Below are 115,343 nucleotides of genomic sequence, written 5' to 3'. Positions count from 1 at the left end.
TTGCTAATCTTTCAGTTAATTTTTCTTTATCAAATTCTGAAGTAGTTTCTTCTATTTGAGCTTTTATTTGAGAAACTCTTTCTTTAATAGCTTCACTACTTCCTTTTCCATTAACTATAGTAGTATTTTCTTTAGTAACTTTTACACTTTCACATTTTCCAAGCATATCTAAAGTTACTTCTTTTATGTCTATACCAAGCTCTTCTGATATAACTGTACCACCTGTTAATATAGCTATATCTTGAAGCATTTCTTTTCTTCTATCTCCGAATCCTGGTGCCTTTACAGCTACACATGTGAAAGTTCCTTTTAACTTATTAACTATTAATGTAGTCATTGCATCGCCTTCAACATCTTCTGCTATAATAAGTAATTTTCTACCTTGTTGAACTATTTGCTCTAATATTGGAAGTAATTCTTGTATATTTGAAATTTTCTTATCTGCTATTAATATAAGTGGATTGTCTAATACAGCTTCCATTTTTTCTGTATCTGTCACCATATAAGCTGATACATATCCTCTATCAAATTGCATACCTTCAACTACATCTAGTTCAGTTCCCATTGATTTTGATTCTTCAACAGTGATAACACCTTCGTTACCTACTTTTTCCATAGCATCAGATATTAATTTACCAACTTCTTCATCTGATGCAGAAATTGCTGCTACTCTTGCAATGTCTTCTTTTCCATTAACAGGTTTAGAGATTTTCTTAATTTCATCAACAGCCTTATCAACAGCCATCTTAATACCATTTCTAATTAATATTGGGTTAGCTCCTGCTGTAACATTCTTTAATCCTTCTCTAATTATTGCTTGTGCTAATAAAGTTGCTGTAGTAGTACCATCCCCTGCTACATCATTAGTTTTTGTTGCAACTTCTTTAACTAATTGAGCTCCCATATTTTCATATGGATCTTCTAATTCTATTTCTCTTGCAATTGAAACACCATCATTAGTTATTAAAGGTGCTCCAAACTTCTTATCTAATACAACATTTCTTCCTTTTGGTCCTAATGTAACTTTAACAGTATCAGCTAATGTATCAACACCAACTTGCATTGCTCTTCTAGCATCTTCGCTAAATTTAATCATCTTTGCCATAATTTATTCCTCCCTTATTCAACTATTGCTAAAATATCATCTTGTTTTAAAATAGTGTACTCTTCGCCATCAACCTTAACATCAGTTCCTGCGTATTTTGAATAAAGTACCTTATCACCCACTTTTACTTCCATTGCTATTCTATTTCCATCTACAATAGCTCCTGGTCCAACAGCAACAACTTCAGCTTCTTGTGGTCTTTCCTTTGCAGTACCTGTTAAAACTATTCCACTTTTAGTAGTTTCCTCTGCTTCTAATTTTTTAATTACTACTCTATCTGCTAGTGGTTTGATATTCATAAAAAAATCCCTCCTATTATATAACTAAAATTATTACCCTTTTATATTAGCACTCATCATCAATTAGTGCTAACAAGTTTATAATAATATTTTAATATGCATTTTTCAAACTGTAATCTTTATATTTTTCCTCTAAAATTAATAAATATTACCATTTTACATGAATTATTTTCTATTTTCTTAAATTTATATCTATTTTCTTTATTTTATAGACCCTTTTATTATATGTGTATTATCAATACTTATGACTGCTTTTTTCACGCTAAAATCATGCTATAAAATAATTACCATAATATATAATTATGTTTATACTAAATAACTTTATATAAGTAATTTGAACTATTATTACTATTTCCAATTATTATATATGTTATTACCAAATCTATCTATATAATCTACTATCTTTTTCTTTGGCACAAACGCCTAAAAATATCCAAAAAATCGGCGCTACCATTACTACGCTAATATTAAAAAATGATTGTACTAAATATCCTATCAACGTTAATAGGAGTACCTTAGATAAATCACTTCTAATACTTTTAATTAACTTATACATTATTACTCCAATTAGTAACAAGTAAGATAGTATAAAAAGTGAGAATGTTTTGCCACAATAACTTACATTCTCACTGTGCTTTATCACATTACACTATCTTCTTTCTAAATCAATACTTTCATATTCTTTTATTTTTTCATTATCCATAACCGATTTTCTAGATGCTTGGGCATTTATCTTGTTAAATGTTGTTTTTGATTTAAATGGGGTAGATATAGTTCCTGCTCCATTTATACATCCACCTTCACACATCATTCCCTCAATAAAGTTACCTTGTAATCTTCCAACCTTAGCCATAGTCATAGCTTTCTTTATTTCAATTCCACCAGAAACTTTTACTGGAGTAAAGCTAACTTCTAAACCTTGACTTCTAATATAGTTTTCAATAGCTGCTGTTAACCCTCCATGAGCTCCAAATCCTCTTCCATAAATTGATGCTTCATCAACTACTTCCTCTTCACATTCTTCTACATCTATTTCGAAAGCACTAAATAAAGCTAAAAGTTCTTCAAATGTTAGTACATAATCTACAGCACCCTTTACAGACTTTCTAACCGCTTCATTTTTCTTTGCAGTACAAGGTCCTATAAATACAACCTTAGAATCTGGGTCAATACTCTTAATGTATCTAGCTGTTGCTATCATTGGTGATACTGTGCCAGAAACTTTTTCTATTTCTGATGGCATAGTTTTTTCTATATAATTTAAGAATCCTGGACAACAAGAGTTAGTCATGTACTTATCTCCATTTTCCATTCTTTCTACAAATTCATTACTTTCATGTACAGTTACTGCATCCGCTCCACATGCTGCCTCTAACATATCTTCAAAGCCTAATTTTTTGATAGCATTTTTAATTTTTCCATAACTAACTTTAGGCCCAAACTGTCCTGCAATTGCTGGAGCAACAATAGCATGCATTTTTCTTCCTCTTGCAAGTCTCTTTGCTACTGGAACTATTAAACTCTTATCAGATATAGCTCCAAAAGGACAAGCTGTCATACAACTACCACAGTTAACACAAATTTCTTCTTTTATAATAGCTCTTCTATCATTTTCATTTATATCTAATGCTCCTGTAGGACAAACTCTCTTACAAGGTCTCATTACTTCTGCTATAGCATCATAAGGGCAAGCTTTTTTGCACATTCCACACTCTTTACAAAGTTCTTGATTAATATATGCTCTACCAGCTACATAAGTAATTGCTCCAAAGTTACATGCTTCGTCACATTTATGTGCTAAGCAACCTCTGCATGAATCTGTTACACTGAATTTATTAATTGGACATCTATCACAAGCTGCCTCAATAACATATATTATTTGATCTTCTTCTCTAATATCCACAAACTCATCATCAATATTATCTCCATTTGCTAGATACCCTGCGGCAAGCTTTGCTCTTTCTAAAACAATAGCTCTTTCCTTATAAACGCAGCATCTATACATAGCCTTGTCCCCTTTAATTATTTCATAAGGAATCTTTTCTATTGATTCAGTAGATAAATTTTCATTTTTAGCTAATTTTGCAACTTCTGTTAAAACTTCATGTTTAAGTTTCTTTAACTGAGTCTCAAATTGAAACATACCAAAATCCTCCTATATAAATACTTTTAACCAATACCCCCAATATTATTATATCAGTTAATTTATTCCATTATATTTAATTTTGAATATTCTGAAAACTACACCTCCTTATATAATTATAGAGAATATGCAGCAAATTGTAAAATTAACAATAAAAGATGTAGAAATATAGAAAAAAACTCCTTTTACGGAGTTTTCAGAGTTAATTAATTTATATATTAAACTTTATTAGGCTTTTCCATTACTTCCACAGACTAAAATCTTGTGTTCAACTACTTTCTTCATCACTTCTTTTCCAGGAGCCATGTATTTTCTAGGATCATTAGCATCTGGGTTTTCTATAAAGTATTTCTTTACTGCATCTGAAAATGGAATCTTTAAATCTGTTGCTACATTTACTTTACATATGCCAAGTGAAATTGCTTTTTTAACTAATTTATCTGGTATATCTGATGCTCCATGTAATACAAGAGGTACATCTACCATGTCTCTTATTTCTTTTAATCTATCAAAGTCTAGTTTTGCTACTCCCTTATATAGCCCATGAGCTGTTCCTATTGCCACTGCCAATGAATCTATTCCTGTTCTTTCTACATATTCTCTAGCTTGTTTTGGATTAGTATATTTTGTGTCCTTTTCATCTACTATTAAGTCATCTTCTTGTCCACCTAATCTACCTAGCTCTGCTTCTACTGTTACATCATATTTATGAGCATAAGCAACTACTTCTTTTACTATAGATATATTTTCTTCAAAGGGTAAATGTGAGGCATCTATCATAGCTGAGCTAAATCCTAAATCAATAAAATGTTTTATATCATCTATTTCTTCAAAATGATCTAAATGAATTGCAATAGGAATATTATATTTATTAACTGCTACTTCTGCCATGGATACTATAAATTCTCCACCTGCATATGCAATAGTTGATGGAGTTCCTGCTAATATTACTGGAGATTCTAATTTCCCCGCTGTTTCTACGACTACTTGTAAAGTTTCTAGATTATGAATATTGAAAGCTGGTACTGCGTACCCCTCTCTTTGAGCTTTTTTTAGCATTTCTCTTGTTGATAATATCTTCATATTACTTCCACTCCTATTAAATATATTATATTTTTCTAAATAACTCTTCATTTGTAATATGTTTAATATAATTTCTGTAATCTATATATTTATATGTTTTATAAATATATATTAAGATATTAAAGCCCATTATTAATTTAAATATTTTCAAACTGATAATGTCGTCATTACCAGTTGAGTTAAAAAAATTTTATTTTTTTTAGCTATTATTAAGTTTTACCCTATACTTAAATTTATCTCCCCTCGCAACACTTAATGTATATTCAAGCACAGTCGTACTTTCATATGTCAGTCTCTCGATTTGTAAACTCGGAGAACCTTCTTTAATATCTAAGTAAATACTCTCTAACTTATTAGTTAAAATAGGCATAAAATATTCTTCTGCTGATGTTATTTTAACATTAAAATTCTTCACTAATATATCATACATTGGCTTTTCTTCTAATTGCTCTTTTGTTATTCCTTTAAATCTTGTAACAGGAAGATAAGTAGTTTCATACATCATAGATAATCCATCTGCTTTTCTTATCCTAGATATCTTATATAGTAAGTCTTCATTATTTATTTTAAAAATTGAACTTAACTTTTCATCTGCCTGTACTATTTCGAATCCTGTAACTTCTGAACTAGGCGTCTTTCCTAACTTCTTCATTTCTTCAGTAAATGAATAAAAAGAAATTAAATCTTGATTCATCCTCTTAGGAGAAACGAAAGTTCCTTTCCCATGAATCTTATATATATATCCTTCTTTTTCAAGCTCGTCCATAGTCTGCCTAACAGTAGTCCTACTAACATCATAAATCTCACAAATCTCTCTTTCTGAAAGTATTTGTTCATTTTCTTTTAGATTATTTTCTATAATATCTATAAGAATATTCATAAGTTGCAAATATAGGGGCGTCCTAGAGCTTTTATCTACTATTCCACTCATTAATTTCACCTCATTAATCTTCTTTTTTCATTATATCATAAAACAAAAATATAAAAATAAAAATTTTCTAACAATTATATATGAAAAAATAAAACTTAAATACTTAAGTTTTTAAAATATAAAATAATAAAATATTGTACTAACAAAAGATATTATTAATGTTGATATTATCTCATTTTCATTAAAAATATAAGCATTCATGATGCTATAAAGTAGTCCACATATAATAAAAGTTAATATACTGTTCCATAGCTTAGAGTTTGATTCCTTACTATTACTTATATCATCTCTTTCTTTATCTGTTAATTTTCTTCCACCATATTTTGTTGAAAAAATCATAGTTCTAATAAATAATATTATCTTTTTACTTATCTGTGCAGAAATTATTATTATAAGAACAGCACATATAGAAATAGCTATAGTATCTAGAAAGTATATATTTACTTTGTGAATTTTAAAAATAAATTTTAAACATAGAAATAGTGTTAATTCCATCATCCCTATCATTGGAATAATATTAAATATATTTTTAAATTGATCTAATCCTTCTTGATCAACTTCCTCTTTCTTTCTTTTCCGTAGAATAATAATTAATAATAGAAATACTAATATTATTAAATTAATAATATTAAAACTTATACCCCTCATCCAAATCACCCTTTGGTATTATATCATCTTTGTAAATTTTTTTAAATAAATAAACTGTTACATTCATTCAACAAAATATAACAGTTTATGACAAAATTATTCTATACTTATTTTAATATCTCCTTTACATTATCAGGAACTATATTACCTGCTAACGTATAAGCAAGCAATACTGAACCATTCCACGGATCTAATGCCGGCTCTTGTAAATAGCATTTTAAGCCTGACTCATTAATCATCTCTTTTAGAGGTTCTAAGACATATTTTCCTGCCTTAAATACTCCACCAGTATATGAAACTACAAACTCTTCAGTAAAGTTTAATTCCTTAGAAATAGTTTTTATATGGGAAAATATAGCTTCTGCTGCTTCTTTAAAGATTGCTTTACATGCAGGGCATCCAGCCTCAGCTGCTAAGAAACATATAATTGAGAATTTAGCAATTTCAGTTCTATTAAATTTTAACCTATTAAATACTATATCAACTATTTCATATATATAAGTAATCCCATATTTCTTCTCTAAAATATCAACTAATATTGTCTTTTCTTTTCTTCCATCTTTTTGTTTCGTATATTCATTTATTGTCCTTAACGCAATCCAATAAGCGCTTCCGTCATCACCTATTCCTGGTCCAAAACCGCCACATCTAGCTAGTTTTCCATCTGAATTTCTTCCATAAGCTATGCTTCCTGTTCCTGCAACCATATTCACCCCAGGTTTGCAAGCTGTACCACCGGCCCATCCATTAACAGCATCATTATCTATTGAATAAGGAATTTTCATTACTTCTTTGAAAGCTTTATCAATCTTGTCCATATCATCTACACTTTCGCCATAACCAGCGATTCCTGCAAATGCATATGCAATATCATCTATAGCTATATTTGCTGCATCACATATCTTCGAAATATTTTCTATAATTTCAGTCTTAATTCCTTCTATTCCAACTTGATGAATGTGAATAGTTGGCCCATCTACTTCTGCTACTTTTATTAGATTATCATCAACTAATAAGTATTTTGTCTTAGTTCCGCCTCCATCAATTCCTAAATAATACATTTTCTTTCCCCCTGTATTTATAAGTATTAGGGATATTCCTCTAGTATATTTATTACTACCTAAAAGCTATAATTATTTATTATTAGGAATCCCATACCATAATTATATAATTTATTACAATTACTTTCCAATAATATTATAATTTTTATAGCTATGGCATACTTATATTTATAGAACTTACATCAGATTCTATTCCTGATATATTTGTATCTATTGAATCTGCTATATCTCTTATATCATTAACATTGTTCTTTATTTCTTCTATATTATCATTTACACACTCTAACTTTTCTTCTAAATTTTCCAACCTACCTTCTATACTTTCAAGTTTATAATATATTTTATCCAAAATCTCTACTATCCTTTCCATACTCTCTCCCCCTTACTTCTTACTTCTTAATTCTATAAATCTGTATAGAATCCTTTAATAAAATACCCTATATTCTTATTTACATATTTATTTAAATTGATATACCAGTTATTAATAAGAAAAATAGCAGTAAGCTTTCTTTTATTCAAAACTTACCACTATCTCATTTACTCATTAATTTTCACTTTTTATTCCTTAATTCTTTCATTCTTTCATCCTGCCCTAGCAGCACTATACTTCTATTTTATTTTCTCTCGCATAGTAGAAAAGATATTGCTGAGCCATTCCAGATAAAGCTCCAAACTTATCTCTTGCAAAAACTCTCATTTTATTTAATGATATATCTGGTGCTACATAAAAATGAATCATAGCTCTTTTAACCCATACATCTACAGGGAACGATGAATGCTTAGCCATTGAAAATAACATTATGCAATCTGCAACTTTTGCTCCAACTCCCATAAATTTTTGTAAAGCTATATGACATTCATCATCACTTAATTCTTTTATATAATCTAAATCAAAATCAAGAATTTCTGGTCTTTCTTCATATTTACCTGGATTCTTTTCCATATCCTCTTTAACTTCTATTGCTTCATTAACTCTTTTTATTGTATCAACTATGTACTTACTTCTAAAAGATGCACCTGTTCCTTGAATTTCCTCTAAAGTAGCATCCTTTATAGCATTAGGAGTTGGAAATGTATAATAAACTTCGCCCTTATATTCTATTCTTTCTCCCCATTTCTCACATATCTTCTTAACAGTTTTCTTTATTGACGGAATACTATTTCTTGCAGATATTATGAAACTTATAAGCATTTCAAAAGGATCTTGATTTAATATTCTAATACCATATCCAAATTCAACACTTTTTCTTAATATCTCATCCTTTGCTAATACTTCCTTAATATCATCATAATTTCTTTCTAAATCAAAATAATTAAGCCATATATTATTAAAATCTTCTTCATTTGAATTATATATTATAACTTCATCATTATTTTGAACTACTTCAATTACTCTTCCATAAGCCACTACTATATAATTCTCATCTGTTATCTTATCCCATCTAAAACATTGCCCACACTCTAATATTTGCTTTATGTTAAAGTTCCTTACACCTTCAATTATTACTTTATCTTCTTCAAACTTTACGTTTTTAAAATCCATATTTTCACCTCATATTATATAATACATTAGGTTTCCCCTAAATTTTGACAAACTATTCCTTAATCATATAAAACTAATTATATCATATAGTTAATAAAATTTATAAATAATAATTTATATTATCAAGAATAAATTATTACTTATAAAGGATAATAAAAAAAACTGTTGCCTTTTATTGCAACAGCTTCTCTTAATAATATATATCTTTATTTTAGTAAGTGTAAAAACCTCTTCCAGTTTTTCTTCCAAGATATCCAGCTCTTACGTATTTTCTTAATAGATTACTTGCTCTATACTTAGTATCTCCTGTTTCATTATATAAAACGTCCATAATAGCTAAGCAAACATCTAATCCTATAAGATCTCCTAAAGCTAATGGTCCCATTGGATGATTTGCACCATACTTCATTGAAGTATCTATATCTTCTACTGAAGCAATTCCTTCTTGTAAAATGAATGATGCTTCATTAATCATAGGAATAAGTATTCTATTAACTACAAATCCAGGAGCTTCAGCAACTTCTACTGGTTCCTTTCCAATTGCAACTGAAACTTCCTTTATAGCATCAAAAGTTTCTTGTGATGTTGCCATACCTCTTATAATCTCAACTAACTTCATTACTGGAGCTGGATTAAAGAAGTGCATTCCAATAACTTTATCAGGTCTCTTTGTTGCTGATGCAACTTCTGTTATTGATAAAGATGATGTATTAGAAGCTAAAATTGTAGATTCCTTACATATTTCATCTAACTCTGCAAATATAGTCTTCTTAATCGCCATATTTTCTACAGCTGCTTCAATTACTAAATCACAATCTTCAGCAAGTGTTAAATCTGTAGTTCCTGAAATTCTTCCAAGGATAGCTTCCTTATCTTCTTCAGTCATCTTTCCTTTAGCAACTAATTTAGATAATCCCTTGTTGATTCCATTAATTCCTCTTTCAACAAATTCATCCTTTATATCTCTAACTATTACTTCATATCCTTTTTGAGCGAAAGCTTGAACTATTCCAGCGCCCATAGTACCTGCGCCAATTACAAAAATCTTTTCCATTTTAAAAAACCTCCTAAATTTAATGCATAATTGATAATTGATATTACATAATTTTAGATTTTAAAACATCTAAAATTAAGAATGTAAAATGTAGAATGTAGAATTAATGATGTAATTTGTTCCAAATTACTAAAATTATATTAAATTTAAAAAACTCCTTAAGGAGTTTTCTCCTTAATTTTACATTTTTCATTATTCATTTTACATTTAGATTATCAATTACGCATTATGCATTATGCATTATTCATTATTTTTTATTCTTCTTTCATTGCTTTTACTTGAGCTGTCATTTCTGGTACAACTTTAAATAAGTCACCAACTATTCCATAGTCTGCCATTTGCATTATTGGAGCTGTAGCATCTTTATTAATAGCTATAATCATATCTGATTCTTGCATACCAGCTACGTGTTGAATAGCTCCTGAAATACCACATGCTATATAAATAGTAGGTCTTACTGTCTTACCAGTTTGTCCAACTTGATAATCTCTTTCTATCCATCCATTTTCAACAGATGCTCTTGATCCAGCTACTGTTCCACCTAAAGCTTCTGCTAATTCTTCTAAAATAGCAAAATTTTCTTTAGATCCAACACCTCTACCACCTGCAACTATAAAGTGTGCTTCGCTGATATCTACAATTTCTTTTGCTTCTTTTACTATCTCAACTATTTTTGTTCTTATATCTGAATCTTCTATGTTCACTTCTACATCTTCAACAGTAAAATTTCTTTCTTCATCTGGAAGCTTTGAGAACACTCCAGGTCTTACTGTTGCCATTTGTGGTCTATGATCTGGACAAACAATTGTCGCCATTAAGTTTCCTCCAAATGCAGGTCTTGTAGCAAGTAAGTCTTCTTTTTCTACATCAACATCTAGAACTGTACAATCTGCTGTTAACCCTGTAGATAGTCTTGCTGCAACTCTTGGTCCTAAATCTCTTCCGATGAAAGTTGCACCAATTAATATAATTCCTGGCTTTCTTTCATTTGCTATATCACAAATAACCTTTGTATATCCATCAGTAGTATAGTGCTTTAATAAAGTATTTTCTGCTACTAATACTTCATCAGCTCCATGTCTTCCTAATCTATCTGCTAAAGCTTTTACATTATCACCTAATAATAATGCTGTTAATTTTACCCCTAATTTATCTGCAATCTTTCTACCTTCACCAAGTAATTCAAGAGATACTTTTTGAAGTTCTCCTTCTCTTTGCTCAGCAAATACCCAAACGCCCTTGTAATCTGCTATATTCATCTTTTTTACCTCCCATATATCTTAGATGTAGTGTTTTTCTTTTAATTTTCCTAATACATATTTTGCAGCTTCTTGAGGAGTTTCATTTACTAACTCTCCAGCTCCCTTAGTTTCCTTAGTCATAGTTTTCTTAACCTTAGTCGGAGAACCTTTAAGTCCTAACTCTTCCTTGCTCACTTCAATATTGTCTGCTGACCATAATTGAATTTCCTTATTAGCCTTATCAAATATATATCTTACATTCATATATCTTGGTTCATTTAATTCTTTAATAGCTGTTAAAAGAACTGGAGCTTGAACTTTAATTAATTCATATCCATCTTCTAAAGCTCTATTTATTAATAACCCATCTTCTTCTACTTTTACATCTTGTACATATGTTACTTGAGGTATATTTAAATGTTCAGCAATTTCTGGTCCAACCTGAGCTGTATCTCCATCGATAGCTTGTCTGCCTGCAAATACTATATCAAATTCTAATTTTCTTAATGCACCAGCTAATGTTTTAGATGTTGCTAAAGTATCTGCACCTGCAAAAGCTCTATCTGTTATAAGAATAGCTTCATCCGCTCCCATACATAATGCTTCTCTTAGCGCATTTTGTGCTTGGGGAGGTCCCATACTAATTACTGTTACTTTTCCTCCAACATTATCCTTTAAAGTTAATGCGGCTTCTAATGCATTTTTGTCTTCTGGATTTATTATTGATGGTACTCCATCTCTTATAAGTGTTCCTGTTTTCGGATCAATTTTAACAGCTGTTGTATCTGGAACTTGTTTTAAACAAACTACTATATTCATTTATAAATCCTCCCCTTATCTTAAAACGCTTCCTGAAATAACCATCTTTTGAACTTCAGAAGTTCCTTCATAGATTTCAGTAATCTTAGCATCTCTCATCATTCTTTCTACTGGATATTCCTTAGTGTATCCATATCCACCAAAGATTTGAACAGCCTTAGTAGTAACATCCATAGCTACTTCTGCTGAATAAAGCTTAGCTCTTGCAGCTTCTACTGAATATGGCATCTTATTATCTTTTAACCATGCTGCTTTATAAACTAAATTTCTAGCAGCTTCAATTTTTGTATCCATTTCAGCAATCATCCACTGTAAACCTTGGAAAGCAGCTAATGGTCTATTAAATTGTTTTCTTTCCTTCATATAATTTACAGCTTCTTCAAGTGCTCCTTCTGCTATACCTAAAGCTTGAGCTGCTATACCTATTCTTCCTCCATCTAGAGTCTTCATAGCAATACCAAAGCCCTTACCTTCTTGTCCTACTAGATTTTCTTTAGGAACTACACAGTTACTCATTACTAATTCTGTAGTTGAAGAACCTCTAATACCAAGTTTATCTTCCTTCTTACCAATTGAGAAACCTTCAAAATCCTTTTCAACTATAAATGCTGAAATTCCTCTAGTTCCCTTACTCTTATCAGTCATTGCAAATATAATAAATGTATCAGCAACTCCACCATTAGTGATAAATATTTTTGATCCATTTAATATATAGTTATCCCCTTCAAGAGTAGCAACAGTTTGTTGTCCTGCAGCATCTGTACCTGCACCTGGCTCAGTTAAACCGAAAGCACCTATTTTTTTACCAGTTGCTAAATCTGTTAAATATTTTTCTTTTTGCTCTTTAGTACCGAATTGATCTATTAAAGAAGCACATAGTGATGTATGAGCAGAAACTATTACTCCTGTTGTTCCACATACTTTAGATAATTCTTCTACTGCAAGTATATATGAAAGAGTATCTCCACCTGCTCCACCATATTCTTTTGAAAATGGTATCCCCATCATCCCAAGCTTGGCCATCTTTTTAACGTTTTCCATAGGAAATCTTTCTGTCTCATCAATTTCAGCAGCTATTGGTTTAACTTCATTTAAAGCGAATTCTCTAACCATTTGTTTTAATAATTGTTGCTCTCTAGTTAATTGAAAATCCATTAATTATACCTCCTTGATATTGCACCCTTTTTCTTAAACTAAGTTTGTATTTAATTATTTTAAATTTTTTAATATGTTTTTTTATTCTGACTATTTATTTGAAAAATTTTTAGCTCTTTTTTCTATAAAAGCTGTCATTCCTTCTTTTTGGTCTTCAGTTGCAAAACATTTTCCAAAATCCTCTGCTTCAATTTCTATTGCCTTATCTATATCTACTTGCATTCCCCTATTTATAGCATCCTTACATAGTTTAACAGCTATAGGCGCATTAGCCATAATTGCATTAGCCATTGCTTTAGCTTCATCCATTAAACTTTCAAGAGGTACAACTTTATTAACTAAACCAATTCTTAAAGCTTCATCAGCCTTCACCATCGCACATGTGTAGATTAGTTCTTTAGCTTTTCCTTCACCAACTAATCTAGGTAATCTTTGAGTACCACCAAACCCTGGTGTTATTCCAAGTCCTGCCTCAGGTTGAGCAAATCTTGCTTTCTCAGAAGCTATTCTAATATCACATGCCATAGCTAATTCACATCCACCCCCAAGAGCAAATCCAGATATAGCTGCAATTACAGGCTTGTCTAATTTTTCTAATCTTCTGAAAACTCTATTGCCCAAAAGTCCAAAGTTTTCTCCTTCTTCTTCTGATAAATCTTTCATTTCTGATATATCAGCACCAGCAACAAATGCCTTTTCACCTGATCCAGTTAAAATTACAGAATAAATATTATTATCCTTCTCTAAATCTTCTAATACTATGTCTAAATCTTTTAATGTTTCAGAGTTTAATGCATTTAAAGCTTTCGGTCTATTTATAGTTACAATAGCTAAATGCCCTTCTTTTTCAAGAATTATATTCTTTAATTCCATGATAAAATCCTCCTTTTACCCATAATTATTATTGACCTCTTATAATATGTATTTCATATATGAAATAATTGTTATAAGATTAACAATCTCCCCAAAAAAATAATTGAAGCGAAGCTTCAATTATTATTATAATATTTACAATTTTCTTTTGCAATAGCAATTTCTAAATTAAACCAATTTGTAAATTTACTTACTTGCTTTCATCTTTATCATTCAATAAATATATTAAAGTTAATAAACTCTCTGATAAATGCACGTTTTCAACCGTTATTTCTTCTGGTACTGATAAGTCAACAGGTGCAAAATTCCATATTCCAGTCACACCATTATCTACTAAAACATCACATACCTTTTGTGCATTTATTCTAGGAACACATATAATACCTATATCTATTATGTTTTCCAATAAATATTTTTTTAACGCATCGATATCTTGAATTTCTATATCCCTAATTCTAAGCCCTATCAATTTAGGATTTGCATCAAATATACCTACGATATTTAAACCATTTTGTGCAAACCTACTATAGTTTGCAATTGCTTGACCTATATTTCCAGCTCCAATTATTATTGCTTTGTATTCTTTATTTAGTCCAAGTATGCCACTAATTTCGTTATAAAGATCCTTAACATTATATCCGTAGCCTTGTTGTCCAAAGTCACCAAAACAATTTAGATCCTGTCTAATTTGAGACGCTGTAAACCCTATTTTTTCTCCTAATTCCTTAGATGATATTCTATCTACGTCATTTCTTAATAATTCTTGTAAGTATCTATGATATTTTGGAAGTCGCTTAATTACGGCCATTGAAATATTTTTTTTCTTCTCCATACTTTCTTCTCCTTCTCTATAGTATTTTTATATTAAAACATCATTTTTCATATATATATAATATTATTTTATCACTTTTATTTAAATTTTAAAACATTTTAAGTTATCTATTTAACAAGGTATTTAAAATGAATTTTAACTCTTAATTATTTATTCATTTTTTAATTCATATAATTAAATTAATCTCTAAAAAATTAGACTTATGTATAACGTAGCAGTGCGTTATACATAAGTCTTAACTTTACAAAACTAAACTTTTTTTGTAAAAGTAATTTTGTATGCTTCCCTTATGCCTGAATGTTCTCAGCCCAAATAATTATATTTAAAATGATGAATTTTGTCAATGAGAATAATATCCATTTATTTTAAACATCTTGTTGAATTAATTACTGCGATTATAGTCACTCCTACATCAGCAAATACAGCTTCCCACATAGTTGCAATACCAAAAGCTCCTAGAATTAAAAATAAAGCCTTTATTCCTAAAGAGAATATTATATTTTGCCATAATATTTTATTAGTTTTTCTAGCTACTTTAATTGCTGAAACTAAAGCTTCTGGATCATCTTTCATTAATACTACATCTGCCGCTTCAATGGCTGCATCTGATCCTATACCACCCATTGCTACTCCTATATCTGCTCTTGCTAATACAGGTGCATCATTTATTCCATCTCCAACAAATATAACTTTGCCTTGAGATTTATTATTGTTAATTATTTCTTCTACTTTCTCAACTTTATCTCCTGGTAACAATTCAGAATATACCTTATCTACTCCAATTAATCTTGCTACTTTTTCTGCAACACTCTTATTATCACCAGTTAACATTACTATTTCTGAGACTCCACTATCCTTTAATCCTTGTATTGCCTCTTTAGAACCTTCCTTAATTTCATCAGAAATCACTATATTGCCTTTATATTCCTTATTTATAGCTATATGAACTATAGTTCCAATTGAATCATTCTTATTATAATTAATATTAAACTTCTCCATTAGTTTATAATTACCTATTAATATTTCCATTCCTTCTAAAGAAGTTTTTACTCCATGACCAGCTATTTCCTCATAATCCACTAACTCTTTTGAATTTATCTCTCTACCATATTCTTTTATTATAGATTGTGCTATTGGATGGTTAGAAAGACTCTCTGAAATAGCAGCTATTCTTAGCAATTCATTTTTTTCTATACTTACAGCATTAACTTCTGTTACTTTAAATACACCTTTCGTTAGTGTTCCAGTTTTATCAAAAACTACTGTATTTATATCTTTTAATGCTTCTAGATAATTACCACCCTTTACTAGTATTCCTTTCCTAGATGCTCCACCTATTCCTGCAAATAATCCAAGAGGGATAGATACTACCAATGCACATGGACAAGATACTACTAAAAATATTAATGCTCTAGATAACCATTCGTTAAAACTTCCATCTCTTAACACAAAAGGTGGAATTACTGCTAAAGCAATAGCAGAGAATACTACTATTGGAGTATAATATCTTGCAAATTTAGTTATTAATTTTTCTGTAGAAGCCTTCTTATTAGAAGCATTTTCAACTAACTCTAATATTCTAGATACTGTCGATTCCTTAAAGTTCTTAGTTACTTTTACCTTCAAAACTCCATTATTATTTATGAATCCTGATAAAATTTCTTCTCCAGCTGATACTTCTCTAGGTACAGATTCTCCAGTTAATGCAGAGGTGTCTACAAAACTTGTACCATCTAAAATAACACCATCTAAAGGAACTCTTTCTCCAGGTTTTATAATAATTACATCATCTATATTTACTGTTTCAGGATTTACTTTTTCTTCTTTTCCATTCATTATCACATTTGCATAATCTGCTCTAATATTCATAAGTGATGTGATTGACTTTCTTGATCTATTAACTGCATAAGATTGGAATAACTCTCCTATTTCATAGAAAAGCATAACTGCTACACCTTCTGGATAATCTCCAATAAAGAAAGCTCCTAAAGTAGCAATAGTCATTAAGAAATTCTCATCAAAAACTTCTCCTCTTAAGATATTTTTAACAGCAGTTAAAACTACCTTTCCACCAATTAATATATAAGCTATTACGAATAAAGCTAAATTTATTGCTGACCCATCCTTTAAAATTATTGCAATAACATATATTAATGCTCCTATTATTAATCTAATATTTCCTTTTAAAGTAATCTCCTCACCATGAGAGTGATCATGAGAGTGTCCATGTGAATGTTCATGGGAATGTCCATGAGAATGTTCATGAGAATGTTCATGAGAATGTTCATGTCCATCATGGGAATTACATCCATCTTCTTCCTTATTATGCTTCTTTTCTTCATTACCTTCTGCTATAGAACAAGTTCCGCTAGTGCATCTATTTTTATTATCTATAACAACTTTTTCCTCATCTATATTATATACCTTAACTTCTGGCTCTAATTTATTTATAATATCTTTAGCCTTAATAATAATATCATTTAATTCAACATTACCATCACCTTCTATAATTAAAGTAGATGTGGTAAAGTTTAAGTTAGCCTCTTTGACTCCATCTAAGCTATTTACTCTAGTTTCAATTTTATTTGCACAATTAGCACATGTTAATCCTGATAATACTAATTTTACTTCCTTTTTATTCACATCTATCACCTCTTTCTTATTCTAAAATATGCTTAAATCCTTCATCGAAAATGTGCTTTATATGATCATCTGCTAATGAATAATATATTACTTTTCCATCTCTTCTGAATTTAACTAATCTATTATTTTTTAAAACTCTAAGCTGATGAGAAATTGCTGATTGAGTCATGTCTAATAAAGCAGCTAAATCGCAAACACATAACTCCTCTTGGAATAAAGCATGTAATATTTTTATTCTAGTAGAATCGCTAAAAGCCTTAAATAAATCTGCTAAATCATATAATGTTTCCTCATTTGGTAAATTTCCCTTAACTCTTTCAACTACATCTTTATGGATTATGGTACAATTACAACTTTCTATTTTATGCTCTCCCATAATTTCTCCTCCATTTCGATTTAACATATGAATAATTGTTCATATGTTTCTTTTAATTCATTATATGCTTATCCAACTAATTTAGTCAACATTATTTCAAAAAAATTCTTACTATTATTAAGTGTAATTTATTAAAATTTATTCTAAGCAATTTATGTGCTTTTTTCATACAAAAAAGGTGTATTGAAATAATCATACTAATACCTTAGAATGACTATTTAGCAATACACCTTTTAAGAATTTCTATAACACTAATGCTATATGTTCTTTAATTTTTTGATTTAAAAACACTTCATCCAAAACAAAGTTAATTATTGTATTACATATATGACTTGCATATTGTAAATCTTTTTCATAAGCAACTTTCCCATCGTACTCTTTTTGAAGATTAACTATATATCCCTTTATTTCATCGGAAGTTAAGGAAGTATTCACTTCCTTTCTAACAATACAACTTTTAGCAAATTTGTTTAAATCATTTTCATATAGGACATGATCTTTTACCGCTCCTGGACTTTTAAATTCCCATCTTTGATGATGTGGAACACAGAAGAAATCGCATAAGAAATGGCATATAACTCCTAATTCCTGATTAAATTTTGCAACTGAGTATCTGATATAAATATCATCTAATGAAAGTGAAGATAGATACTTAATCTTATTAACTATCATATCAATACTTTCATCAAAATAATGCTTTTTAAATTTATATTTTGATACTGAGTCTGGCTTTAGATTTCCCCATGTAAAATGTTTATCACTAATTATAAACTTTCTATTTATATCAATATTCTTAATAAACATATCCGCTAAAGACTTGTGAGTATTCATCATCATAACTGTTTAACCTCACTTTTAATACTTATTATATATATTTATTCATATGATAATACTAAATGTCTTAAAATTCAAATTTTTTTATTTCATCTTTTACCTTATTAAGCAAGATTAACTGTATATTTGAATAAGTTAAACTCTCTGGAATATAATTTAATTTCCATATTTTAACTTTTTTTTATTTAAATTGCCTATATTTCCACTACTTAAAAATCTTAATCTTTCCACTATCATTTAAATTTTTAAGTATTATAACCATAATTGGTAAAGTAAATATTCCTAAGAATCCAAATAGTCTAACTCCAACAAAAATGCAGATTAACATTATTAATGGATGTAATCCTACTTGTTGACCAACTATCTTTGGTTCAAGGATATTTCTAACAACTGTAATAACAACATAGACTATAGTTAATCCTATGGCTAAACCTACATTTCCTTTAAACAGCTCTATAAATATCCAAGGTATTACTATTCCTCCCGTACCAAGAACAGGTAATACATCTACACAAGCAATTAGTAAGGCTACAGAAATTGCATTATCTACTCTTAGTATTGAAAGACCAATAGATAGTTCTATAAAGGTTATTGTAATAATCATAGAATATGCCTTTACAAACTTAAATAATGTTCCAACAATATAATCTTTGACATCAAAGAAAATACTACTTACCTTTGGAGAAAATTGCTTAGCTATAAATCCAGTAATATTCACATAGTCCATAGCAAAAAAGAAAGAAGCTATAATTGTAAATATTACAATTACAAAAAAGCTAGGTACCATTGATACTGTAGATGATATAAATGAAACTACTCCTGTTGATATACCTGTTACGATAGTTCCTAATGATTCTGCTAATGATGCTATCATATCTCTAATGCCTTGAACTAGGCTAGGATCTAATCTACCTAGTACTTCTTCCACATTAATTGCAATCTCATAAAAAAGTGGTTCTATATTATTCATATACACATTTGGAAGCCTTATAAATAAATCCTTCAATGCAATGAATACCTTAACTATTATCAATGTTAATAAAGCACCTACAGTTGCATAGAAAATCAATACTGTTAATCCTGCAACTACTTTTCTATTGATTCTCAATTTTTTAGTTATTAGATTTATAAGTGGCTTAAGCATAAATGCAATTCCAAAACCTATTACAAATGGCAAAAACCAACCTAAAGCATACTTAATAGCGATATATATTATCGCTCCAATAATCATTAGGTAAATAATGTTAATTATAAACTCTCTTTTCTTCTCAACATTCATAGTTTTATCTCCTTGTTTTTTCTTTGATTATACACCAAAAAATGACTAATTTGAATTTGAAAATTAAATATTATATAAATCTTCAGAATTATTTTTCTTCATTATATTAATCCCAATCTATATACATAAAACTTTCAAATTTTTCATTATTGCATATAGGACAACTACTAAATTTTACCTCATGAAATTTTATAGGTTTATATATTCCCTCACAGTTATGACATTTATTATCTAATATAAAAACTTTATCTTTATCATATTTAATTTCCACATAATTTATTGTAGATAGATCTCCACATCTATTACATTTTCCATAATCATTATGATATATTATCTTTTCAGTAGTACCTTTGCTTACTATATATTTTATATATTCTTTATCATTTTTATTAAGTATTTTTATAAAACTATCAAACTCTTTGGTTCTACTACCTCTACCTTCAAAAATAGTAGCACTATACCCACATTTTTTACATTGAATACTAATTCCCTTTCCCAAGGCATTTCCCCCTAATTTTCTAATCCTACTATAATTATATTTTATTACAACTTATATAGAATATATTTACACATAATAAGATTCTATTATATTGATTTATATAGATATGTATATAAAAACCATAAACTAATTTTCATTAAATAAGTTTATGGTTTTTAATCTTAATTATTTATATAATTTTTAAATACATCTGTATAATCTTTCTTATCAATTATTTTTCCAATATCACTTAGTCCTAACGCATCTGAAGCTAATTTCTTTAACATAAATACCACTCCTCAACTTTTATACTATACTATTATAATAACACATAAATATTGTATTCCATAAATTTAGATTTGCTTTAATAAAGATTCGGATATACATTTATATAAATATAATTATTACATATATTTTACTATAGATTTAATATACAATATCAATACAAAAATCAAAAGAAAGACAAGGCATATTATCTTTCTTTAAATAGCTAAAATTTAAGCACTCGCAAAACTTCTATTATAAGTTAATAAAAGGTATTATTAACAAATCGTAATAATACCTTTTATCTATATAGAACATTATTATTTTATTTCTAATTCAATTGATTTATCAAAGATATATTCTCTATTTTCTATCATCTCATCAATAGAATCATACTTTTTATCAGTTACCTTATATGGAACAATTATCACTTTGTCTTGTACTTCAGTATTTAAAAACATATTTGCTTCCATATCCCCAGTTGTCGTATCTCCGAATATACTCATGCCATTTTCCTTGACTAAAACATTTTTATTAACATCCATAACAGTAAATAATATATCTCTAGCATTATCATTACCATTAATTATTTTTTCTTCATCCATTAGTGTAGTACTATATTTTAATGTTATATCTATTGGAGATACTATAATATTTTTTATATTGTATATATATCCATTACCAAAATCAATGGTTTTATTTACACCTATGTCCTTAGTATCTTCTGTTATTTTTTCTCCATTATAATTAAAGCTAAATGTCCAATTTCCCCATATACCCTTTTCTATACCATTATGCTTATATTCTCCCCCTAAATACTCTATATCTATATTGGAATTTTTACTTAAACTTACATCTTCTACATTAACTAAATGGAGCATTTCATAAGTACCATCTTCATTATAATTAAAGTTTGTTGATCCGCCTTCACTTACTTTTTTACCATCTACATATATACTTGGAAAAATTGTAATTGATTGATTATTTTTAAAGGCTCTAGTATCTACCTTTACATTAATTATTGCTTTATCTTTCTTTATTAAAACCTCATTTAATGTGAATATAATTTTTTTATCTTCTTTACTAGTACCTATAGTTTTTTTGTAGTCATCATACTCTTTATTTTCACTTACTCCAAAGAATTGTTCTAATTTATTGGTTAATCCTTCTATAGCTGCTTGTACTGGTAATGTATTAATACTTATTCCAGCAATTATTATTAATGTTGATGCAGCAATTATTATTTTTTTAGTAGTTTTCTTTTTAACATTTAGTTTAGCTTTTAATCTATTTTTTATTTTCTTCTTTTCCAAATCATTGAGTTCAATATTATCATAATTATCAAAATCAACTTTCACTTCATTTAATAATTCATAATCATTCTTCATGGAATCATCTCCTTTACTCAATAGTTATATTCCTATATTTTCTTCTTAATTTTTTACGGCCTCGGGATATTCTATTATAAATTATCTCTTCTTTAATTCCGGTCTCTAAAACCAACTCATTCATTGATTTTCCTTCTATATATCTTTTTATAAAAATATCCCTATCTTCTTTTTTCAAACAACATAATAATTCTTCTATATCATTTCTTAGTTCATCTTCAGTAATACTATTATCTATAAAAACCTGATTTTCAACTTGGCTTATATCGATTTCTTCGTTAAGTAATTTTAGATATTTACGTTTATAATCAATAGCTCTATATTGTGATATTGCAGCTATCCAATTTTTTAGTGTATTTTTCGAGTTATCAAAACTATTAATATTATTCCAGATTGATAATAAAACATCATCGATACATTCCTCATGTTTATCATGAAGATTATATAAATGTTTCCTTATTATAGAGGTTATTAGACCACTATAAGAATCAATTAATAGTTCAAGTCCTCTCTCATTTCTTTTCTTTATAAAATGTACTATTTTATCATCATCCATATCTTTCCTCCTGTAAAAGCCTTTACACTTATTAATACGTATAATTAACTCCCTTTCTATCAAGCTCTAATGTTTTTAGAATTATTTTTCAATTTAAATATTACGCTAGTTATATGTACTTTAAATTATAAATTTAAAGCAATCCATTGTAAAATTTTAACATTAATTTAATTAACTTTGCTAGTATTATGTCATTGAATATTGGTAAATGTGCTAATAATTTCTTTTTAAATAAATAAATGTTTTAAATCTATATTTCTTCATAAATTAAATTAAGGCTGTAACATAAGTAATACTACTTAAATTACAACCTTAATTTTTACAAATTATCATTCCAGTGATAATTTTATTTACATATAATCTCCGTACCTTCGTTCATTAACTATATCATTCAATAAATGCTTGATTTCTTGTTCTTTATTTTTATCCATAATCAAAATAACATCACCAGCATCTACAATAATTAAATCTTTTAATCCGAAACCTATAATTAGATTCTTATCTCCAAAGATTGCACAATTCTCGCTGTCTTGAATATATACATTATCACTTACCTTATTATTCTTATCTTGTTCTAAATATCTACTTAGTGCTGAAAAGCTTCCTATGTCATCCCAAATAAAATCACTTTTGATAACATAGCCTTTCCTTGTTTTTTGCATAACTCCAAAATCTATGGATATTCCATCTATTAATGAATACTGTTCAGTAATAACATCTTCTTCGTCCTCTTCCCCTAAATGCTTATATATTTCCATTAAAGACCTATATAACTTTGGAAGATATTTTTCTATTTCTCTTAGTATTGCATCTGCTCTGAAAATAAACATACCAGAGTTCCATAAATAACTTCCCTTTAGCAAGAAATCTTTTGCTACTTCAGAATTAGGCTTTTCAGTAAATCTTGCCACTTTATAAGTCGGTACATCTGCTAAAACTCTTTGTCCCATTTCAATATATCCATATCCTGTTTCTGCTCTTGTAGGAGTAATCCCTAAAGTTACTATTCCTCTTTTTCTGTTAGCTATTTCAACAGCCTGTGATAATGTCTCAATATACAACTTTTCATTTTCTATATGGTGATCCGAAGGCAAAACAACCATAATAGCATCATTATCTTTTTTTAGTAGTTTAACAGCTGATAGGCCTATACATGTTGCAGTTTCCTTATTCATTGGCTCAGTGAAAATATTGTTAGAATTAATGTTATCTAATTCTACTTTTACCTTATCCTCATACTCTTTGTTAGTAACTATATAAATATTTTCTTTGCTTATTAGCGGTGATACTCTATCAACTGTATTTTGAAGAAAACTTTTGTTGTTAATAACTTTTAAAAACTGTTTGGGTCTTGCTGATCTAGATAAAGGATAAAGTCTAGTGCCTTTTCCTCCTGCTAATATTAGCCCGTATATCAAAAATTTTTCAACTCCATGTAAATACTATGTTATATATTATGCCGTACATTCTATTTTGTGATTTTATGTGTTATTTCCTCTAATTAATATATTTCCTCGGAAATTTCTCATAATTATAGCATTTATAGACTTTTTTCATATTAAAAAGGCTGTATTAAAAATAAATACAGCCTTTCTTGTGTAAAATAAAATTTATATATTATTTTATAAATGGATTTTCAGTTTTATATAACATTCCTTTAGGTTGATTGAATCCTATTTCTTTAACACCTAAGTATCTGAATAGATTATGGATAGCTTTGCCGAAGTGACCAAATGCAACTGCTCCATGATGAGGGTATCTTCCTTCTATTAATACATGTCTATAGAATCTTCCCATTTCAGGAATTGCAAATATTCCTATTGCTCCGAAAGATCTTGTCGCTACTGGCAATACTTCTCCTTCTGCAACATACGCAGTAAGCTCAGCATCTGCATTACTTTGTAATCTGAAGAAAGTAATATCTCCTGGAGTTATATCTCCTTCAAGAGTTCCTCTTGTAATATTAGGTTCTTGATTTGGTTCTAAAGCTCTTGCCATTATCATTTGGTTCTTCATAGTGCAAGTAGTTAACTTACATGCAGCTGTATTACCACAATGGAATCCCATAAATGTATCTTTTAATGTATAATCAAATTTTCCTTTAATCTCTGATTCATACATATCTTTTGGAACTGTATTATTGATATCTAATAAAGTAACAACATCTTGGCTAATGCAAGTTCCAATATATTCACTTAATGCTCCATAAATATCAACCTCACATGATACTGCTATACCTCTAGCTGTTAATCTACTATTAACATAGCATGGTACAAATCCAAATTGAGTTTGGAATGATGGCCAGCATTTATTAGCGAATACTACATATTCTCTAGAACCTTTATGTGCTTCCATCCAATCTAATAATGTAAGTTCATATTGAGCAAGCTTTGGTAAAATACCAGGCATTTTATTGCCTTCTCCTAATTCCTTTTCCATATCTGCTATTACTTCTGGAATTCTAGGATCATCTTTATGATCATTAAATGATGCATATAAATCTAATTCTGAGTTTTCTTCAATTTCAACTCCTAAATTATATAATTGTTTTATTGGAGCATTACAAGCTAAGAAATCTTGTGGTCTTGGACCAAAAGAAATTATCTTTAAGTTTTTTAATCCTATTAATGTTGTTGCAACTGGAATAAATTCCTTAATCATTTCTGAAACTTCTTCTGCTGTTCCTACTGGGTATTCTGGAATATATGCATTTATATTTCTAAGTGCTAAGTTATAACTAGCATTTAGCATACCACAATATGCATCTCCTCTTCCCCCTATTAAGTTATCTCCACTTTCTTCTGATGCAGCAACAAACATAACTGGTCCACCAAATTCTTTTGCTAATAATGTTTCTGCTGTTTCTGGTCCAAAGTTACCTAAGTAAACTACTAAAGCATTAACTCCAGCTTCCTTTATGTCTTTTAATGCTTCTCTCATATGAAGTTCATTTTCTACTGTTACTTGGCATTCATAAATATCCCCATTATATGCCTCAACTACAGCCTTTCTACGATTTGCTGATAATTCCATTGGGAAACAATCTCTACTTACTGCAACTATTCCAATCTTAACCTTTGGTGTATTATTCATTTATATCTCCTCCAAAATTTTAATTAGTTCTAATTTTAAAATCCCCTAGAAGTTTCCTTCTCTTTTAAAACTTTCTATTTTTATTAACACAATTTATAGATTTATCAACAACATTTTCCACTGTAAATCCAAATTTCTTGAATAACTCATTTGCATTTCCTGATTCTCCAAATGTATCAAGAGATATGATATCCCCATCTAGTCCAACATACTTATGCCATCCAAATGATGTTAAAGCTTCAACAGCTAATCTTGTTCGTATTGAATTAGGAAGTACACTTTCTTTATAATCATTATCTTGTGAGTCAAATAATTCAAAACAAGGCATGCTTACTACTCTTGCATCAATACCTTCTTCACTAAGCTTATCTGCAGCCTTATATATTAGCTCAACTTCTGAACCAGATGCCATTAGAATAATATCTGGAACTTCTTTCTTAGATTCCTTTATTATATATCCACCTCTTAAAGCTCTCTTTGGATCTCCTTCATATAGTGGCAACTTTTGTCTTGTTAATACTAATGATGTAGGTGTTTCCTCAGTTGTAACTGCATAATACCAAGCCGCAGCTGTTTCTTTAGAATCTGCTGGTCTAAATACTGACATATTAGGCATACTTCTAAGTGATGCTAATTGTTCTATTGGTTGATGAGTAGGCCCATCTTCTCCAACACCAATGCTATCGTGAGTTAATACATATGCTATAGGTAACTTCATTAATGAAGCTAATCTCATTGCTCCCTTCATATAGTCACTGAAAACAAAGAAAGTTGCACAGAATACTTTAAGTCCTCCATGAGCATAGATACCATTAGCTATAGCTGCCATTGCATGCTCTCTTACTCCAAAATGAAGATTTTGTCCACTTCTGTCTTCTGCTGAAAAATCTCCCTTATTATTTATATAAGTCTTATTTGAAGGAGCTAAGTCTGCTGATCCTCCAATTAAGTTTGGAATAATATTAGCTAATCTATTTATAATAACTCCTGAAGAATCTCTAGTTGCCATTTCTTTATCAAAAGTCCAGAACTCTTCGTTATTTAATAGTTCTTCTTTATCTATTTCATTTTTCATCCATTTAGCATATTCATTTGCTAATTCAGGATAAGCATCTTTATATTGATTAAATAACTCATTCCACTTTTCTTCTTTAGCAATTCCTTCATTAATATATTCATTCATATTTTTATATACTTCATCTGGTACATAAAATGAAGGTTCTAATTCCCATCCTAAATGAACTTTTAATTCTTTAATATTCTCTTCACCTAATGGTTCACCATGAGCTGAAGCTTTTCCTTGCTTTGAAGGGCTACCATATCCAATTATATTTTTAACTATTATAATAGATGGTTTTGATGTTTCTGCTTTTGCCTCTTCAATAGCATTTGAAATTGCTTCTATATCATTTCCATCAGCTACTTTTATAACTTGCCATCCATATGCTTCATATCTTTTAGCAACATCTTCTCTAAATGCAATATCTGTATCGCCTTCTATTGAGATATTATTTGAATCATAAAGTGCTATTAACTTTCCTAGCCCTAATGTTCCTGCTAATGATGAAGCTTCTCCTGAAATACCTTCCATAAGGCATCCATCTCCAACAATTGTATATGTGTAATGATTAACAATATCAAATTTATCTTTATTAAACTTTTCAGCTAAATAGCTTTCGGCCATAGCCATACCTACTGCATTACATATACCTTGTCCAAGTGGACCTGTTGTAATCTCAACGCCTTTTGTATGTCTGTATTCTGGATGACCTGGAGTTAAACTTCCAATTTGTCTAAAATTCTTAATATCTTCGATACTTACTTCATATCCAAATAAATGTAATAATGAATACTCAAGCATTGATCCATGTCCAGCTGATAATATAAATCTGTCTCTATTATCCCAGTTAGGATTTTTTCCATTATGTTTCATTTTACTCCATAAAGTAAATGCCATTGTAGCGGCTCCAAGAGGTAGTCCTGGATGGCCAGAATTTGCTTTTTGTACTGCATCTGCTGATAAAACTCTTATAGCATTTATAGATAATTTATCTAATTCTCTATTCATATTTGCCTCACTTTTTCTATATTTAATATTTTATTTATTTCCAAAAGCTTGTTGCCAATCTGCTTTAAACTTCTCAAGTCCTTGATCTGTTAATGGATGCTTTAACATTTGCTTTACAAGTTCATAAGGAACTGTTGCTATATCTGCTCCTGATCTTGCTGCTTCTAAAACGTGTACTGGGTTTCTTACACTAGCAGCAATTATTTGTGTTTCTATTCCATGTACACTAAATATTCCTGAAATATCTCTTACTAAATCCATACCTGTCATTGATATATCATCTAATCTTCCAAGAAATGGACTTACATATGTTGCTCCTGCATTTGCTGCAAGTAAAGCTTGATTTGCTGAAAATACTAGAGTTACATTAGTTTTAATTCCTTCACTATTTAAAACTTTAGTTGCCTTTAGTCCTTCTCCTGTCATAGGAATTTTTACTATCATATTTTTATGGATTTTAGCTATTTCTCTACCTTCTTTTATCATTCCAGCTGCATCTTCGCTAACTACTTCTCCACTAATTGGTCCATCTACAATTTCTGTGATTTCTTTTATTACTTCGTTGAAATCTCTACCTTCTTTTGCTATAAGTGATGGATTAGTTGTTACTCCAGAAATAACTCCCATCTCATTGATTTCTTTAATATGATTTACATTTGCTGTATCTAAAAAGAATTTCATTATTAATCCCTCTCCTTTTCCCTCTTATATTATTTTTATTTATACTTATATAGTTGTAAATTTATATATTGTTGTATGATTATACTCTTCGTTAGCTTTAAACACTGATGATTCAAAATTACTATCATTTACTGCATTCGGAACATATTGTGTTTCTAAACATACTCCACTTCTTCTCTCATAAGCTACATTATCTTTTCCTATTTCAGATCCATCAAGGAAATTACCTGTATAAACTTGAACACCCACATTAGTTGTGTACATTTCTAAGGCTCTTCCACTTACTTCATCAACTAGTTTAGCTGATAAAACTGATAAATCTCCCTTTGCATTCAATAACCAATTATGATCATATCCTTGTCCAAATTGGATTTGCTCATATGAATCATCTATATCTTCTCCTATGTTTTTTAATGCTTTAAAATTCATAGGAGTACCTTCAACACTTCTTATTTCTCCAGTTGGAATTGAATATTTATCGTTTACAGTAAAGCTATCTGCATTTACCATTAACTTTTGGTCTAAAATATTATTTGAAGAATGTCCTCTAAGATTGAAATATGAATGATTAGTAAGATTAATAACTGTATCCTTATCACTAATAGCCTTATATTCTATCTTTAATTCATTATCTTCTGTAAGAGAATAATATACATCTACCTTTAAGTTTCCAGGATATCCTTCTTCACCATCTTTGCTTAAGTATGATAGCTTTAATATATTGTTATTATCGTCTATTATTTCAGAATCCCAAACAACTTTATCAAATCCTTTAATACCTCCATGAAGATGATTAACTCCATCATTTGCAGCTAAAATATATTCTTCACCATTAATTGTAAATCTACTATTTTCTATTCTATTTCCACAACGTCCAATTAAAGCACCGTGAAATTTTTTACCACTTTCATATCCTTCAATACTATCATAGCCTAAAACAACGTCTCCAAAATCACCATTTTTATCTGGAACCTTTATTTCTGCAATAGCTCCGCCATATGTTATGATTTTTACTTCCATTTTGTTTTTGTTAGTTAAGGTATAGCTTTTTACTTGTAGGCAATTTTCTGTTATTCCAAATGACTGTTCAACTATAGACATATTCTTCCCTCCACTTAATCTTATTCTCATATTTATCTTATAATATCGCTCATAAATTCTACAAGAAATTACTTATATTTTTATGGACAATATTTATGATATTAATATTTTTACTTTATATAATATAAAATTTTTTTATTAACTTATTAATCTACACTTTTATCCTCTATATGGAAATAAGAAATAGTATGTTTTAAATTTTCCACTATCGTATCTAATTCCTTTGAAAAATCAGATACCTTTTCTATTTCCTTTATTTGTTCTTGAGTAGCACTTGATACTTCCCTAGTCGTTGCCTCGGTTTCCTCTGAAATAGACACTATGTTTTCTATTGCAGTCTTAGTAACTTCCTTTGACTGAACTATACTGTCTATTGATCTAGCGAATTCTTTTAATTCATCATCAATTTTTCCCATTGAATAAAATATATCTTCAAATGCTGAACTAGTATTTTTCAAAGCATTCATTTGTTGACTTATTATTCCCTTTGAGTTGCTTGCCATATTAGCAACCCCCTCTGTTTTTCTTTGGATATTATTTATTATATTAGTTATTCTTATTGAAGATTCCTTAGACTTATTTGCTAAATTTCTAACTTCATCTGCAACAACTGCAAATCCTTTTCCTTGCTCTCCTGCTCTTGCTGCCTCTATAGCTGCATTTAATGATAATAAATTTGTTTGCTCTGAAATATCTTTTATTATATCAACAATATCTTTAATTACTTTTACTTCATAATTTAACTCATTTATTTCATTTGCAATTTCTAAAGATATCTCATTACTTTCTTTTGCTCTTAAATTTAATATATTTACTGTATCTACTGCTCCATTCTGTAATTTTCTTGTTATTTCTAAATGACTTAAAACATTACTAGTTTTATCATTAACTATATTTATTTCATCTGATAAATTATTCATAGAATCCAAGCTTTCATTAGCACTCAATACTTGTCCAACAGCACCTGATTCTATTTCGCTCATATTTGCTGCTATTTCTTCTGAAACTGCATATGAATGTCCTGCTGACATTGAAATTACTTTTGTTCCACTTGAAATATTCTCTATTAAATTTTTAATATCTACTATTAATTTACTTATTTTTATAAGCATTTCTTTAAATGCTCCATTTACTTTCCCTATTTCATCTTTATAATTATCTTTTATATCTATATTTAAATCTCCACTTTTTGCTTTATTCATATCATCAATTAATTCTTGTAATGATTTTGAAATGCCCTTTGATATTAATATAGATATAATCATAGCTATAAAGAAAGATATTAATCCAATTATAATTATATTTATACTAATTAAATTAGCCTCTTTATTTAAATAACTATATGGGATAGTAGATAGTAAATACCAGTCATTAACTCCAATATTAGAAAAAGATACAAGCTGTTTATTTCTTGAGTCTGAGAAAGTCTCTTTAGAATTTTTTTCATTCAATAATTTAATTTCAGTACTAATATCTTCAATAATCTTATTTTCTTTGTATTTTTGGCCTATATTAATTTTAGCACTATCGCCTATAATTGTTCCATCTAAACTGACTATCGATACATTGGCTCCTTCTCCTAAATCTATATCTTTTATAACATTTGAAAAAATATTGGTATCTATTTCTTGTACTAATAATCCAATCTTTTCACCGTTGTTAGGCGAATTTATTGGACTGACATTAAAAACTGAATATGTATCATCATTCTTTTGTAAAATCCAAGTTGACTCAGTTACTTCGTTTTCTGACAAATAATCTATCATGCTTAATGCAGTATTTCCTAAACTGTTATTTTGACCATCTAAAATACTTATATTTTGCAAATTATTATTTGCTAAAGCTCTAATTCTCATTAATTTAGATAAAGATATTGTTGCCTGATATTTCTCGTTGTAATCCATATCTTTACTATTCATTAAATAATTTTGAATATCTGATTCCATAGATAATGATTTTGCTAAATCATTATGCTTATCCATTTCATTTAAAATATTTCTTTTAATTTGAGTAGTAATTTGTGAAGAAAACATCCTGCTCTTATCACTAATAGCTTTTCTATATTGAAATAAGGAAGTCCCTCCTATAATTATTAGTATAGAAAATATTAATAACCCATAGAATAATAATAATCTATACCTTATACTTATATTTCTTAATAAATCATAATAATTATTTAACTTGAAGCTTTTACTTTTTGACTTTTTTAGATTCCTAGAAAATTTCAGCGCTCTCTTCTTCATACCCTTTCTCCTTATCTATACATAGAAATAATTAAATGTTTTCATATTTGATATTTATTGACCATAAGCTTATACTATTATACTTACTTTTACCCAAGCAAGAATTTAATTATCTACATATAGACATTTTTTGTCATTTTATACATTATAATGCTTTAACTTGTATTAGAAGGATATTCTAATAAAACTTCCACCTCAATCAACTCCTTATTTTTTATTAAGTATATTTTCTCTATAAGATTTTATAGATTGTCCGCTATACTTTTTAAACCAATTACTAAAGTAGTTAGGGTCATCAAAACCCAATTTTTTTGAAACCTCATATACTTTCACATTAGGATTTTGTAACATTTTTAATGCTATTTCCATTTTTGTTTTTATTATGTATTCACCAAAATTCTCATTAGTTTTTTCTTTAAAGAATCTACTTAAATAGCTTGAATTTAAATAAAAATGTTTAGCTACACTCGTTAGTGATAGAGCTTGATTACAAATATTTTTTATTATATATTTTTTTATTTGATTAATATTAACGGATTTATCATCATCTCCTTCCTCAACTTCCATTATTTCTGTAAGATCTCCTATTGTTTCTTTAATACTTTTGAATTCATTAATTTCAGCCTTTTCTTTTTCTATTTTTTCTTTTAGCCTCAAGACAACTTCTTTTAATTCATCATCATCTATTGGCTTTAATAAAAAATCACTTATTCCTAGTCTTATACTTCTTTTAGCATATTCAAATTCATTATATCCAGTTATTACAATCACTTTTACCTCTGGATATTTTTCTAAAAGATGCTTACTCATATCTAAGCCATTAGTTAAAGGCATATTTATGTCAGTTAAAATTATATCTGGTTTACTTTTCTCAATTAAGCTTAAGCATTCATGTGCATTAGAAGCTTCCCCTATTATTTCAATGTCCAAAGATTCCCAATCTATGCAGTTACGTATAAGGTTTCTTATTAAATATTCATCATCAACAATTATTATTTTTGTTTTCAATGGAATCCCCCTCTTTAAATAAGTTTTTCCTTTGGTATTTGTATAATTATCTTAGTGCCTATATTAAGTTCACTTTCTATAAGAAATCTAAATTTATCTCCATAAAAAATTCTAAGTCTTTCTTTAGTTGCTCTTAATCCTACACCTATTCCCTCATTATTATAAATACCTTGTATTTTCTCCTTATTAATTCCCAATCCATTATCTTCTACACTTAAGAAAACACTTTCTTCATTTTGATATGTGGAAATAATTATCTTCCCTTTTCCTTCTTTATTTCTTATTCCATGATAAATAGAATTTTCAACTAATGGCTGTAAGACTAACTTTATTATTTTATATTCATTGCATGAATTGTCTAAATTATATTCAACATCCAAGGTGCCAGAGTATCTCATCTCTTGAATAATCAAATAATTTTTAATGGTGTCGATTTCTTCTTTAATGGTTATTATATTACTTCCCTTATTCAAGCTCACTCTATAGAATTTTCCTAGAGACTTTATCATTTTGTATATCCTTTTATTTTCTCCAGATAAAGCAAGAGAATTAATAGAATCTAAAGTGTTATATAAGAAATGAGGTTTGATTTGAGACATTAATAAATCTAATTCTATTTCTCTCTTTTTTTCCTCATTTTCTTTTATTTTTTCCATAAGATTTTGAATCTCTACAATTAAAGAATTATATCTATTTTTCATTTGTCCAATTTCATCATCATAGGTTTTTATATTTACTATATTAAACTTACCATCTACTACTTCATTCATAGATTCACAAAGCTTATTTATAGGTCCTGTAATAATTTTTGAAATTACCATTGCACCTATAACTATTAATATAAAGTTTACCAATATAAAATATAGTATAATGTATTTCACATATTCATTTTGATCTAGTAATTTGCTATAAGCTGAAATCGATACTATGTCCCAATTAATACCTTCCACTAAAATACTTGATAAAATGTAATTCTTTTTATTAATTTCTTTATTTATAGTTCCATTTTCAATACAATAATTTATTTCATTTTCTAAGTTATCTAAAATATCTATATTACTAGCTTTTGTTATGAAGTTATTTTCATTATCTCTAATTAATATTCTAGTTGAGTATTTATCTTCAAGCTTTGTTCCAAAATCAAAAAATACATCTTCATCTATGTTTATAACCATTACTCCAATAGTTTTTTGAGTGTTAATATCATTAATTAGTCTAATAAAGGAAACGTAATTTCTATCTTCATCCTCTATTAGTCCCCCACCATTATACTTTAAAATATATTCGCCATTTTTTTCTAATAGCTCTTCATACCACTTTGCTTTTTTCACATCATTTAAATTTAACTTTTTATATAAATAGTTTTCAGAATAATACTTATTACCTTCATAATCTAATATGTATATTGATGATATATTTGATTGAAAATTAGTAAATTGAATTAAGTAATCATTAATATTATTTTTTAAGGAATTATTTCTCTCTTCTTTATTATTTAAAATATTTTGAATATTTTCTGAAGATATTATCATTTTAGAAACGTTATTAACATTTCCTACTATAATATTTATATTAGATTTTGCACTTTCCAAAACTTCTAAAGAACTTTTCTCTAGTTTTTCTAGCGTATATTTTGTATTAACTTTTTCATATACAATAGTAATAGTTATGATAGAGACTACAAAAATAATAGAAAAATAAATAACTATCTTTTTGGCAATACTCAAATTCAAATAATTATCTTTTATATTACTAATTCTAAGTTTATTAATCATAATAAATTCCTCATTTTAAATTACTCATAATTTCTGCAAACTCTTCTGGTGTTATTTCATCATTTATTAATCTATCTACTAATTTTTTATGGATATCTCCTTTTTCTTCTCCTAAATAAATATCCCAATAAAGAAAATATGTAGAATCACTTGTTAATTCTTTTAATTCTTTAGATAGTCTATTTATACCTTCATCTTCTTCGATATCTTCCCATACTGGAAGCCCTGCACCAAATTCAAGGAACTCTTCTGATACTCTTTGAGATATGAATTTAATAGCTTCAAATGCTTCTTCTTTATATTCACACTCATTACTTATCATCAAGTGATCATTTGGTCCCCCCATGAAAATACTTGTATCAGAGTTAGTTTCACTTCCTGGAAAATTTCCTATGACTATGTCATCCTTTACAAGTGAGCTTTCTAAATCTCCTATAAACCAGTTTCCAGTATAGTACATAGCCACTTCGCCATTTTTAAATTTCATTTCTAATTCATCTCTATTTAAATCTATGTCTTTTTCTTTAAATGCTCCTGACCTTACTAAATCCTTCATCTTAATTGCTACCTTTAGTAACAAGTCATAATTGTCTCCATTTAAGGCTTTCTCCACCCCATCTTTTCCACCTTCTTGAAGAGCTAAAATATCGTAATATAGCATGCTAGTCCAATTATCAATTCTAGAAGCACCTAGAGGTATTATTCCTTTGTCTGAAAAGGTTTTAATAGCATACAATAGTTCATCATAGTTTTTAGGTATATCAATACCACTTTCATCAAATAACTTTTTGTTGTAATAGAAGGTTCCAATTGAAAGAGTAATTGGTATTCCATAAATTTCACCATTATATTGAGCGTTATCAAACATATTTGGCTTCATTTTATTCTTCAAATCATTATCTATATAAGAATCTAAACTTAATACCTTTCCAGATTCTATAAATGGCTTACTAAAGCCTCTTCCCCAGGAGAAAAATATATCTGGTAATTCATTAGTTGCAACTGCAGTCTTTATTTTTGTTTTATATCTGGTATTTTCCACAACTTCAGATCTTATTTGAACCTGCGGATTGTTCTTATTCCACTCTTCTATTACACCTTCTAATATACTACCATTAGTATTGTTAGATTTTTGCGTCCAAATATGCCACATCGTTAAAGTAATAGGATCTTTTTCACTTTCAATATTCTTTTCTCCACAACCATATATATTAGTTAATAAAACTATAATTGTAAAAAATATGGATACTTTTTTCATAAACCTATTCCTTCCAATCTTCTTATAAATAAAAGTAGTTTTTATTTATATATTTTACTTGTGTATAATCCCTTTAGAATTATTATACTATAATTTACATAATTTTTATTTATAAAAATATAATAAATCCATCATATTTTTAAATTTTATGATGGATTATTATTTTGGGTTATTTAAGTTTTATTATTTTGTTTCTTCAGTAAATTGTTTTTGCTTTTCTACACCATATTCAAATATTTCTTCTGCTTTTATCCATTTAACTTGTACAGGGTAATTACCTTCAACATTTTCACCTTTTATTTTCTTATCTAAAACATCAATTATTGTCTTTCCAATTGCATATGAATCTTGATCAACTATACCTGTTATTAATTTGCTTTCTATTCCATTTTCCCATGTAGCTGTGTAATCAAATCCAAAGTGATGTATTTGACCACCTTTTCCTTGTGATTTTATAGCTTCCATAACTCCTGTATCAGGACCTTCTGAACCTAATGAGAATACAGCTACCATATCTTGATTAGCAACTATTTGACCTTCTAATTGTTGTTTTGATACTGATGATTGATCATTATCTTGTATTGGTTCTAACCATTGGAAGTTCTTCGCATCTGCTCCCATTACTTTTTCAAATCCAGCCTTTATTCCATCTTGTCTATAAGTCATTGTTGTTTGTGTTAAGTTTACTGCTACAAGTCCTATTTTTCCACTTGTTATTCCCTTTTCTTTTAATTCTTTAGCTCCATTTTCACCTAATTGCTCACCAGCTAATTTATTATCAGTACCTATATAAGATATTCTATTTCCTGTTGTTTTTACATCAGCATCAAAAGTTACTACTGGAATTCCAGCATCATTTGCTTCTTTTACCTTATTATCGAACATCTCTGGGTCCATTGGTGCAATTGCTATTCCTGCAACATTCTTACTTATTGCTTCATCTATAAATCCTATATGTTTTTCATTCTTTTGAGCTTCACTTGGTGGAGTAGTTTTTACAACTAACTCATATCCTAAAGCTTTAGCTTGATCTTCAGCAGCCTTCTTCATAGGTGACCAATATGCTCCTGTATCAACTATTGGAATAAAGTATATTACTTTTTTCCCTTCTGTATTGCTTCCTGCTCCACATCCTGTTAATCCTGCTAATAAAAATACTGTTGATAATAATGCTACTATCTTCTTTTTCATAATTAATCCTCCTGAATTTTATTTATATTATTTAAATATTTTATTTTGCTTTTTTATTTTATTTTGCTTTTTTCTTTAAAAAACCTTTTCTTCTATAGAAATCAACAACTATTGCAACTATAATTATTGCTCCAGTAACTGCTTGTTGAATAAATGAATTTACACCTAATATTGATAATCCATTTTGGAATACTTGGATAGTGAATATACCTACTATGGCACCACCTATACTTCCAACACCTCCACCAAATGCAACTCCACCCATTATAGAACCGGCCATTGCATATAACTCTGGACCATTTATTTCACTTGGTGCTCCTACGTTAATATTTGACATTAGTAATATACCTGCTATTGCTGCTAAAGTTCCTTCAACTATATAAACCTTAATTATATGCTTATTAACATTTATTCCTGATAATCTACTTGCTTCTCTATTTGATCCAACTGAGTAACAGTATCTGCCATATCTTGTGTTTTTCATAACAAACATACCTATTATAAAAATTAAAAAGAAGATAACTGTATTAGTATGGATTAATGGAGTTCCTAACTTTGTATTTGATATACTGTAAAACCATTCCGGTAATCCCTTAATATAAATACCATTTGTTAAGAATAATATTATTCCACGTATTAAGTAGCTTGTACCTAAAGTAAGTATAAAGGACTCTAATTTAAATTTAGTTATTAAAAATCCATTAAGTCCTCCCCATAATGCTCCTACAACTAATGCTCCTAATATAGCTATTATTGGGTTAAAACCATTTATTGATAAGTAAACTGCTACACATCCTGAGAAGGCTGCATTAGCTCCCATAGAAAGATCAACATTTCCTGTTATTAAAATCATTGCATAAGCAACAGTTAATATACCAACAGTTGGTATTTGCCTAAAGAAGTTAGAAATATTAGCCATGCCTAAGAAATCTGGGCTAATTATCGAAAATGCTATTACAAGTACTACCAAAACTAGATATATGGAATACTTTGATGCTAAATCTTTCAAGTTTATTTTTTTATTTTCAGTTTTTAATTTATTCTCCATAATTTTTTCACTCATATTAATTAATACCTCCAAGCGTAGCTAATTTCATAATTTCCTCTTGACTAGCCTCTTCTCTAGTAAGCTCTCCAGTTATCTTTCCTTCACACATAACATATATTCTGTCTGACATTCCTAATAATTCAGGTAACTCAGAAGATATTATGATTACTATCTTTCCTTTTCTAACTAAATCATTCATTATTTCATATATTTCAGCCTTTGTACCAACATCTATTCCCTTAGTTGGCTCATCAAATATAAATACTTGTGAATCTGAATTCAACCACTTTGCTAAAACTACTTTTTGCTGATTTCCTCCGGAGAGAGTACCTGCTGTAACATCTATATTAGCTAGCTTTATTTGTATCGCAGTTCTGAATCTTTCTCCTACTTCTTTTAATTCTTTATGATTCAAAAGAAATGATTTCAAGTTAGTTATTGTTATATTATCAACTACACTCATTTGTAATGATAATCCTTGACCTTTTCTATCCTCTGTTAATAGACATATTCCATTTTTAATAGCATCTATTGGAGATTTTATCTTTATGTAATTCCCGTTCATTTTGATTTTTCCATTCATAATTGAGTCAGCACCAAAAACCAATCTCATTAGCTCTGTTCTACCTGCCCCAACTAATCCAGCAATCCCAAGAATTTCTCCTTTTCTAGCTTTAAAACTCACATTCTTTACTTTCCCATTAAAATCGCATAAATCTTCAGCTTCTAAAACGTATTCTTTAGCTTCAAAAATTTCTTTAGGAAATAGATCTGTTATATCTCTTCCAACCATCATCTTTATAAGTTGACTCTCATCTATTCCATTCATATCACATTCATTTATGTAATTTCCATCTCTTAAAACTGTAGCTCTATCACATATTTCAAAAACCTCTTTTAATCTATGGGATATATAAATGATTGCAACTCCTTCTTCTCGTAAAGATTTAATTACTTTAAATAAATTCTCCACATCTTTTTCTGATAAAGATGTTGATGGTTCATCAAATATAATTATTCTTGCATCTAAACTAATTGCTTTAGCAATTTCTATCATTTGCTTTTTAGCTGTTGGTAATTTTTCAACTAGATCATCAGCTTTAATATCAACTTCTAACTTTTTAAGGATCTTTTCTGTATCTGAATATAATTTTTTAAAATCTATTATTTTTAGTAAGTTATTTTTATAAGGCAATCTTCCCATATAAATATTTTCTGCAACTGTTAAAGTTTCAGATAAATTTAATTCTTGATGAACAAAACCTATACCTATCTCTTTTGCTTTATCTGGAGTTATTACCCCATAACTTTTTCCCTCAACTAAGATCTCTCCCTGATCCTGTGCATGTACTCCGCCAAGTATTTTCATTAAGGTTGATTTACCTGCACCATTTTCTCCTAATAACGCATGTACTTCGCCTTTTCTTATTTTTAATTCTGCTCCCTTAAGCGCATACACTCCTGGAAAACTCTTATGAATATTCTTCATTTCTAAAAGCACACTGCTCAAATTATGATCCCCTCTCTTTCATTAATCGTTTTCAATAACTATATTACATTATTAAATGATTATATAATATGCTATATTTTTACTTAAATCTTTGATTTTTTTACCTCTTTAAAACATTTACATAAAAAAAGATATATGTTATATTCTTTGCGACCTCGCAAGCTCCAAGTCGCCAGAATATAGCATCTATCTTCTTCAGTACTAAAGAAAATAATAAATGTCTAAAAACTTAAAAAAAAATCAAAAACTTAAAAAATGAGTTTTTGATTTTTACTTTACTTATTTATAGGAATTTTATTAAATTTTTACTTTATATTTATTTCTTTTTCTAATGGTGCTAATCCACAAAGCTCAACACTTCTTCTATCTGGTTGAGAAACACCAACAAATATCTTGAATTTTTTGCTATCTAATATTCTTTCACCATTATCATTTACAGCTTCAAATTCTCTTCTTCTTAATTCAAAATCTATAGTTTTACTTTCACCTTTCGCTAAAGAAACACGCTTAAATCCTACTAAGCTATGGTTTAATACTGCAAATCTTGATTCTAAGTCTTTTAAGTAGCATTGAACTACTTCATCAGTATTGTAATCACCAACATTCTTAATATCAATACTTACTTTTACTGTTTCAAAATCATCATTAACTTCTTCTACATTTAAATTGCTTAATTCTACCTTTGAATATGTTAATCCATATCCAAATGGATATAAAGCTTCTGATTCAAAATATCTATAAGTTCTTCCCTTCATTGAATAGTCAGTAAATTCAGGAAGATCATCAGTATTTTTATAGAAAGTTACTGGTAGTTTTCCACTTGGTGAATAGTCACCAAATAATAATTCTGCAACAGCTCTTCCACCATGACTACCTGGATACCATGCTTGTAATATTGCAGCACACTTTTCTTCTAACCCATTAAGAGTAAGAGCACTTCCAGAGCCTAAAACAACTATGACTGGCTTATTAGTAGCTAAAACATTTCTAAGTAATACTTGTTGAGATTCTGGTAAATTTAGATTTTCCTTATCTCCTGCTGCATCACTATTACCTGTATCCCCTTGTTCACCTTCAATTGTTGAATCTAAACCTAAGCATAATACAACAACATCTGATCTTTCTGCTACTGAAATTGCTTCACCTATTCTATCATTAGCTTGCGCTAAATGTTCAACTCTATCTTTATATAAATGAGATCCTTCTGAATAATAAACTCTTGTTTCTTTATTTACAGCTTCATGGATACCTTCAAGAATAGTTGTGTACTTAGATGCTGTTCCTGAATAATTACCCTTAAGCATTATTTGACTATCTGCATTTGGTCCTATAACTGCAATAGATTTTAAGCTTGATTTATCAATTGGTAAAATACCATTATTTCTAAGTAAAACCATTGATTTTCTTGATACTTCTAATGAAAGTTCATTATGCTCTTCACAGTCATTTACTTCATATGGTATTTCATTAAACTCGCAATTATCATCAAACATTCCAAGTCTAATTCTTGTAGCCATCAATCTTTCTGCTGCTGTTGTTATGTCCTCTTCTGTAACTAGACCTTCTTTATATGCTAATAACATTTGAAGATATATATTACCGCAATTTAGGTCACATCCATTTTTAATAGCTAATGCTGCTGATTCTGTAGCTGTACTTGTTACATTGTGATATAAGTGGAAATCTGCTATTGCCCAACAGTCTGAAACAACATGCCCTTGGAAATTCCATTTTCCTCTTAATATGTCCTTTAATAAAGTCTTACTTCCACAGCAAGGCTCTCCATTAGTACGATTATATGCTCCCATTACAGTTTCTACATCTGCTTCTTTTACAGCAGCTTCAAAAGCTGGTAAATATGTTTCATATAAATCCTTTTGATTTACAACTGCATCAAATTCATGTCTCAATCCTTCTGGACCACTATGAACAGCATAATGTTTCGCACAAGCAGCGGTCTTTAAATACTTTCCATCTCCTTGAAGTCCATTTATAAAAGCTACTCCAAGTCTTGATGTTAAATATGGATCTTCTCCATAAGTTTCATGTCCACGTCCCCATCTAGGATCTCTAAATATATTTATATTAGGAGACCATAATGTAATACCTTTATAAATATCTCTGTCATCTTTTTTTGTGCTTTCATTATACTTTGCACGCGCTTCTATAGCTACAGTTTCTGCTACCTTACTTAAAAGTTCATCATCAAACATAGCAGCTAGTCCAATAGCTTGCGGGAAAATAGTAGCTGTACCAGCTCTTGCAACTCCATGTAATCCTTCATTCCACCAATTATATCTTGGAATATTTAGGTGTTCTATCGCAGCAGCATTATATGTCAATTGTGATGCCTTTTCATGTAATGTCATTTTTGATACTAATTCTTTTGCTTTTACATAAGCCTCTTCATGAGTCATTCTGTTTCCTTTATTCATAACTATCATCCTCTTACAATAAATTTACTATTTAACTTTTCATATCTATATGATAACTATTACATTCATAAAGTAACAAGAAATTAATTGTATATTTATGGACAAGATTTGTGTTGTTAAAAATTTTATTCATTTTTTTATTTTCATATTTTTTATATATTCTTATAGCAATTTAAATACTTAAACCTTATTAAATTTTATTAATGTGTATTTTGAATATAGATATTTGACTAAAGTAGATAAAATATATATAATTATAGACAAAACTTATTGTTTGGAGGATTTTTATGTTAACATATGAATCTCATCATTTTGGAGAAAATAATAATTTTTCCAATTATTATAATCTCAACTTTAATTTTCCTAAGCATTTACATAGAAGCTTTGAACTTATATATGTAAAAAGTGGTTCCATTCAGGTTAGTATTAATAATAGAATATTTGATGTAAAAGAAGATCAATGTCTTTTGATTCTTCCCTATGAAATGCATTCTTTTATAACTGAAGGTACTTCTGAATCTTATATATGTGTTTTTTCTCCTGAATATATAAAAACTTTTCATAATATGGTTTATGAAAAGTATCTTGATAACCCTATTTTTACTTTACCTCATGAATTTAAAGATTTAATTATAAATAATATCTTTAAAAATAAAACTAATTTAATTCAAATGAAAGCTTACCTATATCTTGTTTGCTCTGAAGTATTAGAAAATTCTGATATAATGGAAAATAATAAAAATGATTATGAATTATTACATAAAGCATTAAATTATATTCAAGAAAATTTTACTAAAGATATTTCACTACAAGATATCGCTAAAGAATTTGGATATAGTTATACTTATTTATCTAAATACCTTAATAACACACTTGGAATATCCTTTGTAGACTTTATTAATGAGAATAGAATAAATTATTCAATGTATTTATTAAAAAATACTGAAGAAACAATAACAAATATAGCTTACATATGTGGATATTCAAGCATTAGATCCTTTAATAGAAATTTCCTTAAAATAAATAATTTAACACCAAAGTTATATAGAAAAAATTTAGATTTATTAAAATAATTTTCCACTTCGGTATTTAACTTGATATTTCTTTCTACTCTCTTATTAATTTAAATGTAAAAATTATATTTATTTATAATCTTTGCAATTCTGCTTAAAATTTATATATTGACATTCATTTAAATTAATAATAAGATTATATTATAAATTAAATATTTCCATTAAGAGGGAGTAGTAAAAAATATAGCATCAACATTCGCGATCTATTTAGGTCTGGTGTTATATACCAATTTGGTTACGAGACTTTTAATACAGTTTATCACAAAATGAAAATTGTATTAAGAGTCTCTTTTTATATAAAAGCAATCATCTTAGGCTCATAAACTTATTAAAATTTTCACTAATGTTTGGAGGAAATAATTATGAAAAAATATTATTCAACGCCCTACGAAGAAGTATTAAAAGAATTTAATGTTTCTAAAAGCGGATTAGAGGACAAACAGGTAAGTGCTAATACTGAAAAGTTTGGACTTAATCAATTAACAGAAAAAAAGAAGCAAACTGTTTTACAAGTGTTTCTTAATCAATTTAAGGATTTACTAGTCCTAATATTAATTGCTGCTGCTGTTATATCAGCTATTACAGGTAGTCTAGAAAGTACTTTAGTTATCTTTGCGGTAATTATTCTTAATTCAGTTTTAGGAACAGTGCAACACTTTAAAGCAGAGCAATCACTAGATAGCTTAAAAGCTTTATCATCCCCTTCTGCTAAAGTGTATAGAAATGGTAAAAAAATTGAAATACCTTCTAAAGAATTAGTTCCTGGAGACATTCTTATATTAGAAGCTGGTGATATGGTTTCTGCTGATGGTAGAATAATTGAGAACTTCTCACTTCAAGTAAATGAAAGTTCTCTTACTGGAGAATCAGAAAGCGTAAATAAATTTGTTGAAGTTATAGAGAATGAAGATATTGCTCTTGGTGATCAAAAAAATATGGTATTCTCAGGTTCACTTGTTACTTATGGAAGAGCCTTAATCGTAGTTACTGGTACTGGAATGAATACCGAAATAGGTAAAATAGCTAACTTAATGGAAGAAACTCAAGAAAAACAAACTCCACTTCAAATTAGCTTAGATGATTTTAGTAAAAAACTTGCTATTGGTATATTTGCAGTTTGTATATTGGTATTTGCTCTTAGCCTTTATAGAGGAACTAATATTTTAGACTCTCTTATGTTTGCTGTAGCATTAGCAGTTGCCGCTATTCCTGAAGCCTTAAGTTCAATTGTAACAATTGTACTAGCTCTTGGAACTCAAAAGATGGCTAAAGAAAATGCTATAGTTAAAAAGCTTAGAGCTGTTGAAGGTTTAGGTTCTGTATCTGTAATATGTTCAGATAAAACAGGAACTTTAACACAAAATAAAATGACAGTAAAAAAAGTATTCCTTGATAATAAATTAATTGATGGTGAAGAATTAGATATTAAAGATGAATTAGCTAACTACTTAGTTTCTAGTTCAATTTTATGTAATGACTCTACATCTAAAGATGGTGTTGAAATAGGTGATCCAACTGAAGTTGCTTTAGTTAATTTAGGTCATAAGCTATCTTTAGATGAATTAGAAGTAAGAAAGTCTTATGGAAGATTAGCTGAATTACCTTTTGATTCCGACAGAAAGCTTATGAGTACTCTTCATAGATTTGATAATAAAAACTTGATGTTTACTAAGGGTGCTTTTGATGTTTTATTAGATAGAATAGTTAAAATCAAAACATCTACAGGTGTAAGAGATATTACTTATGAAGATAAACAAAATATAATAAATGCAAACAAACAATTATCACAAAATGGTTTAAGAGTTTTAGCTTTTGCTTATAAAGAATTTGCAAACCCTGAATATTTAGCTTTAGAAGATGAAAATAATTATACATTTATTGGGCTTATATCAATGATAGACCCACCAAGAAATGAATCTGCTGAAGCTGTTAGAGACTGTATAACAGCAGGAATTAAACCTGTTATGATTACAGGTGATCATAAAATTACTGCATCAGCTATCGCTAAGCAAATTGGTATCTTAAGAGATGGCGATAGAGCTATAGAAGGTGTAGAACTAGATAAAATGACTGATGAAGAATTAAGAGAAAATGTAGAGCATATTTCAGTTTATGCTAGAGTTTCTCCTGAACATAAGATAAGAATAGTTAGAGCTTGGCAAGATAGAAATGAAATTGTTGCTATGACTGGTGATGGTGTTAATGATGCTCCAGCTTTAAAACAAGCCGATATAGGAATTGCAATGGGAATTACAGGTACAGAGGTATCAAAAGATGCTGCATCTGTTATCCTGACTGATGATAACTTTGCAACTATAGTAAAATCAGTCGCTAACGGAAGAAATATTTATAAAAACATAAAAAATTCTATTAAGTTCTTGTTATCAGGTAATACTTCTGGTATTTTATCAGTATTATATGCATCAATAATGGCTTTACCAATGCCATTCCATGCAGTACATTTATTATTTATAAACCTATTAACAGATAGTTTACCTGCTATAGCAATTGGTATGGAAAAGTCTAAAAAAGACTTGCTGAAGGACAAACCTAGAGCTAGAAATGCTTCTATACTATCTAAAGATTTTATAACAGAAATTCTTAGTGAAGGTTTATTAATATCAATATTTACTTTAGCAGCTTTTTATATAGGATTGAGAACAGATAATAATGTTGCTTCTACAATGGCATTTGCAACACTTTGTTTAGCAAGATTATTCCATGGATTTAACTGTAGAGGAGATAAATCTATATTCTCTATAGGATTATTCAGTAACAGATATAGCTGGCTAGCTTTTGGTGCTGGATTATTATTCTTGAACCTAGTTTTATTTGTACCATTCTTAAAAAGATTATTTGAAGTTGCTACATTGACAGGTTCACAAATAGGATATATTTACTTATTTGCATTTATACCTACAGTATTAATTCAAATATTTAAAGTTATAAGAGATGCTGTTATTGGTAAAAAATCTTCTGAAATTGATGTTAATGAAGAAAATGATGACATTAGCAAAGTAGCTTAATAAAATGCCTTGCATTTTATTAATGGAAGAATGAAAAAATTAAAGAATGAAAGAATGCTAAATAAAAATCTTTTCAGATTTTTTATAAAATAATATCTATAATAAGGAGGTTTTGCTGTGCAAAACCTCCTTAATTTTTTTCATTTCTTCATTTTTTCATTCTTTAATTTTTATTTCATTTCTATTTCGAATTCTGGCATCCCTGTAACATATGGTGCAATTTCATAATAAGGAAAATGTATAATAATTTTATTATCTCTAATATAAAAGCTTTGATCATCTTTTATCCCATTAAAGCCTTCTTTGCCTGTAAAGTAATACTCTGGATGTTTACTTATTTCTTTCGATATCTCTTCATTAATATAAGTTTTATAATCATATCCTTCTTTGAACAAGTCTTTTAGCATTAATTTACTCCCGCTTTTAATATCAATATTATATGTATTTCTAGTAGTTATACCATGAGCACCTCCACTAAACTGGTAGTAATCTATATAAAAACTCAATATATCTTTATCATTAGTTAATGTATATCTAGCCATTAATTCATATGGAATTGTTGGCTTAATATCTTCACTTGTATCCTTTGTATCCTTTATCCACAGGTTAGTCCAATCTAAAATCTCCTTGTTAATATCTTTTTCCTTAGTCTTATCTACTAGTCCTATTATCTGAGGTATTTCTACATCAATATTTATAAAATTAGTTTTTTCTTTTATAGGATTATCCACAAGAAATGGAACTTCGACATAATCACTGTTAATAATTATCAACATAGATTGTGGATAAATATAGAAAATATTCATAAATAACAATAAAATTATCAGTGCTCTACAAAATCTTTTCATCACTAATTCTCCCACTTACATATAATAATTTTGAAAATTAAAATTATTACTTTTTCTTACATCATTATATTATCTACAGTATTGTTAATAATTATTAGCTACATTTCAACATTATTTTCACAAGTTATCCACACACCCATGTGGATAGTGTGCGTAACATACATTTTTTTACTGTAAATTTTTACATGAGTACTTGCTCATTTATCCTAACCCCTTATATTTAGGGACTTAAGAGCCTGTGGATAACTTTTATCCCACTTCATAAAAAAAGGCCATATATTGTGAATTTTATTCACAACATGACCATATTCTTTCAAATAGCATAAATCTATCTCATTTTTATATATTTTATTGATCCACTTCCTTAGTTTTTATAGATGTACTTATTAATGAATTTAACTTTTTCAATTCTCCTGAAGTCAGCTCTCTATAGCTACCTATTTTCAAATCACCTAATTTTATATTCATTATTCTTATTCTATTTAATTTAGTTACACTATATCCTAATGCCTCGCACATCCTTCTTATTTGCCTATTCATCCCTTGAGTCAATATAATTCTAAAAGTTCTCTCATTTATCTTATTAACTATGCATTTCTTCGTTACAGTTCCTAATATTTTTACTCCATTAGCCATATCTTTTATAAATTTATCATTTATAGGCTTATCCACAGTTACTATATATTCTTTTTCATGATTATTACCTGCTCTTAATATCTTGTTAACTATATCGCCATCATTAGTAAGTAATATTAACCCTTGGGAATCTTTATCCAATCTTCCTATAGGAAATATTCTTTTCTCATGATTAACAAAATCAACTATATTTCCTTTTACCTTCTTTTCTGTGGTGCAAGTTATTCCAACCGGCTTATTTAAGGCTATATATACTAATTCCTCTACCTTTTTTAAGGATTTACCATCTACTTTTACATTAGCACTTTCACTAACCTTAGTTCCCATTACAGCCTTTATTCCATCAACAGTTACTCTTCCTGCCTCTATAAGTTTATCAGCTTCTCTTCTTGAACAAAATCCTGTTTCACTTATATACTTATTTAATCTAATTTCTGGTCCTCTTTCTTTATGCACTATAATATATTTATTATTCTTTTGATTCATATTATCACCTTTATTAACTTATGGACTTACTTTATGTTCATCTCCTGAGTTATTTAATTTAACTTGTAGCCCTTGCTCTTCAATAAATTTTTCTGTTCTTTGTAAAGCAGTATATTTTAATGGATTTCCAGTAACATTTATTACAATTCCTGTTTCCGGAATCATCTCATTATCCATACAATAATTTAATATTTCTTTAATAGAGTTATCAATATCAGCGTTATCTATTTTTAATTTATCTAGCATATTAATTCCCTTTTCAGTTCTAGAATATGCATCTATAATTTTATTAAATTTATTAACTTCTATTGTTATTAAAGAAGTTGTTTCTATAGCGATAGTCTTATCTACCAGCCTATATTGGAATATACCTATTATCGAAATCAAAACTAATATACTTGCAATTATAGAGATTTGAAATTTATACTTCTTAAAAGTAAAACTTTCTTTACCAACAAAATCTTCACCAACTTTATTATCTTTTCCAGCTTTAACTTTAATAAACTCTCCCTTAGAAGTCAAAATAATAGCATAACCTACTCCCTTATGAAGTATAATCCCTCTGTGTTCTTCCTCTTTATTTATTTGTATAATTTCTTCAGAATTAGGAACATATACAGCCTCCTCAACTTGTAAGTATTCCTGAAGATACTTATAAGTAGGATTTGCTAATATTACAACAAAAGCAACTATATATTCTTTCCAAGTTTGATAAAACTCTTTATCAATAGGTGTTCTTTTTAGAAGTCTATTAATAGGAAACTTTTTAGTAGTATTTAAATAATCAAATAATTCTATATCCTCTATTATGAAATATGATACATTTAGTATTTTATTTCTTAGTATATATGAAGGTTCATTATGAATTAAGTCTTTAATTAATATCTTATAACTTAAAAGTTCTTCCCTTAGCCTTTCAATCTCCTCTTCTCGCTTTCCTACTACATCATCTAAAGCTAAATTAACTGGAGCCTTAGTTGAAAATTTATATTTATCATATTCAAAGATATTTATTGACACTGCCATCCCCCACTTTATATATCTTTAGCATCTACTAGCTTTCCTTTTACTATAACCCTCTCCTTTGCTCCTACAGTACAAGTTACTAATGTTATTGTTGATTCATCTGTATTATCCAAAACATCTACTTTGTCTGGAGATACTATAAAATTTTCTGTAACTTCATATACATATTCCTTTTTATTAGCCTTCACTAATACTTTATCCCCAATCTCTACTTTGTATAAATTAACAAACGCCTCTGAATAATCTGAAACTCTATGTCCAGCAACAGAAAAATTTCCTTTTTCTCCAGGGGCAACTGAATTTTCAAATTTTCCTAAGTAATATTGAAGAATATCATCAGTAATTCCCTCGACTATTCCTTGTGATAAATCAATACTAGGAATTTCCATTAAGGCGATAGGTTTATATCCATTCATTAACTTTTCTTCTTCTTCCTTAGTTAACTCCTTAGATTCCTCATTTATAACTTCTTCGAGTATATTTTGAAGTTCCTTTTGTTTATTTAAAGTATCTATCTTTTTATAAACAATAGATACAATAATAGATATCCCTGCTATGATTAAAACCAGTCCTATTACTCTTCTGATTCTTTCCATAAAAAAACTCCACTCCCTATTAACTTTTATACTTATTTATCATATATTATAGCATAAACATTTATAATCATTAATCTTTTAGGAGTAACTTATGAATAGAAAAATTATTTATGTTGATTTTATTTTTAAACGAAAGAAAATTACTTCTAAGACTTTACTTTTTATTTATAATATGAAGATAAATATAAAGATATTTTTTAACAACATATTTGTTATAAAACCTCGTAAAAAGAAAAAGACTTCAAATAACATTACACATTACCCGTTTAGAAAAGTATTATAAATATCACTGACATCTATTTTCTTAAGTTTTATACAAATCCTTGATATTATAATTTCATATAGAGTAAAATAGTCTTAAATAATAGTCTTGGAGGTATGGAAATGAGAATAGGATTAGGATATGATGTACATCGCCTTGTTGATGGAAGAGATTTAATAATTGGTGGAGTTACTATTCCTTACGAAAAAGGATTACTCGGTCATTCAGATGCTGATGTTTTACTTCATGCAATAATAGATTCATTACTTGGCGCTTCTGCCCTAGGTGATATAGGAACTCTTTTCCCAGATACTGATGTAAAATATAAAGGTATATCCAGTATAAAACTTCTTGAGGAAGTAGGGAAATTATTAAATGACAATGGCTATTCTATTAATAATATAGATTCTACTATAATTGCTCAAAGGCCTAAAATGGCTCCTTATATAAAAGAAATGCGTGAGAATATAGCCAAAGCATTAAATATTGATGTAATGAAAATTAACGTAAAAGCTACTACTGAAGAAGGATTAGGCTTTACTGGAACTGGAGAAGGAATATCTTCTCAAAGCATATGCCTAATTGAAATGTAAAATGTAGAATGTAGAATGTAGAATTATGGTTAAAACTCCTACGGAGTTTTGGAAATGAAAGAATGAAGATTCTCTTTTGCATTCGCAAAATCGAAATGAAATAATGAAGGAATTAAGGATTAAATTTTTTCTTACAAAAAATTGACATGAAAGTAAGCTGTTACACTAATAATTTAGGGTAACAGCTTATTATTTTATTTTTCAAAAGCAACAAAACCACATTCTGTTGGATGATCTAAAATCAATGTGTTTTTATTTTTTCTGTACTTAAAGAGTTTAAGGGCAATAGTTGTGTCTCCTCCAGCACTTAAAATGCTAAAAACAGAAAAGAATAGTAAAAATGGACTTTCTATTATTATTGATAATATACCTGTAACAATTCCAAGGATTAAAAATGGCATCAATAACGCAAGTAAATACTCTTTAACGCTTATAGCTTCTTTACAATGACAGTAAGGTGTTAGCTTACTCCAAAAAACTCCAAATTTTATACTCTTCCATCTTTCTTTGCAGAAAAATTGCCAAGTAAATCCATGTAAAAATTCATGAACAGGAATTGATATTAGTAATACTATCCACCCCCAAAGAAAAGAATAAGGTGATGTTATCTCAATATAAAATCCCTTCCATATAAACCCATATACAAATATAAATAATACTGCAAAAGGACCTGCCGTTAAAAAAGCCAAAATATTAGCTTTTAAAATTGATATATATGAATTTTCTTCTCTATAGCCTTCATTTTTAAGTTCTTCTCTAATTCTAATATAATTATCTAAAATAGGATTCTCTCTACTTTTTACTTTTCCCATAATAATCCCCCCTAAATATATTATACATTATTTTACACATATTGGTATTATTGTATTATAAAAAGCCTCTAAAATACAGTATCTAAATGAACAATGTAAAATGTAGAATGCAGGATGTTAACTTATAGTTGAGTGAACTTCTTATTTTCTGTATAGTCTTTTATTTTTTTTAAGTTATAATTAAGTCATCGGCGCTGATAATAAAATTAAAAAGGAGAACTTCTATGCTTGATATAAAAAAAACCGGGGTCAAAATTGCTTCCTTTCGAAAAAAGAATGGTTTATCACAAGAAAAACTAGCCGAAATGCTCTGCATATCACCTCAGGCAATCAGTAAATGGGAAAACGGTCATTCACTTCCAGAAACATCTTTATTACCTGTTCTCTCACAGATCTTTAACTGTACCATTGATGAGATAATTATGCCTGCTTATTCCTTTGACTCAAAAATTGAAGAGCAAAAGCCAAATGTTCTTCAAATGCAGGCGGATCAAATCGCAAAATATGTAATTCAACAATTAGGAAATAATAATATTTCCGAAAAAACAATAGGATTAGATGACAATGCAATTATAGGTGCTATTCAAAAAACAAACCCTAACATAGGAAATTGTGTGGTAAAAAGGTTGAAATCTGAGAAACACTCTAGATATACAAGTTTATATATTACTGTTACATCTCCACAAAAGGAAATCAAGTTAATTGAAAAAATATATTCTGATAATGATAAAGAAATATATGGATACAGCTTTCTCAGCCAGTATACAGTAACACTACCACTGATATACTACATTGATTTTCAGGAAAAAATTATTCTCATGGAAGACTTGAATGATTATATTCAAGGATTTCATTTTGATGAAGATAATGAATATGGCAATAAAATTAGAGAAAATTATTATGCCTTATTATATGCAACTGCAAAACTGCATACAACTTTTTGGGAAAATGATAATGCTTTTGAGAAAATAGGGCTTAACTTCCGTCATAAAACTAAAGAAAATCTACTGGCTCATATAAACGGAATGGAAAAAGATTTTATGAAATATAAGGGAGACGAAGAAGCTGGTAAAATACCAAAGGTATGGGATGTTCACGAAAATACCATAGATTCAAAAAAACTAAACCTTTTTCAAGATGCCATCCAATTATTAAAGGAACAATATCTCAATTATATAGATACAAGATTTCATTCAAGAAAAAATATAACAATTATTCATGGTGATTTACACCCTGGAAACACCTTTATTTCAAAATCAAACAGCAAGACAGTTAAATTTATTGATTTGGAAGCCATTAGAATCGGTCTCTGCACAGAAGATTTAGCAATGCTATTAGCCCTTCATATTGAGCCTGATAAGAAATATGCAAAAACATTAATAGACTATTATTACCATTGTCTTTGTGAAAACATTAAAGAATATTCCTATGAAACATTTATTAAGGACTACAAAATATCAATAATGGAAAATATGTTTTTCACAATTCGATTAATAAATAATGGTATCTATGATTTCACTATGAGAGACAAGGCCATTAAAGCATTTGAAACTTTTGTTCTCAATAAAGAATAATATAAGCAAAAGTTCACAGCTAAGTTATTTTACAACTGTTAATTATGCATAATATGTAATGAAAAATGCATAACTCAGCTTGTCTGAGTTATTTCCTTAATTATGCATTATCAATTATGCATTATTCATTAAAAAAGACCTTGCTTTAAAAGCAAGATCTTTTTTCTTGGTTATATATTTTAATTTTACAACAGCCTTTATTTTTTTCTCCAATGAATATATATTGCTATTATAGCACAAATTCCCATCAAATATGGATAAAATAAAAATTTCATTATTGCGAAAGGTGAAATTGCAGCTAGTCCTGCTGCTGATATTAATTGTGCTCCATATGGAATAATTCCTTGGAAAACACAAGAAAACATATCCATAATACCTGCAACTCTCTTTGGCTCTAAGTCATATTCATTAGAAATATTTTTTGCTATAGGACCAACAGTTACAATTGCAACTGTATTATTTGCTGTACAAACATCGACTAAACTAACTAAGGTAGCGATGCCATATTCAGCTCCTCTTTTACTCTTAAAGTTCTTAAGTCCTTTATTTAATATAAAATCTATTCCACCATTATACTTAATAATTTCTATTGTTCCTGCAATAAGTAATGATATTATTATAAGCTCACTCATACCACTGATTCCAGTTGATATTGAGTTGAAAAATCCTAAAATACCAAAACTTCCAAACATAAAACCTACTAATCCAGACGATAATATTCCTAGTAATAATACTATTATAACATTCACGCCTAATAAAGCTGTAACTATAACTAATATATATGGAACAATTTTTATGAAGTTATAATTTAATACACCTAAAGTGATTGAATCTGTATTCCTTGTTAAGAACATAAACAACAACGTTGTAATTATTGCCGCTGGTAAAACTATAATAAAATTCATTTTAAATTTATCTTTCATTTCGCAGCCCTGTGTTCTAGTCGCTGCTATTGTAGTGTCTGATATAATAGAGAGATTATCTCCAAACATAGCTCCACTTACAACTGCCCCTACTGCTAAAGCAGTCTCTATACCTGTTTTACTTGCTATTCCAACAGCTATCGGAACTAATGCAACTATTGTCCCCATTGAAGTTCCTATTGATAAGGCTATAAAGCATCCTATTATAAACATCCCAGGTATCAACAAACTACTTGGAAGTAATGAAAGCCCTAAGTTAACAGTCGAATCTACAGCTCCCATATCCTTTGCTACTTGTGCAAATGCTCCTGCTAATATAAATATGATTACCATTAATAAAATATTAGTGTTTCCTGCACCTTTGCAAAAAATTTCTATTTTCTTCTCAAATTTTTCTTTTCTATTCATTATCAATGCTGTTAAAGCCGCAGCTAAAAATGGTATTATAATTGATATAGCATAAAAATCCTTTGCCAATATAGAACTTCCTAAATAAACCACTAAAAATACTGCTAAAGGAATTAAAGCAAAGCCATTACCTTTGTTATTCAATATTTTCCCTCCTTTGTTTATATATAGACAAAAAATAAGAGAGATTAAAAATTAATCCCTCTATGTTGGTGCGTTATCAGGGGATCGAACCCGGGACACCCTGATTAAGAGTCAGGTGCTCTACCAACTGAGCTAATAACGCATATATGGAGCGGGTGATGAGAATCGAACTCACGTAACTTGCTTGGAAGGCAAGGGCTCTACCATTGAGCTACACCCGCATAATTTATTGACAATAACATTATATATTTCAATAATATTACTGTCAATAAAAATTTTCTAATCTTATATAATTTCAGTAAGAGATTTTAATAATATATCTCTGAATTTCTCACCGTTTCGCCTATTCATATGAGCATTTTCACAGATACCCTGCCACTGCATTATGTCTACTCCAGTTCTTTCAATGAAGTCTTCTTCAGTCGTCGTTATATAGCTTGAACTAATAACAAATTCTCCCAAATCTTTTGGTTTTTCAAATACCTTTAAGTATAAAAACTCTTTATTATCTCCATACCAAGTTCTATTAAAATCTCTTGAAAACCTTTGTAATGACTTGATTAATTTATCCTTAGGTAAATTCCAATAACTTTTAATCATATCGAGATGTCTTCTCATGTTTTTTGCTTCTTCTTTTGATATTTTTTTATTTTTTTCACCGTCAGCAATTATTCTCTCCACAGAAACATTCGGAATACTCACAACTAATCTTTCTTTTCCATAAATCCATTTATAAAAAGCTTCTTGTAAGAAAGAATATTGAATATATCCTAATAAAGTTCTTTCATTAGGAAAGTAAGACCATATATTGCTAAGACCATTATTTTTTGAAAATATTAAACTATGAATGTATATGCTCTTATCATCAGGAAGTCTATCCATAAACATATGCCCTCTAATAGTCTGATTTTCATTAATTAGCTCATCCCAATAATCAAAGGAATCATAATTATGCCTCACTAATATCACCTTTCTTTCAGCTCAGAAATAAAATATACTATAAGTATATTATATAGTATATTTTACCTTATTTCAAACGTTTTTTAATTTTATAACAAAGTAACATTAAACACTTTAATTTACAAATATTTATTATTTTTAATAATATGTTTATATTTATAATATTCTTAAATTATAGATTATTTTCAAAAAAAATAATATAATATATTTAAAGATATATAAAGGAGGCATGACATTGTACCACTGCGAAATTTGTGGATCAACAGCGGATATACATCATATAGTTCATAAACACGAAGGTGGTTACGATATTAAGATAAACTACAAATATCTTTGTAACTATCACCACAGAGGCAAAAATGGTCCTCATCACTGTATAGAAACTGATATAAAATATAAGCTTGAAATGCAGAAAAGGCTTTTCAAACTTTTACCAAAAGACTACTATACAGATAAGGAACTTTACTCACTTTTAGGAATTACCACTTCTTCTTTAAAGAAGCTGCTACGAAAAATGCGCCTCTATAAGGAAGGGTACTTAAAAAAGGAAGTAATTAAAACTCTAATGGGTGGTAAACTATACTCCTATACTATACTTAATGAAATAAAATTAGAACATCTTTACCATAATATTAATATTGGCTAAAATTTTATTTTATATTCAATTTTTAAAAGAAATCTCATATTTTGCTAAAAAAGATTTCTTTATGTTGACATTAATATATTTAATAATTATAATAAGTAATAAATATTTAATGCGTTGAAGAGAAGAGTAAACTATTTTTCATTTTCAGAGAGAGATAAGCTTGGTGAAATTATCTTACTTGAGTATAGTTGAAAACCACCTCTGAGTGACTCTAATAAAGTCCGTTTAATATCACGTTACGATATCTTAAGAGGCCTATATTTAAGGCAATTAAGGGTGGAACCGCGGGAAATATCGAATTTGTTACTCTCGTCCCTTCTATTATTGAAGGGATGGGAGTTTTTTTATTTTTAAAAATCATGAAGGGAGAATATAAAAATGATTAAAATCACTTTAAAAGATGGATCAGTAAAAGAATTTGAAGCTGGTGTTTCAGTACTAGATATAGCTAAGTCAATAAGCGAAGGTCTAGCTAGAAACGCTTACTGTGGAATAGTTAACGGAGAGGTTGTAGATTTACGTTATACTGTAAATGAAGATTCAGAACTTGCAATCTGCACATTTGATTCTCAAGAAGGAAAAGATGCCGTAAGACACAGTATATCTCACGTATTAGCATATGCTGTTAAGAGATTATATCCTGAAGCTAAATTAGCTATCGGACCTGCAATTAATGATGGTTTCTACTATGATTTTGATGTTGAGAACTCTTTCTCTGCTGATGATTTAGTTAAACTTGAAGATGAAATGAGAAAAATAATAAAGGAAAATCCTTCAATCGAAAGATTCGAATTACCAAGATCAGAAGCTTTAAAATTAATGGAAGATGCTAATGAACCATATAAGGTTGAATTAATAAACGACTTAGGTGAAGATGAAGTTATTTCATTCTACAAAATGGGAGACTTTGTTGACTTATGTGCTGGCCCTCACGTAATGTCATTAAAATCAATTAAGGCTATTAAACTTCTTAGAAGTGCAGGTGCTTACTGGAAAGGTGACGAAAAAAACAAAATGCTTTCAAGAATATATGGAACAGCATTTTTAAAGAAAGCTGATTTAGATGCATATTTAGAAGCTTTAGAAGAAGCTAAAAAGAGAGATCATAACAAATTAGGAAGAGAACTTAAAATCTTCACTACTGATGAAAAAGTAGGTCAAGGTTTACCTCTATTAATGCCTAAGGGTGCTAAAATAGTTCAACTTCTTCAAAGATGGGTAGAAGATGAAGAAGAAAAGAGAGGCTATGTATTCACAAAGACTCCTTCAATGTCTAAGAATGACTTATTTAAAGTTTCTGGACACTGGGATCACTATAAAGATGGTATGTTTGTTTTAGGAGATGAAGAAAAAGATCCTGAAATAATGGCATTAAGACCAATGACTTGTCCATTCCAATATACTATCTATAATGCAGAACAACATTCTTATAGAGAATTACCAATAAGATATGCTGAAACTTCTACTTTATATAGAAATGAAGCATCTGGTGAAATGCATGGACTAATTCGTGTTAGACAATTTACTTTATCTGATGGACATATAGTTTGTACACCAGACCAAGTAGAAGAAGAATTCAGAGGTTGTGTTGAGTTAATCAATCACATTATGACTACTTTAGGAATTGATGAAGATATTTCATTTAGATTCTCTAAGTGGGATCCAAACAATACTGAAAAATATATAAACAATCCAGAAGCTTGGGAAGAAACTCAAGTATTAATGAAAGGTATCTTAGATCACCTTGGAATTAATTATGTAGAAGCTGAAGGTGAAGCTGCATTCTATGGACCAAAGCTTGATATCCAATTTAAGAACGTTCATGGAAAAGAAGATACAATAATAACTATCCAAATTGACTTTGCTCTTGCAGAAAGATTTGATATGACTTATATAGATAAAGATGGAAATAAGAAACGTCCATATATAATTCATAGATCTTCAATTGGATGTTATGAAAGAACTTTAGCTATGCTTATTGAAAAATATGCTGGTGCATTCCCAACTTGGCTTGCTCCAAAACAAGCAATAGTATTACCTATTTCTGATAAATATAATGACTATGCAGAATCAATAGTTAAAGAATTTAAAAATGCAGGAATAAGAATAGATGGCGATTATAGAGCTGAAAAGATTGGATATAAAATAAGAGAAGCTAGACTTGAAAGAATTCCTTACATTCTAGTTGTTGGTGAAAAGGAAGCTACTAACAATGAAGCCTCAGTAAGAAGCAGAAAGAATGGCGAAGAAGGTGCAATTCCAGTTTCTGAATTAAAGAATAGATTAATATTAGAAATAGCAAACAAAGAAAAATAGACCGTATGAATATAATATCGTCTGCTCCGTCGCAAGATCCAGGTCGCAACGATATTATATTTCACACTTCATAATACTAATTGATGAAACTCAGCCTAGCCTGAGTTTCTTTTTTATATGATCTCGCTAATTACTGTAAAGGTGTTAGTCTATATGTGCTACAGCACGAATTTCAATTAACTGTTCAGGGAATGCCATACCAGAAACACCAATAAGTGTGCCCGCTGGTCTATGATTGCCTACATATTCTTTAAAAATATTAATGCACTTTTCAAAATGTGCTTGTGGCTCTGTAAGAAAAATTTCAATCTCAGCTATATTAGACCTCTTAGCTCCAAATCCAGCAAGTACTCTATCAAGATTCTCTAATGTTTGTCTTGTCTGTACTTCTATGTCACCCTTACCAACAAAATTTCCTTGCATATCATGGGAGAATTGACCAGAAATATATATGGTTCCGTTAACACAATATCCTTGAGAAATACCATGTTCACCATCCCAAGGAACGTTGTGATTATAAGTTTTAATATTTACCATTATTTCACTCCTTTACTTTGAATTAAGCTTAGTATATACTAAGCACAAATAAAAAAATAGTATGCACTTTATTGATAGCTACTATTAGAAAGGATAGTGTAATTATGGGAATGGCTGATTTTAATAGTAAAATTACAAATATTAAAGATACACCTTTTGGCTATACAATGTCAGTAATCGGTGGTAAATGGAAAATGGTGATTATTTACCTTTTAGCAGAAAATCAACCAGTTCGCTTTAATGAACTAAAAAGACAAATAGGAACTATTACTTTTAAAATATTGAGTTCTCAATTAAAAGAATTGGAGGCAGATGGTTTGGTAAAACGAAAAGAGTATCCTCAGATTCCTCCTAAGGTAGAATACAGTCTAACACAGAAAGCTGAAACCCTATTACCTGTTTTAGAAGAATTGTGCGACTGGGGAGCACAAAATAAAAATAATTAAATGTTCAATATCCATTGAACTATACTAATCTATGTTTTGTTTTATGGTTATACGTATTACGCACATAATTAACTATTATTGAGTTAATAAAAAATCCAGCTTATGCTGGATTTTAATATATTAATATCTTCTTTTCATTATTGTTATAAATAGATATAGAGCCAATAGAACTTCTACGATTGATAATATTACAGATAGTGGATAGAATAAAGGTTCCTTTAATACCGAAATTATTCCAATTCCAACTAGTATAACTGAATTGGTGATTGAAACTATAACACTTCTTTTATTTATTAGTAACTTTTCTTTAAGAAGAAAAACTATAAATGCAAGTAAAACTTGAATAGGTGCTATTATCATAAGAATAAAAAATGTCCCTATGGTTGAAGGCTCATACCAGGGTATAATTTCCATAGTTGAAGCGAAGGCAAGAAAGCTTAATCCAATAATAGAATATTGAATAATGTAATATAGTATAGATACAACCTTTCTCATTTTTTTCACCCCCAATTTTTTAGTACATTAAAATTCTATTTATAATCTTTTTTATTAGTAATGATATATAAATACTTATTATCCTTATTTTACCAATATATAATAAAAAAAGAAAGCTACCATATAGCTTTCTTAATATAAATAATTCTATTTATTTTCTTCCATTAATTTTTTTAGCTTATTTTGAAGTAACCAAACCTTCTTTTGCTTTCTATTATATGCAACCATTCTCTCCTTATTATTGGTACTAGACTCTAAAAGTTTAGTTGTCTTTTCTTCATACATTTTTACAGCTTCATTAATAATCTGAAGTTCCTCTTTATTAAACATAAAAACACCTCTTACTCGAATGTAAAATAATTGACCAAGTCATATTATCTTTTTATATTATAGTTTATAGATACATTCTTTTCAATTAACAATATTAATCTTATTTCATATAAAAGTAAATCTATTTGCATGTACTTAAGATCTCAAAAATATCGTTTTACATTAACATGATGTCATAGTTTATAATGCTAATATAGCAATCCATCTATAAGAAGGTGTATAAATTGAAAATAAGTGAATTATCTAAAAGAACTGGAGTAAGCCTAAGATCACTTAGGTATTATGAAAAACAAGGTATTCTAAATCCTAATAGATTAGAAAATGGCTATAGAGAGTATTGTGAAGATGATGTAATATGGGTAAATACAATCCAAGTACTTATAAATATTGGTACCTCAACAGAAGAAATAGCTAATTTTCTACAATGTCAATTAAAAATCGAAAACAGATTATTAGATTCTAAATTAGTAACAGAATTTTATGAAGAAAAACTTTTGAAAATAGAAAATCAACTTCAAGAATTGCAAAAGGCTAAAATTATATTGGAGGATCGTTTAGAACATTGGAAAAGAGAAGTTTATACCATTGAAGATGATCAATCCAAACCAGAAAATGACAACACATGGAAAAGTGTACTACAAAATGAATTAAGAAATTGGATTAAGGATTAAAGACGTTCTATCGATCAATAAATGAACATTTAGAGTAAAGGAGTGATTTTAATGAAAAAGATTATTTATATTTATGATTCAGCATGTCCTTGGTGCTATGCTTTCACACCTATAGTTAAACAACTTTACGATAACTATAAAGAGGATTTTGATTTTGAAATTTTGAGTGGAGGGCTAATACTTGGTGATCGGATAAAATTAACTGGCAAAAAAGAAGCAAACTATCGTACAGAAAAACGATATAAAAAAATTAAAGATACAGAAGATTGTCTATTTAACGAAGTTTTTTATGAAATGAGTGGTCAAGAAGCTAGTAACCGTTTGAGAGAAGGTTATAAAAAAATTGAAGAAACAACAGGATGCCAGTTCGGTAATAATTTTTTTGAAATGATACGAAATGAAGAAGTACTATTAACTTCCGAACTTCCTGCAATAGCACTTGCTGTTTTTAGAGATTGTGAAACCTCTTTTTCTCCTATTGAATTCATTGGTGAACTTAGCCATTCTATTTTCCTTGACGGCCGTAATCCAAGCACGGATAGCTTTTATAAGGATTTGGCTATGAATTTTGAAATAGAGCCAAACTCATTTATCAAAAAGATGAAAGAAGATTATTATAAGCAACAAGCACATTATGATTTTACACTAGCGAAACAGCTTAAAGCCGAAGCATTTCCAAGACTATATTTACAAACATATGATGATTATTTTTATCTTATTTCTAAAGGATATTCTGATTATGATGATGTTATTAAGATTATAGGAGAAATACTAAATTAACTAAGACTTAATACTAATTTTTTACAATTAATCATATTTATCTGGCTACTTTTTGTAAATCGGTAATAGTAGCTAAATAAATATTTACTTTTTAAGAGCCTTCCGATAGTAGCTATTCAATCGGAAGGCCTTTCATTCACAGTACCTCTAATAATTAGTTATTATTTATATATTTGCCTGTCAATGATTCTTGACAATTAATTAATTCTTTTACTATTCCTTCAAATATTATTTCTCCGCCTTTAGTTCCTCCATCTGGTCCAAGATCTATAATCCAGTCAGCTCTTTTTATGATATCAATATTATGTTCAATTATTATAACTGTATTTCCACTATCAACAATACCTTCAACAATATTTATGAAGTTTTCTATATCCGCCATATGTAGTCCTGTAGTTGGCTCATCCAAAATATATATTGAACTCTCATTATTTAACTCACTAGCAAGCTTTAATCTTTGACACTCTCCTCCTGATAATGTATCAAGGGTTTGCCCTAAAGAAAGATATCCAATACCCATTTTTTCTATTAATTCAAGCTTTGATTTAATTGGTTTTACTTTAAAGAAATCTATAGCATCAGAAACTGACATTTCTAAAACTTCTATTATATTTTTTCCTTGGAATTTATAATCAAAAACTTCCTTTTTGAACTTTTTACCTTCACATGTATCACAAACAGTTTTTACATTTTCCATAAATGCTAAATTTGTTTCTATTACACCAGTACCATTGCAAGTCTCACAAGCGCCTTCTGAATTATAACTAAATAATGATATCTTTACTCCATTTTCTTTAGCAAAAACTTTTCTTATATTATCCATAATTCCACTATAAGTAGCTAAGCTAGATCTTGAATTAGCAGTTACTGCGCTTTGATCTATTAAAACTGCTTCCTTATTCTGTTTCATGAACTCACTCTTAATTAGTGTACTCTTCCCTGAACCTGCTACCCCTGTTACTACTGTTAGAACTCCCTGTGGTATTGTAACTGATATATTCTTCAAGTTATTTTCATTACAATTTACAATTTCTAAATACCCCTTATGCTCTCTTACCTTTTCTTTAATTGGTAAAGTCTTATTAAGTGCATTTCCAGTCAAAGTTCCTGATGTAAGTAAATTTTCGTAGCTTCCCTCAAACATTATTGTCCCGCCATACTTTCCCGCTCTTGGACCTACATCTATAATATGATCTGCAATTTTTATAACATCAGGATCATGTTCTACAACTATTACTGTATTCCCTTTGTCGCGTAGCTTAATTAAAAGATTGTTTAGTTTATTTACATCTCTCGGATGAAGTCCCACGCTCGGTTCATCAAATACATACATTAAGTCTATAAGATTACTATTTAAGTACTTAACCATCTTAATTCTTTGTGACTCTCCTCCAGATAGTGTTGATGTTTCTCTATCTAAAGTTAAATATCCAAGCCCGATATCTATAATGTTATTCAACTTCTCTGTTACACCTTTTATTAATGGTTCTGCCTCAGGTTCATCAATTTTCTTAATTACTTTAATTAATTCATCAATTTGCATACTAGTTAGATCCGCAATATTATATCCATTAATTAAACATTCATAAACTCTTTGATTAAGCCTTCTTCCTTTGCAAAGTGGGCAATTATCTTCTTTTAATAAAACACTTAGCTTTTTCTTTGCCGCTTCTGATGTCTCTCCTTGTTTATTTATGTATAATCTATTGAACTTAACCATTAGACCTTCATAAGTTATATTTATACTTTCGCTCTCTAGTTTAATTTTATGTTGCTCTACATATAAAAACTTCTCTAACTCTTCTTTGGAATAATCACATATTTTTTTATCATTATCAAAATATCCATATTCAGCAAACATTTTCCAATACCATGAACCAACACCAAAACCAGATAATAAAATTGCCCCTTCATTTAAAGATTTATTCATATCAACTATAGCTTCCATATTAGGAATCAGCTTTTTTCCAATCCCCTGACATTCTGGACACATTCCATGTATATCATTGAATGAAAAAACATTAGCTTTTCCAAGATTAATACTTCCAAATCTTGAATATAAAGCTCTAAGATATGAATTAATATCAGTAATAGTTCCTAATGTAGATCTTGAATTACCCCCAAGCCTACTTTGATCAATTATTATAGGGGTAGATAAATTTTCTATATGATCAGCTTTAGCCTCTCCATATTTAGGTAAAAAATTTCTTATAAATGCACTGAATGTTTCATTTAATTGACGTCCTGCTTCTTTTGCTACTGTTTCAAATACTATTGATGACTTCCCTGAGCCAGATACTCCTGTGAATATTGTTATCTTTCTCTTTGGTATTTTTAGTGATATATTCTTTAAATTATTTTCTCTACATCCTTGCAATACAATATACTCTTGCTCCATTCTATTCCTCCTCTTTTTTAAAAACTCCATCGTTAATTAGTTCATATAATTTGAACATTAATCTTTTTAAACCTTCTTCTTTTTCTTCAATTTTAGATAATAATTTATTTTCTTTATTTATAAAGTTAAAATCATTATTTTCTAATGTTTTTATCATCCCCCTTACACACTGGGTACAATAATTTTCTTTTCTTAAAAGCTTTGTTACCTTTAATATTAGTATTTCTTTTTCAGAATAAACTCTATAATTATTTTTATTGTTTCTTGGAACACTTAATATTCCATTCCTTTCCCAATTAATAATTATGTCAATAGATACATCAATCAACTTTGCTACTTCACTTCTATGTAACGAAAATTTCTCGGCTTTTTCTATATGCTCTTTCACTATCCTTTTAATATCTTCTATTACTCTATATTCATTTAACTTTTCTCTTTGTACATCACTTAAAAATTCTTTACATAATATGAAAGCAGAGTTTAAATCTTCTTTTCCAATTATCTTTAAAATATCTCTAACCTTAAACCACATATAGGTTTTTATAAGCTCATTAGTTAAAACTAATCTTACTAACTTAATTTGTTCAATATGATTATCAGTATAAATTCTATATCCGCTAGTCGATCTTTTCACCTTACTTACATATCCTGACTTTTCATAAGCCAATATTGTATTAGAATGAACTCCTATAATTTTAGCAACCTCAGATGTTCTATATTTTTTCATAAACCACCTCTTTTTTAAACTTGCAGATTGAATTATAGCACAACTATAAAACCCTGGTGGTATATTGTAGGGTTTATTATTTATGACCTTATCTATCTTAATAATTAAAGGTACTGGTGGCTTTTCTAAATCTTGTATTAGTTATTATATAATTAAACTTAATATCATGAGGTTCAGCCTCAATAAAATCAACTACTTGTAGGTCATATGCTAGTACTATCTTATTATTAATTTCTTTTATATCTTCTAAATATCTATCGTAATATCCTCCACCATACCCTATTCTATTTCCATAAAAATCAAATACTGAACCTGGAATTACTATTAAATCTATTTTTTCTTTTTCAATATAATTACTATCATCAATAGGCTCTAATATCCCCATTGAATTTTTCTTTAAATCATTAAAGGATTTTAGTCTAATAGCCTTCATAGATTTGTCATCTTTATATATCTTAGGTATAAATACTTTCTTTTTATCTGCTAATGCTTTATCTATTATATTTTTAGTTTCTACTTCACTACCAAAACTTAGATAAATAAATATATTATTGGCTTTTATATATAAATCAGACTCTATTAGCTTTTTATAAATTTCTTTATCCATTTCATTCTTAATTTCTATATTTAAAGAGTCCCTTATAGATAAAATCTTATTTCTTAATACCCTTTTCTCTTCTCTATTCATACCTTCTCCTTATATTAAATAACCCTATTTTTCAAATTAATTATATCTCTTAAGATAGATGCAGCTGCATTTATAGTACCTGATGCGCCACCTATAACACTTATATCTCCCAGAGTATCTGTTTTATAACATACCCCTTTACTTTTATTATCTACAAAATATAATGGATGTTCACTGCTTATTACTTCTGGTCCTACATAAGATTTAAGCTTGTTATTTTCTATATAAACTTTTCCTATTAATTTTATTTTATTACCTCTGTATTTTTCTTTTAAAATGATATCTTTATTAAAATTGTTTATTCCTTCTACTTCAATATCATCTAAAGTTAGATTAGAATCCATTAATACATTTGCTAAAATTAATATTTTAGATGCTGTATCAAATCCCTCTACATCTAATTTATAATTAGCTTCAGCAATTCCCAAAGTAATAGCCTTATTTAAAGCTTCTTCATAATCCATCTCTTCTTCATACATTTGAGACAAAATGAAATTACTAGTTCCATTTAATATTCCTTCAATAGATAGTATATCCGCACCTGCTATATCAAAGCTCCCTACATTTATAGAAGGTAAGGCACCTCCAGTTGTGCAACCTATTTCTAAAGCAACATTATTTTTATTAGCTATATTTTTTAATTCTTTGTATTGTAACAATATTGGTCCTTTATTTCCTGTAACTACATTAATAGAATTTTCTAAAGCCAATTTAATATGCGTAAGCCCTGGCTCTCCAGTATCTATGTTAGTACTTGTAAGTTCTACTAAAATATCTATATCCTTATTTTTTATAATAGTTCCTATATTAATATCTTTGTTGAAATCAAAGCTTTGTAATTCATAATTATTTCTAACTATATCTTTCAAATTAATTCCATCCGTATTATATACTCCACCATTGCTTTTTATAATATATTTAATTTTTAATTCTAGTCCCCTTTTCTTAAGATAAGCTTCTTTTTCAATTAATAAATTAATAAAAGCTTTACTCACTCCACCAAATCCTATAATTCCTACATTCATTCTTTTGCCCCCATATTTATAAATATTATCTTTATATTAATTTATGGAGATACTACTTGGAAACTTCAATATCGTATCTCCACTTTTTTTCTTTTATGTCTCTCCCTTTAATTGTAACATCATTTCCATTCACCTCAACATAAATTCCATTAACATAATTTTCTTCCATTCTCACTCCACGTTCCTCATTTGAATCAATAACTAGTGTATAATGAATAGCTCCTGTGTTAATTATTGTGAATGGTTTATTTAAAGATACACTATCTTTATCAATATCTCTATGTGTATGGGATGAAAATAGTATTACTTCTGGATACTCTGATAATATCTCTCTTAATTCTTCTGCTTGTTCAACTCCAACCCATGAACTATTAGGATATTCTAAATGTTGATGCAAAAACACAAATATAGGTTTTCCCTTTTCATATTTTTCTGCTAACTTTTCTTTAAACCATTGAATTTGTTCATTAGATAGAAATGCTGTTACAGAATTGATAGTCTCAGAATTACCATCTTCAGAACCTAATGATATAAAATGATAATCTTTTATCCAACTATCATGGTACACCTTTTTCTCTCCTGCAAACTCTAGATATTTATTAATAAAATCTTGAACTTGCTCTTTTGAATTAATTTCAATATTATAGTCAAAAAACTCATGGTTTCCTATATTCTTAATAATTATTTTAGGCAATAAATTCTTATTTTTACTTAGAGCTTTCTCTACAGAATAATATTGATTATCTAACCCTTGATCCACTACATCTCCATTGAGGATTAACGCATCCATATTGGGGTCTATTGTATAAAAATCATTAATTGCATTTTGCAAATGTGTAATATTATCATGAATATCTCCAAATACACCAAAAGTAAGATCAGCATTTGAAGTTTTTGCTACTGTGTAATTATTTTTAGAAGCAAATCTATTATTAGTATAAATTATTGCTATAACTAATAATATAAAGATTGTTACTATGCTAATTATTTTTATTTTTTTCATTTTCCCTCTCTCCCTCTTTTCCTAATTATTAATACAATAAGATTAAAGCATTAATAAAATTTATTATTATTATTCATGATAATATTATGTCTTTATTGATACTTTTATATAAATAAAAAAAGCCCGAAAATAAATTTCGAGCTTTTTATTACTTAAATTAGTCTATATCTAAGATATTTTTAATTTCATTTTTGTAAGCATCTGCTTTTGCACCAAAGATAGCTTGAATTCCATTACCTACTTCAACTACTCCTGCTGCTCCTAATGCTTTTAATTCATCTTTATTTACATTTGCTTTATCTTTAACTTCTACTCTTAATCTTGTGATACAAGCATCAACGCTAACTATATTTTCTTCTCCACCTAAAGCTGCTAATACTGCTGGAGCTTTTTCTTGAATTTCATTCTTAGTTCCGTTAGATCCTTTAGATTTTTCATTTATATCAGCTTGAGGGATCCCAGCTTTTGCTTGATAATCAGCTTTTGAATAAAGTTTAACTTCTTCATCGCTATCTTCTCTACCTGGAGTCTTTAAGTTGAACTTCTTAATCATGAATAAGAATAAGAAGTAGTAAACTACTGCATAAACTATACCAACTAAGATTAATCTTAACCAATGAGTTGGAACTCCTGCTCCTGCTGGTAATAAACCGAATAATGTAAAGTCAATTAAACCACCTGAGAATGTCATACCAATAAATACATTAAGTACATCCATTAACATGAATGATAAACCTGCTAATATACAGTGTACTACGTATAGTATTGGTGCAACGAATAAGAATGTAAATTCAATTGGTTCTGTAATACCAGTAAGTAATGCTGTAATTGCTGCTGATGCTAATAATGATCCAACAACTTTCTTCTTGCTTGGAGCTGCTGTCTTATACATAGCTAATGCAGCTGCTGGAAGACCAAACATCATGAATGGGAATTTACCAGCCATAAATCTTGTAGTACCAGAAACTATAGTAGCCATATCTGCTGCTGATGCTCCAACTAAGCTGCTCATGCTTGATAATTGTGCAAAGTAAGCTGTATTAGCACCTGCAACTGTTTGCCATGCACCATCAACTAATATTTTACCTTCAACAAATGATCCATACCAGAATGGAGTATAGAATACATGGTGTAATCCAAATGGAATTAATGCTCTTTCAATAACTCCATAGAAGAATGTTCCGATAGCTCCTGCATTTCTTACTAATTCAGAAAGAATACCTATACCATTTTGAACTACAGGCCAAAGGAATGCTAATATAGCACCAACTACTGCCATAGCTAATGAAGTAACTATTGGAACAAATCTCGATCCTGAGAAGAATCCAATAACTTGTGGTAATTGTATTGTATGATATTTATTATGTAATATTGCTGTAACTATACCTGTAATAATTCCGCCGAACACTGACATATTTAATGTAAATATACCTAAGTTAGTAGTAACATAAGTACCATATTCACCAACTGCATCTGGAGTAATAACACCTAATTGAGTTAATCCTAATGCTAACATTGAAGATATAACTTGGTTCATAACTATGAAACCAAATATTGAAGCTAATCCTGCAGTTCCCTTATCCTTTTTAGCAAGTCCAACTGCAACACCTACTGCGAATAATAAAGGTAAGTTTCCAAATATTATATCTCCTACATTTTTCATTATTGTTAATATTGCTGTAACAACTGGTATATTAACAAAAGCTATTAATGGTTGATAAACTGCTGGTGGATTCGATAGTCCTGCAATTCCTAATAAAGCTCCACCAACACCTAATAGAATCCCTGCAATTGGTAATGCTGCTATTGGAAGCATTATAGCTTTACCGATTCTTTGTAATTGTTGTAACATTTATAATTCCTCCTTAAAATATAAAAATAATAATTAAATCACTGAAATGATAATACTAAAATAGAGTGTTCCTCTAAAACTTATTATTTACAATTTGAATATTATTTATTAGAAATAACTTATAAAATAAAAAAAGGACCAAAACTTATAGATATAGCTATAGTACACCTATAATATTTTTAGTCCTTGCCTGCTTTACCAGTAACACACTACTTATTCAATTATGTTTTTATGATACCATATTAAATTTAAAATGTAAATGTTTTTTTGACTTTTTTTCTAAAATTACCTTTGTGTTTTTAATTTAATTATATTTTATATTAATTTTTTGTTTTTTAGATATATATATGTATATTTTTCAAAAAAATTATCTATTATGTATTTTTAAAACTTATTTTTGTATAAACTTTCAAAAATTTCTATGGATTTTTTTCAAAAAAATTTATATAATAAAATCGTTGTATAAAAAAACTACAAATTTCGAAAGGATTCGATAAGAGATGGCGTTAATTGGAATACTAATAATAATAGTTGGATTTGCACTTAAATTTAATACTATTGCAGTTGTAATTCTTTCTGGTATTGTAACTGGATTAGTTGCTGATATGAGCATTTCCGAAATATTTACGACTTTAGGACAAACATTTGTGCAAAAAAGGGAGATGTGTTTATTTCTTTTAACATTACCCGTAATAGGTCTATGTGAAAGATATGGATTAAAAGAAAAGGCAATTATGCTAATAAAGAAAGTTAAAGGATTATCTACAGGTAAGCTTATATCTGGATATTTATTCATTAGAGAGGTTTCCTCTGCAATGGCAGTAAAATTAGGTGGACATCCTCAATTTGTTAGACCACTTATTAATCCAATGGCACAAGGAGCATCAATCTCAAAATATGGTAAACTTGATGAAAAAGATGAAGATCTAATAAAAGCCCATTCAGCAGCTGCTGATAACTATGGTAACTTTTTTGGTCAAAATGTATTCTTAGCAAATTCAGGGGTTCTCCTTATAGCTGGTACTTTAGAAACACTTGGTTATAACGTTGATACATTACAAATTGCTAAGGCTTCAATTCCTGTTGCTGTAATAGCATTTATTTTAGGAGTTATCCAAAACTATTTACTAGATAAGAAATTAGCTAAAAAATATAAAAATAGGTAGGATGAATATATGGATATTAAGACACTTTCAAATATACTATTAGAAATATTCTACATTATGGTTGGTTTATTTTTTACATTAACTATGATGTTTACTTTAAAAGATAAGAATCATAAAACTAAATATGGAACTGCATTATTCTGGGGAATACTTGGTGTTATATTTATACTAGGAGATGTTATCCCTCCAGTTGTAAGTGGTTTTTTAATTGTGATAATAGGTGTTTTAGCTGCCTTTAATCAAATTAATATTGGAACTATAAAAGAATTAGATACTACTTTTGCAAATTTAAAAGCAAGTAAAATAGGAATAAAAATCTTTGTTCCATCATTAATAATCGCTTTAGTTGCTTTAGTTATTGCACAATTCACTGAAATATCTGGTGTAGCCGCTGTAGGTATTGCTGCAATTATAGCTCTAATAGCTACATTTATAATTACAAAGGCTAAACCTAGTGAGTTTATAGAAGATAGTAATAGAATGTTCCAAGCTGTTGGTGCTACTGCAATATTACCACAATTATTAGCTGCTCTTGGTGCATTATTCACAGCAGCTGGTGTTGGTGATATTATATCAAATATTATTTCTGGCGTAATACCACAAGGTAATGTACTTGTAGGAATAACAGCTTACTGTTTAGGAATGGCTTTATTTACTGCTATTATGGGGAATGCTTTTGCTGCCTTTTCAGTAATAACTGTTGGTATTGGAGTTCCATTTGTATTTGCTCAAGGTGGAGATCCAATAATAGCTTCTGCTTTAGCTATGACAGCTGGTTTCTGTGGGACTTTAATGACTCCAATGGCTGCTAACTTCAACATATTACCAGTAGCATTATTAGAAACTAAAGATAAGAATGCTGTTATAAAAACACAAGCTATATTTGCAATAATTTTACTTGCAATTCATATACCATTAATGTACTTCTTAGCATTTTAATACATAAGGAGGATTATAAATGAAAATATTAATTACAGGATTTGATCCTTTTGGTGGAGAAAGTGTAAATCCAGCTTTAGAAGCTGTTAAGAAATTACCAGACACTATTTTAGGACAAGAGATTATAAAAATCGAAATACCTACTGTATTTAGAAAAGCTCTAGAAAAAATAGAAGAAAATATAGAAAAGCATAATCCAGATGTAGTAATATCTGTTGGACAAGCTGCTGGAAGATTCGGAATCACTCCAGAAAGAGTCGCTATAAATATTGATGATGCAAGAATTCAAGACAATGAAGGTAATCAACCAATTGATATATCTATATATGAAGATGGTGAAAATGCATACTTTACTAACCTACCTATAAAGGCTATGGTAAAAGAAATGAATGACAATGGAATTCCTGCTTCTGTATCAAATACAGCTGGAACATTCGTATGCAACCATGTTATGTACGGAATTTTATACTTAATAGATAAAAAATATCCAAATATGAGAGGTGGATTTATACATGTTCCATGTATTCCAGCTCAAGCAACTACAAAGCCTAATATGCCATCTATGTCAGCAGATGATATAACTAAAGGGCTAGAACTTAGCATAAAAGCAGTTATAGAAAATTCATCAGATATAAAAACTATAGGTGGAACTATCTGCTAATGAATAAGAAACTAAATATCTTTGTATATGGTAGTTTAAGAGAAGGCTTTTTTAATTATGACCTTTATTTAAAGGGAAAAATTAATTCTATAAGACCTGCTGAAATAAGTGGTTTTGAATTATACCACATGCCTTATAAAGGATATCCAGCAGTATTACCTGGAAATACTACCATAGTAGGTGAAGTTGTTGAACTTACTGATTATGATGCAACACTGGCACCAATGGATAAAATGGAAGGCTTCTTAGGTGAAGGGAATCCAAACAATGAATACTCAAGAAAAATTGTAAAAGTAAAATTAACTGATGATGAAAGCTATGAAGATTGTTATTCTTATTTTTATAATAAGGATATAGATCCAAAATTCCATGATGAAGCTATTTATATAGAAAATGGCGATTGGAAAGAATATATGCTAACTGCTCAATAATCTATAAATAAAAAGTGCTGATTATTATGCTACTGTCTCCGTCGCATTCGCTCCAAGTCGACATACGCATTAATAATCAGCACTTTTTATCACTATATATTATATCTTTCTAAAAATATAAAGGATAAAACTCAGCATGAGCTGAGTTTTTTTATTTTAATCATAAGTGATACTATCTTTACTGTTGATATTGCTTCGCTCCAAGTCGACGTATGCATTAATATATCAAGGTTTATCCTTATACAGTTTATATCTTGTAAAATAATAAGTTAATCTGATACATCTCCTATACGTCTTTCCTTACAAATTGAAAAATACCTATTAATGAAGTTATAAATATCCACATAAATAATAAAATAATACTTGCACCAATACCTAACATTTCTATTGATCCTTCTGCTACTATACCTGATAAACTATGTAAGGCTGCTTGCGGTAATAAAGGTAATATTATTTTTTGAATACTTTGTGAGAACATTTTTATTAATGCTGGAATAAACATAGCAGCTAAAGAAAAAGTAATCGCTCCTCCACTACTTCTAAAAATAAATACTGCTGCTACAGTTAATAAACAGTAAAAGACAGGGATAAAGAGAGTTCCTAATATAAACTGTCTTAAGAAGATGTCTGCTACAGATACCATTGAACTTCCATTAATTAAAAGAATGAGCTGACCTGTAAGAAAAGTCAATGCAGTTACAATAAAGCTTACTATCATAGCTAGTAAAAAGTATGTTACTAATTTACTAAAAAATAGTTTTTTTCTATTTGGAGTTACAGCTACTGTAATATAAATTTGCTTTGTTGAGAATTCCTTTGCATTTGAAATAGCTGCGAAAATAATTAACATAATTGCAGTAACATCAACTCCCAGCATACATGAGGAAATCACATCAATAGATGACATTTCACTAATTGCTTTTCCTTGTGTTACACTTGTTGTTAAAGAGAATATCAATCCTAGTGTCAAACTTGCTACAATTATAGATATTAAAAATATTTTTGAAAATTTAAGAAATATAACTTTTTGAAATTCTGCTTTAATTAAATTTCCTAAGGAACTTTTTATATTATTAATTGTCATTTTTCATCTTCCTTTCTTTTAACTGTTTTCTAATTAGATTTGTAATCAACTTTACCTTCTGTAAGCTCTAAAAATAGCTGCTCTAAGGAAGGCTGAACCTTTGTAAGTTCGAAGATTGCAATATTATTTTCTTTTGCTAAAATTCCAATTTTTTCAGCTTCTATCTTTCTAACTTGTAAAGTATCTTCTCCCTCTTTACTTATGTGAGCTTTATTTTTCTTTAATATATCTTTTAATTTAGAATTATTTTCGCTCTTTATTCTTAAATATCCACTAAAGCTTTTTTCGGATATCTCTTCTACTGACATATCAGCTATTAACTTTCCTTGAGCTAAAACTATAATTCTTTCTGCTACTACCTCTACTTCACTCATAAGATGACTTGATACCAAAACAGCTTTTCCTTGTTTGGCTAAATCTTTAATTAAATACCTTAACCAATTGATACCATCTACATCTAACCCATTAAATGGTTCATCTAATATAATAGTTTCAGGATCTCCTAATAATGCTGCTGCAATACCTAAACGTTGCTTCATTCCTAAAGAATATTCTCCAATTTGCTTATTCTTTACTTTTTCTAATCCTGTCTTTTTAAGCATTTCAATTACTCTATCCTTTGAAATACCACTTGCTGTAGCTATCAATTGTAAATGTTGATATGATGTTAATTTTGGATTAAGAGCATCAGCATCAATTAATGCACCTATTTTAAAAATTGGTTGATTAAGATTTATATAGTGTTTTCCATCAATAATTATTTCTCCTTCAGATGGTTTAACTAGATTTAAAATCATACGCATTGTAGTTGATTTTCCTGCACCATTAGGCCCTAAAAATCCTGTAACTACACCAGGTTTAATATTAAAAGATAAATTATCTACAGCAATCTTGTCTTTATAAGCTTTTATTAAGTTTTTTAATTCAATCATTTTTTCCCTCCTATTTAACTGTTAGATAGACTTCTACAGATTTATCAATAAATTCATTAGCAAAATCCATTAATCTTCTATCTTCTTCAGGCCATTGATTACGGTTTTCATAAGCTGTTTTGTGAGCTTCCATCAATTCAAGTTTTCCACCTGTAACCTGTCCCACCATTTCAATCCATCTTTTTGCATAATCTTGTCCTTGACTATCTTTTGGATTAACACCATTAATAATGTGTGTAACAGCCTCTAATACAAGGGCTTTCCACTTCCAATATGTTTCAATTACTTCTTCTGCATTTTCATAATGATTTGTTAATATATCTTCAGTTTTTTCATCATAATGAACATCCTTATATTCAAAGATTATCTCTTTATTTAATGAAATCATTAACTGCACTAATTCACCTGAAATTGGTCCTTCATTTTTTCCTAAATTTTTTAAACTTGCATCAATTAAAGATATACTCATCTTCATTTCATTTAATTTTTGATAAAAAATCTGTCTTTGCTTTTTAAGCACATCAGAAACTTGCTCCATTGTAACAGCTTCTACTACAAGTTCTTTAATTTCTTTAATAGGAAGCCCTAATGATTTATAAAATAAAACTTGCTGCAACTTTGTTATATCAGCTTCTTCGTAATATCTACGTCCATTAGTTGATTCTTTATTTAATGATACTAGTCCCATATTATCGTAATACTGCAAAGTTCTTATAGTAACGCCTGTTAATTTTGCAATTTCCCCTATAGAAAATCGTCTTTTTTTATTCATCATAATTCCTCCTTAGTAGTAATTAAATCACATTACGTAACGTAACATGCAATAGTTATTTTTAATATATTTCTTAAATATTATTCCTAAACTAAAAAAACAAATCCATCAAAATTGATAGATTTGTTTTTAATAAAACTTATTTTCATCTATTTAAATTCTTCTTCAGATAAATATCCATCTGCTTTATCAAAACAGAAGTATGCCATGGAGAATACCATGGAGTAGGAAGAATAATACTTCTACCCCCAAAGTAGTCTAGGCTATTAGAACAGCTATTGTACTCACAAGAATCATAAGTAAATAAGTCAATATAAAATAAAATTCTTAAATTACAACATTTTCTTACTGTCATTATAAGAATTCATTATATTATTAAACTTATTTATTTCTTGTTGAATATTATAATTTATCACTTTGGCATTATCTATATTACTAAGCTTTCAGAAAATACGTACAACTTTTAGGGAGCGAAACCCGTTAAATTTTTTCATTCCTTCATTCTTCTTTCATTTTTTAATTATAATTTCTTTATAAACTCATTGCATTCTTTTCTATTTCTAAATATGTATATTTCTTTCCCTTTTTCTTCTTTAAGTATTTTATAAAATTTATCTCTATGTACTTTATTAAAATTCCATATCCATTTTATGAACTCTAAATGGATTTTTTCTGGACATCCTTCTGTCATATCTGGACGAACCTTACCATAATTAGTTATAAACCTTTTAACAACACCAAATAGGCACGTTCTTCTTGGATAGTCTAAATAAATAACAGTATCACATCTATTTAATCTTTCCTTTATTGTACTATCATAATTACCATCAATTATCCATTTATCCTTCTTTAATTCTTCTCTAAGTAAGATTTTAAATTCTTCTCTAGATATATTTACCCAACCTTCTCTCCAAAATAGTTTGTCTAAATGGACTACTGGTAAATTAGTTTTCTCTGATAATACTCTAGATAATGTAGATTTTCCACTACCTCCACAGCCTATTATTATTACTCTATCCATTTTTATTTATCTCCTTCGTATATCACACTATATTCATTTCATACTCTCATTTTCTTCCATGCTATTATCTATTACTTCTTTTAATTCCTCAATACTTCTAACATGATTTCCACAATTATTTCCAAAATAAAGTCCTTTCTTAATTGGTGCAATTAAAAACCCTGCAATAACTCCACCTAGAAAACAAGTTAACCCCAATAATACTTTGTCTTTATTTCTCATATAACCCCATCCCTTCTCACTAATTTTTATAGAATAATTATATCATATTAATATACATTTTTATCCATATAATAATTCCATATTTATCAAAATAAGCATATAAAAGATTTTATCTCTTATATGCTTAATATGGATTATATTTTTAATCATATACTACGACAAATTCCTTTTCTCCTTGTATTTCTGCTTCAACTTTTCCATCATCTCTATTTTTTACCCATCCTGTTAATCCAATCTTAGTAGCAACAAGATAAAGTTCTAATCTAAATCCAACATTCTGTACTTTTCCTGAAAATACTATATTTCTTCTAATTATATTGCTTCTTTCAAATTTAGGTATCTCAATATCTTTAGCATGATTTTCTATATATCTATGTCTAAACCCTCTTAATAAGTCTTTGAGTTTCATATTTCTTCCTGCTTCTCTTAAAGTTCCTTCATATTTTAATCCACACTTCTTCATTACTTTTCCAAAGTAGATATTAAGTATATCATGTCTAGCCTCTATACAATTAGCCCTATATCCTCGATTAAGCATTTTATTACAGCAGAAAATTCATCTAAATTCTTATGAGTAGCCCACATAAAATAAAAAGAGTGCATAGTGCTGCACTCTAACTTTAAATTTTATTCATTCTCTTTTTTTAAAGATATTATTTTTCTCTGGCACTTATATGCTTGATAAAATAAAGTAACACATATAATACTTAATGGAATAGCAAAATAAAGTGAAAAATTTGAATTGTATTTTAAATACTTACTCCATTGTGATGGTAGTATTAAAGTCTCACATAGTGCTAACATAAAAAATGTTTTTTGTATTCTAGTATATTGTTCTATCTTACTTTCATTATCACTATATAGTTCAAAATCTCCTTTTTTTCTGAAGAAAGCCCATACTCCCCAGGTTTCTACAAGCTCGCCTCCTGTTTCACGAATTAAATCATAAAATTCATTTTTTTGCTTTGTATCTTTATCTCTGATAATATCAACTCTATAGGTATATTCTCCTGGTTCACATTTTTCAAACCAATACACACCTAGAAAAAACCGTGTCATTGCATACCCCTTAGATACCATATCATTTAAAAACTCTTCTTCTCTATCTTTATCATAATACCATCTAAATTTAATCATTTACCTCAATCTCCCTTCTACCATTTTTTATAAGCTCTTCTAATCGATCTATTTCCTCAACTAAACTTTTTTTTCCAACCTCAGTAATCAAGTACTCCTTTTTTTTCCTTGAATCTTTTTCTTCGCTATAAAGCATAATCCACTTCTTTTCAAGCAATGTATTTATAGCACCATAAAGAGTTCCTGGTCCTAATAAAACTCTCCCATTAGTTAATTCCTCTACCCTTTGAATGATTCCATAACCATGATTAGGTTTTAACACTGCTAACAATATATAATAAGTTGATTCCGTTATAGGTGTTCCCATTTTATAAGTCTCCTTTCGATATATCGTTATCTGATATATTAATTATATCACTACTCGATATATTGTCAATAAATAAAAATGTATTTTAAAAATATTTTTATTTATTAGAAATTAAACCTTAATTTGTAAACATAAATCTTATCAGAAAATAAAGACATACAGAAATTCTTTAAATCTCTTGTATGCCTTATAATTAATATTTTTTACTATGTCTAAATCCATTTAGTTACTTTATCTATAAAAAGTTTTCCATCTAAATGATCTATTTCATGACAAAAACACTTAGCCATCTCACCTTCTCCAGTTAAAATTATTTCTTCTCCATTTTCATTAAGTGCTTTTATAGTTACTTTTTTTGGACGTACTGTCTCCCCATATCTATTTGGAAAGCTTAAGCATCCTTCTATACATTTTTGTTTTCCACCTTCATGAATTATTTCTGGATTTACTAATTTAAATATACCTGTTCCCATATCTATTACTATTAATCTTTTTAATATTCCAACTTGAGGTGCTGCAATAGCTGCACCATTTTCCGTATTATGCAAAGTATCTAGCATATCATCCAATATCATTCTTATATGGTCATTCACTTCTGTTACTTCTCTACACTTTTTTCTCAATATCTCATCATCATTATATCTAAGCTGTCTTAATGCCACTTTTTTCACCCCTACTCCTATCTGATCTTGATTTTCTATTACTTTCTTCAAAAAGAAAAATATCTTCAATAGAACATTCAAATACTTTTGCTATATCATAAGCAAGCCAAATCGATGGCTCATATTTCTCTGTTTCAATTGCATTTATAGCTTGGCGTGATGTTCCTACTATTTTTCCTAACTGTTCCTGAGTAATTCCGATCTTTTCACGAAACTCACGAATCCTATTTTTCATATTTCACCTCATGATTTTAATAATACACATTCTATATATACATATTAATATCCTCCCTTACATTAGTCAAGTTAACCTTACATAGTTAAATGTTTTATTTTTATATCTGTTTGTGTAATAATAAAACTATAAAATATGATAGGTCGGTGATTTAATTATGAGTACTGAAATAGAAAAGTTAGCTGAAATTTTAAGAGAAAGTAATAATATTGTATTCTTTGGAGGTGCTGGTGTATCAACTGAATCTGGTATACCTGACTTTAGAAGTTCAAATGGACTTTTTAATGAAAAACTTAATCTTACCTTTACTCCTGAACAGTTAGTTTCACATAGTTTCTATATACGATATCCTGAAGAGTTTTTCAATTTTTATAAAGCTAAACTTATATACCCTGATGCAAAACCTAATGCAGCTCATATCGCTTTAGCCAAACTTGAAGAGATGGGAAAGCTAAAGGCTGTAATAACTCAAAATATAGATGGACTTCATCAAGCTGCTGGTAGCAAAAATGTCTTCGAATTGCATGGTTCTGTTCTTAGAAATTATTGCATTAAATGTAATGCCTTTTATGATGAAAAATTCATTTTAGAATCAAAAGGAGTACCTACATGTACTAAATGTGGTGGAAGAGTTAAACCTGATGTGGTTTTGTATGAAGAAGGATTAGATGATGCTACTATTAGAGGTGCTGTTGATGCCATCTCAAAAGCAGATGCATTAATTATTGGTGGAACTTCCCTAGTAGTATATCCAGCTGCTGGTCTTATAAATTATTTTAGAGGTAAAAATTTAATACTTATTAATAAGAGTACTACTTCTGCTGATTCAAAAGCTAATTTAGTTATTCATGATTCTATTGGAAAAGTTTTAGGAAAAGCTATTGATAACTTATAAAATTATAGGAGCTGTCTAATAACAGCTCCTATGATTATATTGTATTTCTTTCAATTCTTTTTCTTATCTCTTCCATTCGCATATCTAAAGACGCACTAATTTCTGAACACTCAAGTAACTCTTTTTCTATCATTTCAGTCTCATCTAAACAAATATTTTTCTTATATCTTAATTTATGTTCTAGGCTTGCCCAAAAATCCATAGCTATTGTTCTAAGTTGTATCTCTACCTTCATAGATTTCTTTTCGTTTTTCAAGAAAATTGGTACTTCTATAATTAAGTGTAGACTTCTATATCCACTTTCTTTAGGCTTCTTTATATAATCTTTTTTCTCAATTAATGTAATATCATCTTGATTTAATATACAATCAGCTATCATATAAATATCTTCAGGAAATGAGCAAGTTACTCTTATTCCAGCAACATCATTTATATTTTCTTCTATAGATTCTAAAGAGAAGGGAAGTTCCTTCCTATTAAGTTTTTTTATAATGCTATCCGGAGACTTTAATCTAGATTTTATGCTTTCTATTGGATTTCTATCATATTGTAATGAAAGTTCTTCATTTAATACATTAAATTTTGTTTCAACTTCCATAATTGCACAACGATAATATGCCATTAATTCATTCATTGGCATCATATTTTTTTGTATTGCATCTATAAAATCATCATTTATTATTTTATCTCTAAAAATCTTTTCATCAATAATTCTTAACATATAACCATCCTTTATCCTAGTAAATGTAATACAACAATATATTACCATTAGCCAAAAATAAAAGCATTATTATTAACTATAAGTTAATAATTTATTTTAAATATTCTAATAAATAACACTACTTAGATATTGGAATTCACGTTTTTATATATAATCCACTGATTTTTATTAAAATTTTTAGAATTTTTCAATAATTAATAAACAAATATTTAACATTTATTATATAATTTAAATATAGGTATTGAAATGGAGGGGTGAGAATGAGGACTGGAAAATTAAATAAGATTACTGATGTTAAAGGAATAAAAGTAGGTCATAAGACAATAGATGATGGTGATATACATACAGGTGTAACTGTAATTATTCCAAGTGAAGAAAATATATTTAAAAACAAATATGTAGCTTCATCACATATAATTAATGGTTTCAGTAAGACAAGTGGTCTAATTCAAATTGATGAATTCGGTACCCTAGAGAGTATTATAGGTCTTACTAATACTTTAAATGTCGGTACTGTTCAGCAAGCAATAGTAAAACATATGCTAAAAGACAATCCTGACATAGGTAAAGATACTGGTACTATTAATGCTGTTGTTGGAGAATGTAACGATGGATATCTTAATGATATTCGTGCCTGTGCAGTAAAAGAAGAAGATGTTTATGAAGCTATAGAAAATGCAACTATTGACTTTGAACTCGGAAGTGTTGGTGCTGGAAGAGGAATGACATGTTTTGAAATGAAAGGTGGCATTGGCTCAGCTTCTCGTATAGTTGAATTGGATGAACAAGACTATACTATAGGTATTCTTGTTTTAAGTAATTTTGGATTAAGAAAAGATTTTATCTATAAAAATGTTACCTTTATAAATCCTTATTCTGATGATTTAGAAAAAGGAAGTATTGTAATTATTATTGCTACTGACATTCCCCTATCATCTTTACAGCTAAAAAGAGTCTGTAAAAGAATGAATGTCTCATTAGCAAGGTTAGGCTCTCATCTAGGAAATGGCAGTGGAGATATTGTAATTGGATTTTCCACAGCAAATATTGTTCCACATTATAAATCAAATGATTTTATTAATATAAAAAAAATTCATGAAGATAAGATGGATATAGTATTTAGAGCTTCTATTGAAGCTTGTGAAGATGCAATTATGAGTTCATTATTAAATAATAAAACTCTTGTAGGTAGAGACGGACATACTAGTATTTCATTATTAATATACTAAATGGATGTAATTAAACAAAAATTTATAAAAAGCCGAGTCAAAATTTGCTTCGATTCGGCTTCTCTTGAAATTTACTTTTTAATTTAAACTACTCTAGTTCCATGAATTTCTTTAGCTCCAGTATATTCTAAAATATACTCTCTATTTTGCTTATTTACACCTTTCCCTGGCATAATTATAATTCTATCATTAGCATATTTTATCAAATTCTTAAGAATATCTCTTCCTATTAAGGCATTTCCAACTCCGCCCTTAGTTAAAATTCTATCTACTCCAAGATTAACTAATTCATCGATAGCTTCTTGTTTGTTTTCTACACTATCGAAAGCCATATGGAAGGTTATATTCATAGGCTTAGCCTCTTCTACTAATCTCTTTGTTAAATCTAAGTCTATTTTTTTGCCTTTTAGTGCTCCAATTACAACTCCGTAAGCACCTAACTCCTTACACATTTTTATATCTTCAATCATAATCTCTACTTCGTCTTCAGTATATTCAAAGTTTCCACCTCTTGGTCTTATAATAACCATAACTGGAATATTAAGAGTACTAACTGTCTTTTTAATGGTTCCATAGCTAGGAGTAGTTCCATCTTCTAAAAGGTTATCGCATAATTCTATTCTATTAGCTCCTAAAGCTTCCGCTCTAACTGCTTCATTATAATTTCCTACACATGCCTCATATATTTTCATAAAAATCCCCCTATGTTAACTGACTATAGAAATCTTATTTATTTACATTTCATATTATTATATAAACAGTAAATCTATGTCAAATCTTAAAAGATTAAAGAAAAACTCAATCTAAATGAAGTTTTTCTTTATATACAGTATTTATTTTAACTGTACATTATAAAGAAATAAATCACAAGATTGAGTCCTTAAATTAATATTTTTTTAATTTTTTTAATTATAATATTGGAGTTTCTGCTAAATTCTTGTATCTTTGATATCTTTCCTTAGCATTTTCCTCTGTCTTTTCAAATAGCTCTTCTGCTATTTCTGGGAAAGCTTTTGCTAATGATGCATATCTAACTTCTCCCATTAAGAAGTCTCTAAGACTTGAAGTTGGAGCTTTAGAATCTAAATTAAATGCATTCTTTCCTGCAATCTTTAAATCTGGGTTATATCTATATAGATGCCAGTATCCTGAATCAACTGCTCTCTTTTCTTCATAAGGAGTATTAGCCATACCCATCTTAATTCCATGGGATATACAAGTAGAATAAGCTATCACTAATGAAGGTCCTTTGTAGCTTTCAGCTTCTGCAATTGCTTTAAGAGTTTGATTTAAATTAGCTCCCATACATACTTGTGCTACATAAACATAGCCATAAGTCATAGCCATTAAACCTAAATCCTTCTTCTTAGTTCTCTTTCCTGTAGCTGCAAACTTAGCAACTGCTGCTTCTGGTGTAGATTTAGAAGATTGTCCTCCAGTATTTGAGTAAATTTCAGTATCAAATACTAAGACATTAATATCTTCTCCAGATGCTAATACATGATCTAAACCACCATAGCCTATATCATAAGCCCAGCCATCTCCTCCAAATATCCATTGAGATCTCTTAACAAAGAATTCTTTATCCTTTAATATTTCTTTTGCAATATCTGAATTATCTTCTTCTAGAACTCTTCTTAAGTTTTCTGCCCTTTTTCTTGTTCCTTCTCCATTATCTACATTATCTAACCAATCCTTTAATACAGAATTAGCTTCTTCAGACATATTTCCTTCTTCTAAAGCTATTCTAATATTATCAGCAATTCTTTCACGAATAGTCTTAACTCCTAAGAACATACCTAATCCATATTCTGCATTATCTTCAAATAATGAGTTAGCCCATGCTGGACCATTACCATTGTGATTAGGTCTATATGCAGTAGATGCTCCTGAAGCAGCCCAAATTGATGAACACCCTGTAGCATTTGCAATCATCATTCTATCACCAAATAATTGAGTTACAAGTTTAGCGTAAGAAGTTTCTCCACATCCTGCACAAGCTCCTGAGAATTCAAGTAAAGGTTGTTCAAATTGACTACCCTTAACTGTAGTTTTGCTCATAGGATTTTCTTTTGGTTCTAACTTTTCAACTGCATAATTCCAAGCTTCAATTTGTTCGCTTTGTGTATCCATAGGTTTCATCACTAACGCTTTTCCTGGTGCTGGACAAATTTGAGCGCAATTCCCACATCCAGTACAATCTAAAGGAGTAATTCCTATAGTATAATTAAATTCCTTATCTCCCTTAATTCCATTTGCTTTTATACTCTTATAACTATCTGGAGCATTTTTTAGTTCCTTGCTAGTTGATAAGAATGGTCTTATAACTGCATGAGGACAAACAAATGCACATTGATTACATTGAATACATTTATCTGGAAGCCATTCAGGTACATTAACTGCTATTCCTCTTTTTTCAAAGGCAGTTGTACCGGACATAAAGGTACCATCTGATGCCCCTGAATCTACAAAGGTTGATACAGGTAAACTACTTCCTTCTAATTTATTGATTGGAATACATATTTCTTCAACAAACTTTGGAACATTTATTTTTTCTTCCAACATATCATCTTCAGCATTTTGCCAATTATCTGGAGGAGTAATCTTAATTAATGATTCTAAGCCTCTATCTATAGCTTCAAAGTTCATATTAATTACTTTTTCACCCTTTTTACCATAAGAAGTGACTACTGCATCTTTTAAATACTTAACAGCATCTTCAATAGGTATGATATTAGCTAATTTAAAGAAAGATGCTTGCATTATCATGTTTATTCTTCCACCAAGACCTATTTCTTGAGCAATCTTTATTGCATTAATAATATAGAAATCTATATTATTTTCTGCTATATACCTCTTAATCTTAGCTGGAAGCTTTTTATCTAACTCTTCTTCATTCCAAATAGTATTTAATACAAATACTCCATTTTTTCTAAGTCCCTTTAGAATATCATAATTATATACATAAGATTGATTATGACATGCTATAAAATCTGCTTTTTCTATCTCATAATGAGATTTAATTGGAGACTTACCAAATCTTAAGTGAGAAACTGTTATTCCTCCCGATTTCTTTGAGTCATATGCAAAATACCCTTGAGCATACATATTTGTATGGTCACCAATTATTTTAATAGCACTTTTATTTGCACTAACTGTACCATCTGATCCTAATCCCCAGAACTTGCAAGCTGTTATTCCTTCTGGTGTTGCATCTATATCTTCTTTTGGTGATAATGATAAATAAGTAACATCATCATCAATTCCAATAGTAAATCTATTCTTTGGTTTATCTAGACTTAGATTATCAAAAACAGCTTCTATATGAGATGGATATGGATCCTTTGAACCTAATCCAAATCTACCTCCATAAACCTTGGGTGGATTTTCCATTTCATTAACTGCTCTAACTATATCTAAATATAAAGGCTCGCCAATAGAACCTGGTTCTTTAGTTCTATCTAAAACAGCAATTTTCTTAACTGTACTAGGAATAACCTTTAATAGTTTTTCTATTGAAAATGGTCTATAAAGTCTTACCTTTACAAGTCCAACTTTTTCTCCCTTAGATCTTAAGTAATCTATAGTTTCTTCTGCAACTTCCATTACTGAACCCATGGCAACTAATATTCTATCTGCTTCTGGATCTCCATAATAATCGAAACAATGATACTCTCTTCCAGTAAGTTCAGTTATCTTTGCCATATACTCTTCAACTATATCTGGAATATCTTCATAATATTTATTTAGTGATTCACTTAATTGGAAGTACACATCTGGATTTTGTGCTGTTCCTCTTGTAACTGGATGATCAGGATTTAATGCATTTTCTCTAAAATTCTTTAATGCTTCATAATCAACAAGTTTTGCTAATTCATCATATTCTAAAACCTCAATCTTTTGTATTTCATGGGATATTCTAAATCCATCAAAGAAATTTACAAAAGGCATTCTAGCTTTTATTGCAGTTAAATGTGCTACTGGAGCTAAATCCATAACTTCTTGCACAGAACCTTCTGAAAGCATTGCAAAACCAGTTTGTCTTGCTGCCATAACGTCTTGATGGTCTCCAAATATACTTAATGATGACGTTGCTATAGCTCTTGCAGCTACATGAATAACTGCTGGAAGCCTTTCTCCAACCATCTTATACATATTAGGAACCATAAGTAATAATCCTTGTGACGCTGTAAAAGTTGTACTTAATGCACCTGCTTGAAGAGATCCATGAAGTGCTCCTGCTGCCCCTGCTTCAGACTGCATTTCAACCACCTTTACCGGCTTACCAAAAATATTCTTTTTCCCATTAGCCACCCATTCGTCTACATGTTCTGCCATAGGTGAAGAAGGTGTTATTGGATAAATAGAACTTACTTCAGTGAGAGCATATGAAACATAAGCTGCTGCTGTATTTCCGTCCATTGTTTTCGTTTTTCTCATTTTCTATTAATCCTCCTTTTAAAATTTAATAATAGAATAATTTATATAAAAACACTTTACTATTTTAAGTATTTGCTTAGCCATGTTCTATTATGCAGTTAATATTTTTATTGTTTAATTAACATGGTTCAAGTTTACTATACCAAAATTTTCTTATATTTAAAAGATAATAACTATTTAAAAATAACAATTACCACCTTTTAGATAAAAAAAAGGAGCTTTTAAAAGCTCCCTAATTATAGATTTACCATTTTAATTGTTTTTTCATTTCAATAACAAGTATATGTGATTTTTTATTAGCTTTAATTTTAATATCTTCTTCAACTATTTCAAGTGCATCTCTTTCATTAAGCTCTACATTATTAATAGTTGAATCACCTTCTATTTGAACCAAATATGCTTGCCTATTAGATTCAACTTTAAAATCTATTTCTTTTCCTTCATCTAATTCAACTACATAGAAGTTTGCATCTTGATTAATCCTTACAGGTGCATCTCCATCATTACTTGACACTATATTAAGCCACTTATTTTTTCTATCTTCTTCATTATATCTATAATCTCCATAAGCTGGCTTATATCCTTTCTTATCTGGAATTATCCAAATCTGAAGAATTCTTGTTGTTTCATCTCCCAGATTTTGCTCACTATGGTAAACCCCTGTTCCAGCACTCATATATTGAACATGACCTCTGTAAACAGTATTTTTATTGCCCATAGTATCGCCATGAGTTAAACCACCATTAATAACATAAGATACTATTTCCATATCCTTATGTGGATGATAGTCAAAACCAGTACCACTAGCTATTAAATCATCATTTATAACTCTTAATACTCCAAAATTCATATTATCTGTATTATAGTAATCTGCAAAAGAGAAATGGAATATGCTTTTTAGCCATCCTAAGTCGCTTTTCCCCATATTTTTATGGTCTAATCTTCGTAACATAATATTCTCCTTATTTTAAAACCTTAACTCTATCTTCTATTGGTGAGTAAGCTTTTTCCCCTGCTGGTGCTAAAATATTTCCAAAAGGCATTTGAGCCATCATTTTCCAAGAACTTGGTATATTGAATTCCTTCCTAACATCTGCATCTATTAATTCAGTATAATGTTGAAGACTTGCTCCAAGTCCTTCAGCTGAAAATGCAGTCCAAACTGCAAATTGCATCATTCCTGATGTTTGTGATGCCCATACTGGGAAATTATCTTTATATAGTTCAAATTGTTTTTGTAAGCTTTCTACTATTGCAAATTCTTCGAAGAATAATACTGTTCCATATCCAGCCTTAAAGGAATTAATTTTTCCTTCAGTTGATGCAAAGTCATTTGCTGGCACTATCTTTCTTAAAGCTTCCATAGTTATATCCCATAACTTATCATGAGATTCTCCTAATAAAACTAATACTCTTGTTGTTTGAGAATTAAAGGCAGAAGGTACATGCTTTACTACATCCTCTACAACTTTTCTAATTCTTTCATCTGATATTGGTGACTCCTTACCTATTGCGTAAATACTTCTTCTTTCTCTAATTGCCTCATTAAAATTTTTATTCATTATTAACCTCTCCTATCTTTTATTTAATTACCCTATCTTAAAATTTATACAAATATAATAAAAAAAATCACTTAAGAACTTTTCTAAACTTAATTAAATTTTCTAGAAGTTCTCTTTTATCTTCTTCACTTAAATCTTTAAATAAATTATTTAAGAACTCTTTATGTTTAGGAAATATATGTGCTATAAAATTTTCCCCTTTTTCAGTTAATGAAACATAGTAAATTCTTTTGTCTTTATTACATTTTCTGCGTATTACTAATTCTTTTTTTTCTAACTTATTTATTACATAAGTTATTGTTCCACTAGTAACAAGGATTTTATCAGCTACTTTTTGCACAGGCTGATCACCTTTATGATAAAGCATCTCCAAAACACCAAATTCACTACTATTTAATTGAAACTCTTGAAGACTTTTTTCTATTTGAAAAAATAAATCATTATAAGTTCTTGCCATTGCAATAACCAACTTTAAATTTACATCACTCATATATTCACCTACATTATCTTGATTTCAAGATAATTATATCTCCATTATATCTTGATGTCAAGATATTTATCAAAAATAATTATTAGTAGACTTTAATTGTTTATAAAGAAATAAAAACTATGAATCTTATAATTCATAGTTTTCGAATTTTTTTCTAATATATTATTTTATTTATTCTCTTTAGCTAAGTTTAATACTATATCCTCACCTTCAATATCTTTAACTATTATTTTTATTTTATCTAATTTATCAAAAGTAGTTAAGTCGTACATAAATGAAATATTTACTCCACTTTCAGTTTCTTCCATGTTTCCATTAGTAAAATTATATATTTTCTCCCCACTTTCATCAGTGAGTTTAATTCTATTTACTATACTTTCATCTATTCTTTTGTTTATTCTCATATTAATAATACTTCCTGTTGGCATTACTTCAAAATAATTCAAACTAGCAATATCATTACTTTTTTCTAATACATATTTTATTGTCTCTATTTCTTTCAAGTTGCTATCTAAATCTAATGCAAATCTCCATTCTCCAGCTATATCAGTAAAACTTCTAACATCTTCACCAATTAACTTTATTTCATCTATATTTATTGATAGATTATTAATATTATCTAACTCTCCTTTAGTGGAATAAAGAGTTAAATAATATTTTATTTCACCATTGTTTTTATTACTGATATCTGTATTCCAACTTTCACTAATATTCATCTGTATATGAATACCTTCTTGTAGATGTTCAACAAGAACCCTGCCATTATTATCTTTTATACTTAATCCAAGCTTAATATCCTTAACATCTTTTAAATTATGAATGTTATCAAATTTTAAGGTAAAGGCAATTCCGATTTTATTTTTATCTGATACTATAGCTCCAATATTCATCGTAACATTACTATTTTTAACTGAATTCTCTTCAAACTCCTTAATATAACCATTATTGGTAGCCTCTTGAATTCCTCTATCTTTAAAAATTGAGCTTATACTTGCAAGGACTTTTGGATTAATTAGAATTCCACTTATAATAAATGCTGCTAATAGTGAAGCAACTAGCTTTTTATTAAATGTAAATACCGATTTTGATATAACTACTTCTTCTTCTCTAATTTCTTCAAAGGCTTTGTTAACCTTACATAATACAGTCTCAGGTATTTTTATATCTTTTTTTAATTCGCTCTCAATTTTTTTATCTAAATTCATATTCAACTTATATTACCTCCTAAATTAAAATTAATAGAAGATTCTTCATTATCATATTTCAAATAATATTCTTTTAACTGTTTCCTTGCTCTACTAAGTCTTGATTTTATAGTCCCTTCTTTTTCCTTTAATATTTTGCTTATTTCTCTTGTATTAAATCCCTCAACATAATATAAAATTACAACTATTCTATACTCTTCATTTAAAATGCTTAATGTTTCTAAAAAAATAATATTTTCTTCAATAGTTATATTATCAACTGCTAAACTATTGTTTGAATCATCATAGTATTCTTCAACATATACTATTTTCTTATTTTTGTTTATAATGTCATTACATTTATTTATAAGTATTTTTATTATCCAAGTTTTAAAATACCTTACTTCCTTTAAAATGCATATATTTTTATAAGCTGATAAAATAGTTTCTTGTATAGCATCTCCAATATCCTCTTCAGAATTTAATTTTGACTTAGCCACTTTATACATATCTAGAGTATATTCGTTTATTAATTTAATAAAGGCTTCTTTATCTCCCTTTTGTGCTTTTTTTATCATTAACTCCATATTTACCTCCTGTAACTCCCAATATGCGCATATGTTTTGTTACATATATTAGACTTTAAAACCTCCAAAATGGTTGCACAAAAAATAAAGAAAACTAAATAATGTAACAACATTCACCTTTTCCATATAAAAGTTATATAAAAAAGTGTGAAAGCCTCTCTATTAAACCTTTAGAAAGTTTTTCACACTTATATATTGTACTTATGTTTTAATTGCTATCCATTAAATAGCCTTTAATGCATCATTATAATTATCTACATATTTTACTGATTCTGTCCATCCTGGTACTTCTTTACCTAGTCTTTTAAATTGAGAAACAGTTATTACATTTCCCTTAGTAACTAAGAATCTCTTATTGAATGGCACTTCCATATATTTTTTTAATAAGTCCCCTAGTATTTTGGCTACCTCTTGGCTTGACGGTTTTAATTCTGGTGCATCGATGATTAATGAATACTCTTTTGCTGGAAATGTTTTTGTTATTTCATCATAATCTCTTAAAAAAGATATTCCATCTTCTTCACTAAAGAATCCTGAAGCTTCTGCATGAAATACCTTTTTAACCTTGTCCACCTCTAATTGATAACTTGAATTCTTACCTTGATATTTTTTCATAAATGAATCCTCCTTAAGTTATATATTTCGTATGCTTTCCATTTGGAATAGCATTTAAAACTTAAATAGCAATACCGTTACTACTGACCCTGATCCCATAGATGCTAATGTTACATAATCCCCTTTATTAATTCTTCCAGTTTTTAATGCTCTATCAAGTGCTAATATAGGACTAGTAGTTCCTGTATATCCATACTCATTACCTATGTAAGTTGTCTTATTAACATCTATCCCCAGCTTTCGTAAAGTAAGTCTAGCGTCTGGAACTGTAAATTGAGAAAATATAAGATGATTAATATCTTTGGGACTAATTTCATTATCTTCTGCAATTTCTTTAATTAAATCTACCCATACATCAGATATAAAACTTCCATCAAAAGGTTCCCAAAACCATTTATTATCCTCACCATTTTCCACACCATTTTTTGTAATGCTTGAATATCCTATTTTAGGCATGAGTATATTGTTAGATTCTGATGTCTGTGCTAGATGTATAGAATCAATAAATCCACTTTTTTCATCTTCCTCTACTTTATCTAAAATAACAGCGGCTGCTGCATCCCCAAAATTAGGATATGAAACAGAATCCTTTGAATTTCCAACAGAACTAAATAAAATTCCTCCAACTACTAGAGCTCTTTTAAATCTTTTATTTGTCATAAGTATTCTACTTGCTTGATCTAGTGCTGTTATCATTCCTAGACAATTTGAATTTGTGTCATATGCCATCTTAATCCTAACATCTCCTCTACCTAGCATGTCTAACAACTTTACTGCATTAGATGGTGATGTGTATTCTGGAGTATCTGTTGCAAATATAAGTAAATCTATATCTCTAATATTTAGATTTGCTTCATTTAACGCTTTCATACTTGCATCATATGCCATAGTAATAACAGTTTCATTCTTATCATTAGAAAGATATCTCTCTTCTCTTTCCAGATGTTCTAATAATCCTTCAACATCAATTCCTATTTCCTTAAAATGACTTATAAAATATTCGTTATTTACTTTGTTTTCTGGATGATATACTCCCGTACTAATAATCTTAATATTTTGTTCTCTCATAAATTCTCCCCTGTAAATCCCCTTTTTTTACTTTCATTTTTAAATCAAATATTTAAATTATATATTCTTCCTTATAAATACATATTATAACAATTTATTACAATTTACAATATAAAAAGTTTATTTTTAATACACTTTTTATTCTAATTATGTTTTTAATTAGAACTATACTTTTCCTAATATATTTTGCAAAAATAATTAAAAATGTACATTTATTTAATTATATATATGTAAAAGAACTATTAAATCTAAATTCAATTTAATAGTTCTTGAGCTAATTTATTTTTTATTTATCTTTCAGCCTTCTATTAAGCCTCTAACTTGATTATAGTAATCCTCAATTTTAATTAATATTTCACTATCTTCTGGTATCTTTGCTACTTCTGATAATGACCCCTTTATCCCTTTACTTTTTATTAAACTCTGTAACTTTACACTCTGCTCATCCTCATCATTCTTATAATGCATAGCAGCTCCAACGCCTAATAGTAAGTTATCTGAATTTATATTATATGATCTAGCGGTTATTAATGGCTTTATCAATCTATCATCTTTATTTAACTTTCTTAATGGTTCCCTTCCAACTCTGGCAACATCATCCTTCAAATAAGGATTTTTAAATCTACTAATTATCTTATCTATATATTTAATATGACTTTCTCTATCAAAACCATATTTAGCAATTAAAGCTTCTCCACTTTCTATCATAGCTTTTCTTACAAAGTTATATATCTTTTCATCATTTATACTTTCATCTATTGTCTTATATCCCTTTAAATATCCAAAATAAGCTGTTATAGCATGTCCAGTATTTAACGTAAATAGTTTTCTTTCTATATATGCTACTAAATTCTCTACTAAATTCATTCCTTCTATATTAGGAATTTGACCCTTAAAGGCAGTTTTCTCAACATTCCACTCATGAAAGTTCTCTACTACAACATCTAGAATATTTTCACTTTTCACAGGGGGAACTATTCTATCAACTGAACAATTCGGAAAACCTATATATTTTTCTAAATATTCTAACTCTTTTTCATTTAGATATTTTATAACTTCACTTTTAAGCTGTGAGCTTGCATTAACTGCATTTTCACATGCTATTATATTTAGATATTCTTCTTTACCATTCTCTTTTCTTGTCTTTATTCCTTCTGCAATAGTTACTGCAATTTTAGATAAAATTAAGGGGCCAACAGCAGTTGTAATTATACTTGCTTCATTAATTTCATTATAGATTTCCTTATCCGTTGATAGTACACCACTTATATTTTCTACTTTTTCTTCTAAACATTGAACATCCATTATATTAATAGTATATTTCTTATCTTCATTGATCTTATTTATTATAGTTTCATTTACATCTGCAAAAATAACATGATATCCAGCTTTTGCTAATAAGGCTCCAATAAATCCTCTTCCTATATTCCCTGCTCCAAATTGTATAGCCTTCTTCATAATAACCCCTCCTTATTTTTGAAATACTTCTAATATCTCATCTACACTTTTAGTATTTTTAAGTCTTTCTACTAGTTCCATATCTTCTAATGATATTGCTATATTAGATAATATTTCAATATGCTCATCTCCTACTCCAGCTATTCCTACAACTAAGTAAGCAAGCTCTTCTCCAAAATCAACACCATTTGGGTATTGAAGAACTACTATACCTGAAGATTTTATTTCTCTCTTTGCTACTCCTATTCCATGTGGAATTGCAACTCCCATTCCTATATAAGTTGAAACAACTTCTTCTCTTTCTAACATTGCATCAACGTAACTTTCTTTTACATATCCACCCTTTACTAATAAATTTCCAGCTCTTTTAATTGCCTCTTCTTTACTTTCACTTTCTAATCCAAGCACTATATTTCTTTCTGATAATATTGGTAATTTATCATTTTCCTCTTGTACATTTGAGGTATCTTTTCTTTGCATTTTTTGTTTTAACTTTTCCAACATATTATTCTCAAACCTTTCAAATAATTTATCAATTTTTCTATCACTTAAGAAATCGTCTATAAATATATGCTCTGCATTTGGTGAATTTCTTTTTACCCTATCAACTAACTTTATATGACTTATCACTAAATCAGCATCTTCTGGTATAGCATCTACTGATGAGTTAGTTACTTCTATTTTCAAGCCCAAATTCTTAATTCTTTTCTTAAATCTTGTTGCTCCCATAGCACTTGAGCCCATTCCTGCATCACAGGCAAACACTATTTTCTTAATTTCGTCATTATCAATCTTACTCACTTCTACATATTCTCTTTTTATTTCTTCTTCTTCCCTTATCTCTTTATTTTTAGATGCCATCTTCACAAATGGTATTGCAATAATAAATGAAACTGCTGTTGCTACTATTACTCCTACTAACATTTGAAAAATTCCTCCTTTTGGTGATAAAGCCATTAATGCAAATATACTTCCTGGCGATGGTGTTGCAACTAGCCCTGCTCCTAATATAGAAAATATTAAAGTTCCAGCCATTCCTCCTGAAATTACTGCTAGTAATAATAATGGATTCATTAGGACATATGGAAAATAGATTTCATGAATACCACCAAAAAAGTGAATTATCCACGCTCCTAAAGCTGATTGCTTTTCTGCTCCCTTGCCATATAGCAAATAAGCTAAAATAATACCTAAGCCAGGTCCTGGATTAGACTCTAATAAAAACATAATTGATTTACCAGCTTCTTTTGCTTGCTCCATCCCTATTGGAGATAATACTCCGTGATTTATAGCATTATTTAAGAATAAAATTTTTGCTGGTTCAATAAAAATTGAGATAAGTGGAATAAACCCTTTTGATATAATAACTTCTGCTCCGTTTTTTAAAAAAGTTGTTGCTCCAGAAATTATTGGTCCAACCGTTAAAAAAGCTATTAGTGCTAGAATCATGCTAATTATTCCCATGGAAAAATTGTTAACTAGCATTTCAAAGCCAGCTGGAATTCTATCTTCTATTAACTTATCAAATATCTTTATTACATAAGCAGATAGTGGTCCAATTATCATTGCTCCAATTAAGATTGGAACATCTGCTCCTACTATCATTGCCATTGTTACTACTGCTGATATAAGTCCCCCTCTATAGCCTGCAATAATATTTCCTCCCTTTATTCCAACTAACAAGGGAAGTAAATATTTTATCATTGGCTCTATTAATGCTGCTAATCTTTCATTGGGAAACCATCCTTCTGGAATAAAAAGTGCTGTCATAAATCCCCAAGCAATAAATGCTCCTATATTTGGCATAACCAAAGAACTTAAGAATCTGCCAAATACTTGAATTTTAGCTTTAATCACTTCCTATCCCTCCAAGCTCATCTGTATTTTTTTTATAAAGATCTCTTTTAATATTTTCTCAACTCTTATAGATACTTCTTTACTATTTTCTTCATTTAAACTCCTTAAGAAATTTTCATCCTCAATAACTGCTCCATTTATTTTACTTATAAGCTGTGAAGTAATTTCTTTAGGATTTTCAGGTATTATAGATACTAAAGCACCACTAATTGACCCCTTCTCATAATTGAAATTATTAGTTGTTTTTAAATATCCAAATCTACCCCCATCTAAACATTTACATTTGCAATGTAAAAGTAATATACCTAAATCTTCTATATAAGTACTATTAATTTTTTCTCTACTTAATATATTATTTCTTATTTCTTCAGCTTCATTTATTTTATCTGTAAATAAATAACTAGCTTCATATATAAGTTCTTCAACATTATTAGCACTATTTATTTCTTTTACTTGAACATTATCAACTATCAATAAGATTTCATTACCTATTTCAGTAATTTCTCTTATTCCCATTTTCTTATTATTATCTACTTTTTTTATTATATTTTTATATTTCTTTTGCTTAAGTATTTTTCTAAAGTTATCTTGTAATACTGCTTTGTCTTGTATAGATAAAATTGGATCAACACAAATATTTTTAAAGTCTATCTCTAATGGTACTGTAGATACTATAAGATCTACTTGTTCTTCCTTAAGTCTATCTTCATTAATATTTATTGCAGAAATTGTATCTGCAACAGTCACATTATTGAATTCTTTTTCAAGTATTGCTGCTAATAAACTGGATGTACCTATACCTGTTGGACAAGAAATCACAACTTTAATTTTCTCCTCAAATCCTTTTTTATAAATAGCTGCTGCTATGTGCATTGTTATATATGCTATCTCTGGTTCTGGTATTTCTTCCACATTGGTACTTATCTTTAATATTTCACAAGCTTTTTTCGTAGCAATATATTCCATAGGGTATTTTTGTTTAATATTCTTTAATAAAGGATTTCTTATATTCATTTTCATCTTTAATCTATTAATAGCAGGTACTAAATGGTTCGTAAGATCCTTTAGAAGCTTTTCGTCATCTTTTAAGAAAACACTTAATTCTTTTTCTATCACTTCAATTATCTTTATCGAAATACTCTTAATATCAAGATTAGCTATATCATTTTCTAATTCTGAAATAGAATTTAGCCTAAGTTTAGCTCCCTTTAGGTGCATTGTTATATATCCAATTTCATCTACTGGAATTTCTATATTAAACTTCTTTTCAATGTTTCTTACTAATCTTTCTCCTATTTTAAACTCTGGTAGTTTAGATAATTCATCTAAAACTTCTTTATCCATCTTTATGTTTTCTTTATTTTTTATTCTTTGAATTGCTAGAGATAAGTGAACTACTAAGCCTATATAAGCGCTATCAACAAGCTTAATATCATTTTCTTTTTCTAATCCTCCAACAATTTCTTCAATAGACTTAATAATAGCTTTATCTATGAAGTTTAAAAGTCTATTTTCTATTGAAAATTCTATTACCCCATTATCTTTATTTGTCATTAAGGAGCCTTTTAGAAGGTTAATTAATTCTTTTTCTTCTAAAGTATCATATAAGATATTAGTTAAAGCCTTTCTGTAATCATCTTCTTTACCTTCAACATAAATTCCTAGCCCTGGTTTTCTAACTAACTTTATATTGAATTTTCTTAACCATTCTTCTATACTGTCTAAATCATTACTTAAAGTTCCTTCTGAAACCTTTAAAAGTGATGTAAAGTAAAATAATTTAATTGGCTCTTGTGAAATAAGAAGTTCACTAATCACTATCTTTTTTCTCTCTTCTTTAGAGTACTCTTTTTCAATTTTTTCTATTTCTAGTAATTCTAATATTAATTTTTGGTTTTCTAAGCTTTCATCAATTACTAAGCCTACTCCTGGCTTTTTAATAAATTTAAATTCATTTTCTTCTAGCCATACTTCTATCTTAGGCATTTCCCTAAGTACAGTTCTAGAACTTATTGATAACTTCTCTGCTATTGAAGCCGTTGTTAACGGATTCGTAACTGTAGATTTAGTTAATATCTTTATTATTTCTTTCTGTCTAGAGTTTAGTTTTTTAGTTTTCATATTAAACCTCTCCAATAATGACATTTTTGATTACCCAACTCCTTACACCTTTATTTTAAACCTTGATATATCTTAACTCAATTTAATCATCCATTATAATTGTCTCAATTAGATAGTGACATTTCTAAATAAATATCTAATTTTTAATTTAATTATATCAGACTATTATCTATTTCTTGAGAATGGTATTAATATAACAATCTTTATTAAAAATAGGTGTTCCTATAGTAATCTTTATATAACTTCATAAATAATAAAGAAAAGACGCAAATATTTTACGCCTTTTCGAGTATTATTATCTATTAATTTATTTTGTAGCACCTGCTAACTCTTTATTTGCTAATCTGTCAAATAACGCTTGTATATTATCATCTGTTAAGAAGTTTTGAATTCCAATAACTTCTGAATTTGGTGAAGATTTTTTAGCTCTTTCTATTAAAGTATTATGAGTAACTACAATATCAGTACCACTTGGTATTTCGTCAACTGATGCATGAACAACTTCTATTCCAAGTCCTAATTCTTTAATCTTATTTCTAAATCTTGAAGCCCCCATTGCGCTTGATCCCATTCCGGCATCACAAGCAAAAACTATTTTCTTAATGCTTGATTTATTTATATTTTTCATTTCTTTTACTTTTGCTTTTGCTTCTTCAAGATTCTCTTCTTTTCCACTTTTTGCAGCTCTCTTAACAAATGGTGCTGCTACTATGAATGAAACTACTGTTGCAACTAAAACTCCAGCTAGAACTGGTAATAATCCGCCCTTTGGTGCCATTGCTATTAATGCAAATATACTTCCTGGTGAAGGAGTTGCTACAAGACCAGCTCCTAAAATTGAGAATGTTAATATACCTGATGCTCCTCCAGCCATTACAGCTAAGATAAGTGCTGGGTTCATTAATACGTATGGGAAGTAAATTTCGTGAATACCTCCAAGGAAGTGTATTATTACTGCTCCTGGTGCAGATTGCTTTACAGCTCCCTTACTATACATCCAATAAGCTAAAAGAATACCTAATCCTGGACCTGGATTCGCTTCTAGTAAGAACATTATTGATTTTCCTGCTTCTTGAACTTGTTCTATTCCTATTGGTCCTAGAATTCCATGATTAATTGCATTGTTTAAGAATAAAATCTTACCTGGTTCTATAAAGATTGAAACTAAAGGTAATAACTTTCTTGAAACTAGCCATTCAACACCTGCTTTTAAGAAACCTGTTAATAGAACAACTACTGGTCCTATTGCAAAGTATGCAAGTATAGCCATTAGCATTCCTAAAATACCGATTGAGAAGTTGTTTACTAACATTTCAAAGCCTGCTGGTACTTTTCCTTCAACAGCTTCGTCAAATTTCTTAATTACGAAGCCTGCTAAAGGTCCCATTATCATAGCTCCAATAAACATTGGAATCTCTGCACCAACTATAACTCCCATAGTCGCAACTGCTCCGATAACTCCACCTCTTGATCCTGCAACCATTTTACCGCCAGTGAAACCAATTAATAGAGGTAATAAGTACTTAATCATTGGATCAACTAAAGTTGATAATGATTCATTTGGTGTCCATCCAGTAGGAATAAAAAATGCTGTTATAAGTCCCCAAGCTATAAAAGCTCCAATGTTAGGCATTACCATACCACTTAGAAATTTTCCAAATCTCTGCATAGTATCTTTTGTAGTAGTTTTAGAATTTGTCATTAAATTCCCCTCCATTTATTTTATTTTTATTCTGTTGTAAACTTTTACTTTATAATCTAATTATATGTATGACTACTACCTAATTCAATTTGAAGAAACCTTCCTTTTGTCAACTAACGTTGGTGACAAATTTGTCCAGCTAGATATTATAAGGGTTGTACGCCTCTATAGCTCTACCCCTAATAAGAGGTAATCCTTCTATTTACGCAAAAAAGATGCATAAAACTGTTAGTTACAGTCTTATGCATCTTTTAAATCATTTCTTTTAACGCTTTTATAAATGTCTCTTCTTCTAAATCTGAATATCCTCTATGTATAACTTGATCTATATCTTCATTATTAAAAACATAACAATGTTCTTCACCTAAATATCCCTCTGGATAAAGACATCCTAAATAATCATTTAGATTCTCACCATTTCCTGAATATATTTTTCTTCCAATTACTATTAATTTTTTATATCCATCTCTTAAAACAACTATTGATCCTAATGGTAATAACTCCATTTTTTTGTCCTCCAGGTACTAATTTAACTCTATGAATATTGTACTACATTTGATTTTATTTTTACAGTATATATACTTTTCATATCTTTCTAAAAATATTTAATAAAAAACAACAAACTAGATTGAAAATAAAAATACTTTCAATCTAGTTTGCTGCTAATTTTTATTAATACATTAATACAATTTAGATTGTAAATTTATATTACTCTTTTTTACGTTTCGTACTTTTCACTAAACCTATCATAGAAGACATAGCTAATAATAAATATGAGAACATACCTTTATCACCAGTATTAGGGATGTTAGAATTTATTGATTCATTTCCCTCTGTTTTTTCTTCTTCATCTGTTTCTTCTTTATCAACAGAATCTTCTGGTGTTTCTTCCTCTGTTTCTTCTTTATCTACAGAATCTTCTGGTGCCTCTTCCTCTGTTTCTTCTTTATCTACAGAATCTTCTGGTGCTTCTTCCTCTGTTTCTTCTTTATCTACAGAATCTTCTGGTGCTTCTTCCTCTGTTTCCTCTTTATCAACGGAATCTTCTGGTGCCTCTTCCTCTGTTTCTTCTTTATCAACAGAATCTTCTGGTGCTTCTTCCTCTGTTTCCTCTTTATCAACAGAATCTTCTGGTGCTTCTTCCTCTGTTTCTTCTTTATCAACAGAATCATCTGGTTCTAATGAATTGTTTATCTCTTCTATTATTACTATTCTATTTACAGTAGTTACATTTCCTAAATCATCCGTAGCAGTATATGTTACAGTGTACTTTCCTGGTTTATTTATATCTACTGTGTCTCCACTTATTGATATATTTAATTCTTTACCTTCGGTATCTTTTGCAGTTACTCCAGCTAATGGATCAAATTCACTTCCTACCTTAAGTGTTATATCATCAGTTCCTATTATTGCTGGATTTCCATATACAGTTACTATTCTTTTTACAGTAGTTGTATTTCCTATATCATCTATCACTGTATATGTTACAGTATATTTTCCTGGTTTATTTACATCTACTATGTCTCCACTTATTGATATATTTAATTCTTTGCCTTCAGTATCTTTTGCAGTTACTCCAGCTAATGGATCAAATTCACTTCCTACCTTAAGTGTTGTATCCTCAGTTCCTATTATTACTGGAGCTCCATATACGGTTACTATTCTTTTTACTGTAGTTTCGTTTCCTGCACTATCTGTTACTGTGTATATTATTTCGTATCTTCCTGGTACATTTGTATCTAATTTATCTCCAGTTACTACTATACTTCCTTTTAGGTTTCCATCTTCAGCGTCTATTGCATCTATTCCATTCATTAGGTCTAATGAACTTCCTACTTTAATTGTTGTATCTGTAACTCCTGTTATTACTGGTGCTCCATCTACTGTCACAACTCTTGTTATTGTAGTTTCGTTTCCGGCACTATCTTTTACTGTGTAGATTACTTCGTATCTTCCTGGTACATTTGTATCTAATTTATCTCCACTTACTACTATACTTCCTTTTAGGTTTCCATCTTCAGTGTCTGCTGCATCTACTCCATCCATTAGGTCAAATGAACTTCCTACTTTAATTGTTGTATCTATAACTCCTGTTATTACTGGTGCTCCATCTACTGTCACAACTCTTGTTACTGTAGTTATGTTTCCTGCACTATCTGTTACTGTGTAGATTACTTCGTATCTTCCTGGTACATTTGTATCCAATTTATCCCCACTTACTACTATACTTCCTTTTAGGTTTCCATCTTCAGTGTCTTCTGCATCTATTCCATCCATTAGATCCAATGAACTTCCTACCTTAATTGTTATATCAGTTGCTCCTTTTATTACAGATGCCTTATCCCATACTGCATAAAGAGTTATTGATGAATCTTCCATCTTATCATCTTTTCCAATTAAGCCAGTTCCATCTTCATTTCTTGCCCATCCAACTAGTTTATATCCCTTTCTTATTGGTAGCTCATCAGGTGTTAATGAGTCTAGGGAATCTTTTATGTTATCTTCAAAAGTTAATCCTAATTGTGGTTTACTACCTGCTACTCCATCATTTGCATTAAGGTCTACTGTGTATACTACTTTTTCCCATACTGCATAAAGAGTTATTGATGAATCTTCCATCTTATCATCTTTTCCAATTAAGCCAGTTCCGTCTTCTTTTCTAGACCATCCAACTAGTTTATATCCCTTTCTTGTTGGTAGTTCATCAGGTGTTAACGAATCTAATGAATCTTTTATGTTATCTTCAAAAGTTAATTCTAATTGTGGTTTACTACCTGCTACTCCATTATTTGCATTAAGGTCTACTGTGTATACTACTTTTTCCCATACTGCATACAGAGTTATTGATGAATCTTCCATTTTATCATCTTTTCCAATTATGCCAGTTCCATCTTCTTTTCTAGCCCATCCAACTAGTTTATATCCCTTTCTTGTTGGTAGCTCATCAGGTGTTAATGAATCTAATCCATCCTTTATTGACTCATCAAAAGCTACTTCTATTGCTGTTTTACTACCATTAGTTCCCTCATTCGCATGAAGACTTACTTGATATCTTATTTTTTCAAAGTTAGCTTTTATAGTAGTATCTGAGCTTACTTCACTTGGGAAAGTAAACACTGCTCCAGTATCGGCATTAGTATAATTAACAAAGTTATATCCAATATTTGGTGTTACTGTCTCAGGGGATTCTATTTCATCAAACTGCCAAATTCTATAATTCCCCGAATTTGTTCCTGATACTGTTCCATTTCCATCTGTTATTATACTAATATTAATAGGTTCAACAAATCCAACATTTATATAATCATTTATATAATCATTTATATTTGATTTAGTTGGCATACTAATTGATAGACTAGCAGTTTCATTATCTGTGCTTACTAAATCTGAATCATTTTTATATGAGTCTCCTGAAATCGTTGTTGTTTTTGTAAATCTTTTCGCCCCTGCTGTATTTGGATCTAAAGCTCCTTCTTTATTTATTACTTTAACTTCATACTCTCCATCAGACAATCCTTCAAAGCTATATTCACCATTTGAATTTGTTTTACTTTTTGCTATTAATGTCCCTGACTTGTCAAATAGTTCAACTTCTATATCGGCTAATAATATATCTACTCCATTATTATCTTTACCTATGTATAATCCATCTCTATCATTATCTAAGAATGCTATTCCTTTAATATTTCCTGTTGCTAACTTAAATCCTACAGAATTTCCTTTTAATATTACTTTAGAACCACTATCATATTTCTTAGTATAAATTGCATTAAATACATTAAGTGAACCTACTTGTTCTTCTGGTATATCATCTACAGCTTTAAAGGTAAACTTTATTTCTTCAATCTTGCTTGCTTCTATATCCTTTTTAGCTACAATTTTCACAACATCTGCATTTGGAGAATAATCACTACTATATTTAGTCTTTCCACTCTCTGTTATTCCATAGGAAATTTCAAATATATCACTTGCATTTACCACATTTCCATTTTGATCTTTAACAAGCTCCATATCCCAAGTAAATTCTTCCTCTTGAACGTCAATGCCCATATTAAGTCCTTTTTTAGGAATTGGTACATAAACTTCAACTTCTTTAGTTGCATTTAAAGTATTATTTTCAATTCTAACTATAAAGTCTATAAGACTATCTTTTGTTATTTTTATAGCTGTATTTTCTTCGTCAGCTTTATCATATGGTTTTTTATCAATATGACTTCCACTGTCTCTAACATGTGTTGTTACAATAAGCTCGCTTGTTTTTATTATATCAAATTCTTTAGACTCACTTCTTCCAAGGGATCTATTTTCCCCTGTTGGAAGTAGACCAAAGTCATCTGTTGAAACTACAATATCTGCATTTCCATAATATTTATCTATATTGGCACCTTTTTTCCCTATAAATATCATCTGATTTATATTAAATAATCCACCAACATTAGCATCTACAGTAAAATCAAATTCAATATTAAGAGTTGGATTTACTGCTAATGTTATTGGATCAAATCCACCAATCTTAACATCTGTAGTTTCAAGTGTATATATTACTGCTCCATCTACTTTACTAATATGTTCAGTAATATTAAAGTTTATTGGAAGTTTATCTTGAGTTAATTTTATACTTGATTTTGACAGATTAAATCCTTGAGGCATTCTTATAATTATCTCAGGATTTTCTAAGTAATGAGAGAACTCTTTTTCTCTAGTAAACCCTTTATTAGCCTCAAAAATAGTTTTAGCTTTATATGATTTATCTGCTGTTTCTGTAACAGAAGCCCCTCCAGATGATATAGCTATTTTTTCTGGTTTACTAACTCTTGTTATTTCTCTACTTATCTCTCTCTTTACATTTGGATTTGCTTTAGAATATATTTTTACAGTTGTACTTCCTTTATCAAATCCACCTTCTAACTCTCCAAAGCTTATAGTATATTTATTATGTCTTCCTTTATCAATATGATTTAAATCTTTTTGTATACTTTTCACTTCAAAGACTACTTTTTCAAAGTATTTATCATCACCAATATTTAATTTATCTGCATCAATTAGTCTATTCTCTCCTCCAAAATCAGAAAGCTGATCAATAGTCATAGAATATTCTGTTGTATCTCCAATAAGTGTATATTTTATATCTACTACATCATTTATTCCATATGGTAATAAAACTTTTCTAGTTTTCCAATTTGAAAAACTATATTCAAACACTTGATCAGTATATTCTATTAAAGTAGCTTTATCTAAATATATATATCCACCCATTGATAAACTGTTACCATTATAATCATGATAATATCCATCTAATACACTCATCTCTATAATAGAACCTAATGTGTTAGGATCAACTACTTGTACACTATCTAATTTATCTGCTATTAAAGTTTGTTTTGTTCCATCATAATATTCAACTTCCATAGTATTATTATTTTTTGACTCTATAATTCCATATGGAGCATCACTATCTACCTTGTAAGTTAAACTAACATTGCTATTTTCAATGGTTTGATTAGGCATAGTTATTATAACTTTATTATCTGCTGGCTTATTTTCAACTGTAGCACCATCTGGTAAATTATTAACATCTACAAAAGTTGTATGTTTAGGATAGTACATAGTTAATATTGCACTTTTTATATATGTAAAACTCATTATACCATTATTATCAGTTTGTACTTTAGAGGTTGTATTTCTGAAATAACTGTATGTAGTAGCTTCATCTCCTCGTTGTGCTTGCATTGTTCTTCCTGTTGCACTTATATTTAATGAATTATTTTTCTCACCTAAGGTATTATTTACAGCTTGTACATTTATAGTTTCTGATTTTTGTACTTTATCACTTTCTTTCACTGTAACTTTAATTGCATTTTGTATTTCCTTAGGCCCATAATATTTATATCTATCTACAGATACTTTAATTACAATATTTGCTGTTCTTGTTGAGCTATTAATTTCATATGATAACTTACCACTATATTGATTTGTAATTAAATCTTTAACAGGTCTTTCTAAAACATTTGCTATTACTGCTTTATCTTCATTTGTCCCCTCATACTCTATTTTATTTGAAGGACTACCTTTTACAGGGTATCTATCAAATGCCATTCCTTCTGCTAATTCTATTTCTAACACCTTTTTATTAGTTATATTATCGAAGTCTACAAGTATAGCAATTTCGTTAGTAGCACCATATCCCCAATCATAAGCTCCTTGATTTGGTTTAATTTCTAACTTATTTATTCCCTTAGTTGTTACATTAGTATTCTCTTCTAAAATATTTGTTTGATTCTGAATCAAGTTTTCTTCTTTATTAACAATTTCTTGTTTATCAGCGATTTTTTCTTTTTCTTCACTTTTACTTTCGTCAATATCTAAAGTTATACTATCTTCAGTTTTTTCATCAACACTTTCTTCTTTATCTACTTTTTCACTTTCATTAATATCTAAAGTAATGTTATTTTCAGTTTTTTCTTCTGTAGTTAAAATAGTTGCAATTTCTTCACTAACTCTCTCCCTCTCAAGTTCATTAGCTAATACCTCTAATGTTGGAGAAACACTATTGGTAGCAACCATAGCTGCAACTATTAGTGCTTTTATCCTATTGTGCATATATTCCCCCCTGATGTTCATAAATAAAATTTTATTGAATTTTATTAATTCTAATTAAAACTATTTCCTATAATATAAGTTTTTCCCTCATTTTTCTACATTTTTTTACTTTATTAACAAAATATTTACTATTATGAAATAAAAATATATATTTCCATAAATTTATCTTGTATATTTCCCCCTTCTTATTCATTTATTTTCACATCTAAACAAATAAAAAATGTATAAGATTGAGGTTAATCAATCTTATACATTTTTATTATAATAATTCATAATTTAAACATAATGGCACATCATAATTTTCACTTTTTACAAGGTCTGCATCTATATTGTAAATATCCTTTAAAACCTTCTTATTCATTATTGAATTTGGTTCATCATTATAAAGTATCTTGCCACTTCTCATTGCTACAATAAAATCAGAATACTTAGCAGCATGATTTATATCATGTAACACCATTACTACAGTACAACCTTCTTTATCATTTAAATTCTTTACAATATTAAGTACCTCAAGTTGATGAGACATATCTAAAAAAGTTGTTGGTTCATCTAACAATAATATCTCTGTATCTTGTGCCAATGCCATGGCTAACCAAACCCTTTGTCTTTGTCCACCTGATAAATCTGATAATTCTCTATCTCTAAACTCAAGTGTATTTGTCACTTCTAACGCCCATTCAATTTTATTTTTATCTTCATTTGATAATTTATTTACATTATTTCTATGAGGATATCTTCCATAAGAGACCAGCTCTTCAACCTTAAGCTGAGAAGGTGCAGTTGGATTTTGAGATAATATAGCTAGCTTTTCTGCTATTTCCTTACTCTTCATATCATTCATATCTTTATCTAGAAGAAATATATTTCCTTTTTCTTTTTTTAATATTCTTCCTATACTTTTTAATAAAGTTGATTTACCACATCCATTAGCACCAATAATGCTAGTTATCTTACCTTTTTCAAGAGTAAGGTTTAAATCTTTAATTATAATTTTTTTATCATATCCTACTTTTAAATTTTTAATATCAATAGCTTTTTTCATATCCTACCTCTTTACGATTTGTATAATAAATATATAAAATAAGGAATTCCTATTATAGATATTACTATCCCAACAGCTAATTCTGATGGTGCAAAAACAGTTTTAGCAATAAAATCTGATAATATTAAAAGAAAAACTCCAACTAAAGCGGTTACTGGCATAAGTTTTCTATGCTTTATACCTACTAATTGTCTAGCTATATGTGGTGCCATCAATCCGATAAATCCTATATTCCCAGCTACACATACACAGGAGCTAATTAATCCAACGCAAGCAAATAATAGTTTTCTTTTTTCTTTGTCTAAATCTATACCTAAGCTAACTATACTGCTTTCTTCTAATTGAAAATAATCTAATAAATGAACTTTTCTATAAAGATACAAACTTAAAATTATTATCCAAGGGAGCATCATATAAATGAAAGTGCAGTTTGCATTATATATTGAACCAGCTTGCCAAATAGCTGCAAATTCAAAATCTGAAGCATTCATCTTCATAGAAAAAAGCATTGAAACAGCTGAAAATCCACTATTTACTGCTATACCAGTTAGGATAAGCCTTTGCATATCCATCTTTTTATTATTATTTGAAAATAATAATATTATTAAGGCAGCTAAAAGCCCTCCAATAAATCCAAACACAGGCATTGCAAATATACTTAAAATATTACTTCCATCAGACGCTGATGCTTTAAAATTAACAAAATACATATATATTATAACTGCTGCTCCTGCACCAGAATTTATCCCTAAAATTCCTGGATCAGCTAATTCATTTTTTGTAATTCCTTGAAGAAAAAGACCCGCTATTGATAGCCCTATTCCAATTAATATAGCTATAACTATTCTTGGAAGCCTAAATTCAAAAACTACTAATCTAAATTTCTCATTATCATTTAAATTGAATAAAGTTTGAAATACCTCTAAAACGCTTATATCAAACATTCCATTAATTAAATGTATATAAAAAGCTGCTAAGATTAATATAACTAATGCTATTATTACAAAAGAATATTTAAGTTTTTTCCTATGCATTTTTAGCTCCTCCCTTTACTTTTATCATATATAAGAAGAAAGGTACGCCTATAATAGCAGTTACAGTTCCGATTGGTGTTTCAAACGGAAAAGATATGTACCTACTTATTAAATCACATAGTCCTAAGAAAAATGCTCCACCTATTAAGGAATATGGAATAATATATTTATAATCATGTCCAACTATCATCCTCGTAATATTTGGTATAACTAATCCAACAAAAGCAATTTTTCCTACTAATGCAACAGAAGTAGCTGTTAATAATACTACAGCTGCCATAGATAAATATTTTACTATATTAGTTTTTTGTCCTAAGCTAATAGCTATATCTTCGCCTAAAGAAGTTATAGTAATATCCTTTGCTACCATTATTGATATTAAAATGCCAATAAGACCTATTGGTACTATAATCTTTAATAAGTCATTATTCACAGTATGAACCTTTGTATTGTACCAAGCTGAAATGGTCTGAGAAACCTGAAAGTACATTGCAATAGCAGAGCCTAAACTACTTAAAAAGCTCCCTATTATTGTTCCTATAATTGCAAGTCTAACAGGAGATAACCCATTTTTTATAGACGAGCCTATACCTAATACTAGTACAGCTCCTATTATAGATCCAATTATAGAAACTAAAATTAGACTCCCATTTGAAAGACCTGGATAAAAAACCATTGCTATAGTAATTAAAAAAGCTGAACCATCATTTACTCCCATAAGAGCTGGAGAAGCTAAATAATTTCTTGTTATTCCTTGCATAATTGAACCAGCTACAGCTAAAAAACCTCCAACTACTAATACAGCAATAGTTCTTGGTAATCTATTATTTCTAATTATTATATGATCTACATTACTTTCATCAAATTTAAAAATAGCATCATAGACTACTTCTTTTGGTATGGCCTTAGTTCCCATACTTACTGATAAAATAGTCACACTAATTATTCCTACTATACATATTATAAATATTAATAAAAATTTCTTATTAAGATCCCTCATATTTATCCCCTTAAAGTTAGCGCTGAAGCGCAATGTAAAATGTAAAATGTAAAATGTAAAATTAAAGAAGAAACTCCTGACGGAGTTTCTAAAATTAAATTATACTTTTATACTCACTTTTTATTTTAATAGATTATCTACAACTGCATCTAAGAATCTAACCTTTGACCAAGCTGTTCCACCTTGAGCTAAAGGTTCAACAGTATTTACAAATACTTTGTCATTTTTAGAAGCTTCTAAGCTTGTAAATATAGGATTTGCTAAAAGTTCATTTAGTGCTTCTGGAGCATCTGTATTTTCACTATCTTCAAATTGTAAGAAGATTGCATCTGGATTTATTTCAGCTAAAGTTTCAATTGTTAATTCAGCTTGTGCTTTCGCTTGAGTAACTATATCTGGAACTTTTAATCCTAAATCTGTATATAAAACTGGATTTAAATATACATCTGCTGGATATACATACATTATTCCGCCTCTAACTCTAATAACTAAAATATCTTGATCCTTATATTCACTTGAAACTTTTTCTTTTGCATCTGAAGCTTTTGCTTCGTAATCTGAAATTAATTTATTAGCTTCATCTGTCTTATCTGTTATCTCTCCTAAAGCTACAAGATTATCTTTCCAATTAGATGATATATGTGAATATGGTATTGTTACTGCTATCTTATTTAATTGCCCCATCACTTCTTCTGAGAATTTTGAAGTTCCTATAATAACGTCAGGGTCTAATCCTAATATAGCTTCTGGATTAGGAGCTTTTTTATCTCCAACTAAAGCTGCACCATTAAAATCTTCAGCTAAGTACTTAGGTACCTCTCCAGCAACTTCTAAAACACCTACTGCTTTAATACCTAGAGCTGCTACATCTTCCATACCTTCTAAACTTGCAAGAACTACATTTTCAACCTTTTTGTCAAAGGAATAATCTTGTCCTAAATAATTTACTGTAAATGGTGTATCTGCGCTCTCTACATTTTCTACATTATCTTGTTCTGTTGTTTCCTTTGCTCCGCAAGCTGTTAAACTTCCAACTAGGATTGTTGATAGCAATAATGCTAAATATTTTTTCATGTGTATCCTCCATTCATAATGATAATCATTTTCAACTAATGATTATTTTATCAGAATATTATGAGTGGTAAAATAGACTTTATTAAATATTTTTTGTACTTTTGCCGAATTTACCGTTTAATTATTAAGTTTTCAGTAAAATCACTATTAATTTCTCTATACCTTCTAGGGCATACCCCTACATTCTTTTTAAATGTTTTACTAAAATAAAAGCAATCATTATATCCAGTCATATCAGCTATTTCAGAAATTGTATAACCTGAAAATCTTAATAATCTTTTAGCTTCCTTTAATCTATATTCTGTTAAATATTTTATAGGCGATAGACCTGTAATTTCTTGAAAGATTTCACTAAATCTTCTTCTATCCATTTCTAACATATCTGATATCTCGCTTATCGATATTGGATAATTATAGTTCTTATTTATGTACTCAATTCCCCTATTAACTAGCTTTAATTTATCGTTATACTGTGATGCTCTCACATTTTTTACTAATTCGTCTATAAAATTTATGAAATCAACTTTACAAGAAAACTTCGAATAATTATCTGGACTTAATGATTTATCAATAATACTTTCACAGTACTTTAATAACAATAGTCTATCCTCGATTTCTAAATAAAAAGATTCTTCTTCTATGTCCTTAAACTTTTCAGGAGCTGCAATATTTTTATAATGAACTACATAATATTCTATACCTAAATCCTCTGTCTCCACTCTTATCTTCATATTTGATCCACAATGAAGTATTTTATTTTTATTCAAATTATATTTATCGTCATTTAATGAAAATGAGCATTCTCCTTGTATAGGTATTACAATCCCGCATAAGTTCTTAGCCGTTCTTCTATTAAGATCTTTTTCTTTTGGAGGTAAGCCACTCTTAAAAATATCAACAAATTCTATAGAATTTTCAGAAAAATATTCAATTAACCAATTAATACTTTTTTTCATACTCGTTGACCTTTTCCTTTTAATATTTTATACTTGTTACTAAATATTAACATAAAGGGAGATATTTATGAACAATTTTAAAATTAAATCTAACTATACTGATAGTTTTTATGATATTAGCTTCTATATCCCAAATGCCCCTGCGACTAATAATTTACCATTAATCTTTGTTCTAGATGGTATAAACTGCTTTGAAGTAGTTAAAGCTTGTGTAAAACAACAAAGCAAAGTTTCTGTTAAAACTGGTGTTAAGCCAGCTATAGTTGTTGGCATATCTCATCAAGAATTTGAAATGAAAGAAAAAAGATTTTTAGACTTTACAGCTCCAGCGGATAACTATTTCGTTGAAGAAGCAAAAAAATTTAAAATACCTGGAAATCTTGGAGGAAGTGAAAGATTTAGTTCTTTCATAGAAAAAGAACTTATTCCAATAATTGAATCTAATCTTAACTTTGATAGAGACAATATTACAATTGTTGGACATTCACTAAGTGGATATTATGTATTATGGAACTTATTAAAAGGTTCTAATTTATATAAAAATATAATCTCATTCAGCCCATCTGTTTGGTGGAATGACTATGAACTTTTAAAATTCCCATCCTTAGAAAAGAGTAATAAAAATATATTTATAGGTGTTGGTGAAAAAGAAGGCTACATGGTTGAAGGCGCTAATAATATATATAATAAAATTATGGAATTCAATGATAATTGTACTATATATGTTGCCCCAGAAGAAAATCATGGCTCTGTTGTAGTTACTAGTATAAGTAGAGCTCTTAGATATATAAATTCATTCATTTGATTAAAAAGGAGGATATAAATATTATATTGTTGCGACCTCGCGCTGCTCCAAGTCTCCATCATATAATATTTATATCCTTCTATACTGAATGTAATAATTCCTCACTTCATTTTGAATTATAGAAAAGTGTACAAACGCACTATTTAAACGTTTACTATAGTGCTTTAAAAATAATAGATATTTTTCTAAAATATCTCTAAATTAAAATTGAACAGTGTAGTTAATTTCATTTAATCCTTGTTCCATAAATACATCTTCAAGTGTTAATGTATCTCCTCTTAAGTCCACAATATTAGATAACTCATATTCCCATTTCCAATTGGTATTATTAAATATATTCACTGACTTACTATTTTCATTTATTGCATACGGTTCACTTATATTTCCTATAGCTAAAACCTTAGCTTCATTAGCATCACCATCATCTACTAATACAAACTTTTCAAACCTAGCATAATTATTAGGTAAATTAGTTAATGCATAAATTCCATTCTTTATTACATCATTTACTGTATCACTAGTTGCTTTTAGAACTACTATCTTCTCTTGGCTCATTAAATTACTTGTTAAACACATAATATCACTTCTTTCATTTAATATGTATCATCACTTTTCACTATATTTATATTTTACCAGATATATTTGTTTTTTCAAAATACTATATAACTCTAAAATAAGGCATTTAAAAAAATTCACACTCTACTATTTATAATTAGAGTGTGTATTCTTATATTATATTATATTATTTTATTATTAAAAGAATTCTATTCATTTAAGATTTTTAATTAAAATCTTCATATCTTATTTTTATTATCCTTTTTTAATATAGGTGTTCTCTACCACTTATTCAAAACTCTTTCTGCAAAGGCTAAGAAATCTTTTAAGACTATCTTTGTACCATCATCTAAGATCATAGTACCATTAAATTTACCAAAAACTTGATTTTGATCACTGCAAATTAATTTTACATCAGTACAAGAAGCTCTATTTAAAATAGGTTCAAATTGCATTTCAAATCTTTTATCACTACTTGTAAAAGTCCAAGGTTTCATATATAAACAATTTCCGTTTTCATCAATTGGGATATTAAATGTAACATCTTCTAACTTATGCAAAGTACCATCATAAAAAATAGCATTTTCACTTGCAGCACTTGTGTCTCCAAATCCATATCCAATATTAAATCCTACTTCATGATTGTCTACTATTCCACAACCTGAACCCCAGTACCATATATTTTTATAAGTCCAAACACCTCTACCCCAATCTAAAATACCTCTTGTATTATTTTTACTAAATTCATATTTAAAGTCGCCTAATTGAAAATAACCACTAACTTTAAATCCTACTATTTTTTGATTATAATAAAAATGCTTGTCTTTATTAAATGGAGTCGAAATAACCATTGAATCTTGAGGTTCTTCATCTAATTCAAGATAACAATTAAATGTTTGTTTATCATGAAAATTATCCATCCTACATTCTAAAATTCTTTTGCCATCTTTATGTTTATATGATAAATGAATTTTCTTAGAAGTATAAACTACATCTCCTTCTTTAGAACTTGAAGGCATATTTACTTTCCCAAGAGAAAGTAGTTGCATTGGAGAAACTGTTTTTTCTCTTGCATTTTTAAAATCTAAAATAGAAACACTTTCTAAGCTCATATAAGAATTATCCGCAAGAGTTAAAGCAATCCCATATTCATCATTATATATTAAATAATAATCCCATTCTTTAATACGTAGAGAGCCTGCTTTAATATCTTTTCTATCATAATCTAATATTAAGCTCCTCGCATATCCTGTTTGGCTTAAATTCCCTTGTTCATTTAATAATTTTGTATTATTTATAATTTCTTTTTGCATATAATCCTCCTTTTCTTTATTCTAAATTTATATTAAATAATGGAAATAACATCCTAATTGTCTATAAATAATAACTCATAATAATAAATTCACCTTTTTTACCCATTTTCCTCAAACCTTCATCTTCAAACCCATACTTTTTATATAATCCTTGTGCTACTTCATTTTTTACATTTACGGCTAATACAATTTCATTTATATCTTCGAAGTTTTCTTTTATGAAATTAGGCAAAAGCATTAATGCTTTCTTCGCATATCCTTTTCTTTGAAAATAAGTATCTGTTGAAAATGCTCTTAATAAAATTGCATTTCTGTTATTTGAATATGGCTTTACACCTTCATTTTTATGTAAGCAAAAAAATGTTACTACTTCTTCTCCTTCTATACCTAGAATAGAATAACGATCCATATCCTCTTTTCCTAATTCTACACATTCAATTGGATGTCCAGTATATCGAAGTTGTCCCTCTGTAAGAGTATAAGAATTTATTTGTCTTTCATTTTCTTCCGTATAAAAAATAAGCTCCATATTACTTCACTCCTCTCAAATATCCCCTTAATTTTATTATATATTTTTCTATTAATATAAACTACATTCACTTTAATTTATTTTCCATTTTTATAAATTCAAAAATAAAATACCTTATAATATAAAAATGCACACTCTTATATAATTATAAAAGTGTGCACGCTTATATTATTAAGCTTCTTTAGATAGATTTTCTAAATCTTTAATTATTACTTTTACTATTCTAGCTTTCCTTTAGCATATTTTTTTCATTTAACAATCTATCCCAAGTTATTATTAATTCTTTAATATCTTTAATATCTTTTGCTATTACAGTAGCATTTTTTAGCTCATCATTATTACCGAAACCATATGAACATCCTATTGAATGTACATTATTTACAGTTGCCATCTCTATATCTACGAATCTATCTCCAACTACAATAAAATCTCCTTCATATTTTTTCTTTATTAATTTAAATATTTTATATTTAGGTATAAAATCAAATTGTTCAGCACAATAAAAATCAGTAAAATAATTATCTAACTTGAATATTTTTTTATGTTTATTCATATATTCAACTTTGCAATTACTTAAAAATATTAATCTATACCCTCTATGCTTCAACTCATTAAGAATCTCCAAAGCTCCGTCATAAAGCTCAGCATTACCTTTATTCAAGTACTCTATCATAGCTGAACCTATAATTAAGCTACATTTTTCTTTTTCTTCTCTTGCAAGGTTTGGCATAAATTCGTTCCACATATCTATAGAATTATATCCTAGCCATTTTTTTATATCTTTATCCTTAAAGACTTTCTCTTCAGTATAACCTTTCTCTACTAAATATTTATATGCTTTATTAAATGCTGGTTCATATATTTTTATACTATTATGAAGAGTTCCATCATAATCAAATATAATATTCTTTATTTGATCCATAGTATTAAAAATTCTTTAAAAGATTTGACATCTCTATTGCTGTTACCGCTGCATCATATCCTTTATTCCCAGCCTTAGTTCCAGCTCTTTCAATAGCTTGTTCGATTGTATCAGTTGTTAACACTCCAAAGATTACTGGCTTTTCAGTTTGTAATGAGACTGATGCAATTCCTTTTGAAGCTTCGGCACATACATAATCAAAATGAGGAGTTGATCCCTTTATTACTGCTCCTAAGCAGATTATAGCATCATACTTTTCATTTTTAGCCATTTTTTTTGCTACTAAAGGAAGTTCAAATGCTCCTGGTACCCATGCTACTTCTATATCGTCTTCGTCTATTCCATGTCTCTTTAATCCATCTAATGCTCCCCCTAATAACTTTGAAACTATGAATTCATTAAATCTCCCTACAACTATTCCTATCTTTAGACCTTCTGCTACTAAATTTCCTTCTATAATTTTCATTTCTTTTTCCTCCTAATATTTTATTATTTATTTTAATTTTATTAAATTAACATATGATTTAATTTTTCTTTTTTAGTTTTTAAATAAAATTCATTTTTCTCATTATGATTCATCTGAATTGGAACTCTCTCTACAACTTCTATCCCATACTCTAATAAGCCATCTATTTTTTTAGGATTATTTGTCATAAGTTTTATCCTTTTAACACCTAAATCTTTTAAAATTCCTGCTGCTACATCATAACTTCTA

Annotated in this window: 106 protein-coding genes, 2 tRNA genes and 1 other annotated feature (2 of these 109 cut by a window edge); of the genes, 17 read left to right on the top strand and 91 right to left on the bottom strand. The window is 28.8% G+C overall.

What is annotated here, in order from left to right:
• The 36 genes from groL to QK892_RS00590 all read right to left on the bottom strand — a co-directional run.
• Positions 1–1,105 carry the 5' portion of a chaperonin GroEL gene (gene groL, locus QK892_RS00765; protein WP_317271607.1) on the bottom strand. The gene continues 521 nt to the left of window position 1, outside the view, so the window shows 1,105 of its 1,626 coding nt (coding positions 1–1,105); it begins with the start codon at positions 1,103–1,105; its stop codon lies beyond the left edge, outside the window.
• A 14-nt stretch (positions 1,106–1,119) separates the two neighbouring features.
• Positions 1,120–1,404 carry a co-chaperone GroES gene (gene groES / locus QK892_RS00760; protein WP_317271606.1) on the bottom strand — a complete coding sequence of 95 codons (285 nt, stop codon included), beginning with the start codon at positions 1,402–1,404 and terminating at the stop codon, positions 1,120–1,122.
• Between the two features lie 382 nt (positions 1,405–1,786).
• Positions 1,787–1,960, bottom strand: a complete 174-nt coding sequence (locus tag QK892_RS00755; RefSeq protein ID WP_317271605.1) for a hypothetical protein — start codon at positions 1,958–1,960, stop codon at positions 1,787–1,789.
• A gap of 93 nt (positions 1,961–2,053) precedes the next feature.
• Positions 2,054–3,547 (bottom strand): 4Fe-4S dicluster domain-containing protein, encoded by a 1,494-nt coding sequence (locus QK892_RS00750; RefSeq protein ID WP_317271604.1) that lies wholly within the window; start codon positions 3,545–3,547, stop codon positions 2,054–2,056.
• 228 nt (positions 3,548–3,775) lie between these two features.
• Positions 3,776–4,630 carry a tagatose bisphosphate family class II aldolase gene (locus QK892_RS00745; protein ID WP_317271603.1) on the bottom strand — a complete coding sequence of 285 codons (855 nt, stop codon included), beginning with the start codon at positions 4,628–4,630 and terminating at the stop codon, positions 3,776–3,778.
• Between the two features lie 199 nt (positions 4,631–4,829).
• Positions 4,830–5,561 (bottom strand): GntR family transcriptional regulator, encoded by a 732-nt coding sequence (locus QK892_RS00740; RefSeq protein WP_317271602.1) that lies wholly within the window; start codon positions 5,559–5,561, stop codon positions 4,830–4,832.
• A 111-nt stretch (positions 5,562–5,672) separates the two neighbouring features.
• Entirely contained in the window at positions 5,673–6,209 is a 537-nt protein-coding gene (locus QK892_RS00735; protein WP_317271601.1) for a hypothetical protein, read from the bottom strand.
• 107 nt (positions 6,210–6,316) lie between these two features.
• Positions 6,317–7,270, bottom strand: a complete 954-nt coding sequence (locus tag QK892_RS00730; protein ID WP_317271600.1) for an N-acetylglucosamine kinase — start codon at positions 7,268–7,270, stop codon at positions 6,317–6,319.
• 151 nt (positions 7,271–7,421) lie between these two features.
• Positions 7,422–7,640 carry a hypothetical protein gene (locus QK892_RS00725; protein WP_317271599.1) on the bottom strand — a complete coding sequence of 73 codons (219 nt, stop codon included), beginning with the start codon at positions 7,638–7,640 and terminating at the stop codon, positions 7,422–7,424.
• Between the two features lie 231 nt (positions 7,641–7,871).
• A complete protein-coding gene (locus tag QK892_RS00720) occupies positions 7,872–8,813 on the bottom strand; it encodes a DNA-3-methyladenine glycosylase family protein (RefSeq protein WP_317271598.1) in 942 nt (313 codons plus the stop codon).
• A 211-nt stretch (positions 8,814–9,024) separates the two neighbouring features.
• The gene (locus tag QK892_RS00715) at positions 9,025–9,867 is read right to left on the bottom strand and encodes a 3-hydroxybutyryl-CoA dehydrogenase (RefSeq protein WP_317271597.1); all 843 of its coding nucleotides are present in this window, start codon (positions 9,865–9,867) and stop codon (positions 9,025–9,027) included.
• Positions 9,868–10,121: 254 nt separating this feature from the next.
• Positions 10,122–11,126, bottom strand: coding sequence for an electron transfer flavoprotein subunit alpha/FixB family protein (locus tag QK892_RS00710; RefSeq protein ID WP_317271596.1), 1,005 nt, complete (start codon positions 11,124–11,126; stop codon positions 10,122–10,124).
• Positions 11,127–11,147: 21 nt separating this feature from the next.
• Positions 11,148–11,927, bottom strand: a complete 780-nt coding sequence (locus tag QK892_RS00705) for an electron transfer flavoprotein subunit beta/FixA family protein (protein WP_317271595.1) — start codon at positions 11,925–11,927, stop codon at positions 11,148–11,150.
• A gap of 15 nt (positions 11,928–11,942) precedes the next feature.
• Positions 11,943–13,082 carry an acyl-CoA dehydrogenase gene (locus tag QK892_RS00700; RefSeq protein ID WP_317271594.1) on the bottom strand — a complete coding sequence of 380 codons (1,140 nt, stop codon included), beginning with the start codon at positions 13,080–13,082 and terminating at the stop codon, positions 11,943–11,945.
• A 90-nt stretch (positions 13,083–13,172) separates the two neighbouring features.
• Positions 13,173–13,955, bottom strand: a complete 783-nt coding sequence (locus QK892_RS00695; RefSeq protein WP_317271593.1) for a short-chain-enoyl-CoA hydratase — start codon at positions 13,953–13,955, stop codon at positions 13,173–13,175.
• Between the two features lie 190 nt (positions 13,956–14,145).
• On the bottom strand, positions 14,146–14,787 hold the full coding sequence (locus QK892_RS00690; RefSeq protein ID WP_317271592.1) for a redox-sensing transcriptional repressor Rex: 642 nt from the start codon (positions 14,785–14,787) through the stop codon (positions 14,146–14,148).
• Positions 14,788–15,147: 360 nt separating this feature from the next.
• The gene (locus QK892_RS00685) at positions 15,148–17,430 is read right to left on the bottom strand and encodes a heavy metal translocating P-type ATPase (RefSeq protein ID WP_317271591.1); all 2,283 of its coding nucleotides are present in this window, start codon (positions 17,428–17,430) and stop codon (positions 15,148–15,150) included.
• Positions 17,431–17,446: 16 nt separating this feature from the next.
• A complete protein-coding gene (locus QK892_RS00680) occupies positions 17,447–17,806 on the bottom strand; it encodes an ArsR/SmtB family transcription factor (protein WP_317271590.1) in 360 nt (119 codons plus the stop codon).
• Positions 17,807–18,049: 243 nt separating this feature from the next.
• Positions 18,050–18,643: a zinc dependent phospholipase C family protein gene (locus QK892_RS00675; RefSeq protein ID WP_317271589.1), complete on the bottom strand. Its 594-nt coding sequence runs from the start codon at positions 18,641–18,643 to the stop codon at positions 18,050–18,052.
• Between the two features lie 202 nt (positions 18,644–18,845).
• Positions 18,846–19,919, bottom strand: coding sequence for a sporulation integral membrane protein YtvI (gene ytvI / locus QK892_RS00670; protein WP_317271588.1), 1,074 nt, complete (start codon positions 19,917–19,919; stop codon positions 18,846–18,848).
• Positions 19,920–20,025: 106 nt separating this feature from the next.
• Positions 20,026–20,418, bottom strand: coding sequence for a hypothetical protein (locus tag QK892_RS00665; RefSeq protein ID WP_317271587.1), 393 nt, complete (start codon positions 20,416–20,418; stop codon positions 20,026–20,028).
• Positions 20,419–20,981: 563 nt separating this feature from the next.
• The gene (locus tag QK892_RS00660) at positions 20,982–22,049 is read right to left on the bottom strand and encodes a DUF4179 domain-containing protein (protein ID WP_317271586.1); all 1,068 of its coding nucleotides are present in this window, start codon (positions 22,047–22,049) and stop codon (positions 20,982–20,984) included.
• A gap of 13 nt (positions 22,050–22,062) precedes the next feature.
• A complete protein-coding gene (locus QK892_RS00655) occupies positions 22,063–22,605 on the bottom strand; it encodes a sigma-70 family RNA polymerase sigma factor (protein WP_317271585.1) in 543 nt (180 codons plus the stop codon).
• A 350-nt stretch (positions 22,606–22,955) separates the two neighbouring features.
• A complete protein-coding gene (locus tag QK892_RS00650) occupies positions 22,956–24,023 on the bottom strand; it encodes a mannose-1-phosphate guanylyltransferase (protein ID WP_317271584.1) in 1,068 nt (355 codons plus the stop codon).
• Positions 24,024–24,222: 199 nt separating this feature from the next.
• Complete coding sequence (locus QK892_RS00645; RefSeq protein ID WP_317271583.1) at positions 24,223–25,698, bottom strand: L-fucose/L-arabinose isomerase family protein; 1,476 nt, start codon at positions 25,696–25,698, stop codon at positions 24,223–24,225.
• A 64-nt stretch (positions 25,699–25,762) separates the two neighbouring features.
• Positions 25,763–27,766 (bottom strand): transketolase, encoded by a 2,004-nt coding sequence (gene tkt / locus QK892_RS00640; RefSeq protein WP_317271582.1) that lies wholly within the window; start codon positions 27,764–27,766, stop codon positions 25,763–25,765.
• Positions 27,767–27,796: 30 nt separating this feature from the next.
• Positions 27,797–28,447: a fructose-6-phosphate aldolase gene (gene fsa / locus QK892_RS00635; RefSeq protein WP_317271581.1), complete on the bottom strand. Its 651-nt coding sequence runs from the start codon at positions 28,445–28,447 to the stop codon at positions 27,797–27,799.
• 45 nt (positions 28,448–28,492) lie between these two features.
• Positions 28,493–29,548: an aldose epimerase family protein gene (locus QK892_RS00630; RefSeq protein ID WP_317271580.1), complete on the bottom strand. Its 1,056-nt coding sequence runs from the start codon at positions 29,546–29,548 to the stop codon at positions 28,493–28,495.
• Positions 29,549–29,694: 146 nt separating this feature from the next.
• A complete protein-coding gene (locus QK892_RS00625) occupies positions 29,695–31,791 on the bottom strand; it encodes a methyl-accepting chemotaxis protein (RefSeq protein WP_317271579.1) in 2,097 nt (698 codons plus the stop codon).
• A gap of 207 nt (positions 31,792–31,998) precedes the next feature.
• Positions 31,999–32,799, bottom strand: coding sequence for a response regulator transcription factor (locus QK892_RS00620; protein ID WP_317271578.1), 801 nt, complete (start codon positions 32,797–32,799; stop codon positions 31,999–32,001).
• A gap of 14 nt (positions 32,800–32,813) precedes the next feature.
• Entirely contained in the window at positions 32,814–34,574 is a 1,761-nt protein-coding gene (locus tag QK892_RS00615) for a sensor histidine kinase (protein WP_317271577.1), read from the bottom strand.
• 10 nt (positions 34,575–34,584) lie between these two features.
• Positions 34,585–35,832 carry an extracellular solute-binding protein gene (locus tag QK892_RS00610; RefSeq protein WP_317271576.1) on the bottom strand — a complete coding sequence of 416 codons (1,248 nt, stop codon included), beginning with the start codon at positions 35,830–35,832 and terminating at the stop codon, positions 34,585–34,587.
• A 183-nt stretch (positions 35,833–36,015) separates the two neighbouring features.
• Positions 36,016–37,023 (bottom strand): sugar ABC transporter substrate-binding protein, encoded by a 1,008-nt coding sequence (locus QK892_RS00605; RefSeq protein ID WP_317271575.1) that lies wholly within the window; start codon positions 37,021–37,023, stop codon positions 36,016–36,018.
• A 58-nt stretch (positions 37,024–37,081) separates the two neighbouring features.
• Positions 37,082–38,086, bottom strand: a complete 1,005-nt coding sequence (locus QK892_RS00600) for an ABC transporter permease (RefSeq protein ID WP_317271574.1) — start codon at positions 38,084–38,086, stop codon at positions 37,082–37,084.
• 1 nt (position 38,087) lies between these two features.
• Positions 38,088–39,581 (bottom strand): sugar ABC transporter ATP-binding protein, encoded by a 1,494-nt coding sequence (locus QK892_RS00595; protein ID WP_317271573.1) that lies wholly within the window; start codon positions 39,579–39,581, stop codon positions 38,088–38,090.
• Positions 39,582–39,886: 305 nt separating this feature from the next.
• The gene (locus QK892_RS00590) at positions 39,887–42,016 is read right to left on the bottom strand and encodes a glycoside hydrolase family 3 C-terminal domain-containing protein (protein ID WP_317271572.1); all 2,130 of its coding nucleotides are present in this window, start codon (positions 42,014–42,016) and stop codon (positions 39,887–39,889) included.
• A gap of 287 nt (positions 42,017–42,303) precedes the next feature.
• Between QK892_RS00590 and QK892_RS00585 the strand changes: the two genes are divergently transcribed.
• Together QK892_RS00585 and QK892_RS00580 are read left to right on the top strand one after the other, a co-directional pair.
• Positions 42,304–43,089, top strand: a complete 786-nt coding sequence (locus QK892_RS00585; RefSeq protein ID WP_317271571.1) for an AraC family transcriptional regulator — start codon at positions 42,304–42,306, stop codon at positions 43,087–43,089.
• A 362-nt stretch (positions 43,090–43,451) separates the two neighbouring features.
• Complete coding sequence (locus QK892_RS00580) at positions 43,452–46,115, top strand: cation-translocating P-type ATPase (protein WP_317271570.1); 2,664 nt, start codon at positions 43,452–43,454, stop codon at positions 46,113–46,115.
• 170 nt (positions 46,116–46,285) lie between these two features.
• On the opposite strand, the gene QK892_RS00575 is transcribed toward QK892_RS00580, so the two are convergent.
• The 4 genes from QK892_RS00575 to QK892_RS00560 all read right to left on the bottom strand — a co-directional run bounded on the left by QK892_RS00575 (position 46,286) and on the right by QK892_RS00560 (position 49,707).
• Positions 46,286–46,963 (bottom strand): DUF3298 and DUF4163 domain-containing protein, encoded by a 678-nt coding sequence (locus tag QK892_RS00575; protein WP_317271569.1) that lies wholly within the window; start codon positions 46,961–46,963, stop codon positions 46,286–46,288.
• A 348-nt stretch (positions 46,964–47,311) separates the two neighbouring features.
• The gene (gene rluF / locus QK892_RS00570) at positions 47,312–48,085 is read right to left on the bottom strand and encodes a 23S rRNA pseudouridine(2604) synthase RluF (protein WP_317271568.1); all 774 of its coding nucleotides are present in this window, start codon (positions 48,083–48,085) and stop codon (positions 47,312–47,314) included.
• 18 nt (positions 48,086–48,103) lie between these two features.
• Positions 48,104–49,105: an anti-sigma factor domain-containing protein gene (locus tag QK892_RS00565; RefSeq protein WP_317271567.1), complete on the bottom strand. Its 1,002-nt coding sequence runs from the start codon at positions 49,103–49,105 to the stop codon at positions 48,104–48,106.
• Positions 49,106–49,119: 14 nt separating this feature from the next.
• Positions 49,120–49,707, bottom strand: a complete 588-nt coding sequence (locus tag QK892_RS00560) for a class D sortase (protein WP_317271566.1) — start codon at positions 49,705–49,707, stop codon at positions 49,120–49,122.
• A 91-nt stretch (positions 49,708–49,798) separates the two neighbouring features.
• On the opposite strand from QK892_RS00560, the gene QK892_RS00555 reads away from it, so the two are divergent.
• Together QK892_RS00555 and ispF are read left to right on the top strand one after the other, a co-directional pair.
• The gene (locus tag QK892_RS00555) at positions 49,799–49,990 is read left to right on the top strand and encodes a hypothetical protein (RefSeq protein WP_317271565.1); all 192 of its coding nucleotides are present in this window, start codon (positions 49,799–49,801) and stop codon (positions 49,988–49,990) included.
• Between the two features lie 101 nt (positions 49,991–50,091).
• Positions 50,092–50,562 (top strand): 2-C-methyl-D-erythritol 2,4-cyclodiphosphate synthase, encoded by a 471-nt coding sequence (ispF, locus tag QK892_RS00550; protein ID WP_317271564.1) that lies wholly within the window; start codon positions 50,092–50,094, stop codon positions 50,560–50,562.
• A 194-nt stretch (positions 50,563–50,756) separates the two neighbouring features.
• On the opposite strand, the gene QK892_RS00545 is transcribed toward ispF, so the two are convergent.
• Positions 50,757–51,374, bottom strand: a complete 618-nt coding sequence (locus QK892_RS00545; RefSeq protein ID WP_317271563.1) for a DUF3267 domain-containing protein — start codon at positions 51,372–51,374, stop codon at positions 50,757–50,759.
• Positions 51,375–51,598: 224 nt separating this feature from the next.
• On the opposite strand from QK892_RS00545, the gene QK892_RS00540 reads away from it, so the two are divergent.
• Positions 51,599–52,948, top strand: coding sequence for a helix-turn-helix domain-containing protein (locus QK892_RS00540; protein WP_317271562.1), 1,350 nt, complete (start codon positions 51,599–51,601; stop codon positions 52,946–52,948).
• Positions 52,949–53,145: 197 nt separating this feature from the next.
• Here QK892_RS00540 and QK892_RS00535 read toward each other — a convergent pair whose 3' ends face one another.
• From QK892_RS00535 to QK892_RS00520, 4 genes are all read right to left on the bottom strand, one after another.
• The gene (locus QK892_RS00535) at positions 53,146–54,423 is read right to left on the bottom strand and encodes a Na+/H+ antiporter NhaC family protein (RefSeq protein WP_317271561.1); all 1,278 of its coding nucleotides are present in this window, start codon (positions 54,421–54,423) and stop codon (positions 53,146–53,148) included.
• Between the two features lie 66 nt (positions 54,424–54,489).
• Positions 54,490–54,565 (bottom strand) — tRNA-Lys (locus QK892_RS00530).
• A 5-nt stretch (positions 54,566–54,570) separates the two neighbouring features.
• Positions 54,571–54,644, bottom strand: a tRNA-Gly gene (locus tag QK892_RS00525).
• Positions 54,645–54,708: 64 nt separating this feature from the next.
• Entirely contained in the window at positions 54,709–55,383 is a 675-nt protein-coding gene (locus QK892_RS00520; RefSeq protein WP_317271560.1) for a hypothetical protein, read from the bottom strand.
• 229 nt (positions 55,384–55,612) lie between these two features.
• Between QK892_RS00520 and QK892_RS00515 the strand changes: the two genes are divergently transcribed.
• Positions 55,613–56,029 (top strand): HNH endonuclease, encoded by a 417-nt coding sequence (locus QK892_RS00515; protein WP_394854991.1) that lies wholly within the window; start codon positions 55,613–55,615, stop codon positions 56,027–56,029.
• Positions 56,030–56,134: 105 nt separating this feature from the next.
• Positions 56,135–56,349 (top strand) — a binding site (T-box leader).
• Positions 56,350–56,407: 58 nt separating this feature from the next.
• Positions 56,408–58,345 (top strand): threonine--tRNA ligase, encoded by a 1,938-nt coding sequence (thrS, locus tag QK892_RS00510; protein WP_317271559.1) that lies wholly within the window; start codon positions 56,408–56,410, stop codon positions 58,343–58,345.
• A gap of 144 nt (positions 58,346–58,489) precedes the next feature.
• On the opposite strand, the gene QK892_RS00505 is transcribed toward thrS, so the two are convergent.
• A complete protein-coding gene (locus QK892_RS00505; RefSeq protein ID WP_317271558.1) occupies positions 58,490–58,882 on the bottom strand; it encodes a RidA family protein in 393 nt (130 codons plus the stop codon).
• Between the two features lie 104 nt (positions 58,883–58,986).
• Between QK892_RS00505 and QK892_RS00500 the strand changes: the two genes are divergently transcribed.
• Complete coding sequence (locus tag QK892_RS00500; RefSeq protein ID WP_317271557.1) at positions 58,987–59,328, top strand: winged helix-turn-helix transcriptional regulator; 342 nt, start codon at positions 58,987–58,989, stop codon at positions 59,326–59,328.
• A gap of 120 nt (positions 59,329–59,448) precedes the next feature.
• On the opposite strand, the gene QK892_RS00495 is transcribed toward QK892_RS00500, so the two are convergent.
• Together QK892_RS00495 and QK892_RS00490 are read right to left on the bottom strand one after the other, a co-directional pair.
• Positions 59,449–59,823: a hypothetical protein gene (locus QK892_RS00495; RefSeq protein ID WP_317271556.1), complete on the bottom strand. Its 375-nt coding sequence runs from the start codon at positions 59,821–59,823 to the stop codon at positions 59,449–59,451.
• A gap of 147 nt (positions 59,824–59,970) precedes the next feature.
• Positions 59,971–60,153 carry a hypothetical protein gene (locus QK892_RS00490; RefSeq protein WP_317271555.1) on the bottom strand — a complete coding sequence of 61 codons (183 nt, stop codon included), beginning with the start codon at positions 60,151–60,153 and terminating at the stop codon, positions 59,971–59,973.
• A 224-nt stretch (positions 60,154–60,377) separates the two neighbouring features.
• On the opposite strand from QK892_RS00490, the gene QK892_RS00485 reads away from it, so the two are divergent.
• Entirely contained in the window at positions 60,378–60,824 is a 447-nt protein-coding gene (locus QK892_RS00485; RefSeq protein WP_317271554.1) for a MerR family transcriptional regulator, read from the top strand.
• Positions 60,825–60,875: 51 nt separating this feature from the next.
• The gene (locus QK892_RS00480) at positions 60,876–61,604 is read left to right on the top strand and encodes a DsbA family protein (protein ID WP_317271553.1); all 729 of its coding nucleotides are present in this window, start codon (positions 60,876–60,878) and stop codon (positions 61,602–61,604) included.
• Between the two features lie 154 nt (positions 61,605–61,758).
• On the opposite strand, the gene QK892_RS00475 is transcribed toward QK892_RS00480, so the two are convergent.
• The 6 genes from QK892_RS00475 to QK892_RS00450 all read right to left on the bottom strand — a co-directional run bounded on the left by QK892_RS00475 (position 61,759) and on the right by QK892_RS00450 (position 69,297).
• Positions 61,759–64,002 (bottom strand): excinuclease ABC subunit UvrA, encoded by a 2,244-nt coding sequence (locus QK892_RS00475; RefSeq protein WP_317271552.1) that lies wholly within the window; start codon positions 64,000–64,002, stop codon positions 61,759–61,761.
• Between the two features lies 1 nt (position 64,003).
• Positions 64,004–64,729: a MerR family transcriptional regulator gene (locus QK892_RS00470; protein ID WP_317271551.1), complete on the bottom strand. Its 726-nt coding sequence runs from the start codon at positions 64,727–64,729 to the stop codon at positions 64,004–64,006.
• Between the two features lie 97 nt (positions 64,730–64,826).
• Entirely contained in the window at positions 64,827–65,417 is a 591-nt protein-coding gene (locus QK892_RS00465) for a 5-formyltetrahydrofolate cyclo-ligase (RefSeq protein ID WP_317271550.1), read from the bottom strand.
• Positions 65,418–65,431: 14 nt separating this feature from the next.
• Positions 65,432–66,442 (bottom strand): homoserine dehydrogenase, encoded by a 1,011-nt coding sequence (locus QK892_RS00460; RefSeq protein WP_317271549.1) that lies wholly within the window; start codon positions 66,440–66,442, stop codon positions 65,432–65,434.
• Positions 66,443–66,494: 52 nt separating this feature from the next.
• The gene (locus tag QK892_RS00455; RefSeq protein WP_317271548.1) at positions 66,495–67,445 is read right to left on the bottom strand and encodes a metallophosphoesterase family protein; all 951 of its coding nucleotides are present in this window, start codon (positions 67,443–67,445) and stop codon (positions 66,495–66,497) included.
• Positions 67,446–67,602: 157 nt separating this feature from the next.
• Positions 67,603–69,297, bottom strand: coding sequence for a PTS transporter subunit EIIC (locus QK892_RS00450; protein ID WP_317271547.1), 1,695 nt, complete (start codon positions 69,295–69,297; stop codon positions 67,603–67,605).
• 500 nt (positions 69,298–69,797) lie between these two features.
• On the opposite strand from QK892_RS00450, the gene QK892_RS00445 reads away from it, so the two are divergent.
• The 4 genes from QK892_RS00445 to QK892_RS00430 are packed head-to-tail and all read left to right on the top strand — an operon-like array spanning position 69,798 to position 72,494.
• Positions 69,798–70,463 (top strand): DUF969 domain-containing protein, encoded by a 666-nt coding sequence (locus QK892_RS00445; RefSeq protein ID WP_317271546.1) that lies wholly within the window; start codon positions 69,798–69,800, stop codon positions 70,461–70,463.
• Between the two features lie 9 nt (positions 70,464–70,472).
• Positions 70,473–71,402, top strand: coding sequence for a DUF979 domain-containing protein (locus QK892_RS00440; RefSeq protein WP_317271545.1), 930 nt, complete (start codon positions 70,473–70,475; stop codon positions 71,400–71,402).
• A 19-nt stretch (positions 71,403–71,421) separates the two neighbouring features.
• Positions 71,422–72,063, top strand: coding sequence for a pyroglutamyl-peptidase I (pcp, locus tag QK892_RS00435; RefSeq protein ID WP_317271544.1), 642 nt, complete (start codon positions 71,422–71,424; stop codon positions 72,061–72,063).
• Positions 72,063–72,494 carry a gamma-glutamylcyclotransferase family protein gene (locus QK892_RS00430; protein WP_317271543.1) on the top strand — a complete coding sequence of 144 codons (432 nt, stop codon included), beginning with the start codon at positions 72,063–72,065 and terminating at the stop codon, positions 72,492–72,494. The genes pcp and QK892_RS00430 overlap by 1 nt, the downstream gene beginning before the upstream one ends.
• A 286-nt stretch (positions 72,495–72,780) precedes the next feature.
• Here QK892_RS00430 and QK892_RS00425 read toward each other — a convergent pair whose 3' ends face one another.
• The 10 genes from QK892_RS00425 to QK892_RS00380 form a co-directional block, all read right to left on the bottom strand.
• On the bottom strand, positions 72,781–73,578 hold the full coding sequence (locus tag QK892_RS00425) for an ABC transporter permease (protein WP_317271542.1): 798 nt from the start codon (positions 73,576–73,578) through the stop codon (positions 72,781–72,783).
• 29 nt (positions 73,579–73,607) lie between these two features.
• Positions 73,608–74,510, bottom strand: a complete 903-nt coding sequence (locus tag QK892_RS00420; protein WP_317271541.1) for an ABC transporter ATP-binding protein — start codon at positions 74,508–74,510, stop codon at positions 73,608–73,610.
• 10 nt (positions 74,511–74,520) lie between these two features.
• Positions 74,521–75,285 (bottom strand): MerR family transcriptional regulator, encoded by a 765-nt coding sequence (locus QK892_RS00415; protein WP_317271540.1) that lies wholly within the window; start codon positions 75,283–75,285, stop codon positions 74,521–74,523.
• A gap of 517 nt (positions 75,286–75,802) precedes the next feature.
• Positions 75,803–76,303, bottom strand: coding sequence for a DNA topology modulation protein (locus tag QK892_RS00410; protein ID WP_317271539.1), 501 nt, complete (start codon positions 76,301–76,303; stop codon positions 75,803–75,805).
• A gap of 33 nt (positions 76,304–76,336) precedes the next feature.
• Positions 76,337–76,525: a hypothetical protein gene (locus tag QK892_RS00405; protein WP_317271538.1), complete on the bottom strand. Its 189-nt coding sequence runs from the start codon at positions 76,523–76,525 to the stop codon at positions 76,337–76,339.
• 142 nt (positions 76,526–76,667) lie between these two features.
• On the bottom strand, positions 76,668–77,063 hold the full coding sequence (locus tag QK892_RS00400; protein WP_317271537.1) for an acylphosphatase: 396 nt from the start codon (positions 77,061–77,063) through the stop codon (positions 76,668–76,670).
• An 89-nt stretch (positions 77,064–77,152) separates the two neighbouring features.
• Positions 77,153–77,662 carry a DUF2812 domain-containing protein gene (locus QK892_RS00395; RefSeq protein WP_317271536.1) on the bottom strand — a complete coding sequence of 170 codons (510 nt, stop codon included), beginning with the start codon at positions 77,660–77,662 and terminating at the stop codon, positions 77,153–77,155.
• A complete protein-coding gene (locus QK892_RS00390) occupies positions 77,655–77,969 on the bottom strand; it encodes a PadR family transcriptional regulator (protein ID WP_317271535.1) in 315 nt (104 codons plus the stop codon). Before QK892_RS00390 ends, QK892_RS00395 begins: the two co-directional genes overlap by 8 nt.
• Before the next feature lie 212 nt (positions 77,970–78,181).
• Positions 78,182–78,631 carry a peptide deformylase gene (gene def / locus QK892_RS00385; RefSeq protein ID WP_317271661.1) on the bottom strand — a complete coding sequence of 150 codons (450 nt, stop codon included), beginning with the start codon at positions 78,629–78,631 and terminating at the stop codon, positions 78,182–78,184.
• Complete coding sequence (locus tag QK892_RS00380) at positions 78,612–78,866, bottom strand: helix-turn-helix transcriptional regulator (protein WP_317271534.1); 255 nt, start codon at positions 78,864–78,866, stop codon at positions 78,612–78,614. The genes def and QK892_RS00380 overlap by 20 nt, the downstream gene beginning before the upstream one ends.
• 157 nt (positions 78,867–79,023) lie before the next feature.
• Between QK892_RS00380 and QK892_RS00375 the strand changes: the two genes are divergently transcribed.
• Positions 79,024–79,761 (top strand): NAD-dependent protein deacylase, encoded by a 738-nt coding sequence (locus QK892_RS00375; RefSeq protein WP_317271533.1) that lies wholly within the window; start codon positions 79,024–79,026, stop codon positions 79,759–79,761.
• Positions 79,762–79,795: 34 nt separating this feature from the next.
• On the opposite strand, the gene QK892_RS00370 is transcribed toward QK892_RS00375, so the two are convergent.
• On the bottom strand, positions 79,796–80,482 hold the full coding sequence (locus QK892_RS00370) for a GTP pyrophosphokinase (protein ID WP_317271532.1): 687 nt from the start codon (positions 80,480–80,482) through the stop codon (positions 79,796–79,798).
• A 260-nt stretch (positions 80,483–80,742) separates the two neighbouring features.
• On the opposite strand from QK892_RS00370, the gene QK892_RS00365 reads away from it, so the two are divergent.
• A complete protein-coding gene (locus QK892_RS00365; RefSeq protein WP_317271531.1) occupies positions 80,743–81,711 on the top strand; it encodes a DmpA family aminopeptidase in 969 nt (322 codons plus the stop codon).
• Positions 81,712–81,794: 83 nt separating this feature from the next.
• On the opposite strand, the gene QK892_RS00360 is transcribed toward QK892_RS00365, so the two are convergent.
• From QK892_RS00360 to QK892_RS00265, 20 genes are all read right to left on the bottom strand, one after another.
• A complete protein-coding gene (locus QK892_RS00360; RefSeq protein ID WP_317271530.1) occupies positions 81,795–82,403 on the bottom strand; it encodes a copper homeostasis protein CutC in 609 nt (202 codons plus the stop codon).
• A gap of 217 nt (positions 82,404–82,620) precedes the next feature.
• Positions 82,621–86,151, bottom strand: a complete 3,531-nt coding sequence (gene nifJ, locus QK892_RS00355; protein ID WP_317271529.1) for a pyruvate:ferredoxin (flavodoxin) oxidoreductase — start codon at positions 86,149–86,151, stop codon at positions 82,621–82,623.
• Between the two features lie 244 nt (positions 86,152–86,395).
• Complete coding sequence (locus tag QK892_RS00350; protein WP_317271528.1) at positions 86,396–87,103, bottom strand: pirin family protein; 708 nt, start codon at positions 87,101–87,103, stop codon at positions 86,396–86,398.
• A 10-nt stretch (positions 87,104–87,113) separates the two neighbouring features.
• Positions 87,114–87,713, bottom strand: a complete 600-nt coding sequence (locus QK892_RS00345; RefSeq protein WP_317271527.1) for a nitroreductase family protein — start codon at positions 87,711–87,713, stop codon at positions 87,114–87,116.
• A 67-nt stretch (positions 87,714–87,780) separates the two neighbouring features.
• Entirely contained in the window at positions 87,781–88,203 is a 423-nt protein-coding gene (locus QK892_RS00340; protein WP_317271526.1) for a MarR family winged helix-turn-helix transcriptional regulator, read from the bottom strand.
• A gap of 167 nt (positions 88,204–88,370) precedes the next feature.
• Positions 88,371–89,414, bottom strand: coding sequence for a hypothetical protein (locus tag QK892_RS00335; RefSeq protein ID WP_317271525.1), 1,044 nt, complete (start codon positions 89,412–89,414; stop codon positions 88,371–88,373).
• Positions 89,411–89,974: an RNA polymerase sigma factor gene (locus QK892_RS00330; RefSeq protein WP_317271524.1), complete on the bottom strand. Its 564-nt coding sequence runs from the start codon at positions 89,972–89,974 to the stop codon at positions 89,411–89,413. Before QK892_RS00330 ends, QK892_RS00335 begins: the two co-directional genes overlap by 4 nt.
• 222 nt (positions 89,975–90,196) lie before the next feature.
• Entirely contained in the window at positions 90,197–90,589 is a 393-nt protein-coding gene (locus QK892_RS00325; RefSeq protein WP_317271523.1) for a hypothetical protein, read from the bottom strand.
• 54 nt (positions 90,590–90,643) lie between these two features.
• A complete protein-coding gene (locus tag QK892_RS00320) occupies positions 90,644–91,657 on the bottom strand; it encodes a ketoacyl-ACP synthase III (RefSeq protein WP_317271522.1) in 1,014 nt (337 codons plus the stop codon).
• 297 nt (positions 91,658–91,954) lie between these two features.
• Positions 91,955–93,115, bottom strand: coding sequence for a mannitol-1-phosphate 5-dehydrogenase (locus QK892_RS00315; protein WP_317271521.1), 1,161 nt, complete (start codon positions 93,113–93,115; stop codon positions 91,955–91,957).
• Between the two features lie 12 nt (positions 93,116–93,127).
• Complete coding sequence (locus QK892_RS00310; protein WP_317271660.1) at positions 93,128–94,969, bottom strand: PTS mannitol transporter subunit IICBA; 1,842 nt, start codon at positions 94,967–94,969, stop codon at positions 93,128–93,130.
• Between the two features lie 6 nt (positions 94,970–94,975).
• Positions 94,976–97,093: a transcription antiterminator gene (locus QK892_RS00305; protein ID WP_317271520.1), complete on the bottom strand. Its 2,118-nt coding sequence runs from the start codon at positions 97,091–97,093 to the stop codon at positions 94,976–94,978.
• A gap of 307 nt (positions 97,094–97,400) precedes the next feature.
• Complete coding sequence (locus QK892_RS00300; protein WP_317271519.1) at positions 97,401–98,795, bottom strand: PTS mannitol transporter subunit IICB; 1,395 nt, start codon at positions 98,793–98,795, stop codon at positions 97,401–97,403.
• 251 nt (positions 98,796–99,046) lie between these two features.
• The gene (locus QK892_RS00295; RefSeq protein WP_317271518.1) at positions 99,047–99,301 is read right to left on the bottom strand and encodes a DUF4176 domain-containing protein; all 255 of its coding nucleotides are present in this window, start codon (positions 99,299–99,301) and stop codon (positions 99,047–99,049) included.
• Positions 99,302–99,503: 202 nt separating this feature from the next.
• Positions 99,504–105,395 carry an immunoglobulin-like domain-containing protein gene (locus tag QK892_RS00290; RefSeq protein WP_317271517.1) on the bottom strand — a complete coding sequence of 1,964 codons (5,892 nt, stop codon included), beginning with the start codon at positions 105,393–105,395 and terminating at the stop codon, positions 99,504–99,506.
• A 259-nt stretch (positions 105,396–105,654) separates the two neighbouring features.
• The gene (locus tag QK892_RS00285) at positions 105,655–106,440 is read right to left on the bottom strand and encodes an ABC transporter ATP-binding protein (protein ID WP_317271516.1); all 786 of its coding nucleotides are present in this window, start codon (positions 106,438–106,440) and stop codon (positions 105,655–105,657) included.
• A gap of 11 nt (positions 106,441–106,451) precedes the next feature.
• On the bottom strand, positions 106,452–107,474 hold the full coding sequence (locus QK892_RS00280) for a FecCD family ABC transporter permease (protein WP_317271515.1): 1,023 nt from the start codon (positions 107,472–107,474) through the stop codon (positions 106,452–106,454).
• On the bottom strand, positions 107,467–108,474 hold the full coding sequence (locus QK892_RS00275; RefSeq protein ID WP_317271514.1) for a FecCD family ABC transporter permease: 1,008 nt from the start codon (positions 108,472–108,474) through the stop codon (positions 107,467–107,469). Before QK892_RS00275 ends, QK892_RS00280 begins: the two co-directional genes overlap by 8 nt.
• Before the next feature lie 120 nt (positions 108,475–108,594).
• Positions 108,595–109,548, bottom strand: a complete 954-nt coding sequence (locus QK892_RS00270) for an ABC transporter substrate-binding protein (RefSeq protein WP_317271513.1) — start codon at positions 109,546–109,548, stop codon at positions 108,595–108,597.
• A 110-nt stretch (positions 109,549–109,658) separates the two neighbouring features.
• Positions 109,659–110,504: a helix-turn-helix domain-containing protein gene (locus QK892_RS00265; RefSeq protein ID WP_317271512.1), complete on the bottom strand. Its 846-nt coding sequence runs from the start codon at positions 110,502–110,504 to the stop codon at positions 109,659–109,661.
• Positions 110,505–110,571: 67 nt separating this feature from the next.
• Between QK892_RS00265 and QK892_RS00260 the strand changes: the two genes are divergently transcribed.
• Positions 110,572–111,309, top strand: coding sequence for an alpha/beta hydrolase (locus QK892_RS00260; protein WP_317271511.1), 738 nt, complete (start codon positions 110,572–110,574; stop codon positions 111,307–111,309).
• Positions 111,310–111,510: 201 nt separating this feature from the next.
• On the opposite strand, the gene QK892_RS00255 is transcribed toward QK892_RS00260, so the two are convergent.
• From QK892_RS00255 to QK892_RS00230, 6 genes are all read right to left on the bottom strand, one after another.
• Positions 111,511–111,885 carry a hypothetical protein gene (locus tag QK892_RS00255; protein WP_317271510.1) on the bottom strand — a complete coding sequence of 125 codons (375 nt, stop codon included), beginning with the start codon at positions 111,883–111,885 and terminating at the stop codon, positions 111,511–111,513.
• Positions 111,886–112,145: 260 nt separating this feature from the next.
• Positions 112,146–113,177 (bottom strand): DUF2804 domain-containing protein, encoded by a 1,032-nt coding sequence (locus QK892_RS00250; RefSeq protein ID WP_317271509.1) that lies wholly within the window; start codon positions 113,175–113,177, stop codon positions 112,146–112,148.
• Positions 113,178–113,238: 61 nt separating this feature from the next.
• The gene (locus QK892_RS00245) at positions 113,239–113,706 is read right to left on the bottom strand and encodes a GNAT family N-acetyltransferase (protein WP_317271508.1); all 468 of its coding nucleotides are present in this window, start codon (positions 113,704–113,706) and stop codon (positions 113,239–113,241) included.
• 223 nt (positions 113,707–113,929) lie between these two features.
• A complete protein-coding gene (locus tag QK892_RS00240) occupies positions 113,930–114,628 on the bottom strand; it encodes an HAD family hydrolase (protein ID WP_317271507.1) in 699 nt (232 codons plus the stop codon).
• 4 nt (positions 114,629–114,632) lie between these two features.
• Positions 114,633–115,094, bottom strand: coding sequence for a 6,7-dimethyl-8-ribityllumazine synthase (ribH, locus tag QK892_RS00235; protein ID WP_317271506.1), 462 nt, complete (start codon positions 115,092–115,094; stop codon positions 114,633–114,635).
• A 41-nt stretch (positions 115,095–115,135) separates the two neighbouring features.
• Positions 115,136–115,343, bottom strand: partial view of a bifunctional 3,4-dihydroxy-2-butanone-4-phosphate synthase/GTP cyclohydrolase II gene (locus QK892_RS00230; protein ID WP_317271505.1) — the 3' end only. The gene runs 995 nt beyond the window's last position; 208 of the gene's 1,203 nt are visible here — the last part of the coding sequence; its start codon lies off the right edge, out of view — the gene reads right to left on this strand; its stop codon occupies positions 115,136–115,138.

Source organism: Clostridium lamae, assembly GCF_033043255.1.
Lineage (GTDB): Bacteria > Bacillota > Clostridia > Clostridiales > Clostridiaceae > Clostridium > Clostridium lamae.
The sequence above is the reverse complement of the archived record's forward strand: the minus strand, read 5'-3'. Positions and strand labels throughout refer to the sequence as shown.

Coding starts and splice junctions, on each gene's coding strand:
- QK892_RS00680 (WP_317271590.1), bottom strand. CDS start 17,806: ATGGGAGAGCATAAAATAGAAAGTTGTAATTGTACCATAATCCATAAA.
- QK892_RS00410 (WP_317271539.1), bottom strand. CDS start 76,303: ATGGATAGAGTAATAATAATAGGCTGTGGAGGTAGTGGAAAATCTACA.
- QK892_RS00710 (WP_317271596.1), bottom strand. CDS start 11,126: ATGAATATAGCAGATTACAAGGGCGTTTGGGTATTTGCTGAGCAAAGA.
- QK892_RS00375 (WP_317271533.1), top strand. CDS start 79,024: ATGAGTACTGAAATAGAAAAGTTAGCTGAAATTTTAAGAGAAAGTAAT.
- ytvI (WP_317271588.1), bottom strand. CDS start 19,919: ATGAATGTTGAGAAGAAAAGAGAGTTTATAATTAACATTATTTACCTA.
- groES (WP_317271606.1), bottom strand. CDS start 1,404: ATGAATATCAAACCACTAGCAGATAGAGTAGTAATTAAAAAATTAGAA.
- QK892_RS00320 (WP_317271522.1), bottom strand. CDS start 91,657: ATGAGAGAACAAAATATTAAGATTATTAGTACGGGAGTATATCATCCA.
- QK892_RS00465 (WP_317271550.1), bottom strand. CDS start 65,417: ATGAATAGAGAAGAGAAAAGGGTATTAAGAAATAAGATTTTATCTATA.
- QK892_RS00450 (WP_317271547.1), bottom strand. CDS start 69,297: ATGTTACAACAATTACAAAGAATCGGTAAAGCTATAATGCTTCCAATA.
- QK892_RS00675 (WP_317271589.1), bottom strand. CDS start 18,643: ATGATGATGAATACTCACAAGTCTTTAGCGGATATGTTTATTAAGAAT.
- QK892_RS00745 (WP_317271603.1), bottom strand. CDS start 4,630: ATGAAGATATTATCAACAAGAGAAATGCTAAAAAAAGCTCAAAGAGAG.
- QK892_RS00240 (WP_317271507.1), bottom strand. CDS start 114,628: ATGGATCAAATAAAGAATATTATATTTGATTATGATGGAACTCTTCAT.
- QK892_RS00390 (WP_317271535.1), bottom strand. CDS start 77,969: ATGGGAACACCTATAACGGAATCAACTTATTATATATTGTTAGCAGTG.
- fsa (WP_317271581.1), bottom strand. CDS start 28,447: ATGAAATTCTTTTTAGATACAGCAAATGTAAATCATATTAAAGAAATC.
- QK892_RS00270 (WP_317271513.1), bottom strand. CDS start 109,548: ATGAAAAAATATTTAGCATTATTGCTATCAACAATCCTAGTTGGAAGT.
- QK892_RS00445 (WP_317271546.1), top strand. CDS start 69,798: ATGGCGTTAATTGGAATACTAATAATAATAGTTGGATTTGCACTTAAA.
- QK892_RS00560 (WP_317271566.1), bottom strand. CDS start 49,707: ATGGAAAGAATCAGAAGAGTAATAGGACTGGTTTTAATCATAGCAGGG.
- QK892_RS00730 (WP_317271600.1), bottom strand. CDS start 7,270: ATGTATTATTTAGGAATTGATGGAGGCGGAACTAAGACAAAATACTTA.
- QK892_RS00735 (WP_317271601.1), bottom strand. CDS start 6,209: ATGAGGGGTATAAGTTTTAATATTATTAATTTAATAATATTAGTATTT.
- QK892_RS00480 (WP_317271553.1), top strand. CDS start 60,876: ATGAAAAAGATTATTTATATTTATGATTCAGCATGTCCTTGGTGCTAT.
- QK892_RS00315 (WP_317271521.1), bottom strand. CDS start 93,115: ATGAAGAAGGCTATACAATTTGGAGCAGGGAATATAGGAAGAGGATTT.
- QK892_RS00645 (WP_317271583.1), bottom strand. CDS start 25,698: ATGAATAATACACCAAAGGTTAAGATTGGAATAGTTGCAGTAAGTAGA.
- QK892_RS00755 (WP_317271605.1), bottom strand. CDS start 1,960: ATGTATAAGTTAATTAAAAGTATTAGAAGTGATTTATCTAAGGTACTC.
- QK892_RS00370 (WP_317271532.1), bottom strand. CDS start 80,482: ATGTTAAGAATTATTGATGAAAAGATTTTTAGAGATAAAATAATAAAT.
- QK892_RS00515 (WP_394854991.1), top strand. CDS start 55,613: ATGACATTGTACCACTGCGAAATTTGTGGATCAACAGCGGATATACAT.
- QK892_RS00305 (WP_317271520.1), bottom strand. CDS start 97,093: ATGAAAACTAAAAAACTAAACTCTAGACAGAAAGAAATAATAAAGATA.
- QK892_RS00295 (WP_317271518.1), bottom strand. CDS start 99,301: ATGGAGTTATTACCATTAGGATCAATAGTTGTTTTAAGAGATGGATAT.
- QK892_RS00700 (WP_317271594.1), bottom strand. CDS start 13,082: ATGGATTTTCAATTAACTAGAGAGCAACAATTATTAAAACAAATGGTT.
- QK892_RS00405 (WP_317271538.1), bottom strand. CDS start 76,525: ATGAGAAATAAAGACAAAGTATTATTGGGGTTAACTTGTTTTCTAGGT.
- QK892_RS00490 (WP_317271555.1), bottom strand. CDS start 60,153: ATGTTTAATAAAGAGGAACTTCAGATTATTAATGAAGCTGTAAAAATG.
- QK892_RS00325 (WP_317271523.1), bottom strand. CDS start 90,589: ATGAAAAAATATCAAGGTAAGAATTCAAGTTATCAATTAGAGGTGGAC.
- QK892_RS00460 (WP_317271549.1), bottom strand. CDS start 66,442: ATGAATGTAGGAATTATAGGATTTGGTGGAGTGAGTAAAGCTTTTATT.
- QK892_RS00290 (WP_317271517.1), bottom strand. CDS start 105,395: ATGCACAATAGGATAAAAGCACTAATAGTTGCAGCTATGGTTGCTACC.
- QK892_RS00585 (WP_317271571.1), top strand. CDS start 42,304: ATGTTAACATATGAATCTCATCATTTTGGAGAAAATAATAATTTTTCC.
- QK892_RS00345 (WP_317271527.1), bottom strand. CDS start 87,713: ATGAATAAAAATTTTAATGAGGCAATTAGAGAAAGAAGAAGTATTTAC.
- QK892_RS00475 (WP_317271552.1), bottom strand. CDS start 64,002: ATGGAGCAAGAGTATATTGTATTGCAAGGATGTAGAGAAAATAATTTA.
- QK892_RS00380 (WP_317271534.1), bottom strand. CDS start 78,866: ATGAAAAATAGGATTCGTGAGTTTCGTGAAAAGATCGGAATTACTCAG.
- QK892_RS00470 (WP_317271551.1), bottom strand. CDS start 64,729: ATGAAAAAATATAGAACATCTGAGGTTGCTAAAATTATAGGAGTTCAT.
- QK892_RS00330 (WP_317271524.1), bottom strand. CDS start 89,974: ATGGAGTTAATGATAAAAAAAGCACAAAAGGGAGATAAAGAAGCCTTT.
- rluF (WP_317271568.1), bottom strand. CDS start 48,085: ATGAATCAAAAGAATAATAAATATATTATAGTGCATAAAGAAAGAGGA.
- QK892_RS00725 (WP_317271599.1), bottom strand. CDS start 7,640: ATGGAAAGGATAGTAGAGATTTTGGATAAAATATATTATAAACTTGAA.
- QK892_RS00615 (WP_317271577.1), bottom strand. CDS start 34,574: ATGATTAATAAACTTAGAATTAGTAATATAAAAGATAATTATTTGAAT.
- QK892_RS00505 (WP_317271558.1), bottom strand. CDS start 58,882: ATGGTAAATATTAAAACTTATAATCACAACGTTCCTTGGGATGGTGAA.
- QK892_RS00430 (WP_317271543.1), top strand. CDS start 72,063: ATGAATAAGAAACTAAATATCTTTGTATATGGTAGTTTAAGAGAAGGC.
- QK892_RS00655 (WP_317271585.1), bottom strand. CDS start 22,605: ATGGATGATGATAAAATAGTACATTTTATAAAGAAAAGAAATGAGAGA.
- QK892_RS00630 (WP_317271580.1), bottom strand. CDS start 29,548: ATGTCTATAGTTGAACAGTCATTTGGAATAACAGAAAATTGCCTACAA.
- QK892_RS00740 (WP_317271602.1), bottom strand. CDS start 5,561: ATGAGTGGAATAGTAGATAAAAGCTCTAGGACGCCCCTATATTTGCAA.
- ribH (WP_317271506.1), bottom strand. CDS start 115,094: ATGAAAATTATAGAAGGAAATTTAGTAGCAGAAGGTCTAAAGATAGGA.
- nifJ (WP_317271529.1), bottom strand. CDS start 86,151: ATGAGAAAAACGAAAACAATGGACGGAAATACAGCAGCAGCTTATGTT.
- QK892_RS00425 (WP_317271542.1), bottom strand. CDS start 73,578: ATGACAATTAATAATATAAAAAGTTCCTTAGGAAATTTAATTAAAGCA.
- QK892_RS00255 (WP_317271510.1), bottom strand. CDS start 111,885: ATGTGTTTAACAAGTAATTTAATGAGCCAAGAGAAGATAGTAGTTCTA.
- QK892_RS00750 (WP_317271604.1), bottom strand. CDS start 3,547: ATGTTTCAATTTGAGACTCAGTTAAAGAAACTTAAACATGAAGTTTTA.
- QK892_RS00400 (WP_317271537.1), bottom strand. CDS start 77,063: ATGCTTAATCGAGGATATAGGGCTAATTGTATAGAGGCTAGACATGAT.
- QK892_RS00500 (WP_317271557.1), top strand. CDS start 58,987: ATGGGAATGGCTGATTTTAATAGTAAAATTACAAATATTAAAGATACA.
- QK892_RS00340 (WP_317271526.1), bottom strand. CDS start 88,203: ATGAGTGATGTAAATTTAAAGTTGGTTATTGCAATGGCAAGAACTTAT.
- QK892_RS00260 (WP_317271511.1), top strand. CDS start 110,572: ATGAACAATTTTAAAATTAAATCTAACTATACTGATAGTTTTTATGAT.
- QK892_RS00265 (WP_317271512.1), bottom strand. CDS start 110,504: ATGAAAAAAAGTATTAATTGGTTAATTGAATATTTTTCTGAAAATTCT.
- ispF (WP_317271564.1), top strand. CDS start 50,092: ATGAGAATAGGATTAGGATATGATGTACATCGCCTTGTTGATGGAAGA.
- QK892_RS00580 (WP_317271570.1), top strand. CDS start 43,452: ATGAAAAAATATTATTCAACGCCCTACGAAGAAGTATTAAAAGAATTT.
- tkt (WP_317271582.1), bottom strand. CDS start 27,766: ATGAATAGAGAATTAGATAAATTATCTATAAATGCTATAAGAGTTTTA.
- QK892_RS00250 (WP_317271509.1), bottom strand. CDS start 113,177: ATGCAAAAAGAAATTATAAATAATACAAAATTATTAAATGAACAAGGG.
- QK892_RS00600 (WP_317271574.1), bottom strand. CDS start 38,086: ATGAGTGAAAAAATTATGGAGAATAAATTAAAAACTGAAAATAAAAAA.
- QK892_RS00540 (WP_317271562.1), top strand. CDS start 51,599: ATGCTTGATATAAAAAAAACCGGGGTCAAAATTGCTTCCTTTCGAAAA.
- QK892_RS00440 (WP_317271545.1), top strand. CDS start 70,473: ATGGATATTAAGACACTTTCAAATATACTATTAGAAATATTCTACATT.
- QK892_RS00715 (WP_317271597.1), bottom strand. CDS start 9,867: ATGGAAAAGATTTTTGTAATTGGCGCAGGTACTATGGGCGCTGGAATA.
- QK892_RS00705 (WP_317271595.1), bottom strand. CDS start 11,927: ATGAATATAGTAGTTTGTTTAAAACAAGTTCCAGATACAACAGCTGTT.
- QK892_RS00300 (WP_317271519.1), bottom strand. CDS start 98,795: ATGACAAATTCTAAAACTACTACAAAAGATACTATGCAGAGATTTGGA.
- QK892_RS00285 (WP_317271516.1), bottom strand. CDS start 106,440: ATGAAAAAAGCTATTGATATTAAAAATTTAAAAGTAGGATATGATAAA.
- QK892_RS00395 (WP_317271536.1), bottom strand. CDS start 77,662: ATGATTAAATTTAGATGGTATTATGATAAAGATAGAGAAGAAGAGTTT.
- QK892_RS00605 (WP_317271575.1), bottom strand. CDS start 37,023: ATGAAAAAGAAGATAGTAGCATTATTATCAACAGTATTTTTATTAGCA.
- QK892_RS00720 (WP_317271598.1), bottom strand. CDS start 8,813: ATGGATTTTAAAAACGTAAAGTTTGAAGAAGATAAAGTAATAATTGAA.
- QK892_RS00610 (WP_317271576.1), bottom strand. CDS start 35,832: ATGAAAAAAGTATCCATATTTTTTACAATTATAGTTTTATTAACTAAT.
- QK892_RS00415 (WP_317271540.1), bottom strand. CDS start 75,285: ATGATGAATAAAAAAAGACGATTTTCTATAGGGGAAATTGCAAAATTA.
- QK892_RS00365 (WP_317271531.1), top strand. CDS start 80,743: ATGAGGACTGGAAAATTAAATAAGATTACTGATGTTAAAGGAATAAAA.
- QK892_RS00275 (WP_317271514.1), bottom strand. CDS start 108,474: ATGAGGGATCTTAATAAGAAATTTTTATTAATATTTATAATATGTATA.
- QK892_RS00590 (WP_317271572.1), bottom strand. CDS start 42,016: ATGAATAAAGGAAACAGAATGACTCATGAAGAGGCTTATGTAAAAGCA.
- QK892_RS00625 (WP_317271579.1), bottom strand. CDS start 31,791: ATGAAGAAGAGAGCGCTGAAATTTTCTAGGAATCTAAAAAAGTCAAAA.
- QK892_RS00420 (WP_317271541.1), bottom strand. CDS start 74,510: ATGATTGAATTAAAAAACTTAATAAAAGCTTATAAAGACAAGATTGCT.
- thrS (WP_317271559.1), top strand. CDS start 56,408: ATGATTAAAATCACTTTAAAAGATGGATCAGTAAAAGAATTTGAAGCT.
- QK892_RS00575 (WP_317271569.1), bottom strand. CDS start 46,963: ATGAAAAGATTTTGTAGAGCACTGATAATTTTATTGTTATTTATGAAT.
- QK892_RS00245 (WP_317271508.1), bottom strand. CDS start 113,706: ATGGAGCTTATTTTTTATACGGAAGAAAATGAAAGACAAATAAATTCT.
- QK892_RS00360 (WP_317271530.1), bottom strand. CDS start 82,403: ATGAAAATATATGAGGCATGTGTAGGAAATTATAATGAAGCAGTTAGA.
- QK892_RS00350 (WP_317271528.1), bottom strand. CDS start 87,103: ATGTTACGAAGATTAGACCATAAAAATATGGGGAAAAGCGACTTAGGA.
- QK892_RS00555 (WP_317271565.1), top strand. CDS start 49,799: ATGAATAGAAAAATTATTTATGTTGATTTTATTTTTAAACGAAAGAAA.
- QK892_RS00280 (WP_317271515.1), bottom strand. CDS start 107,474: ATGCATAGGAAAAAACTTAAATATTCTTTTGTAATAATAGCATTAGTT.
- QK892_RS00695 (WP_317271593.1), bottom strand. CDS start 13,955: ATGGAATTAAAGAATATAATTCTTGAAAAAGAAGGGCATTTAGCTATT.
- QK892_RS00660 (WP_317271586.1), bottom strand. CDS start 22,049: ATGAAGAATGATTATGAATTATTAAATGAAGTGAAAGTTGATTTTGAT.
- QK892_RS00690 (WP_317271592.1), bottom strand. CDS start 14,787: ATGGAGAAGAAAAAAAATATTTCAATGGCCGTAATTAAGCGACTTCCA.
- QK892_RS00495 (WP_317271556.1), bottom strand. CDS start 59,823: ATGAGAAAGGTTGTATCTATACTATATTACATTATTCAATATTCTATT.
- pcp (WP_317271544.1), top strand. CDS start 71,422: ATGAAAATATTAATTACAGGATTTGATCCTTTTGGTGGAGAAAGTGTA.
- QK892_RS00545 (WP_317271563.1), bottom strand. CDS start 51,374: ATGGGAAAAGTAAAAAGTAGAGAGAATCCTATTTTAGATAATTATATT.
- QK892_RS00455 (WP_317271548.1), bottom strand. CDS start 67,445: ATGAAAAAAATAAAAATAATTAGCATAGTAACAATCTTTATATTATTA.